Origin of the sequence: Aeromonas sp. R1-2, assembly GCF_040908505.1 — a bacterium.
Lineage (GTDB): Bacteria > Pseudomonadota > Gammaproteobacteria > Enterobacterales > Aeromonadaceae > Aeromonas > Aeromonas veronii.
In genome coordinates, this window is the sequence record NZ_JBFODU010000011.1 from 1 (window position 1) to 81,283 (window position 81,283).

The following is an 81,283-nucleotide window of genomic DNA, read 5'->3' on the forward strand; positions in this document are numbered from 1 at the left end:
GTCGCAGATATCACCTATCTGCCAGCCAGGAGCGGGCCGCTGTACCTGAGCCTGGTGACGGATGCGTACTCACGCAAGATAGTGGGCCATCACGTACACGAAGGAATGCATGCCGAGTTGGTAGCGATGGCGTTCAAGAAAGCGCTGAAGCAACGACGTGGCGGCGGTGAACTCATCCATCACTCTGACCGCGGCGTGCAGTATTGCTCGGGACTGTATCAGTCATTACATGAACGGTACGGGGTGAAATGCTCAATGACGGATGGGTATGACTGCTACCAGAATGCGTTGGCGGAGCGGGTGAACGGGATTTTGAAAGGAGAGTTATTGTTGCAAAGCCCGCAGGATTTGACGCAAGCGCGGGAAATGGTGCGTGAAGCAGTGGATATTTACAACGCGGAGCGGCCGCATCATGCGTTGAAATACAGAACCCCCGATGCGGTACATAGGGGGTTCTGAGTGGAGAAATGCTAGTTGAAAATGTGTAAACCTATTTCAGGACTAGACAAATGTTCAAGGGTTAGCGCCCCAGCTGCTCCTGCCGGTAGTGATCGACCCACATGGCGGTGGCGCCACAGATGGCGACCGGCATCACGAAGAGGTTCACCACCGGAATGGCGGAGAAGAGGGTCACCAAAGCGCCGAAGCTCAGACACTTGCCGCGGCGCTGCTTCAAGGCGTCGCGCATGGTGATGAAGTCGATCTTGTGGTTGTCGAACGGATAATCCACATACTGGATCGCCATCATCCAGGCGCTGAACAGGAACCAGAGCACCGGCGCCAGGGTCTGGCCTACCACCGGGATCAGGAACAGGATCAGGCAGCCAATGGCCTTGGGCAGGTAATACTTCAGCTTGGTCCATTCGCGGCCGAAGGTGCGTGGCACATCCTTGACGATATCCAGCATGCCGCTGTCATTGGCGGGCTGGCCGGTGAGGATCTGCTCTACTTTCTCCGCCAGCAGGCCGTTGAAGGGGGCGGCTACCCAGTTGGCAACCGAGCTGAAGATAAAGGAGAAGACCACCAGTATGGTGATGAGGGCGATGGGCCACAGCAGATAGTCCAGCCAGTCGAGCCAGGCGGGGATCTGCTGATGGAGCCAGGCGAACAGGCCGTCCAGTTGCAGCAGCAGGGCATAGAAGGCCCCGGCAAACAGCACGAAGTTGACCAGCAGGGGGATCAGCACAAAGGTGCGGATGCCCGGTTGGCGAATAAGGGAAAACCCGCGCAGGAAATAGTCTGCACCGCTGATTGAATCTTTGACCATATGGGGTGATTGGCTCATGTGAGCTCCATCTATGCATGGGAGAACTGCCAGCATATTACAAACAAGCCTTTGATTTGGTAAAGTCGCCGACTATTCCTTATTTCGTGCCGTGGCGACCAAAAATCGGGCATGAATGGGGATGATGCCTGCATATTACAAACAAAGCCGGGTCTGGATTTGGTAAAGTCACCTGCCCGCCTCCTCTTTATTTAGCCACTGATACAGGTCGCCATGCGTCTGAAACTGATCAAACTCGCCGGCTTTAAGTCGTTCGTCGAGCCGACCCGCATCGAACTGTCGGCAGACATGACCGCCGTGGTGGGCCCTAACGGCTGTGGCAAATCCAACGTCATCGACGCGGTGCGCTGGGTGCTGGGGGAGAGCTCCGCCCGCCATCTGCGCGGCGAGAACATGACCGATGTCATCTTCAACGGCTCCATCAATCGCAGTGCGCACGGGCGCGCCTCGGTCGAGCTGGTGTTCGACAATCCCCACAACCGGGTGCCCGGCGAGTTCGGTCGCTTTACCGAGATCTCGGTGCGCCGCGAAGTGCTGCGCGACGGCTCCAACCACTATCAGATCAACGGCCAGAAGTGCCGCCGCAAAGATGTGACCGACCTCTTCCTCGGCACCGGTCTTGGCCCCCGCAGCTACGCCATCATCGAGCAGGGCACTGTCAGCCGACTGGTGGAGTCACGTCCGGCCGATCTCAAGCTCTTTATGGAAGAGGCCGCCGGGGTTTCCCGCTACAAGGAGCGGCGGCGCGAGACCGAGCAGCGCATTCGCCACACTCAGGAGAACCTGGAGCGCCTCGGCGATATTCGCGGCGAGCTGGGTTCGCGCCTTGAGCACCTCAAAGCCCAGGCCGAAACGGCCGAGCGCTACAAACAGCTCAAGAGTCGTTCGCGCGCCGCTCGCGCCGAGCTGATTGGCTCCGAGTTGTGGGCGCTGGAGACGCGCCTTGGCGAGGCCAAAACCGAACTGGCGCAGGCCGAGCAGGCGCTGGCGGCGCTCGATGCCAAGCGTACCGCCGATGAGGGGCGCCACGTCACCCTGTCGGTCGCCAGACAAGAGGCGCAAGCCGAGCAGGCGAGCCGTCAGCAACAGATTTTTCTCGGTGGGCAAGCCATCGCCCGCCTCGAACAACAGCAACTGCACCAGAGTGAACTGGGGCGCGACTGGCAGGCCCGAGCTCAGGCACTGGGCGAGCGGATTGCTACCCGCAAGGCGCAGCTTGCCAGCCAGCAGGATCAGTTGACCGAAGGGGTATTGCGCGCCGAGCAGGAGAGCGCCCGGCTGGAGCAGTGTGAGCAGTTGCTCACCGAGCAGCAGGAGGCCCGCCAGCACGCCAGCGAGCAGCTGGAACAGGCTCGCTTGCGCCAGCAGCAGTGGCAGCAACAGTTGGCCGGGTTGCAGGGGCAGCTCAACCAGACCCGTACCCGGTTGGGTGGTTTGCAGGAGTTGCAAGCCAAGACCCGGCTGGCCCGCCTCAAACTGGAAGATGAACGCGCGGGACCCCTCGGCGCTGAGGCCGATGACCTGCAACCGGCCCTCGATGCCCTGAGTGGTGAGCTGGAGCTGACGCGGGCGGCCAATGGCGAGCTGACCGAGCAGCTGGCGCAGGCGGTCGACACCCATGAACAACTCAAGCAGCAGCATGGCCAGCAGTTGAGCCTGCAACGGGAGCTGGAGGCGCGGCTGGCGACCCTGGATCAGATCCTCGGCGAACAGATGGAGGGGGCGACTCTGGCCGACCGGTTGCAGGTTGCCCCCGAGTGGGCACAGGCACTCGACAAGGTGCTGGGTCGCTGGCTCACCGCAACGCCGGCTGACGAGTGCAATCTGGCGCAAGAGGGGCTCTGGATTGGCCCGGCGCAACCGGCGGTTGCCGGTACGCTGGCGGCGCAACTGGGCGGCGAGCACATTCCCGCCTTCCTCAATGCCATCTGGCTGGTGGAGAGCCGGGAGGCCGCATTGGCCCGCCAGCCAAGCCTAGCGGCAGGTGAGTCGGTACTGACTCCTGCTGGCGACTGGCTGGGGCCAAACTGGGCAGATCTGGGGCAGGGCGCGGCGCTTGGCACCATGGCGCTGCTCGGTGAGCGTGAGCGGTTGCATACCGAGCAGGAGAGGGTTGCCGAGGGGCTGGCACAGCTGAGTGAGCAACTTGTGGCTGCCGATGCCCGGCGTGCCCAGCTTGCCAGCGCGCAGGAGTTGTCGCAGCGAACCTTGCGCGAGCAAGAGCAGAAATGGCAACAACTGCGCGAAGCCTGGAGCCTGCAACAGGGTCAGCGGCAGGAGCGGTTGCAGCGGCTCGGTCAGCTCGGCGAAGAGCTGATCCGGCTCGATCAGGAGCAGGCCGAAGAGGCAGAGCGACTGGCCAGCGCCCGTGAACAACTGGAACTCGATGAGGCGCGCCTTGCCGAGTTGCAGGAGCAGGGGGAGCCGCTGACGCAAGGGTTGCAGCTCGCTCAGGAGCAGCTGACCCGCAGCGAGCGGGCGGTCGACGAGGCCCGTGTGCGCCGTGAGCAGCAACAAGCGACCTGCCAGCGTTTGCAACTGGAGTTGGGCAATCTGCGCCAACTCATTACTCTGGGTGAAGAGGAGTTGGCGAGGCTCGGGCTGGAGCTGGCCGGGCTGAAAGGGCCGGATAGCGAGGCCGTGCCGGATCTGGCGCCCCTGCTTGCCGAGCAGCGCAATCTGGAGGCGCAGCAGCTCGCCTGCCATCAACGGCTTGCGGAGCTGGAGCGCCAGCTCGGTGAGCTGGAGCAGGCCAGAAGTGCCGATCACAAGCAGCTGGTGACGTTGCAAGAGAAGCTGGCAACCCTGCGCCTTGAGCGCGAACGCAACCTCACCCGTCGACAAGGGCTGCACGAGCAGTTCGAAGAGCTGGGGATTCGACTGGTAGATCTCGATCAGGCGGTGCTGATCGCCGCTGATCGCAGCAAGCTGCGGCAGGAGATCCAGACTCTGGAGGGGCAAGTGGAGGCGCTCGGCGCCATCAACCTGGCGGCGCTGGAGGAGTACGAAGAGGCGAAAACCCGGGCAACCTATCTTGAAAATCAGTGTCAGGATCTCGAGCAAGCGCTGGAAACCTTGAGCCAAGCCATTAAAAGAATTGATAAAGAGACACAAATACGGTTCCGGGACACTTTCGATAAGGTCAACGAAGATTTAAAATCCCTGTTTCCAAAAGTGTTCGGTGGGGGCAGTGCCTGGCTTGAGCTCACCTCCGATGATCTTTTGGAGGCCGGAGTGAGCATCATGGCGAGACCTCCGGGTAAGAAGAATGCTACCATTGCCCTGCTTTCCGGGGGGGAGAAGGCGTTAACCGCGCTTGCGCTGGTTTTTGCCATCTTCAGACTCAACCCAGCACCTTTTTGTCTGCTGGATGAGGTGGATGCACCGCTCGATGAAGTGAACGTCGGTCGCTTCTGTTCTCTTGTCAAAGAGATGTCGAGCACAGTACAGTTCGTTTACATCAGTCATAATAAGGTCTCCATGGAGATGGCTGAGCAGCTGGTTGGCGTCACAATGCAAGAGCCCGGGGTTTCTCGCATTGTGTCGGTCGATATCGGTGAAGCCGTCGCTTTGGCTGAGCAAAACTAGAAAGAGAAGCAGCTAATGCAGGAATTGCGTTACATCTTGGTTGCCCTGGGCGGTATTGCTATTGCGGCATTGCTCATTCACGGGTTGTGGAGCAACAAAAAGAATCGTCAGGCACCGATCAAAGAGAAACCGATTGGACGGATGGACTCCAAGTCGCGGGATCGTGATAACGACGCCTTCGACAGCGATGGCATCGGCCAGGTACGCGTGGTCAGTGGTGGCCGTCGTGCCGAGCCCAAGCTGCGCAGTGAAGAGAGCCGCCAGCCGGAACTCGGTCGTCGCCCTGCCGTCCCCGCCTTTGATGATGAAGATGACGAGGACGATCTGCCGCCGCCCGTAGTGCGCAAGCCTGCTGCCCGCCCGGTTCCGCCGCCTCCTGTCTATGAAGAGGAGGAAGCGTTCGACGAACCGCTGCCCGAGGAGATCGACGAGGCGCCCGCCGCGCCGGTGCGCAAACCTGCTCAGGTCAATCGTCGTACCCCGGTCTACCGTTCCCGTCCCCAGCGCGAGCCCATGATGCAGTCGCTGGATGACGAGCCGCTGGTCGAGCCCGCTTACGCGACCGCCCCGACTTTTGGTGCCCGTGCAGAGACAGTCCGTACCGCCGACACCGTTCGTGCCGAGCCGGTGCGTGCTCCCGAGCCGGAATATCAGCCGCAGCCCCGTCATGTGGCTCCCGAGCCTGTTTATGAAGAGCCGGCCTACGTGGCACCTGCACCTGTGGTTGAAGAGCCGCGCATGGCGCCCCAGCCGGTCGAGAAGATTTGGCAGGATGTCTATGTCATCAACCTGATGGGCCGTCCGGGTCACGACTTGCAAGGTGCGACCCTGCTCTCGTCCCTGATGGCGCTGGGCTTCAAGTTTGGCGAGATGGATATTTTCCACCGTCACGAAGATCCCAACGGCAAGGGTGAAGTGCTCTTCTCCATGATCAACATGGTCAAGCCAGGCACCTTCAATCCGTACCGGATGGAACAGTTCACCACGCCGGGTGTCTCCCTGTTCATGCAACTGCCGCTGCGCAGCAATGCCGCGTTTGCCTTCGAGGACATGCTGCAGGCTGCCGATCAGCTGGCCAGCGATCTCGATGCCATGCTGACCGATATGGATCGCAGCCCGCTGAGCGACGAGACCATTGCCCGTTACCGTCACGAGCTGGCTGCCTACGAGGCCAGCCGCGACTAATACGCCATGCGGGTCGAGTGAAGAAAAAGTGCGGTACCCTGGTACCGCATTTTTGTTTCTACCCCGGCCGTATGTTCAATCACACTTCGAGACTTTTTCATGAGCGACACCCTCTCCCGCCACCGTCAATTGTGTGAACTGCTTACCGAATATGGTCACCAGTACTATGTGCTGGATAACCCCACAGTGCCGGATGCCGAATATGATCGCCTGATGCGCGAACTGATTGCGCTGGAGGCCGAGAATCCCGAGCTGAAAACACCGGCGTCACCCAGCGTGCGGGTAGGCGGTCAGCCGCTGACCGCCTTCAAACAGGTGCGCCACGAGATCCCCATGCTGAGTCTGGATAACGTCTTTAGCAGCGAAGAGTTGCAGGCGTTCGAACAACGGATGAGCGATCGCCTCAAGCGTGACGTGCGTTTCACCTTCTGCTGCGAGCCCAAGCTCGACGGCTTGGCGGTGAGCCTGCTCTATGTGGATGGTCAGCTGGTGCAGGCGGCCACCCGGGGCGATGGCGCCACCGGTGAGGAGATCACCGAGAACGTGCGTACCATCAAGGCCATTCCGCTCGCATTGCGGGGCTCTGGCTGGCCCGATCGGCTGGAGGTGCGTGGCGAAGTCTTTATGCCCAAGGCCGGTTTCGAGGCGATGAACGCCAAGGCACTGGCAGCGGGCGAGAAGGTATTCGTCAACCCGCGCAATGCCGCCGCCGGCAGCCTGCGTCAGCTCGATTCACGCATCACCGCCAGCCGTCCCCTGAGCTTTTACGCTTACGGTGTCGGTGTTGGCGGCGAGCTGCTCGGTGACTCTCACTTTGGTCGCCTCAATCAGCTCAAGGTGTGGGGGCTGCCGCTTAGTCCCGAGGTGAAGCTCAAAGAGGGGGCTGCCGGTTGTCAGGCGTTCCACGACGACATTCTGGCCCGCCGTGGCGAGCTTCCTTACGAGATCGACGGCGTGGTCTACAAGGTGGATGCCATCGCTCTGCAGGAGGAGCTGGGCTTTGTGGCCCGCGCCCCGCGCTGGGCGACCGCCCACAAGTTCCCGGCGCAGGAGGAGATGACTCTGCTTGAGAACGTCGAGTTTCAGGTCGGCCGCACCGGCGCCGTGACCCCGGTCGCCAAGCTAAAACCTGTGTTTGTCGGCGGCGTCACCGTCTCCAACGCGACTCTGCACAACGCCGACGAGATTGAGCGCCTCGGGGTGATGATCGGCGATACGGTGATCGTGCGCCGGGCGGGGGACGTGATCCCGCAGATCGTGGCCGTGGTAGAGGCGCAGCGCCCAAGCGATGCCCGCGCGATCCTCTTCCCGACCGAGTGTCCGGTCTGTGGCTCGGCAGTGGAGCGGCTGGAAGGAGAAGCGGTTGCCCGCTGCTCCGGTGGCCTGTTCTGCGAGGCGCAGCGCAAGGAGGCGATCAAGCACTTCGCCGCCCGTCGCGCCATGGATGTGGACGGCCTGGGCGACAAGATTGTCGAGCAGCTGGTAGACAAAGGGCTAGTGAAGACTCCCGCCGATCTCTTCAGCCTCAACGCCATCCAGCTGGCCGGTCTTGAGCGGATGGGGCAAAAATCGGCCCTCAATCTGGTAGCCGCCATCGATGCGGCCCGCAGCACCACCCTGCCGCGCTTCCTGTTTGCTCTGGGGATCCGCGAAGTAGGGGAGGCGACTGCGCTCAACCTTGCCAACCACTTCCTCACCCTGGATGCCCTGCGCGCGGCTTCAGTGGAGCAACTGCTCGAAGTGGCCGATGTGGGCGATGTGGTGGCCAAGCATGTCTACTACTTCCTGCGTCAGCCCCACAACGTGGAGGTGTTGGAAGCCTTGCTGGCTGCCGGCATCCACTGGCCGGCCATCGAGAAGAAAGAGGCCGCGGAGCAACCCTTTGCCGGCAAGACCTTCGTGCTGACCGGGACCCTGACCACCTTGTCGCGCAACGACGCCAAGGCGGCATTGCAGGCGCTGGGGGCCAAGGTGGCGGGTTCGGTATCTGCCAAGACCGATGTGCTGGTCGCGGGGGAAGCGGCCGGTTCCAAGCTGACCAAGGCGCAGGAGCTCGGCATTACCATCTGGACCGAAGAGGAGCTGCAACAGGCGTTGCAGGGCTGATAGCCCTCACCAAGCCTGCTAACCGCAGCACCCGATAAAAGAGAACCCGGCATGGCCGGGTTCTCTTTTTTTGTTTCGGCGGTCACTCACGCCAGAGGATCTTGTGGCGCCATTTGTCGGGCACGGTGAGCTGCCAGCGGGCCAGCTCGCTCTTGCTGAAGACATATTCGCCGCGCAGGGCCGCGCGCGGGGAGATGGTACGGGGCAGGGTGCCCGCCAGAATGGTGTTGATGAGGCTGGCTGCCTGTATCCCCTGATCGTGGCCGTCCAGCACCAGCCCACCGATGGCCATCCCCTTGCCGACGGTGAATTCCCAGAAACAGAAGAGCGGCACCGGCGTGTTGGCGCTGGTCCACTCCAGCACCGTCTTTTCGCTCACATGCTTGCCATTGTTATCGACCAGCGTGTGGTAAAGGCCGAGGAAGATCGCCTGATAGCCGTTCTTCTTGGCGTTGAGCACCGCCTCCTGCCAGAGGCTGTAATCCCCCATCAGCTGGCTGTTGATCCGGGTCTGACCGACCCGCAGCTCGGTCTGGGTCTTGAATTCATCCTCGATGGCGGTGAGGGCCACATTGCTGGAATCAAACAGCACCAGTGCCTTGTCGAGCCCCCCCATCATCTGGCTTATTTCGCTGATGTTGCGCTTGAGCAGGGGGCGTTCCAGCACGCCGGTGATCTTGGGGTGGCCGACAAAGCCCTTGAGGCGGGGATTCTCGTTCATGCCGAGAAAGACCACCGGGGTACCCAGCGAGGCGATCTCGTTGGCCAGATAGTTGATGGCGTTGTCATCCCCCAGTACTACCAGATCCGGTTTGCTCTTCAGATAAAAGGAGATGGCTTGCTGGGCGATCTCGTCGAACTTCTCCCGTGGATGGCGTTTGGTGTCCATATAGAAGTGAGTGATCTTGTGCTCCCCCTGCAAGCCATCGAGCAGCCCTTTGTTGTAGCTTTGGTCCCACAGGTATTCGGGATGGTAGCTGCTGATCACCAGAATGTTGGCAGCCCAGAGCGGCAGTGAGAGGGTTGATAACAGTAGCAACAGCAGGGAGGTGCGCATGGGTTGTCCCTTGTCGAGGGGGAGAGAGTTCTTGTTCAGTATGGGCGGTTTTGGTTGGCGCTGTCATCTCGAAACCGGTGCTGTGGGGGGCGATTTTTTTCGGGTGGGCGGATCGGACGCCAGCCCGCACCCCGCTTGAGGTTGGATTTGAGTGGAGCTCTTTTTGGTTGGTCGTGAACTGTCCCGCTCGCTGAAAAACCTGTTCTGGATCAAGAAATGAGGCTGCGCTTTGGTGCCTAATAGACACCACATATAGGGACGCATTCGTTTTTAATCCCTATATGTTGTGTTATTAAGCTGTGTATAAGCTGTTCCCCTCCTATCTTCAGCCCAGGCTTGTCAAGCCTCGGCTGAATTTATTTGCGTCCAGGACGAGATGCCGGGAGGGGGGCCCAACAAGGGTGAGCCAGAGGCAAATGCCTGGCCTTTTAACGGGGAAAATTCATGAAACCGGTTGTGATCAAACGTGACGGATGTCGCGCACCATTCAATGCCCAGCTGATTGCAGAGGCGGTCAGCCGAGCGGCGGAAGCGGTCAATCAGGCCAGTCCGGCACTCGCCTCCCGCATTGCCAATGCAGTGAGTCAGGAGCTGGAAGGGCGTGGTGAAGTTGATATCCACGAGATCCAGAACCGGGTCGAAAACCACCTGATGGCTTCCGACGACAAGGCCATCGCCCGTGCCTATATCGAATATCGCCACGACAGGGATCAGGCCCGCGAGGCGCGCGGCCGTCTGGCGCAGGAGATCCGCGGTCTGGTCGAGCAGACCAACGCCGCCCTGCTCAACGAGAATGCCAACAAAGACTCCAAGGTGATCCCGACCCAGCGCGACCTGCTGGCCGGTATCGTCGCCAAGCACTATGCCACCAGCCACATGCTGCCCCGTGATGTGGTTCAGGCTCATGAGAGCGGTGATCTGCACTTCCACGATCTCGATTACTCACCTTTCTTCCCGATGTTCAACTGCATGTTGATCGATCTGAAAGGGATGCTGACCCACGGCTTCAAGATGGGCAATGCGGAGATCGATACTCCGAAATCCATCAGCACCGCCACGGCCGTGACCGCCCAGATCATCGCCCAGGTGGCGAGCCACATCTATGGCGGCACCACCATCAACCGCATCGACGAAGTGCTGGCCCCCTATGTGACCATCAGCTGGCAGAAACACCGTGAAGTGGCCGAAGAGTGGGGCATTGCCGATGTGGAAGCCTACGCCATGGCCCGCACCGAGAAAGAGTGCTACGACGCCTTCCAGTCACTGGAGTACGAAGTCAACACTCTGCACACCGCCAACGGTCAGACGCCGTTCGTCACCTTCGGCTTTGGTCTGGGGGACAGCTGGGAGTCGCGAATGATCCAGCGTGCCATCCTCAGCAACCGTATCGCTGGCCTTGGCAAGAACAAGAAGACCGCCGTGTTCCCGAAACTGGTGTTCGCCATCAAGGATGGCCTCAACCACAAGCAGGGCGATCCCAACTACGACATCAAGCAGCTGGCGCTGGAGTGTGCCTCCAAGCGGATGTATCCGGACATCCTCAACTACGACCAGGTCGTGAAAGTGACCGGCTCCTTCAAGACCCCCATGGGTTGCCGCTCCTTCCTCGGTGCCTACGAGGAGAATGGCGAGCTGATCCACGAAGGTCGCAACAACCTGGGGGTGGTGAGCCTCAACCTGCCGCGCATTGCGCTGAAATCCCGTGACGAAGCGGACTTCTGGGATCGTCTGGATGCCTCCCTGCGGGTCGCCAAGAAGGCGCTGATGTACCGCATCACCCGTCTGGACGGGGTGAAAGCACGGGTTGCTCCGATCCTCTATATGGAAGGGGCTTGCGGCGTGCGGCTGAAGGCGGACGACAACGTCAGCGAGATCTTCAAGAACGGTCGTGCCTCCATTTCCCTCGGTTATATCGGGGTTCACGAGACCATCAACGCCCTGTTTGGTGACAAGGTGCACCTGTTTGACAGCGCCGAGCTGCAACAGAAGGCTATCGCCATCATCGCCCGCCTCAAGGCGGCCATCGATGAGTGGAAAGAGGAGACTGGCTACGGTTTCAGCCTCTACTCCACCCCGAGCGAGAACCTCTGCACCCGTTTCTGCCGCATCGATGCCAAAGAGTTTGGCGTGGTATCCGGCGTGACCGACAAGGGCTACTACACCAACAGCTTCCACCTCGATGTGGAGAAGCAGGTCAACCCGTACGACAAGCTGGACTTTGAGGCGCCCTATCCGCCCATCGCCAGTGGCGGTTTCATCTGCTACGGCGAGTACCCCAACATCCAGCACAACCTGGAAGCGCTCGAAAACGTCTGGGACTACAGCTATGACAAGGTGCCCTACTACGGTACCAACACTCCCATCGACGAGTGCTACGACTGCGGCTTCACCGGTGAGTTCGAATGTACCTCCAAGGGCTTTACCTGCCCGCGCTGCGGCAACCACGACCCGGCCAAGGTGTCGGTGACCCGCCGTGTCTGCGGCTACCTCGGCAGCCCGGATGCACGCCCCTTCAATGCGGGTAAGCAGGAAGAAGTGAAGCGCCGCGTCAAACATATGTAAGCGCACAAGCGATGAAGAGCTGGCCCCTGACTCAAGGGGCCATTTTCATTGGAGGGCGGCAGTTATGCCGCTGTCCCGTGAACGAGGCAGGAAACAAGCGATGCACTACCACCAATACTACCCGGTCGATGTGATCAACGGCCCCGGCACCCGTGCCACCCTGTTTGTCTCCGGCTGCGAGCACCAGTGCCCGGGTTGTTACAACCAGAGCACCTGGCGGCTCGATGGCGGCAAGCCGTTCGATGAGACGATGAGCGATCGCATCATTGCGGATCTCAACGACAGCCGCATCAAACGGCGAGGTCTGTCGCTTTCCGGCGGCGATCCGCTCCACCCTGCCAACGTGCCCCACGTGCTGGCGCTGGTGAAACGGGTGCGCGCCGAGTGTCCGGGCAAGGATATCTGGTGCTGGACCGGTTATCTGCTCGGCGAACTGTCAGAGGCCCAGCGCGAGCTGGTGGCCTTGCTGGATGTGCTGGTGGATGGCAAGTTTGAAAAGGCGTTGGCGGATCCCGGTTTGCTCTGGCGTGGCAGCAGCAATCAGCAGATCCACGATCTCAATGCCTGGCGTGATGCGGGTGAGCGCATTCCCTGTCTGGTTTGCAGTTGAAGTCCGGGATGTTTATGGTTAGCCCATTCCAATCCTGACGACATTTTTGAAAAGGAGAGCTTGGATGAACAATCTGCTCAAGATCCTGCTGGCCATTTTCCTGCCCCCAGTGTGTGCTTTTATCCAGGTGGGCTTTAGCCTGCACTTTTTAATCAACATTGTGCTGACCCTGATGGGCGGTCTGCCGGGCATGGTCCATGCGCTCTGGCTGGTGGTGAGCGACAAGCGCGGCTGATGCCAGCGGCTGGTTAGTGAGCTTATTGACGATAAAAGGGCCAACCTCTCGGGGTTGGCCCTTTTGTTCATGTTCATACGAATACTTTTTCGTTAGGATGGGTGACTGACCAAGCGGGCCGCGTTGAGCGGCCCGCAGTCCGGCAACAAGCACCGGCAAAGAACAAGGAGCGTTACATGAAGTGGAAAGTCGCAGTATGGTCAGGTCTGGCAGTGACACTGTTGCTGGGGTGCTCATCCCGTCAGGAGGTGGCGCACGAGCGCGCTCCGATCGCTATCCCTCTCGAGCAGTTGTCCAGCTACTGGGTTCAGGAGAAGCAGTGGTCATGGCTTGGTAATGACGAGCCAGCCCTGCCGGCCAAACCGGTCAAGGGGTATGTGGAAGTGCGCTATCAAATCGACGCCAGCGGCACGCCGGTCAAGCCGGAAGTGGTGGCGGCCGAGCCCCCCGGCGAGCTGGAGCAGAGCGCGCTGGCGACCCTCTCGCGGATCCGCTACAGCCCGGCAGAGGGCAACCCGGATGCTATTCCGGTCGAGGTAACCAACCGCTTCGAGATCGAGATCAACTGATCCCCCACCACTCTGATGCCAGAGAAAGAGAGACCCCGGCCAGGCCGGGGTTACGTTTATTGCTGTTTGCAGTCGTTGTAGGTGGTCTGCCACTCACCATCCTGATCCCGCAGCTCGACAAAGCCCTCATCCCCCTTGTTCCACCAGATGGCCTCATGTTCGTCCGTATAGCGGGCGCCGGAGGCCGAGACGGCTTGGGGCAGGGTGTAATCCTTGCCATCCGGCAGTGACAGCTTGATAAAGTTGAGGCTTTCATCGGAGAGGGAGAAGTAGCGCACCTGCACCTTCTTGCCCTGCTCGCACTGGTAACTGACCGGTTCGCCACCAGTGACTGAGAGGGTATTGCCCTGATTGCAGCCAGCGAGCAGACCGAGGGCCAGCGCACCAGCGGCCATCATATGTACCTTATTCATGATTACAGCTCCATTGGTGTCATACGGGCGTGAGCCTAACAGGTTGCCGTTATTGTGCAATCTGCGGGGCCATTCGGTGCGTCGCTGGCTGTCCGGCATACCGCGCGAGTATGAGGGGGCGCAATCAGGAAAGCATCGTCAATCAGTAGAGGCCAAGTCTGGTTTCAAACTGGCGGATCAGCGTCTCATAGATGCCGTTGTTCTTGATCTTCTGCAGCCCCTGCTCGAACTGTTTGGCCAGCGCTTCCCCTTGCGGGTGGTGGCGGGAGAATGCGAGCCAGAAGCCATCGGTGGAGAGTTTGCCAACCTTGACCACCTTGCCGGTCAGCTGCTTCTGCTGGATCTTGAGGTAGCCCGGCATGCCGTTCATCAGGATGTAGTCGATTCGGCCACGTACCAGCATTTCGAGGATCTGGGCATCGGATTTGGCCTGAAAGCGGGTGATCCTGGGGTTCTCCATAAAATCGGTGGGGTAGGTGTAGCCGAGGGTGATGCCCACCCGCTTGCCTTCCAGCGAGGTGAGCTTGAGATCCCGTTGCGGGTCGCTGGCAAGGGCGAAGATGGCAAGATCCTCCTCGAACATGGGGGTATCGTGCCAATGGTACTGGTAGCGGTTCTCTTCGGTGATGGTGGCGTTGAAGCACCCCGCAAGTTTGCCGCTTTTCGCATCGTGCATGCAGCGGGCGAAGGGGAGGGTGCGAAAGACAATCTCGATCCCTTCGGCGGCGAACACCGCCTTGACCAGCTCAGGCGCCAGTCCGTGGGGCTGGTCATCCTCATTGTCCTTGTCGCGCTCGCAGTAGGGGGCCCAGTCATCTTCGGCACCAATGACAAGCGGGGTGGCCCCGAGCGGGCTGGTAGCCAACAGCATCAGACAAACCAGCCATTTTTTTAACAACGCGACCATAGGTGCACCTCATCGACAGCAGCCTTACAAGCATAGCCACACTTCTGCGCTGACTTGTAGTGGCAGGAGTATTGGTGAGGGAGGTAAACGAGGGCGAGAAAAAACGCCCCGGCAGGCGACGGGGCAAAACGAGCTCATCCATGGGCTGACAACAGTGCTTACAACAGGAAATCAATAACCGAAGCGGGTCGCCTCGAAGCGATTGAGCAGCCGATGGACGAGGTAGCAGGCCAGCAGGGTGACCACGATGGCAAACAGGATGCTGCTCACCCGGTAGAGGGCGCTGAACACCAGATCGTTGCCCGGGGTGAGGTACTGGCCAAACAGGATGCCGAGGGTAGTGAGGGCGCCAAAGCCGACCCCGGAGCCGCCCGCCTCCTTGACGTGGGCATGGCTGAACAGCATGGCGCCAAGCCACAGCAGTGGAGCAACCAGCAGCAGTTGCCCTGACCAGTCATAGAGCAGCAACTGGCCGAGCAGGCCGAAGGTGACCCCCAGCAAGGTACCCATCGCCCGCTTGCGGGCATAACTCAGCGCACCGTTCCAATGCATGGGGAACAGCACCAGCAAGGTCGTGGCCTGGGCAGACATGGAGTCGCGCAGGTCAAACACCTGAAATACCAGAAACGACAGGGTGGCCACAGTGGCACCCAGCAGGGCTTCATGGCGCATCCGGTGCGGCGCCTTGGGGGCCGAGGCGGGCTTGGGTCTGGCCTCCACATCCGGGATCAGCATGGTCATCAGGTAGGCGATCAGCACCGACAGCACGCTCGCCCAGATATTGTTGAGGATCAGGTCGTTGAGGTCGGTCTGCGGATAGCTGGCAAAGTGCAGCATGATGCTGAGGCTCAGTACCCCGTTGGCCCCGAACAGAAACAGGCTGCCCCGCGACATGGCGGCGAAGCGGTAGAGAAACAGCAGAAAGGCGATGGGGGTCATCAGCGCCGGATGGCTGCCAAACAGTCCCCCCAGCAGCCCGACCTCCACCCCACAGACCACCGCAGCCGCGATCAGCTGGCGTGCGGCATGGCCATTCATCACCGGCACCATTCCCAGCAGCAGCACCGGCGTGACCGTATAGAAGACCCCGTAATTCCAGCCAAACAGCTTGCAGAGCAGAAAGCCCGTGGTGCAGCCAAAGGCTATGCGCAGGCACTGGCGCAGCTCGTTGCCGGTGAGGGGCCGATACCAGAGGTGAGTGGCAGCACCACCGACGGGGTGGGCTGGGGCAGTATTGGCCGACGGGTGAGTGGCGTGGTTAGTAGACATAATGGAGCAGGCTGAGCAGGTGGATCTGGCCCCGTGCCAGCATGGCGGTCAGGGCATTGTCCGGCAGCAGTTGTACCGTGGCCCGCGCCCCGGCTGGCAGATGGTCGGGGAGCTGGTCCAGCTCGAGGTGCAGCCGCATCCGCTGGGCATCCCGTACCCAGCGATCCGACTCCACCGGCGCGGCCAGTCGACCATTGGCATCAAACTGACCGGCACTCACTCCGGCATCCAGACTGCTTACCCGAGCAGGATAGAGCTGACCCGGCTCGCCATCAAAGGCGACCAGTGCGCGGGTTTGCTCGCCAACATGGCGCAGGCTCTTCTCCCGAAAATCGGCAATGACGTCCACCTGTTCCGATACCAGCGCCAGCAGCGGGCTGCCAGCGCTGGCGATACTGCCCGGCTTGAGCTGCAGGTTGGTGATGGTGCCATCCTGATCCGCGTGGACCTGGCTGTAAGAGAGGGCCAGCTGCGCTTGCGCCAGCTTGTTGCGGGCCTGGCGCAGCAACAGATTATCCTCACCGGTCACGCCACGACTGGCCTTGATCTGGGCCAGTTTGGCCTGACTGGCGCGCAGGTTGGCCTGGGCGCTGCGCAGGGCGCTGTCAGCTTCATCTTTTTGTTGCAGCGAAACCATGTGACGTTGGTAGAGCGCATCGATCCGCTCAGCCTCGCGCCACTTCTGGCTGGCCAGGGTCTCCTTGGCGTTGGTCTCGGCAACGGCGGCGGTCAGGGCGGCATCCAGTTCACTGTTCTGCTGCTCTGCCTGCGCCAGCGCAAGGCGGGCCTGCTCCACTGCCAGTTCAAAAGGGGCCGGATCCAGCCTGAACAGCAGATCCCCCTTCTTGACCTGCTGGTTGTTGTGAACGGCGACCTCGATCACCTTGCCGCTCACCTGGGGGGCCAGCTTGGTGACCACCCGGGTCGCCATCGCCTGAGGGGTGAGGGGCATCAGCAGGTCGGCTATCAGGAAATAGGCAAACAATGTGGCAAAGCCAGCCATGGACCATTTGATCCAGCGGGTAAATTGTTGATCCGGAGTCATCTTATTCTCTCTCTGTGTCGGTCTCGGGAGGGCTTGTATCGCCTCCGGCTTGTCGGTCGTGGTGTTGTTCAATTTTGCTGAGGGCGTTGGCCGAGATCCGCTGCACCGTGGCTTCAAACAGCTGCAGGGTCTGCTCGTCGATGCCCCCCAGCAGCTCCCGGCGGATATTCATGATGCGGTCGGCGATCTGATCGAGCAGGGTCTGGCCAGCCGGGGTCACACAGACGATGCGGGCCCGCTTGTCCTGACTGCAGCAGTGGCGCTCAATCAGTCCCTGCTCTTCCAGCTGGCCCAGGGTGCGCATCAAGGATGGGAGTTCTATTTCGAGGGCTTCGGCCAGGGTCTTCTGGCTGACATGGTTCCCCATGCGGGAGAGTTTCCACAGCGCGGTCCAGCGGGGATGGGTGAGGCCAAGGGGAGCCAGCTCCAGATCGGCGGCAGTACGCCATAGCCGGTGCATCCGCGCTATCTGCTCGGCGAGCGACAGCTCGCGCAACCTTTCCAGATCCGTCATCTTCTCATCCTCAATGTACTTAGCCTGCTAAGTATCATACTTGTTTAGCAGGCTAAGTAAATAGTGTGATGCGGATCATGTTTCTGGTCGGATCTTTCTCTGGTGCGAGTTGGCAGCATTCGAGCCCCTGATATTATTTTCGGGGCTGATCCACTCGAGGCTCTCTTACCAATTCGGATATTGCGCCGTGAATGGAGGATATCCGGTGGTTATTTTCATGAAATTTTCAGCTTCAGTGAGCAGCTCTTTTTTTATCCGCTAATATTGATGGGGTTATAAAACAAGGGGGAAACGGGTTGTGGATGGATATGACAGTGGATGTGTGTATCTGGCAATTGAAGTGCTGTTGAGTGATGGGGAATATGGTGCAGAGTCACACCATGGCGTGAATCGGGAAGGCGCTATCAGAAGTACCGATATCAGTCATGATTTTGACCCCGCCAATATTCCATTGCTGTTGGCAGAATAGACCTGACCGTGTGTGATCCTTGTGAGTTCAAGCCAGTGCTCTGGTATTCGCTGGCTTGGCTCATCACTATTTCAATCTCCCCTTTTTGCATCTTTCTTCTCACCATTTTTCATCGTGCGTGCTTCCTGCACGCTGACTCAAACCCTGATGTGGCATGCCGTGGCACTCGCGTTATGGCGATGACATTGCCCGCTGATTATCACTCACAGGATCTGTGGCGATAAATGGTCGCAGAGCTTGTCATCTGGCTCTGTTATTTCCCCGAAGGGGGGGAGATCATCGCATCGTTATTACTGCTGATCACCCAAATATCCGCCATTATGGTCGCTAGTTTTATCACCCTATTTCCTGACTTGGTCGGGTGTCGGATGTCTGGTGTTCTATTGTGCAGCGCACGTTGGAGGCACCATGATGTTTAAGTTTTTAATGTTTTTATATGGCTTTGCAGTCTGGCTAACCGACAGGAGTGAGGGGGATCAATAAAGTAGCGGTCACAATCACACGTAGAGTACATAACAATGAAAAACCTCTCACCCCTACAAACCACACAAGAAAAGGCCGCCTTTATGGGCGGCCAACAAATTGCCGGTATGCCGCTCTTTATATTTCTGGGGTTGGCGACCTGCGTTCTCTTTTCCGGCTGGAACGGCTCGTTGCCGCTGGGCATGGTCGGTGCGCTGGCACTGATGTTTGTGCTGGGCACCCTGCTGACCGAGCTGGGGGAGCGGATCATGCCGATCCGCGAATATCTGGGTGGCGGCACCATCCTCGCCATCTTCGGCGGTGCCGCCCTGTTCGAATATCAGCTGCTGCCGGTGCAGGCGGGGCAGGTCATTACCAACTTCATGAAGGAGGGAGGCTTTCTCAACTTCTTTATCGCCAGCTTGGTGACTGGCTCCGTGTTCGGCATGAGTGGCGCTTTGCTGAAAAATGCCGCCATGCGCTACCTGCCGGTCATTCTTGGTGGCGTCGCACTGGCACTGCTGAGCGTGGGGCTGGTCGGCTCCCTGATGGGATATGGCTTCAAGAATGCGGTGCTGCTGATCGGCCTGCCCATCATGGGCGGTGGCATGGGGGCTGGTGCGGTGCCGTTGGTGGAGATCCTCTCCGGCCCGATGCAGATGTCCAGTGCGGATCTATTGTCACGCATGGTACCGGCGGTGGTGATCGCCAATACCCTGGCCATTCTGGTTGGCTCCCTGTTGGCACGGATCGGTCGCCGTTACCCCTCCCTGACCGGCAACGGCAAGCTGATGGTCAAGGAAAGTAGCCAGAGCATTGCCGATGAGCAGGCCGAAGCGCCGACCCTGCAGAGTCTGGGTATGGGCCTTTTCATCAGCTCCAGCATGTTTGTGCTGGGCTCCCTGCTTGGCAACTTTATCCCCATGCACCCCTTCGCCCTGATGATTTTGGCGGTCGCCTTTATCAAGGTGAGTGGCCTGCTGCCGCGCCGTTATGAGCAGGCGGCAGCCGACTGGTATCAGTTTGTGGTGAGCAACCTGACCCCCTCGCTGCTGGTGGGGATCGGCGTCGCCTATACCAGTATTCCGGAGCTGATCAGCGCTTTTTCCATCAGCTACTTCGTGCTGGTCATGGTCACCGTGATCGGTGGCGCCCTCGGCGCGGCACTGGTGGGCCGGATGATCGGCTTCTATCCCATCGAGGCGGCCATCACCGGCGGGCTCTGCATGGCCAACATGGGCGGCACCGGCGACGTAGCCGTGCTCTCGGCGGCCCAGCGGATGAAGCTGATGCCCTTTGCCCAGATCTCCTCTCGCCTTGGCGGCGCCGTGATGCTGATCTTGGCCACCGCCCTTATCTCCCTGCTCGCCTGATACCGGATTGAGGAACAAACAAGATGAACGACATCATGATGGGCACCAGCCTGCCCTATGCCGAGCGCAAGCGTCAGGGCGTGCGGGGGCGCATGCCCCACAAGGAGGAGTCCCTCTCCCAGCAGCGGCGCCGGATCTACCGATTGGTCAGCGCCATGCAGAGTCCGTTTGACCAGCATCTGCTGCTGCGCCAGCTGCAGGAGGACAACCCGGTGCTCTTCTACGATCTGGTGCGCCACCACCTGCCGGAGCTGCTGCCGATCATCTACACCCCGGTGGTGGGGGAGGCGTGCCAGCGCCACAGCGATCTCTATCTGCGCAGTCACGGCCTCTACCTCTCCTGGCACGACCGGGATGATCTTGACGACATCCTCGAGTCTGTAGAGCAGGAGGTGGACGTGATCGTCATCTCCGACGGTGAGCGGGTGCTGGGGCTTGGCGATCTCGGTATCGGCGGCATGGGGATCTGTATCGGCAAGCTAGCGCTCTACTCCGCTGCTGGCGGCATCAATCCGGCGCGCACCCTCCCGCTCTGTGTCGATGTAGGCACCAACAACCCCGAGCTGCTGGAGGATGACTCCTACCTCGGCTGGCAATCCCCGCGCATCGACGGCGAGAGCTATTACCACTTTATGGACAAGGTGGTGGCTGCCATTCGCAAGCGCTGGCCGCAGGTGGTGCTGCAGTTTGAAGACTTTGCAGGCAAGCATGCCGCCAACCTGCTGACCCGTTATCGGGACGAGCTCTGCATGTTCAACGACGATATTCAGGGCACGGCGGCGGTTGCCTCCGCCTGCGTGCTGGCCGGGTTGCAGCAGGCGGGTACAGCCCTGTGCGATGCCCCGGTGCTGATCGTCGGCGCGGGCTCTGCCGGTTGCGGCATCGCCGCCATGCTGGCCCAGCTGGCGGGGAGTCACAACGGCGTCTGGCTGTTTGATCAGGATGGGGTGGTCTGCAGCGATCGCCCCAACCTGACCCGCGCCCAGCAGCCATTTGCCCGTGCCGTTGAGGAGGGGAGTAGTTCGCTGCTGGAGACCATTCGCCAGGTGCGTCCGGCGGTCTTGATTGGCGTGAGCGGGCAGGGTGGCCTCTTTACCTGCGAGGTGCTGCAGGCGATGGGGGAGGTGTGCGATCAGCCGGTGATCCTGCCACTCTCCAACCCGACCCGCAGCGCCGAGGCCACCCCCGAGCAGGTGTGGGCCGCCACAGATGGCCGAGCTTTGCTGGCCACCGGCAGCCCCTTTGCGCCGGTGACGTTGGCGGGGGAGCGGCGGGTGGTCTCCCAGTGCAACAACGTCTATGTCTTTCCGGGGATTGGTCTCGGGGCCTGCGCCGTCAAGGCGCGCCGCATCAGCGATGGCATGTTGCTGGCCGCGGTGCGGGCAGTCGGCGCCTATCCGCTGGTGGCGGGTCGTCTGCTGCCCCCGATTGAACAGGTGGGAGAGGTGGCCCGCGCCGTCGCCAGAGCGGTGGCGCTCTGTGCCCGCGAGGAAGGATTGGCCGATTTTGTCGGCGATCCGGCTCCTTTGATTGACCAGACCTGGTGGCATCCGCACTATTGGGCAGCGTCCTGACGTTTTAAGGTATGTGCATGAAACTTCGCCACCAGTTGGTCACCCTCTCTCTTGGGCTCTCCCTGCTGCTGATCCTCATTCTGGGCAGCCTGCTGGCCCTCTTTATCCGTCATCTGCTGGAGAGCAATCTGCAGGATAAGGGGAGCGATCTGGCACGGGTGATGGCGGCGGATACCCGGGTGGTCGAGGCCCTGCGTCAGGGCAGTGATCCTACCCTGCGCGACTATGTGGAGGCGGTCTGCAATCGCACCGACGCCACCTATATGGTGGTGACCGATGAGCATGGTCGCCGCCTCAGCCACCCCAACCCCGAGCTGGTGGGACAGAAGTTTCGCGGCGAGGATATCTGGCCTGCGCTGCAGGAGCGGCGCAGCTACTGCTCGAAAGATCGGGGCACCATGGGGCCGGCGATCCGCTGCTTCTCCCCGGTAGTGGGTGGTGACGGGCGCGTCATGGGGGCCGTGGTGGTAGGCTACCTGATGCAGCAGGTGGAGGGCATCTATATGGAGCGGGTGGCCCTGCTCATCTGCGCCATCGTTGCGGTGCTGGGGTGCGGCCTGCTGTTGGCACTCTGGGTGCAATACCTGCTGCGCAAGACCCTGCTCGATCTGGAGCCGGAGGCGATCGTGCGCCGCTTCACCCTGCAGGATCTGGTGCTGGAGCACATCACCGAAGGGGTCATCGCCCTCGATGGCCGCGGCAACATCAACATGATCAACAGCACCGCCAGCTATCAGCTGCGGCTGCCGGTCACCGGGCGCCACGCCCTGCAGGGGCAGTCGCTGGCGGAGCTGGTGCCGCCCCTCGCCCCCTGTCTGGAGCAGGAGGGTGGGGAAGTGAGCTTCACCATTCAGGGGGAGTCCTTTGTCGGTCGCTGGCAGGCGGTGCAGGGCAAGGCACCGGGGCGGCTGCTGATCTTCAGCCGTCCGGAGGTGGCTGCCAGTCTGGGGGTACAGGTGACCCATCTGCGCCAGTATGCCGAGATGCTGCGGATGCAGAGCCACGAGTTCGCCAACAAGCTGAGCAGCCTCTCCGGCCTGTTGCAGCTGGGCCATGTGGATCAGGCGGTGGAGCTGATCCAGCAGGAGAACGAAGCGTGCCAGACCATGCTGCAGGAGCTGCTGCGGCTGATCGAAAACAAGCCGGTGGCGGGGCTTATTCTCGGCAAGTTCAGCCGGGCTCGCGAGCTGGGGGTGACCCTGGAGCTAGATCCCGATTCGGCGCTGGCGGAGTATCCGGCCTCGGTCTCGGCCGATCTCATTACCCTCATTGGCAACCTGCTGGACAACGGCCTGCAGGCGGCCTGGCGCAACCGCCAGCAGCGGCCGCCCCGGGTGCTGCTCTCTCTGTGCGATGTGGGGCGGCGACTGGTGATCGAGGTGGAGGATAGCGGCGAGGGGGTCGATGAGGAGCTGGCCGATCATCTGTTCGATTACGGGGTGAGTCGCCAGAGCGGCGATCACGGAGTGGGTCTGTTCCTGGTCAAGGAGACCGTGGGTCGGCACGAGGGTGTGATAGAATGGCGGCGAACCGCCGAGCAGACCACCCTGTTTGGTATCTACTTGAATAAAAACCAATTAATGTGAGCCATGGACCCAATAATCACGCTTGTTATTGAAGATGACGATCGGATCGGTGCCATCTTGTCAGAACTGGTGGCGGCGACACCCGGTTTCTCCCTGCTGGGGCGGGCTGGCACCCTGGCCCAGGCCGATGCCATGATGGCCGGTGTGGTGCCCCAACTGCTGCTGGTGGATGTCTCCCTGCCCGATGGCTCCGGCCTTGAGTGGGTGAGCCGCCTGCGCAGCCACAACCGCGAAGCCTACGTCATCATGGTGACTGCCTCGCGGGATGTGGAGACCATCCAGCAGGCCCTCAATCTGGGGGTTCATGACTACGTCATCAAACCATTGCGGCTGTTTCGCATTCAGCAGAGTCTGGATGAGATCCTGCAACTGCACAGCCGCCTCTGCGAGCGGGGTCGGCTGGAGCAGGAAGATCTCGACAAGCTGCTGGGCAAGGGAGGGCGCTCCCAGATCAAGGAGATGCGCGTCACTCCCAAGGGGATCGACAGCATCACCCTGCGTCAGGTGCTGGATCTGCTGGCGGGCGAGCCGGAGAACGTCTTCTCCACCGACACGGTGGCGCTGCGGCTCTCCCTCAGCCGCACCACGGCGCGCCGCTATCTGGAGTATCTGGAGTCGGAAGACCGGGTGGATGTGGATCTCAACTATGGTCAGCGGGGGCGGCCGGAGCGGCGCTACCGCTGGCGCCGGGCCGGTTGAGATGCGCACTGGCGTGCATTGCAGAAACAACAAGGGAGCCATGGGCTCCCTTGTTGTTTCCGGACGATGTTCTTTCTCAGGCGGCTTCCCGTTCGGCTACCGGCGCACGCCCCTTCAGTTGGGAGGCCATCACCCCGCCCAGGATCAGCCCGCCCCCCAGCAGGTGGTAGCCATGGATCGGCTCGCCCAGACCGACGACGGCGATCAGCGCCGTACAGAGCGGCATCAGGTTCATAAAGACCGAGGTGCGCTCGGCTCCCATGCAGGCGAGGCCGCGCATCCAGCAGTAGGCTGCCAGCAGAGAGGAGGCGAGCCCGGCGAAGAGCACCAGTCCCCACCCTTCGGCCGGCACCGCCATCGAGTCGGCACTGAGGGCGAGCGGCACCAGCAGCAGTACCGCCAGCAGGATCTGCATGTAGAGGTTGAGCCAGGGGCCAAACGGCAGGTGCCAGCGGCGGATCAAGAGGCCGTAAAGGGCGTAGCTGGCGGAGCCCAGCAACATCATGCCATCCCCCGGGTTGATGCCGTTATGGAGCAGGGCGAGCGGTTCGCCCTTGCCAAGCAGCCAGAGCACCCCGAACAGGGAGAGACTCATGCCGAGCAGTGCCTGTTTGCCGGGACGCTGGCCGAAGAAGAGCACCCCTTGCAGCAGAGTAAGCAGCGGAATCAGGGAGCCGATCACCCCCATATTGGTGGCCGAGGTGCTGTGGGCGGCGTAGTAGGCCAGGCACTGGTAGAGCACCATACCGAGCGCCGCCAGCACCAGCAGCTTGCCGAGCCAGGGGCGAACCTCACTGCGTCGCCGCCAGAGGGTGGGCAGACAGAAGGGGGTCAGCGCCAGGGCGGCAATCACCCAGCGATAAAAGGAGATAGCCGCGGGGTCGAGCACGCTGGCGGCCGCCTTGGACACCACGGTATTGGTAGCCCAGATCAGCACAGCCATCAGCGGAAAGAGAAGAGGGGAAAAGATTCGCATCAGAGGCTCCTTATTAACAGGGGGCCAAGTCTACCCTTGTCTTTATATTATCAAGTAGCGTAAAACAGACAGATGACCCAGCAGAAAAGACAACTCTTTCTGATGCACCTTATTCCGGCCCACACGGGCTGCGTTTGCTCGCAACTGATGGCTGCTTTTGGCCTGTGCCGGAGACCGAGCCAACAGGGCGTTGCATCACGCCTGTTCCTCTCTCGCTGACAAGGGGCGCTAATGGCTACTCACCACTTTCAGCCGGTAGATGTCGTTCTGCCCGCACCCAATCCGCTCTATTTCAGTTACCAGCAGATGCTGGCCGACAGCGCGACCGTGCTGCACTCCCACCCCTGGGGCCAGCTCAACATGATCAGCCTGGGGATCATGGAGATAGAGCTGGGGGAGCAGCGACTGGTGGCCCCTGCCGACTACCTGATCTGGGTACCGGCGGATCTCGACCACACCTCCTACAACGAGCAGACCCTCGACTACACCTCCATCTACGTCAGCCACGAGCTGGCGGCCAAGCTGCCGCCAGAGCCCAGATTGCTGCTGCTCACCCCGCTGATCCGCGCCCTGCTGAGCGATTTTTGCGAACGGCGGGTGAGCCATATGGCGGATGAGTGGGATCAGCGTCAGGCCGAGTTACTGGTGGAGCGACTGGCGCGCACCCGCTGTCAGGAGAGCTACCTGCCGATGAGTCAGGACAAGCTGCTGGCTCCCATGCTGGCGGCGTTGCACAGCGATCCTGCCGATCCCCGTACTCTGGTCCAGTGGGCCGGACAACTGCACACCACAGAGCGCACCCTGGCGCGGCGCTGCCTGCGGGAGCTGGGGATGAGCTTCGGTCAGTGGCGGGCGCGGCTGCGGTTGCTCAAGGCACTGGCCTGGCTCAAGGGCGACATGCCCATTCAGGAGATCAGCTGGCGGCTCGGTTACGGCTCCACCTCGGCCTTTATCGCCATGTTCAACCGGGAGCTCGGCTGCTCCCCCCAGCGTTATCGCCAGCAATCGGGCAGATAACTAATCGCCGGACATGTCATCTGGTAAAGCAAAACAAGAAGGGCGCCCGCAGGCGCCCTTTCTGATGACATCTGCTTGCGCTAGAAGAAGCCGAGCGGGTTGATGTCGTGACTTACCAGCAGGTTCTTGGTGTTCTGGTAGTGGTCCAGCATCATCTTGTGGGTCTCGCGGCCGATCCCCGACTTTTTGTAACCGCCAAAGGCGGCGTGTGCCGGGTAGGCGTGGTAGCAGTTGACCCAGACCCGGCCAGCCTGAATGCCACGCCCCATGCGCCAGGCCAGATTGCTGTCGCGGGTCCACAGGCCTGCCCCCAACCCGTACTGGGTGTCGTTGGCAATGGCCAGAGCATCCGCCTCGTCCTTGAAGGTGGTGACCCCGAGTGCCGGCCCGAAGATCTCCTCCTGGAACACCCGCATCTTGTTCTGACCGGAGAAGATGGTGGGCTGGATGTAGAATCCCCCCTCCAGTCCGCTCACCTTGGCCGGGCCGCCGCCGATCAGCATCTTGGCCCCTTCGCCGCGGCCGATCTCCATGTAGCCCAGGATCTTGTCGAACTGCTCGCGGGACGCCTGCGCCCCCACCTGAGTGGCGGTATCGAGGGGGTTGCCCTGAACGATGGTGCGAGCACGGGCCAGCACCCTGTCCATGAAGTCGTCATAGATGCTGGCCTGCACCAGCGCGCGGGAGGGACAGGTACACACTTCCCCCTGGTTGAAGAAGGTCATCAGCATCCCTTCTACCGCCTTGTCGATGTAGCTGCTCTCGTGCTGCATCACGTCGGCGAAATAGATATTGGGGGACTTTCCCCCCAGCTCCACGGTGGAGGGGATCAGCTTGTCGGCGGCGCAGCGCAGGATATGGGCGCCCACTTCGGTCGAACCGGTGAAGGCGAGTTTCTGGATCCGGTTGCTGGTGGCCAGAGCCTGACCTGCCTCGGCGCCGAAGCCGTTGACCACGTTGACTACGCCGGCAGGCAGGATGTCCTTGATGAGATCCATCATCAGCATGATGGTGACCGGGGTCTGCTCGGCGGGCTTGAGCACGCTGCAGCAACCGGCCGCCAGCACAGGGGCAAGCTTCCAGGCGGCCATCAGCAGCGGGAAGTTCCACGGGATGATCTGGCCGACCACGCCGATGGGCTCCTTGAAGTGGTAGCTGACGGTGTTCTGATCCAGCTCGGCGGCCGAGCCCTCCTGAGCACGAATGCAGCCAGCGAAGTAGCGGAAGTGATCCACCACCAGCGGCAGGTCGGCGGCCAGGGTTTCACGCACCGCCTTGCCGTTCTCCCAGGTTTCGGCGATGGCGAGCCTTTCGATGTTCTGCTCGATGCGATCGGCGATGCGCAGCAACAGGTTGCTGCGCTCGGTGACGCTGGTCTTGCTCCAGCTGGTGAACGCCTTGTGGGCGGCATCCAGCGCCAGCTCGATATCGGCGGCGTCGGAGCGGGCGACCTCGCAGAATACTTTGCCATCCACCGGCGAGATGTTTTCAAAGTAGCGGCCGGCGCGAGGAGCCACCCACTCACCGCCGATGAAGTTGTCGTAACGGGATTTGAAGCTGACCAGGGCACCTGCCTGACCGGGAGCGGTATAAATCATCTCATCATCCTTTATGTGTGTGATCCTGACCGGGCTGACTGACAGACCGGTTGCCAGCTGATATCGCAAGGGGCGTGCCAAAGGGTCTGACCAGCAGGTAAAAGGTTACAAAAACGTTATCAAATGGGGTGTGGCGGCGTATCTTGGTTAACCAATGATCACGGCTATTGCGATAAAACTGTACCGTTTCTGGACAGTGGCCGAGACAGTCGTGCTGTTTGTGAACAGGAGGCGTGATGAGTGAGTCACTTCAACCCGGTCCCGGTCCGATCCAGCGTTCCTGGCAGCGTTGCCTGCATCAGGGGCTGAGCCGTCAGCAGAGCGCCGATCTGGACTTGCTGCCCCAGGGGGAGCTATCGGCCCGTCAGGAGCAGCACAGGGCGCTGATCGCCTGCTTCCAGCGCTTCGTGCTGCCGCTGTTTGCCCAGTTGCTGGCGGGTCGCCCCTGTCGCCTGTTGTTGTGTGACGGTGAGGGGGCCATTCTGGCCGCCAGTGGTGATGAGGGGTTCGCCCGCCATGCCGAGCGTATCTTTTTGCGCAGTGGCGCCCGCTGGGGGGAGGCGAGCAAGGGCACCAACGCCATCGGTACCGCGCTGGCCGAGCAGAGCGAAGTGCAGGTGCTCGGCAATCAGCACTTCTTCGCCCAGCACAGCTTCCTTAGTTGCAGCGCTTGCCCGTTGCTCGGGCCGGATGGGCAATTGCTGGGGGTGCTCGATATCTCCACCGATGCGGCCCATCACGACGGCGACATGCTGGGCACGGTGCGGCTGCTGGCCATGACCCTCGAAAACGCACTATTGGCGCGTCAGCCGGGCTGGCTGGTGGATCTCGATCCCCAGAGCCTCTGGTCCGCTCGCCTGTTGCTGGGAGAGGAGGGGGAACTGCTCGGTGCCAACCGGGCAGGCCGACTCTGGCTCGGTCAGCACCCTTTTGATGGCAGGCAACTGCTGCGCGAGGGGCGTGGCTTGCGGCTGGTGCCAGAAGCGGACGCGACACCTTCCTGCACCGTGCTGCCGGGTCACTCAAGCCCGGTGCTACCTCCGCAGCAGGTGCCGCTCAAGATGCTGGAGCGCGGCATTTCGTTGCTTATCGAGGGGGAGACCGGCAGCGGTAAAGAGCATCTGGTGCGGGCCCTGCACCGAGCATCGAGTCGGCGGGATCAGCCACTGGTGTGCGTCAACTGTGGCGCGTTGCCAGCAGATCTGGTGGAAGCCGAGCTGTTTGGGTATGTGGGCGGTGCCTTCAGCGGTGCCCGCAGCCAGGGCAGTCAGGGTTATCTGCGCGCAGCCCACGGCGGCATGCTGATGCTCGATGAAATTGGCGAACTGCCGCTGCAGGCTCAAACCCGACTGCTGCGGGTGTTGCAGGAACGCAGCGTGACACCGGTTGGCAGTCACAAGCCGGAGGCGGTGGATTTCTGGCTGGTCAGTGCCAGCCACCGGGATCTGGCTGCCATGGTGCAGAGTGGCGCATTTCGCGAAGACCTCTATTACCGGATCTGCGGCTGGCGCCAGCAGCTGATGCCGCTGCGCCGTTGGCCTGCCGCTGAGCGTCTGGAGCTGATCCAGCGACTGTTGACAGAGATGGACCCGACTCTGCGTCTGACCCGCGATGCGGAGCAACAGCTGCTGGCCCATCCGCTACCCGGCAACGTGCGCCAGCTCAAGCAGGCACTGGAAGTGGCCTGTGTGCTGGCTGAGGGGTTGGGCTGGATTGAGCCCGACCACCTGCATCTGCCCAGTGTGGCCACAGAGCCCGGCGCCTTGCCGATGGGGGAGGCGACCAGCTTGCGTGAACAAACCCGGCGGCAGGTACAGCAAACGCTGGCGGCATGCGGCGGCAATGTGAGCGAGGCCGCGCGCCAGCTGGGGATCAGCCGTACCACCCTCTACCGGACGCTGCGCGAAGCCCCTTGAGTGCTCACTCCCCCTCACCGGTTGTTTTCAAGACGCACATGATGGCTGGAGCCCTGCCCATCCAGCCGCTATGATGCGCCCTTGCCGGGGCATTGCGCCCGTTGACTCATCCGTTGAGGATTTTCTGCCATGTCACAACATATAGGGGCGCTGACCCTGCTGGTGGCTGATTACGATCAGGCCATTCGCTTTTTTACCGAGGGACTTGGCTTTGCGCTCCTGGAGGACACTCGGCTCGATGAACCGGGCAAACCGGGCAAGCGCTGGGTACGGGTTGCCCCCAAAGGCACCCCCGGTTCCGCGTTGCTGCTGGCACAAGCGGCCAATGCGCAGCAGCAGGCCGCCATCGGCCAGCAGGGCGGTGGCCGGGTATTTCTCTTCCTCGAGACCACTGATTTCTGGGGGGATTACCAGCGTATGCAGGCGTACGGTGTTCATTTTTGTGAACAGCCTCGCGACGAGCCTTATGGCACTGTGGTGGTATTTGAGGATATCAGCGGCAACCGCTGGGACTTGTTGCAACGTACTGCTGCCAACTGAATCTGAAAACGTTTATCATCCCGCCTGTCATAAAGTCATAAAAGTGTCACAGAAAATTCTAATAATTGGCGCACCCATCTTCACAGAGGAGAGAGAAGGGAATGGCTAAGCGAATTCTGGTGGTCGAGGACGAAGCACCGATCCGCGAAATGCTCTGCTTCGTGTTGGAGCAGAAGGGATATGAGACGATTGAAGCGGAAGATTACGCCGATGGACTGGCGAAGGTGCGCGAACCCTACCCCGAACTCATCGTGCTCGACTGGATGATGCCGGGCGGCAGTGGCATCCAGTTTATCAAGCAGCTCAAGCAGGATGAGGTGACGCGCCAGATCCCGGTGGTGATGCTCACCGCTCGCGGTGAAGAGGAGGACAAGGTGCGTGGTCTGGAGGCCGGTGCCGACGACTACATTACCAAGCCGTTCTCGCCCAAGGAGCTGACCGCTCGCCTCCATGCGGTGATGCGCCGCGTGTCGCCCACCTCGGTGGATGAGGTGATCGAGGTGCAGGGGCTGAAACTCGATCCTGTCTCCCACCGGGTCAGTGCCGAAGAGAAGGCGCTCGACATGGGGCCGACCGAATTCAAGCTGCTTCACTTCTTTATGACTCACCCCGAGCGGGTCTACAGCCGTGAACAGCTGCTCAATAATGTCTGGGGTACCAATGTGTACGTCGAGGACAGAACCGTGGATGTGCATATTCGTCGCCTGCGCAAGGCGATTGAAGAGACAGGGCACGACAGATTGATCCAGACGGTGCGTGGAGCCGGATACCGCTTCTCAACCCGTCTCTAGAGGCAGTTATGTTGCAACCTTACGCCTGGCGGCGACAGTTGTGGCGAATGGCGTTTTTTTACGCCCCCTTCGCATTGGTTGGCTGGTTGATTGATCATCTTGCCCTCTGCCTGTTGGTGGCGGCCGTGTTGCATCTGGGCTGGCACTATCGCTTCCAGAAGCGGCTCTCTGACTGGCTGTGGCACGACCGCAGCCTGGTGCCCCCCAGCGGCAATGGCAGTTGGGAGTACATCTTCAACGGTATCTACAAGCTGCAGCAGCGTCACCGCGCCCGGCGCCGCGAGCTGGCGGGGCTTATTCGCCGCTTCCGGGAGGGTGCCGAGGCGCTGCCCGATGCCGCCGTAGTGTTTCGCACCGATGGCAGCATCCTCTGGTGCAACCGGCTGGCGGAGCAACTGCTAGGTTTTCGCTGGCCGGAGGATGCTGGCCAGCATATCGGCAACCTCATTCGCAATCCGGCCTTTAACGCCTATCTGGGCAAGGGGGCGTATGACGAGCCCCTCGAGATGCACTCCCCGGTCAACGAGGAGAAGTTTCTCGAGTTTCGCATCATGCCCTACGCCTCGGATCAGGCGATGCTGGTGGTGCGGGATGTCACCCGCTTGCGCAGTCTCGAGAAGACCCGCAAGCACTTTGTCTCCAACGTCTCTCACGAGCTGCGTACTCCGCTGACCGTGCTCAAGGGTTATCTGGAGATGACCGAGGAGCCGCCCCCGCCCGCCATGTGGGCCAAGGCGCATCGGGTGATGATGGAGCAGACCATCCGGATGGATAATCTGGTCAATCAGCTGCTCACCCTCTCCCGTATCGAGGCGGCCCCGACCGTGGATCTCTCCCATCTGGTGGACATGCCTGCCATGCTGGGACTGCTGGAGCAGGAGGCGCGAGCGCTCTCGGGCGAACGGGCCCACCAGCTCGAATTTGTGGTGCAGCCCAATCTGCTGGTGCGCGGGGATCAGGAGCAGCTGCGCAGTGCCGTCTCCAACCTGGTCTATAACGCCATCCACTACACCCCGGCGGGGCGAAAAATTACGGTGGAGTGGCGCAAGCAGGGGGCGATGGCGCTGTTTGCCGTGAGCGATGAAGGGGAGGGGATTGCCCCCGAGCATCTGGCGCGGCTGACCGAGCGGTTCTATCGGGTCGACAAGGCACGCTCGCGCCACACCGGCGGCTCAGGCTTGGGCCTTGCCATCGTCAAGCATGCCCTCAGTCATCATGACTGCCAGCTCGATATCGAGAGCCGGGTCGGCCTTGGCAGCCGCTTCAGCTTTCTCATCCCGAGTCGCATGGTGGTGATCAAATAGTCTTTTATGGCAATGAGTTAGCTGCAAAAAGAGGGCCTTTGAACGGGCCCTCTTTTCATTTGTTCAAATCTGTCGCCATGTCATTAAAGTGTCACATTAAATCCATAAATTTGTCACTGCCAGGTCAGATACTGGCGCCGTCTTAAGAACGGACCTTCTGTAACTTTGGAGAGATTGGATGAAACTCAACAAACTGGCTGGTGTAATCGGATTCACCGCAGCAACCCTGTTTTCTGTCAGCGCCCTGGCTGCCGGTGTGGATAAAGACCTGCCGGATTACACACCGACCAGCGGCATTTCGGGCAACCTGTCCTCTGTCGGCTCGGACACCCTGGCCAACATGATGACCCTGTGGGCCGAAGAATTTAAGCGTTTGTACCCCAACGTCAACGTGCAGATCCAGGCCGCCGGTTCTTCTACCGCCCCGACTGCCCTGACCGAAGGTGTTGCCCAGTTCGGTCCGATGAGCCGTGCCATGAAGGCCGGTGAAGAGGAAGCTTTCGAGAAGCGTTACGGCTACAAGCCGACTGCCATCCGCGTCGCAGTCGATGCCCTGGCGGTGTTCGTCAACAAGGACAACCCCATCAAGGGGCTGACCATGCCGCAGATCGACGCCATCTTCTCCAGCACCCTCAAGTGCGGCGAAGCCAAGGCTGCCACCAAGTGGTCTGATCTGGGTCTGGATGGCAACTGGTCCAGCAAGGATCTGCAACTGTTCGGTCGCAACTCCGTATCCGGTACCTACGGTTACTTCAAGGAGCACGCCCTGTGTAACGGCGACTTCAAGAGCGGCGTGAACGAGCAGCCGGGTTCTGCCTCCGTGGTGCAGTCTGTCTCTGCCTCCCTGAACGGCATCGGCTACTCCGGTATCGGTTATGTCACCTCCGGCGTGCGTGCGGTACCGCTCTCCAAGGATGGCAAGACCTTCATCGAAGCGACCTCCGATAACGCCATCACTGGCAAGTATCCGCTGTCACGCTTCCTGTACGTTTACGTGAACAAGCATCCGAACAAGCCGCTCTCCCCGATGGAGCAAGAGTTCGTCAAGATGATGCTCTCCAAAGCGGGCCAGAACATCGTTGCCAAAGATGGCTACGTGCCGGTGCCGGCCAAGGTGGTACAGGCTGACCTGAAAAAGCTGGGTATCATGTAACTGCCTGCAGTCAGCATGCCCTGATAAAACGAGCCCCAAGCGGGCTCGTTTTGTTTTTGGCGGTTGTCAGTTTTGTTAATAGCGCTGGATGGATATTTTTCCGCCAGCCGGGGTTGGCTCCCTTGCGCAGCAGGGCGGCATTTCCGAGAATAGGGCAACGTTATGGCAAAGGATCCCTTCATGATTGCGTCCCTCACCAAGTTTGGCATGGTAGCCCTCTGTAGTTCCCTGCTGGTCGCCTGCGCCCAGTCGCCGACCGGCCGCAGCCAGATGCTGCTCTACTCTCCCCAGCAGATGAATCAGCTGGGCGCCGACTCCTTCGAGCAGATGAAAAAGCAGGAGAAGGTGAGCAAAGATGCCAAACTCAACGCCTATGTCTCCTGTGTCGCCAAGGCGGTGACCGCCCAGGTGCCGGCCAGCTATGGCATCACCAACTGGGAAGTGGTGGTGTTTGACTCCAAACAGGTCAACGCCTTCGCCCTGCCCGGCGGCAAGATCGGGGTCTACAGCGGCCTGCTCAAGGTGGCCAAGAATCAGGATCAGCTGGCGACCGTCATCGGCCACGAGCTGACTCACGTGCTGGCCCAGCACTCCAACGAGCGACTCTCGCGCAGCCAGCTGGCGGGGATCGGTCTGGCGGCTGCGGACATTGCCATGGGCACTAGCGAGTATCGCGGCGCCACCATGGCCGCCCTTGGCCTCGGGGTCGAGGTGGGGGTGATGTTGCCCTATGGCCGAACTCAGGAGAGCGAAGCGGATCGGCTCGGACTTGAGCTGATGGCGCGTGCCGGGTTCAATCCGGCCGAGGCGATCCCCCTGTGGCAAAACATGAGTGCCGCCGCCGGTGGCAACACGCCACCGCAACTGCTCTCTACCCACCCGAGCAACGAGAACCGGATCGCCGAGTTGCAGGCGCAACAGGCGCAAGTGCTGCCGCTCTATGAGCAGGCCCGCGCCAACGGTCTGGTGCCCCAATGCAAGGCATAAGCCTGCGCATGGCGCGCAGCGACGATGCCGCCGCCATGACGGTGATGCAGCGAGCCAGCTGGCTCGCTGCCTATGGCCAGGTGCTCGGCGCCGACCTGCTGGAACAGCTCGATGTCACCGCTCATCTGCAGATTTGGCAGAGCCGTCTGGCCGAGCCGGGCCCAAGGCCCATGCTGCTTTGTCTCGATGAGGTGGTGATTGGCCTGCTCTACTGGCAACCACAGCAGGAAGCGGGACAGAGTCATGCCCTGATCCGCGCTTTTTACCTCCATCCCGACCACTGGCGACAAGGTTATGGTAAACGGCTGTGGCAGGCGGTGGCGATGCAGATGCGCCGAGCCGGTTGCCATAGCGTCAAATTGTGGCTGCTCGATGGCAACCACATCGGCGAGGGGTTCTACCTGCGCCGTGGCTTCGTTTTTGATGGCGAGGAGCGCACCCTGATAAGCCTCGGGCAGCCCTGCCTGCAGCGACAAATGAGCCGTTTGCTCTGATCACTCTCCCGTTTTTAGCCCCCGGTCACTTTATTTTTTTTGCGAATTAATACAATGTTCCCCTTGGAACAGAGTGGAATAAACACGGGCTGACAAGGGAGTGCTGGCATGTATTACGGCTTTGATATCGGTGGCACCAAGATCGCTTTTGCGGTCTATGACGGTGCATTGAACCTCTGCCACGAGGAGCGCATGAGCACCCCGGGCAACGATTACGAGGGCCTGCAGCAGCTGATCCGCTCCCGGGTCGAGCAGGCGGATGCCCGCTTCGGCGCTCGGGGCTCGGTCGGCATCGGTTTCCCCGGTGTCATCAACAGCCACGATCACAGCATAGTGGCGGCCAATCTGCCCTCCATCAATGGTCGCCATCTGGGCGCCGATCTGGCCGAGCTGCTGGAGCGGCCGGTCAAGGTGGATAACGACGCCAACTGCTTCCTCTGGTCCGAAGTGCATCAAGGGGCAGCCGACGGCGCCGGCAGTGCGCTCGGCGTCACCATTGGCACCGGTATCGGCGGCGCCGTCTATCTGGCGGGCAAGCTTATTCAGGGGCGCAACTGGCTGGCTGGCGAGATTGGTCACTACCCCTTGCCCGCGACCATGCTGATGAAGTATCCCGAGTTGCCCCGTCCCCGTTGCGGCTGTGGCCGTCTGGTCTGTTTTGAAACCTATGCCTCCGGCACCGGTCTGGAGCGTCTCTATCACCATTTCCATGGCCAGCGTGCCACGGGTCACCAGATTGTGGGACGCTTCGAGGCCCATGAACCCCATGCGGTCGAGACGGTCGAATGCTGGCTGGAGATCATGGCCGCCGGGCTTGCCACCGCCATTTCGGTGATTGATCCCGAAGTGGTGGTGTTGGGGGGCGGCCTGAGCGGCCTGCCCGCCCTCTATGAACAGCTGCCGCTGCGTCTGCCCGGTCACTTGCTGCCCGGGGTCGCCCTGCCCGAGATCCGCCAGGCCCGCTTCGGCGGCGCCGGCGGTGTACGAGGCGCAGCCTTGCTCAATCTATGAGATCAGATGTGGGGTCTGATCTCCCCGAAAAAGGAGTCCTCATGACCCGTCTTGAAATCTGTATCGACAACCTGGAATCCCTGTTCACCGCCCAGCAATCCGGGGCGGATCGCATCGAGCTTTGCTCTGCGCTGGGTCTGGGGGGCCTGACCCCCTCCTACGGTTTTATGCAGCAGGCAGCCCGCCACGCCACCGTGCCGGTGTACGCCATGATCCGCCCGCGCGCCGGGGATTTTTGCTTCAACGACGGCGAGTTCGAGATGATGCTACAAGATATCGCGGCGGCACGCGCTGCCGGTTTGCAAGGGGTAGTGGTCGGTCTGCTGGATGAGGAGGGGCGGGTGCCTGCCGCCAGGCTCAAACAGCTGGTGGATGCCGCAGGACCGTTGGGGGTTACCTTCCATCGCGCCATCGACCTCTCCTCCGACTGGCGCCTCGATCTGGAGACCATAGTTGCTGCCGGTTGCGAGCGCATTCTGAGCTCGGGCCATGCGCCGACCGCGTTGGCTGGGTTGGAAACCCTGCAGGAGATGCAGCAGGCGCTGGCGGGACGTGCCAGCCTGATGCCGGGGGCCGGGGTCAATGCCGACAACGTGCGTACCATCATCGAGTTCACCGGGGTGAGCGAAGTGCATATGTCCGGCATGGGCTGGCGTGGTGGCATGGTGCCCCATGGCGTCAATATGGGCACCTCGGATGACGGTCGGGTCAATATCACCGACGGCGCCAAGGTGGCTGCGGTCAGAGCCTTGCTGGATCGCGGTTAAGCAGATCGCCGCCGTTGGGCGGCGTTCATCCGCATCTTGTGTGAAGTTCCTCCCACTGACGGGGAAATCAGGGGCGCCCCCGGCAGCACCCCGGCCAAAAGTCTGATATTATCCCGCCTCTTTACTACATGGATCTGGAGCAACATCTCAATGTCCCAATACGACTCTATCGAACAGAAGGCCAGCTATGGCATCGGCCGCAACATGGGTGATCAGCTGGCGCAGCAAGCCTTCGCCGGTCTGGATATCCCGGCCCTGCAACAAGGTCTGGCAGATGCCCTGAATGGTCTGGAGTTCGCGGTCAGCCGTGACGATATCAATGATGCCTTCCAGGTGATCACTGCGCGTATGCAAGAAGAGCAGGAAGCCGCCGCCAAGGCCGCCGCTGCTGACGGCGAAGCCTTCCTGGCTGATAACGCCAAGCGCGCTGAAGTGAAGGTGACCGACTCCGGTCTGCAGTACGAAGTGCTGGTAGAAGGCAACGGTGCCGTTCCGGTAGCCGGTCAGTCCGTGCGTGTGCACTACCACGGTACCTTTACCCACGGTGGTGTATTCGACAGCTCCGTTGCTCGCGGCCAGCCGGCTGAATTCCCGGTGACCGGCGTGATCGCTGGCTGGGTTGAAGCGCTGCAGCTGATGCCGGTTGGTTCCAAGTGGAAGCTCTACATCCCCCACGATCTGGCCTACGGTGCCCGTGGCGCGGGCTCCATCCCGCCTTACTCTGCACTGGTATTTGAAGTCGAGCTGCTGGACATCCTGTGATCCTGCTGGCTTGATGCAAACGGCGACCCTCGGGTCGCCGTTTGTTTTTGGGCTATGTGATAGACAGCATTTGTCGCGACCAGCGGGCTGGAGAGCAGAAAAGGGCGGCAGTTTTGCGCTTTTGACTGGTTTTTTCAGAAACGGGAACAGGCATACTGCGACTCATTAGAGAGGATAAGGAGAACCCGATGAGCAAGAAGATGAAGAAAGTAGCGGGGCTTGCTCTGTTGCTGCTGAGCATTCCGGTCAGTGCTGATGCCATGCGCTGCAAGAACGCCCTGATCACCGAGGGAGACACCACCGCCGAGATGCTGCTCAAGTGCGGTGAGCCGATGTTGCGTGAAGAGCTCAACCGCAACGAGGAGAACCAGTTTGGCAACATGGTACAGGTCAAATATGGTGAACGCTGGACCTACAACTTCGGCAAGAACGAGTTCATGCGCTTTGTGACGGTGCGCAACGGCATCATTACCGATATCGAAAACGGCCCGCGCGGCCAGTAGCCGGCGGGCAAAGCATGGATGCACAACAGACAGTAGGGCAAGACCCTTTGACTCACATGTCCGGCAAGGGGTCGCGGTGACCAAGTTGTCTGACCGCCAGATTGATCTGGCGAGCCAGTCTTAGCCGCTGGCGGCAGGTCAGGCCATGGAGGCTGATCCTGCCCGCGTTGAATTCAAATGTCCCCAGCGACTCGATGGCAAAATAGCCTCGATGAAAGCTCTTGATGTAGCGAGCGATCTGCCGTGGGGATAACTGCTTGAATACCTTCATCACACGGTTCCCTGATTGCCTGGACAGGGCACACTATGGTGTCGGTCGATGACACTGATATGACGGTTTATAAAGATTTGCATGAATCCTTATTTTGCCAGTGAGTTCGGCAAATTGACGTCATCATCGAAAAAGTTGTGCCATGGCAAACCACCGCACCGATATACTGCGGGCTTGAATGGAACAAATAAAAGGGCCTGTGCGTGGAATGGGTTGATGTGGTGGACGGGAACAACCGGGTGATTGGTGTGGCCGAGCGAGCCGAGGTGCGGCGGGAGAATCTCTGCCATCGTGCCAGCTATATTCTGGTGCTCGACGACGCGGATCGGATCCTGGTGCAGCGACGCACCCTCAGCAAGGATTTCTGCCCCGGCATGCTGGATGCCTGCGCCGGTGGCGTGGTCACCACCGGTGAGGAGATGGAGCGCTCCGCCCGCCGCGAGCTGGCCGAAGAGCTGGGGATTATGGATGTTCCCCTGCAGGGCTTTGGCAGCTTTTATGCGGAAGGGGAGGGCTACCGGGTCTGGGGTGGCCTCTTCAGTTGCCGTTATCAGGGGCCGCTGCAGTTGCAGGCCGAAGAGGTGAGCGCGGTGCACTGGATGAGCCTGGCCGAGATTGCCGAGCGTGCCAGCGAATTTACCCCCGACTCCCTGCTCGCCATCGCCACCTGGCAGGCGAGACGCTAACGTCTCTCTTTAGATATTTTCTTTTCCAGTTCAGAGACAAGACGGGCAGCCTGATGGCTGCCCGTCTGCCTTTGTGCATTTACTTGGTCTGCTACACCAGCTTGAGGCGTCGGTTGGTGCGCCCGCAAGCGCTCGGCTTGGCGAGCCAGTGACCTTGCCAGTCGGTGGCTAGCCGCAGCAGCGGATACTCCAGATCGAGCCGGGTCACCACCAGCTGGCCAGTCTCGTAGCCACTCACAGGATTGCCGCTGGCGGGATCGATGATTTCGACGATGCAGCTTTCGTTGACGATAAAGCCCTGACCGGGCTGACTCTCGTAGGCCACCACCCCCACATCCTGCCACACCAGACAGTTGAGGGCCGCAATGCCGTGAATGGCGCGCAGCGGCGCGGTTTCGGGATGGGTGGCTTCGCACAACAGGGCGCGGCGCAGCGAGTCGCTCGGGATCTCCGCTGCTTCGGCCGCTTCCAGCAGGTCGAGCAGGGTCACCAGCGGGCCGACATAGCCGGTGGGTTGATAGCGCAGCAGTGCCTCCAGCTGGCGCTGGGTATCGTGGGGCCCGCAGGGTACCACGGGAGCCCCCAGCTGGCGGGCGCCGTTATCGAAGATAAAGGCGGTGGGGCCAGCATGATAGTCGTGGCCGTTGAGCATCACTTCCCCCGCCTTGAAGCCGGCGGCAAACAGCGCCCGGGCGGCGCCCCACCAGTCTGCCCCGGCATATTCGGGGATGGCCAGCTGGCCCGGACAGGAGAATACCCGCAGCGCCTGACTGGCCGGACGGCCGGTGAGACCGGCAAAGGGGGGATGAGCTTGCTGAGCGGCAAAGAGCTCTTTGCTGTCGAGCAGTGGCAGGGTGGCCAGCTCTGCCAGATCCTCGAGGCGGCACTGGCGATAGGCGCTGGAGTAACCGGCGCAATATTGACTGACATGGGTAAGCTGATGATTGAGCTGGTCCAGTTGCTGCTGTTCGCGCATGGCGGGGGGACGAATTTCCAGACCATCGTAATAGTGTTGCATGGGGCCTCCTGGCGCCGTGAAACCAGCTCAAGAGTAGTCTGCCCAAGGGGAAAATGCCTGCCGCTATCCATGGTCAGGATCAGAGCCGCTGTTAGGCGGCATCGTCACTCTGGGATAAACTGGCGACTTCCCATCACGACTCAGGACGAGAAATCATGATTGCTGTAGGACACCCCCTGCCTGCGGGCGAATTTACCTTTATCACCGCCGAGGGCAAGCAGCTGCGGGATAGCCAGACGCTGTTCGCCGGTAAAAAAGTGGTGCTGTTTGCGGTACCCGGCGCCTTTACTCCCACCTGCTCCAATGCTCATCTGCCCGGTTATGTGGTGCTGGCCGAGCAGTTTATGGCCAAAGGGGTGGATGCCATCTGTTGCCTCTCGGTCAACGATGCTTTCGTGATGCGGGCCTGGCAGACGGCCCAGAATGCCGAGGCGATCACCATGCTGGCGGATGGCGATGGCAGCTGGACCCGGGCGCTGGGCCTGGCCAAGGATACCGGCGCCTTTGGCGGCATCCGCGCCCAGCGCTTTGCGTTGATCGCCAACGATGGTGTTGTAGAGCAGCTGTTTTTGGAGGCGCCGGGCAAGTTTGAGGTCTCCGATGCCGCGAGCCTGCTGGCTGCTCTGTGAAATGTTAATCACGGTTTGATTTCCCCTTGAAATGGGAGGCGGCACAGCTACACTGGCGCCACTTTCCCATGGTGCCTGCCCGTTTGGGCTGGCGCTTCGTTGCAGATAATAAGAGATGAAGATCCTATGACCCTGGCTTTTGTTGCCCTGATTGCCGGACTGGCGCTGCTGGTCTGGAGTGCAGACAAGTTTGTCGACGGTGCCGCCGCCACCGCCCGTTATGCGGGGATGCCGCCGCTGCTGATCGGCATGGTGATCATCGGTTTTGGTACCTCGGCCCCGGAGATGGTGGTCTCGGCACTGGCGGCGTCCCAGGGCAATCCTGGGTTGGCGCTTGGTAATGCCTATGGCTCCAACATCACCAATATCGCGCTGATCCTGGGTCTGACGGCACTGATCAGCCCTATCGCGGTGGCCTCTCAGGTAGTGCGCAAGGAGATCCCGATCCTGCTCGGTATTACCCTGCTCTCCGGCGCCCTGCTGATCGATGGGCATCTGGGCCGGATGGATGCGGTCATTCTGGGGGCCGTCTTCGTTGCTCTGATGGGCTGGTCCATCTGGGCTGGCATGAATGGCAAGGGAGATGCGCTGGATACCGAGACCGCCGAGGATATCGAGAGCGAGGGGATGTCCCTCAAGAGCGCCATCTTCTGGCTGGTGGTCGGGCTGGTGCTGCTGATCGGTGCTTCCCGTCTGCTGGTCTGGGGGGCGGTGACCATCGCTCAGGCGCTCGGTATCAGCGATCTGGTGATTGGTCTCACCATAGTCGCGGTAGGGACCTCTTTGCCGGAGCTGGCCTCGTCCCTCATCGCCATTCGCAAGAACGAGCATGATCTGGCCCTTGGCAACGTGCTTGGCTCCAACCTGTTCAACACCCTGGCGGTGGTGGGGATTGCGGCGGGCATCCACCCGCTCGATGTGGCGCCGGAGGTGCTCACCCGTGACTGGAGCATCATGATGGGGCTGACTCTGCTGCTGCTGGTGATGTGTCTGGGCCGCAAGGGACAGGGCCGTATCAATCGGTTGGAGGGGGGCGTGCTGCTGACCTGCTTTGTCGCCTACACCGGCTGGCTGCTGACCAGTCAGTTTATCTGATAGGGGTTGGTGAAATGAGAGAGGGGGAAGCGCAAGCTTCCCCCTCTTGTTTTTGCCCAGTGAACCTGTTGGCGAGCGGTGTGCTCAGGCTACTGCCACCAGCTTCTGCCCCTTCTGGCTGTTGTCCAGAATGAGGATGCTGGCCTTGGGGAAGAAGTTGAAGGTGGAGGCGGAGGCCCAGGTGTAGGCGCCCATCACCTTGCCAACCACCAACTCGCCGATAGCCAGATCCGGCAGCATGATGCCATCACGGATCACATCCACGCTGTCGCAGGTGGGGCCGGAGAGCACCGAGTTGTGCTGCTCGCCACAGGCATAAGGCGTGCTCACCGGATAGGTGACGTGGTCATAGAGCTGGCCGTTGTAGCTGCCGTAGAGGCCGTCATCCAGGTAGTACCAGATCTTGTCGCCGCGGTGGGCCTTGCCCATCACGCTGGATACCGAAGTCATGGCCGGCGCGCTGATAAAGCGGCCCGGTTCGGCAATCTTCTGCACGGTTGCGGGCAGCTTGGCCAGTGCTTCGCGGATCGGCGCGCAGAAGCCGTCGATATCGAGCTCGCCCCCCTCATAATCCACCGGGAAACCGCCGCCGATATCCAGCACCCAGGGCTTGAGCCCAAGCGCCCAGGCCTGCTCCATGATCTCGCGGCAGGCGTCGATGGCCTGCACATGGCGACGGGCATGAGGCACTTGCGAGCCGACGTGGAACGACAGCCCCATCACCTTGAGCCCCTTGGCGTGGGCCAGTTGCAGCAGCGGCAGCGCCTGCTCCGGAGTGCAGCCGAACTTCTTGGAGAGATCGACCTTGGTCTCGGGGTTAGGGAAGCTGACCCGCAGCAGCAGTTTCACTTCGTCCTTGTAGGGAATGAACTTCTCCAGCTCCAGCGGGTTGTCGTAGACAAACACGGTGCAGCCAAACTCCAGCGCATAACGGATATCGCTGTCGCGCTTGATGGGATGGGTATGAATGCAACGTCCCGGGCGAACCCCCTGACTGCGCACCAGATCCACTTCGCCATTGGTGGCCAGATCGAAACAGGCCCCCTCTTCCTTCAAGACAGAGACCACCGCCTCATGGGGCAGGGGTTTGAGTGCATAGTGCAATCGTACATCGGGCAGGGCGGCTGCCAGTGCCCGATACTGTTTGCGGACGGCTGCCTTGTCGAGCAGCAGCAGGGGGGAGCCGAATTGTTCAACCAGCTGACGGTAATCTTGTGCGACCACATCTTTTGCAACCAGGGTCTCGTTCATTCTCTTTTGGTCATCCTTAGGGGGCGTGATATGCCCAAGCCATATGCGATTGAACCGGCGACGGCCGGGTCAGGCGAGCGGTCCGGTGGGACCAACCGAACACAGTGCATAAATTGATGGCAAAGTGCTTGGTTATGCAGCGGATTATCGGCTTATTGATTCTGTGTGCAAGCATTTTGATTGGATATGTCGGCAAGATTTTCTTGGCGAAACGAGAGGGATCACTGTTCTCTATCCGCCATTTTTCCCGTTTGGGCCACATTTGATCCGTGAGCGCCTAACTTGTTGATAGTTAACTAACATTTAACATTCTTGCCGCGGTTCTGGCGGTCACTAAAAAAATATAAATGGGGGCGGCCAAGTGCGAGACAGCTCACATTTTTTGGATTAACATGCCGACTTCCTAATCCAAACTAGTTCGGATGAAGGTAGCAGGAGAGCGATGGGCAACCATCCACCGAAGAAGTGAATCTTTCAGGTACCGGGCAACCGGTGTGGACTGCTACTGGACGATACTCTGGAGAGACCCGTTAAATCGGGCGCCGAAGGAGCAAGGCACCATGACTACCCGCAAGGGCAGGCTGGCGCCGGAAACTCTCAGGCAAAAGGACAGAGGGGATGGGATGGTTGTACCTGGGCTTGGCCCGCATCCGATCGCCTCTGGCCGATCGCGACACCTATGGGAAGATCATCCTTCTCCTCCTTAATTTCTGTTTCTTAAGGAGGATGCATGTCATCAATTCAATCGGCGTTAACCGCCATCGATAGCTTTATCTGGGGGCCGCCCCTGCTGATCCTGCTGGTCGGGACCGGTATCTATCTCACCCTGCGTCTGGGTCTGCTTCAGGTGGTGCGCTTGCCGCTCGCTTTGCGGCTGGTCTTTGGCCGCGATCAGGGGCAGGGCAAGCAGGGGGATGTCTCCAGCTTCGGCGCCCTCTGTACCGCTCTCTCTGCCACCATCGGTACTGGCAACATCGTCGGGGTGGCTACCGCCATCAAGCTCGGCGGCCCCGGTGCCCTGTTCTGGATGTGGATGGCGGCGCTGTTCGGCATGGCCACCAAGTACGCCGAGTGTCTGCTGGCGGTCAAATATCGCGAGCAGGATGCCAACGGCCAGATGGCGGGCGGCCCCATGTACTATCTGGAGAAGGGGCTCGGTTCCAAGCCGCTGGCCAAGTTGTTTGCCCTGTTCGGCATCGGTGTCGCCTTCTTCGGGATCGGTACCTTCCCGCAGGTCAATGCTATCTCAGACGCCATGAGCCTCTCCTTCTCGGTGCCCCGTGAAGCGACCGCCGTGGTGCTGACCCTGATCGTGGCGCTGGTGACCCTGGGAGGGATCAAATCCATCTCCAGCGTGTCGAGCAAGGTGGTGCCCTTCATGGCCATCTTCTACATCGTCGCCTGTCTGGGTGTGCTGGTGAACAACGCCAGCGCCCTGCCCGATGCAGTCATGCTGGTTATCGAGAGTGCCTTCACCGGCCATGCGGCGACCGGCGGCTTCGTCGGCGCCAGCATCATGCTGGCCATTCAGTCCGGGGTGGCGCGCGGGGTCTTCTCCAACGAGTCAGGGTTGGGCTCTGCACCAATCGCGGCGGCGGCGGCCAAGACCGATTCGTGTGTGGAGCAGGGGCTGGTCTCCATGACAGGTACCTTCATCGACACCATTATCATCTGCACCATGACCGGCCTGACCCTGGTGGTCACAGGCGTGTGGAGCGGCGATGCAAGCGGCGCGGCCATGACCAGTCTGGCCTTTGCCCAGGGGCTCGATGCCCATGTTGGTCAGTATCTGGTGAGCATCGGCCTGCTGTTCTTCGCCTTTACCACCATCCTTGGCTGGAACTACTACGGCGAGCGTTGCACCGAATACCTGTTCGGGGTCAAGGCGATCAAGCCCTATCGTCTGGTCTATCTGGCGCTGGTTGCGAGCGGTGCTTTCCTCCATCTGGACATGATTTGGCTGCTGGCCGATATCGTTAACGGCCTGATGGCGGTGCCCAACCTCATCGGCCTGATTGGCCTGCGCCATGTGGTGATCGCCGAGACCCGCGCCTACTTTAGCCGGGATCTGGATAGCGAAGCCGAGCCGGAGCCGCAGACGGCCTGAACGCCTCAGCCCGTTTCACGCTCCCCTTGAACAGAACAAGCCACGACTCCGGTCGTGGCTTTTTTGTGCGCCGTGTCTCTGGATGGGGACTTTTCCTCTCCCTTCGGGATAAGGTCAGGATGAGGAGGATAGCCCCTCGCTCAGCAGGCTATCCAGACGTGCTCGCACTTTCTCTACCAGTGCCTGATCGCAACCGCTCCAGCCGATGCAGCTTGCCAGCGTGGTGGAGGTTCCCGCCATAAAACGCAGCTCGCCGCCCGCCAATTCGTAGAAGCTGCTCGCCATCCTGGTTCCCTCATCCACATCACCCGCCACCAGCAGCATGGCTTGTGCCAGCACGGCGCCCTGGTGATCTTGTCCCGGCGCCAGCCAGCGCTGGGCAGTGCCGGTGATCTTGCGTCCCCCGATCACCAGATTGTACTGACCATCGCAAAAGGATCCGGGCACGAAGTCATAGCTTCCCTCAAGGCCGTACTCCGCCAACAGGGTCAGCAGCGGCGCCCCCAGCAGCCGGTAGTAGTGGGCGAGATCTGTGGTGGTGCGGGGCAGCAGCAGGGATAGGTTGAGGATCCCCGCCCCGTGGGGCACGGCGGTGCCACCGCTGTCGCGCACATGTACCGGCCAGCCTTCATCTGCAAGTTGCTGGCAGGCGGTTTCGTAACGGGGGAGGCGGGTATCTTTGCGAGTGACAATCAGGCATTGGGGCGCCTGCCACAGGTGAGCGCGGGGCTGGCCGTCATGGGCACAGTCGCGCAGCCAGTTCTGCTCTTGCGCCAGTATCTGTGCGGGTGAAGCGGTATTGGAGAGGGGGGAGAGCAGGCGATAGGGCATGGCGGCATCCTCAAAAAAGGCTGCTCAGCACACTACCCGTGGCGGCTGACAAGGTAAAGCCCCGCAGTGCGGGGCTTGAGTCTGCTATCGGTTGATGACGTCTCAGGAGTGGCGCGCTTCGCGCTTGGGCAGCAGCAGGTTGAGCACGATGGCGGTAATGCCACCGGTGGCGACGCCGTAGGAGAGCACGCTCTTGGCCAGCTCCGGCAGGTGTTGCAGCACTTCCGGCACCTGTGCGACCCCCAGCCCCATGGCCAGCGACACCGCCAGGATCATCAGGGCGCGGCGATCCAGCTCCTCGCGGGCAATGATGCGCACGCCAGCGGCGGCGATGGTGCCAAACATCACGATAGTGGCGCCGCCCAGCACGGGCTCGGGGATCTGCTGCACCAGACTGGCGACCGCCGGGAACAGGCCGAGCAGCGCCAGCATGGCGGCGATAAAGAGCCCGACGTGACGGCTGGCGACGCCGGTCAGCTGAATAACGCCGTTATTCTGGGCGAAGGTGGACATGGGGAAGGTGGAGAAAACCGCCGCCAGCATGGAGTTGGCACCATCGGCCAGCACGCCGCCTTTGATCCGCTCCATATAGACAGGCCCTTCCAGCGGCTCGCCGGAGATGTCCGAGGTGGCGGTCATGTCGCCGATTGCTTCGAGCGCCGTCACCACGAAGATGATGGCGAGCGGCACGAACAGCTGCCAGTCAAAGCCTAGGCCGTAGTGGAGCGGAATGGGCACCATCACCAGCGGATCGTCGAAGGTGGGGGCGCTCACTTTGCCCAGCAGCAGCGCCACGGCATAGCCCGCCAGCATGGCAATCATGATGGCGGAGAGGCGCAACCAGGGGTTGCGACTGCGTTGCAGCAACACGATAAGGCCGAGCACCAGCAGGGAGAGGAAGAGGTTGGTGTGACTGGCGAAGCTGCCATCAGAGAGGGCTGCATAGCCGCCGCCCATGCTGATCAGGCCCACTTTGATCAGGGTCAGGCCGATCAGCAGCACCACTATGCCGGTGACCAGCGGGGTGATGATCCGTTTCACCAGATGGAGGAAGCGGCTCATCACCACGATAGTGAGTGCGGCAACCATCATGGTGCCGAACAATGTGCCCAACAGATCCTCGGTGGGCATGGCGGCCTGTTTGAGGGCGAGACCGGAGGCGATGATGGGGCCGAGGAAGTTGAAGCTGGTGCCCTGTACCGAGAGCAGGCCGGAACCGATGGGGCCGAAGCGACGGGTTTGAATGAAGGAGGCGATGCCGGACATGACCAGCGACATGGAGACGATATAACGGGTGTCGGCGGCAGGGAGGCCGAGGGCATTAGCGATAATCAGGGGCGGGGTAATGATGGCGACAAACATGGCGAGCATATGCTGCAGGGCGGCGAACAGCGTCTGGGGCAGAGGCGGGACATCCTCTATGCCATAGACCAGTTCGCTATGGGCTCGCCTGGGGGGATGTGCCTCTCGATTGGCGCGTGTGACAGCAGCCTGTTCCATAAGTACCTCGAATTGTGTGGGGAGGGGGAGAAAATTGGGCGCTATTGTAGTGATTGAAATGAGGCTGACCAGCGCTAATTATGCAAAAAAAGGTTTATTTTTTGATGGGTTGAAACGTTTGCGCGCTGCGATTATCATCTGTCGGTTTGTGTGACCGACCTCTCCTTTTTATTCTCCCCGCTAATGACAATTTTACCACTTTGTAGGTGTAGAATGAGCCCTCGGTATTCATCGTGGAGACTCTGGATGCTCAAGTTGTCAGAGTTCTGGAGTGCGAGGGTTCACTCCGAAGACTTTACTCGTACTCGCATGGGCTTTATGACGGTGCGTTTGCGCCTGCTGACCTGCTTGCTGATGCTCGGATTGCCCGCCTGGGCCGTGGTGGATTGGCTGACCTTGCCCGCCGTTCATTTCGAGCAGCTGTTCCAGGCCAGGATCTTCTGCACCCTGGCGCTCTCGCCACTTATTCCGCTCTCGTACCTCATCCACTTCAAGCGGGAACGGATGAAGCTGGCCCTTGGCTACCTGATGGCCGTGATGATGCTCTTCTCCCTCTTTTGCCTGAACAGCTTTGGCGCCGGACAGGAGTTGCAGGCGGGCTATGCTGCCTTTCCCTATCTGCTGATCACCCTGTTTGCCATCTTCCCTATCCCCCTCTCCCTCGGCTTGCAACTGGCAGGCGTGGTACTGGTGACCATGCTGCTGGGCCACTGGCTGCTGGTGGGCCAGAGCATCTGGAGTCAGGCCACCCTGAATCAGGTGTGGGTGCTCGGCATGTTTACCATGGCCAGTTGCTGGGTGCAGTGCGGCCAACTCAACATGCTGCTGCGGCTATATCGGGAATCGACCACCGATGAGCTGACCGGCATGATGAACCGCCGCCTGCTGATGAAGCAGCTGGAGCAGGCCCGAATCCGGCTGCAACTCAAGAAGAAGCCCTTTGCGGTGATGCTGCTGGATCTCGATCGCTTCAAGCGGATCAACGATATCTACGGCCATCTGGCGGGGGATGCGGTGCTCAAGGAGGTGGCTACCACCCTGGGGGAGCAGCTGGAGCCTGACATGGTGCTGGGGCGTTATGGCGGCGAAGAGTTTGCCATCCTGATGCACAACTGCGCAGATCCGGCGCTGGCGAGCAAAATGGCCGAGCGGCTGCGCATTGCTGTCGAGGCGCGGCTGGTGAAGAGCCCCACCTCGGACGAATTGCTGGAGGTGACGGTGAGTATCGGGATTGCCATGGCTCGTTCCGATGACACCATCGATATTCTGATCAACCGTGCCGACGAGTGCCTCTACCAAGCCAAGATGGCGGGACGCAACTGCGTGGTGGTCGAGGGGCAGAACCGCGCAAAAACAGATGCCGCCTGAGGGCGGCATCCTGTTGGCAATGAGCTGGTGCGATCAGGCCAGCTTGTACTTGCCGGAGAGCTGCTGAGCCAGCAGCTTGAACATGTTGAAGACCGCCATGGTCTTGCCGGTCGGGGTGCCGTCTTCGGCCAGGAAATACTCCCCCTTGAACACCAGAATATCCCCCTTCTGCTCCACCGAATCTGCGCGCATACCGTGGATGAAGTCTTCATGCTCTTTGATGATCTTGTTGGCCATCTCAAGCAGGGCCGTCTCGGTGATCAGCTCTTTCTGTGGTTGCATGCTCGTCTCCTTAAACGACTACTGGACAGGGAGATCGTGGATCCCTGTCTCTGATTGAAGAGGCGCCCAGCATACTGCAAACAGGGTTTTTCTGTCATTGATATGACCCCGATTTGTGGCTGTTTATCCGATCACCAGATTCTTCAACCAGCAGCGTTGGCGAATACGGCGCTGCACCAGCAACACCTTGCTGAGTTCCTCAAGCAATACCACCGCCACCACCCAGGAGAGGGGCCAGCCGAGCAGCGTGACCGCCACCCAGGCGAGCGGGATGCCGATGCACCACATCCCGACAATATCGATGAAGATGCTGTAGTTCACATCGCCGCCAGAGCGCAGCACCCCGATGATCCCTACCATGTTGAACACCTTGAGCAGCATCCCGAGACACATGATGCCGAGCACCTGACCCGCTTCCGTCATCAGCTCGGGGGGCAGGTTGCCGACCCACTGCAGCAGGTTGGCTTGCAGCAGCCAGACGATGATCCCCACCAGCAGAGCGCCAATCGGTGCCAGCAGCAGGAACAGCTGGGAGTGCTGCCAGGCAATCTCGTACTCCTCGGCCCCGAGCCGGTGGCCGAGCAGGGTGGAGCAGGCCACCGCCAGTCCGAAGAAGAGGGAGATAAGGATGCTCTCCAGGGTGCCGAGGGTGGTCATGATGGCCAGCGAATCGGTGCCAAGATGGGCGTAGAGAAAGCCGTAAATCAGCATGCCAAAGGCCCAGAGGCCGTCATGGAACAGCAGCGGCAGGGCGATCAGGGTAAAGCGCACCACCTCCTTGCGCTTGAAGGCGGCTAGCCAGTCTGGTGCGCGCGGGATCAGGCGCGCCTCATAACGCTTTACGTAGAGCAGCAGCAGGGCTGTCTGCAGCAGCCGTGAAATGGTGGTGCCCCAGGCCGAGCCGGCGACCCCCATCGCCTCGAAGCCGAAGTGACCGAAGATGAGGGCGTAGTTGAGGATGACGTTGGCGATGATAGCGATAATGCCGATGCGGGTCGGCGCGGCGGCATTGCCGACCGAGCGCAGGGCTGACTCCAGCGGCACCACGATGGCGGTACAGAGGATGGTGGCGCCGGTGATCATCAAGAATTGATCCGCCAGAGCTCGCAGTGCCGGATCCTGACTGGCAAAGCCGAGTACGCTGCCCGGTGATAACACATAGATGAAGGCAAAGGGCAGGGTGACCAGCAGGGCGCCCACTATGGCCAGCGCCAGGGAGCGGCGCACCCCGGCCATCTCCCCGCGCCCGAAGTATTGTGCTGCCAATACCGAGACCCCGCCCGCGAGGCCCGCTATCACCAGCAGATTGAAAAAGAAGACCCGGTTACCCAAGCCGACCGCCGCCACAGCCGTGGTGCCAAGCTGGCTCACCATCATGATATCGATGAGGCCGAGCAGGGAGAACATCATGGATTGCAGCGAGACAGGCAGAGCCAGCCGCCACAATCGGGTCATGAACTCGCGATCGGTGGTTTGTTTTAAAATCGCTTGCCAATAATTCATAGTTGTTAACCGGGTATGAGAAAAGCAAGGTTTGTCAGTGGTATGATAGGGGCTGACGAGGCTCTTCTCACTGTGAGTAGCTCTCGATTTTCTTGTGTAAAACTATCCTGTTGAGGTGTTATGCCATTTGCCAGCGAGTGTCTGGAGATAGCGCCAGCCTGTGAAGAGCAGATGCTGGGACGTGAAGGGCTGCCCCTGCTCGGCGAGGCGGGGATCTTCCTGACCGGCCTCTCCCGGGTGCGGGATCACTACCTGATCCGTCGCAATCGCCCCGAGTTTCACATCCTGATGGTGAGTCACGATGAGGGTGGCGCGCTGCTCACCGACGAGGGTGAGCAAGCCATTCCGGCCGGATCGCTGATTTTCCTGCCCGCCGCCGTACCCGGTGGTCTCAAACTGATTGGCGAAAGCTGGCAGATCAGCTGGATTTTGCTCGATGACGTGCCGCGCTGGCAGCACCTGCATCGCCTTGGTCACCGTGTCTGGCAAGGGGATGGCGGCGATCAGCTCTACCATCTGCTCAGCCTGATGCAGGGGGAGGGGGTTCGCTCTTCGCTGCAACCTCAACTGCTCAGCCTGTTGCTGGCGCTGCTGGAGCGCACCCTGCAAGGGGAGGTGCGCGGTACCCCTGAACTCAGGTTGCAGGCACTGTTTCGCCGGGTGGAGGCGCGCCTGGACGAACCCTGGAGTGTGGCCCTGCTGGCCCGACAGATGGCTTGCTCTGTACCCCATCTGCACCGGCTCTGTCAGCAAGCGTTCGGTATGGGGCCGATGGCGAGGGTGACCGAGCTCAGAATGAACAAGGCGCGCCAGCTGCTGCTCTATACCAACTGGCCACTTGGCGAGCTGGCGGCCCGGGTCGGTTATAGCGATGGGGCCAACTTTGCCAACCGCTTTCGTCGTCTGACTGGTCAGACCCCCGGCGCCTTTCGTCGACTGGGTCGCAAACCTTTTGCAACGGATGTGCAAACTCTTTGAAATTAATGAGACAAGCCCCTAGGATCGGCGGGTCCCTGCGTCTAGCTAACCGTTTAGGTACCAAGATCCATGTTTGAAGATAATAACCAGAAACGTCCTCTCTACATTCCCTACGCCGGTCCCGCCCTGCTGGAGACCCCTTTGCTCAACAAGGGCAGCGCCTTCACCAGCGAAGAGCGCAGCAACTTCAACCTCGAAGGTCTGTTGCCCCAGAATATCGAGACCATCGAAGAGCAGGCCGAGCGCGCCTATCGCCAGTTCATGGCGTTTGGCAACGACATGGACAAGCACATCTACCTGCGCAACATCCAGGATACCAACGAGACGCTCTTCTACCGTCTGCTGCACAACCACCTGACCGAGATGCTGCCCATCATCTACACCCCGACGGTGGGCAAGGCGTGCGAGGAGTTCTCCAACATCTATCGTCGCGCCCGTGGCCTGTTTATCTCCTATCCGGACAAGGACAGGATCGATGACATGCTGCAAAACGCCACCAAGCAGAACGTCAAGGTGATCGTGGTGACCGATGGTGAGCGGATCCTGGGTCTGGGTGATCAGGGGATCGGCGGCATGGGCATTCCCATCGGCAAGCTCTCCCTCTACACCGCCTGTGGCGGCATTTCGCCCGCCTACTGCCTGCCGGTGGTGCTGGATGTGGGCACCAACAACCAGCAACTGCTGAATGACCCCTTCTATATGGGGTGGCGCAATCCGCGTATCTCGGGGGATGAGTATGCCGAGTTTGTCGATGCCTTCATTCAGGCGGTCAAGCGCCGCTGGCCCGATATCCTGCTGCAGTTTGAGGATTTCGCCCAGAACAACGCCATGCCACTGCTCAACCGCTACAAGAACGAGCTCTGCTGCTTCAACGACGATATTCAGGGTACTGCAGCCGTGACCCTGGGCAGCCTCATCGCCGCCTGCAAGGCCTCCGGCGCCAAGCTCTCCGAGAAGCGGGTTGCCTTCCTCGGGGCGGGCAGCGCCGGTTGCGGCATTGCCGAGCAGATCGTGGCGCAGATGAAGGCCGAAGGGCTGACCGATGCCCAGGCCCGCAGCCGGGTATTTATGGTGGACCGCTTTGGTCTTATCACCGACAAGATCCCCAACCAGCTCGACTTCCAGCGCCGTCTCTCCCAACCGGTGGAGCGCATCGCCGACTGGCCGGTGGGTGACAACATCTCCCTGCTGGAGGTGATGGAGCATGGTCGCCCGGACATCCTGATCGGGGTCTCCGGCCAGCCGGGGCTGTTTACCGAAGAGGTGGTCAAGACCATGCACAAGCACTGTGCCCGTCCCATCATCTTCCCGCTCTCCAACCCTACCTCACGGGTCGAGGCGACGCCGGCAGACCTTATCCGCTGGACCGACGGTCAGGCGCTGGTGGCCACCGGCAGTCCGTTTGCACCGGTGGAGCACAAGGGTAAGCGCTACGTCATCGCCCAGTGCAACAACTCCTTCATCTTCCCGGGGATCGGTTTGGGTGTTATCGCCTCCGGCGCCACCCGGGTGACTGACGCCATGCTGATGTCGGCCAGTCGCGCGTTGGCGGAGTGCTCGCCGCTGGTAAAAGGGGAGGAGGGCTCCCTGCTGCCGGATCTGGCGGATATCCATCAGGTCTCCCGCTACATCGCCAAGATGGTGGCCAAGACCGCCATGCTGCAGGGCAAAGCGGTGCAGACCCCGGACGAGGTGATCGATCAGGCCATCGACGCCAACTTCTGGCATCCGGAATATCGCCGCTACCGTCGCACCTCGTTCTGATTTCTGCGCAAAGACGCAAAGCAAAAGGGATGCCTCGGCATCCCTTTTTACTGCACGTCTGACATGGTTATCGCCTCAAGATCAACTACTCGCTGCCGCCCTGTACGCCGGTGACACGCACCTCTACCCGGCGATCCGGTCCAAGGCAGTCGATGAGCGCCGCCTTCGCCTTGATGGCATCACACTGGTTGCCGGTGACCGGATTGCTCGCGCCATTGCCCTGGATGTTCACCTTGTCGGCAGGCAATCCCTTACTGATCAGAAAGTCGGCAACGGTTTGGGCCCGAGCTTCTGATAACCTCTGATTGTTGGCATCCGAACCGATACGGTCGGTATATCCCATCACCACCGCACTGCCATCCTTGGGCTGCACGTCGACGATCTGCTGGTAGAGATCGTCCAGCGCACTCATCCCCTCCTGTTTGAGGTCCGCTTTGCCAAAGGCGAACAACACATCGGAACTGAGGTTGAAGGTCTGATCCACCACTTCCGGTTCGGCCGGTGGCGGGGGAACCACGACCGGGGCGGGCGTGGGGGCCGCTTCTTTGGGTTGGCTGCGGTTCGGGTGGATCACCAGCTCCAGCGTGGCGGTGCTGATGTCGCTGACCCAGCGCTGGGTGCCGCTGTTGGATTTGCCGTTATCCGGATCATCGCCAACGCGCACTGTGTAGCGGTAGCGTGCCTGCAGATCGACCCAGTCATGGAGCCGGGCTGTCACTCCCAGACCCGCCAGCGGCGCCAGGTTGTCGTCCCCGCCATTGACTGACTCGACGTGATAGATATAGCCACCCCCCTCGGCAAACACCGAGAACATCTCGCTGAGCGGCAAACGACCAATCACAGACAGGGTAGCTCCCTTGCTGTTGAACTCATGGCCGCTGATATCCCAGTCTCCGGTGGAGAGATAGCCAATCTCTGCCCCCAGATTTTCCGTGAAGTTGTAGCCGCCAAACAGGGAGAGCGCAGTCGCATCCTTGCCGACATTTTGACTGAAATCATTCAGATTGTGGGCAATTGCCCAGCCACCGCCAACCCCGGCATACCAGTCGTGAACCGGTTCCGCTTGTGCGCCTGTGCTCGCCAATGCCAGTGCAATCCACACAGGTTTTACTCTTATGTTCATCGCGTATCCTCGTCGATGTTTGGTGTAGTGGGGTTGCCTGCTGGTCAAACCCCACACTTATGTATAGGTGACGGGCTGTTTTTAACCACCAAAGAGGTATGGGAGGCGACCCGCCGTGAACTAGGGCGTGAGACGGGAAGAGGAAGGGGGCAAAAGAGGGTTACAAGGTGGGTGAATTAAGCGGCAAGAAAAAGGAGGCCAGGTGGCCTCCTTGTTATGTCGGACTGCAGGATTACTGTTGTACTTGCTGCACGCCGGTGACGCGTACTTCTACGCGGCGATCCGGTGCCAGGCAGGAGATCAGCTGAGCCTTGCCCTTGACGCTGTTGCACTGGGTACCGGTGACTGGATTGGCTTCACCGCGACCTTCGATGGCAACTTTGCCAGCCGGCAGACCTTTGCCAACCAGGAAGTCGGCTACGGTACGGGCACGCGCTTCGGAGAGTTTCAGGTTGTAGGCATCAGAACCGATACGGTCGGTGTAACCGACGACCACGGCGCTGCCATCTTTAGGCTGAACATCAACGATCTGCTGATACAGGGTGTTCAGCGCTGCGACACCTTCTGGCTTGAGGGTGGATTTGCCAAAGGCAAACAGCACGTCAGAGCTCAGGGCGAAGTTCTTGTCGACCAGTACCGGCTCGGGAACCGGCTCAGGCGCAGGGGCTGCAACCGGGGCAACATAAGAGGTACGGTTCGGGTGCATCACCAGCTCCAGGGTCGCGACGCTCATGTCGCTCTCCCAGGTTTTCTGCTCGTCACCCAGATTCCACAGATAGCGGTAGCGTGCTTGCACATCGATAAGGTCGGAGAGCTTGGCAGTCAGGCCCAGACCCGCCAGCGGCGCAGTGCCGTTGTCGCTGTTGCCATTACCGTTGACGTGATTGAAGTAGGCACCGCCTTCAGCAAACACCGAGAAGATGTCGCCGAGCGGCAGGCGGGCGATACCGGAGAGGGTGGCACCCTGGGTTTTGAAATCTGCACCGTCAACGCCCGCTTTACCGGCGTAGAGGTAGCCCAGCTCAGCTGCGTAGTAGTCGTTGAAGTTGTAACCGCCGAACAGGCTCAGCGCAGTGGCATCTTTGTCAGTGTCTTTGCCAAAATCATCCAGACCGTGGGCATAAGCCCAACCTGCACCAACACCGGTGTACCAGTCATCGGCAGCCTGAGCTGTGGTGCCTGCGGCGGCGAGCGCCAGTGCAATCAGGGTAGGAGCCATTTTGAGTTTCATCGGTTTATCCTCGTTGTGTTAGCCCATGTCGGGCAATGCACTTGTTTTTATTGCTGCGAAAAATCGCCAGCAAAGTGGATAGCGAAGGCTTTGGACTCTCATGATGCATTGGCGTCATGGACAACAGACCGGACAAGAAGCGCTTTTTACTGCTTATCCAATACCTTACAGGCGCAACTACTTTATGCTTTCGAGACGGGGCAGGCAAGGGCAGGGAGGCGGGAGTGAGGGATGCAAGCGAGCACCATACAAACAAAAAGGGATGCCGCAGCATCCCTTTTTTTTCGCACTACCTGAACGAGGTCAGATTATTGCTGAACTTCTTGTACGCCAGATACGCGAACTTCTACGCGACGATCCGGAGCCAGGCAGGAGATCAGTTGAGCTTTAGCAGTTACGCCGTTGCACTTGGTACCGGTAACCGGGTTGGCTTCGCCACGACCTTCGATGGCAACTTTGCTGGCAGCCATACCTTTGCTCACCAGGAAGTTGGCAACGGTACGGGCACGGGCTTCAGACAGCTTCTGGTTGTAAGCGTCGGAACCGATACGGTCGGTGTAACCAACAACAACAGCGTTGCCATCTTTCGGCTGGAACTCAACGATTTGCTGATACAGACCGTTCAGGGCTGCAACGCCTTCCGGCTTCAGGGTGTCTTTGCCGAAGGCAAACAGCACGTCTGAGTTCAGGGCGAAGTTCTTCTCTACTACTTGCGGAGCAGGAGCCGGAGCCTCTTCAACAACCGGTGCCGGAGCCGCTACCGGCGCTACGTAGGAAGTACGGAACGGGTGGTATACCGCTTCCAGAGTTGCAACGCTCTGGTTGGACTTGTAGTGGAAACCATCGTCATTCAGGTCAGCCACGTCCCACATGTAGCGGTAGCGAGCTTGCAGATCCAGCGCGTCATTTACCTTGTAAGTCACACCGGCACCGGCCAGCGGGGAAACTTTAGTGTCGCTGATGCCCAGACCATCGGTGTGAGCCCAGTAGGCGCCGCCTTCAGCGAACAGGGAGAAGTTGTTGCCAACCGGCATACGGGCGATTCCGGACAGAGTGGCACCCTGGTTCTCGTAACGCTCACCTTCAATGTTGCCACGACCAGCGTACTGGTAACCGAACTCGGTACCGAAGTTCTCGGTGAAGTTGTAACCAACGAAGGCGTTGGCTGCAGCAGCATCTTCAGTACCTTCGTAACCGCCGCCATCGATCTTGTTCAGACCGTTGAAGTGAGCAGCACCGACACCGGCACCGAAGTAGATGTCGTCAGCGGCGTGAGCAGCGGTAGCACCCAGAGCAGCCATGGCGATGGCGATCATGGAAGGAGCCATTTTCATCATAAAAAAATCCTCGTTGAGATCGCACGTTATTCACGTGCTTCACACTTTGTAATTTATGTAAGCTGCAGGCTCCGCCGTACGGCTGGCGTCGAGTCTGGCAGATGACCCGGTATAACCGGGTGGCACACTCTCCTGGTGTGTCGAGTGCGCTGGCATGGCACGCAATGCGTGAGAAACCACTGCCAGGCAACTGATGTCATTCCTATGACGAGGCGCACTCTATGCCGATTTTAAAACATGATCAAGCTCACAAATGAGCCTTGTGGCAAATTGTGTCGTGCCTTTAACTGGCTGTTTATTTTGATTAATTAGTGATCCAGATAGGCCCTGTGCAGTTTCTTCTCCAGCTTCATATAAGCCTGAACCCAGTCGCTATACGGGCTGGCAGGATTCGCTCTGGTGGCAAAGACCGCGAGGTAATCTGCCTGGGTTGCGCTCTGCAGCAAGGGGGTAAATGTCATCAAGAAATGTCGGGCCAGATAGGGGTCAAGGGGCCAGATGTTGAGGATGGCGCGAGCCACAGGCTGAACCGCAGCTGAACAGATGAAGTGGCGGTGTCCCGCCTCCAGCCAGTCGGCCATCTCGCACATACCCGATTCGGGCACCAGACCACCATCACCTTGAGTGGTTGCCAGCGCAATTGCCTGACCATTTACCGTGACGAGCTGCTCATTGTTATGCAGGGTGCCGTCGTGGCTGCGCAAGGCCAGGTCCGGGCATGCCTGTTCAAGAAACAGGCTGCAGCTCTCCGGCAGGGCGGCCAGCAGCTCGCTGGCGTGGCTGGACATCAAGGCCGGAAGCCAGAATGCTTCGGCGCGATATTGTTCACCTTGCAGGCGCTGTTGTGCCAGTTCTTCTGTGCTGGATACGGGGTGCAGGCGAGAGATAATGCCGGGAAACGCCATACTTATTCCTCTTAATGGGTATCCGGCGGATTATACGAGTTATTGGGGGGGCCACAATAAAGGTTTCTTTTCGAGACTGTTTACCTGAGGCGGCTGAGCGATTACCATCCCCCCTTGAAGGCAAGGGTTGTCGCCGAAAGGCGCTCATAAGATAGAGGCTCGACCATAACGAGTCCGAACAAAACTGATACACTTGACTACGAGTCGTCGCGAAAAATAAAAGGCGGAGTAAATCCGCCAAACGGAGTATGGAACATTATGAATTCAAATATCGTCACTGTTGGCAAGAAGATCCGTCAGATCCGTGAAGCGGTCGGTTTGAGCCGTCCGAAGTTTGCAGATTTGCTGGGTGTTCCTCCCACCACGCTGAAAAACTACGAGCTGGGTTACCGTGAAGTTGGGGGCGCCTTCCTGGTTGCCCTGGCGCACCACCCGGATCTGCACAAGTTCACCCTCTGGCTGCTGGCAGACAAGAAAGTCGCCGAAATCGGCCAGATTGGCCCGGATGACCTCGCCAAGGCGTGATCATCGATGTGAATAGAAATGCCGCCTTCGGGCGGTATTTTTTTTGGGTTGCCGATCGATATTTTGATCTAACACGCTTTGAATTATCCATGCAGGCCAACGAGAATAAGCGGCCCCGAAAAGTGGGCCCCCTGGTGGTATCTGGCCACCCGAACACTATTACATTCAGGATGATATGAGCAATCGTATGGAGTATGGGTATGAGCAGTAATGAGTTGGATAAACGTTATGGCCTGATGACTGCCATTGCGATGGTGGTCGGCGTGGTGATCGGCTCCGGTGTCTTCTTCAAGGCCGATGATGTACTGCGTCTGACTGGCGGTAATCTGGCCATTGCGCTGCTGGCATGGGCGCTGGGGGCATTTTCGATGATCTTCGGCGCGCTGGTGTTTGCCGAGTTTGCCCAGCGGATCGAAAAGTCCAACGGTATCGTCGATTATGCCGAAGCGGCATACGGCAAAATGTTTGGTTATCTGGTGGGGTGGTTCAAAGGCGTACTCTATTACGCCCCTCTTTCCGCCATCCTTGCCTGGGTCGCCGCTCTGTACACCATGATCTTGCTCGGCAGTGATAATCCGACCAACTCTGGTGCGACCTGGATACTGGCGGCTGTCTATATGACGGTCACCTATCTGATCAACTTCTATACCCCGGTTCTGGCGGGCAAGCTGCAAGTGGGTTCTACCCTGATCAAGTTGATCCCGCTGATCCTGGTTGCCATTGTGGGCACCATTTCAGGCTTGCTCAATGGTGTCACCGTGACCAACTTTGTACAGGCAATGGATGGGATAGGAAGCACCGGAGGCACTCTGGCCACGGCCGTGGTTGCCACCGCCTTCGCTTATGAGGGGTGGATCGCCGCCGTGACCATCAACAGCGAAATTCGCGATTCCAAGAAGAATCTGCCCAGAGCGCTGGTGATTGGCACCCTGATAGTCTTTGTGGTCTACGTCACCTATTTTCTGGGGATCGCCAGCGTCTTGCCGACGGACGAGATAGTGGCGCAAGGGGATAACGCGGTAAATCTCGCGACAACCAGCCTGTTTGGCGGGACTGCCTCGACCATTTTGACCGTGTTTGTGATTATCTCCTGCCTCGGAACCCTCAATGGTCTGGTGTTGGCGACCATGCGTATTCCCTACTCGCTGGCGATCCGCAATCAGGGTCCTGCCCCCAAGTGGATGAGCCGTATCGAACCGCATCACCACATGCCAATCAACTCGGCCCTCGCGGCAGCCTTGTTGTCGGTGATCTACTCAGTGCTGTGGTACTGCAGCATCAACGAGACATTCGGTCGTTACATCGCTCTGGACGAGATGCCGATCGTGCTGATTTATGGCCTCTATCTGTTCCTCTATGTCTGGTACATGCGCACCTTTACCGAGTTGGGCTGGATAAAGCGGTTCGTGATCCCGACCTGTGCCACCCTGGGCGCGCTCATCATTCTGTATGGCGGTATCACCAATCCCAGTCTGGGGCTCTATCTGCTGGTCTCTGTGGGGGTGATTCTGCTCGGGTTGCTCTTCTACCGTAAGGAGTGACCGGGTAAGTGAGTTGAAAAAAAGCGCCGAGTGGCGCTTTTTTCATGTGTAAACCGCAGCATGTCGACAACTAATTGCCCAGCAACCCGAGGCGGCCCAGTTCATCCTTGAGCTGATCGAGATTGCGCTCGACGCAAGCTTCCCCCTCGTTGATGGCATCGCTGGCACGATGAAAATCCATGATGGAGAAGCTGCCCAGGCGCGGGCAGAGCTGGATCTCCGGCGGGTCACCGGCCATCCGGGCGCGGGTGATCCGCTCCTGCATGATGTTGATGGAGCCACTCATCACGCTCCACAGACCCGGGGTGGCTGGCGCGGATTCACCGCGATTGAGCCACTGGCTGAGCAGGCCGCCGCTGCCGGGTTGATCCGGCTCGTCGGTCCAGGGCTGGTGCATGTCGGTGTTGAGGTTGACCGCAATCACCACCTCGGCCCCCATGGCGCGGGCCAGCGAGATGGGCACCGGATTGACCACGGCGCCATCGACTAGCCAGCGGTCGTTGATCCGGGTCGGGGTGAGGATCCCCGGCATGCCGCAGGAGGCGCGTACCGACTGGCGCAGCGGGCCCTGTTGCAGCCAGATTTCGCGGCCGGTATCGAGTTCGGTGGCGATGCAGGCGAAGGGGATGGGCAGATTCTCGAGATCGGGATCCCCCAGATGGCTGGCGGCAAGGCCAAATACCTTTTCGCCGCGAAACAGACCGCCGGAGAGGGCCGGGTCGAGCAGGCTGACCACCTGCAGGCGGGTAAAGCCGCGCACCCAGGTTTCCAGCCGATCCAGTTCACCGGCGGCATAGGCGGCACCGACAAAGCTGCCGATGGAGCAGCCAGCGATCAAATCCGGTTTGATGCCGAGACGTTCAAGGGCGCGGATGACGCCGATATGGGCCCATCCTCTGGCGGCGCCGCTCCCGAGAGCGAGCCCTACGCGGGGTTTACGTGGCACGACAGTCCTCCAAAAAAGGGGTTGAGGGCTCAGCTTACTCCGAGAGTCAGGAGGCGTCACCCTGCCATCTTTCGCTGCGGTTGCGACCGTTGGCCTTGGCCTGATAGAGCGCCACATCGGCGCGGCGCACCGCTTCGTGCAGGGGAAGGTTCTCCTGGTGGGGCAGATAGCCGAGGCTGATGGTGACCTCCAGCCCGGGTTCGATGGCGGCCCAGTCATGATCTGCCACCGCCTTTCTCAGCCGCTCCGCCAGCTCGCCGAGCTGCGTTGCATCTGCGCGGCCAATCAGCAGCAGAAACTCCTCGCCACCCCAGCGGATCAGGTGGTCTGTGGGTCTAAGCTGCTGCTGGCAGATCTGCACCAGCCGGATCAGCACGATATCGCCGACGGCATGGCCGAAGTTGTCATTGACCCGTTTGAAGTGATCCGCATCGAACATCAGGATCCCCGCTTGCAACCGGGACAGCTCTCCCGCTTGTTCCAGCAGCACCAGATAGTGGCGGTTGAAGGCGCCGGTGAGGGCATCGTGGCAGGAGAGGTAATTGAGCCGCTGGTTGAGGCGATGGGATCTCAGGTTGGAGAGGGCGGCCAGCAGCATAAAGAGAATGGCGAGCAGGGTCGGCGTGGACTGGCAGAGCATGGCCCACACCAGCGGCAGCAGGGTGACGTTGTGCACCAGTCGCAACGGGGTATCGGGGATGGCCATGGTCAGCTGCAATGCCCCTTGTTGCCACTGGTATTCGTCGGTCGGCTCGGGGTCTTGCGGCACCACGGGCTGGTGTGCGCTGCTGGCCAGCACCTGATGGTACTGATTGAGCAGCAGATACTCACCCAGCGCCGGTGCCAGTTGATTGAGCTGCGATTGCAAGCGTGAGAGCAGGATATCCATGCTGATCATCCCTACCAGCGAGCCGTCCTTGTAGAGAGGCTGGGACATGGTGACCATGGTGACCATGGTGCCCAGCCCGGCAAAATCTTCGTAGGGGCGGGAGAGAATAGTGTCCCGGCTTGGGTTGGGTGACATCAGTGCATCCTGCCAGTAGTGCTTGTCATAGATGCTGCGGGCAAAACGAAACTGGCTGGAGGGGATCCAGGGATAGAGGTAGATAAAGTTGTCCACGCCGGTGAAGTAGGCCCAGGCGATCTCGCTGCCCAGGCGCTGGCTGGCAGTGGCCAGCAAGGGAGAGAGGCTCAGGGCCAAATGAAGTTGCGCCTCCCGCGCACTGCCGGGGGGCGGCAGCGGGCCGTCACCGGTGAGGTTGCCCGCCAGTCCGGCCGGTAAATCGCCGGGGAGTTTGTCGAGGGCCAGCCCCTCTGGCAGCGCCTCGATATGGCCATAGAGCTGGCGGGTGAGCACCGACTGGGGGTCGCTGCGCAGTCGCTCTTCGGCCTGACCGCGCATCGCCTCCAGAAACACTTCGGTCTGTTTGAACCGATCCCGCAGGTAGATGGCGCTGTTGAGGGTATCGCTCTGGTAGAGGCGTTCTATCTGTTTCAGGCTTTGCCGCAAGGTCAGACCAATCAGCAGGATGACCACGGCGAACAGGAGCCAGGTCAGGCGTGTGAGAAAGCGGTGGTCAGACATTTTGGGCATAGGCAGTCAGTCGGGTTGCGAAGGAAATTGTCGTTAGTGTATGCGATGTGGCGTGAAAACAAACGGCGCGACCAGAAACAGAGTGAGCTTATCCCGCTCTTGTTACGTTTTGTCACATTTATACATAGTCACGGCATAGTCTGGGGCTAAAATGGCCCCAATCTGGATTTACCCTCTCACTCTTCATGGACTGTTCGATGAAAATGCGTATCTGGCTCGGCTTGGGCCTTCTTCTAATCGTGGTTGCCGGCGTCTGGGCGCTGCGTCACAGCGAACCCGCCGCCAAAGCACCGACCAGACAGGTCAATATCCGCACTCAAACCGTCAAACAGAGTCTGGCCGAGCCGACCCTCAAGCTGGTGGGCAAGCTGGCAGCCAATCGATCCGTCATCATCAGCCCCGAAGTGACCGGTCGCATCGTCAAGATTGCGGTGCAATCTGGCCAGAGTGTGGCGAAGGGGGAGACCCTGATCGCGCTCGATGCGGGCAAGCAGCAGGCGGAGCTGGCCGAGCAGAGCGCCAGTCTGCGCGACGAGAACCGCAAGCTGGGGGATATGCGCAAGCTGGTGGCCCGTGGCGCCGTGACCCAATCCGAGCTGGAGGGGCAGGAGGCCACCGTGGCCCAGGTGCAGGCACGCCTCGATGCCGCCCGCTACGAGCTCTCCCTGCGTACCCTGCAGGCGCCCTTTGCCGGTACCGTGAGCCTGATTGACTTGAGCGAAGGGGCGCTGGTCAACAGCGGCGATACCCTGCTGCATCTCGATGAACTGGACAAACTGCGCCTCGATCTGGCGGTGCCGGAGCGTTACCTCTCCCTGCTGCGACCGGGCATGGCGGTCACCGCCACCAGTACTGCCTGGCCGGATCAGCAATTCAACGGCACCCTGACCACCCTCGACAGCCGCGTCTCCAACGATACCCAGAACATCAAGGCGCGGGTGATGATCCCCAATGGCAACGGTCAGTTGCGCCCGGGCATGCTGCTCAATGTGGAGCTGGCACTGCCCGCCCAGCAGCTTACCCTGATCCCCGCCCAGTCGGTGGAGTACGCCGGTGAGCAGCGCTTTGTTTACCGTCTCGAGGCCGATGGCCGGGTCAAACGGGTGCCGGTGGTGCTCGGCGAAACCGAAGGGGAGACCGTCTGGGTCACCGAGGGGCTGCAGGTCGGCGATCGCATCGTGGTCGAAGGTCTGGTCAATCTGCGTGATGGGGTGCAGGTGCGTGATCTGGCCGAGGTGAACGGCTGATGTGGCTCTCCGATATCTCAGTTCGCCGCCCGCTGGTGGCGGTGGTGCTCAGCGCTCTGCTCACCGTGTTTGGTCTGGTCGCCTTCAGCAAATTGACGGTGCGGGAGATGCCGGACGTGCAGATCCCGTCGGTCTCCATCACCACCACCTATGAGGGGGCGGCCCCCTCGGTGATGGAGAGTCAGGTCACCAAGCCCATCGAGGATCAGCTCTCCGGCATCAGCGGCATCAAGAACATCAACTCCATGACCCGCAAGGGACGCTCAATGATCACCGTCGAGTTCAAGCTCGGCTGGAACATGGTGGAGGGGATTTCCGATGTGCGCGATGCCCTCTCCCGCGCGCGGCCACGGCTGCCCGATGATGTGGACGAGCCGCTGGTGACCAAGGACAGCGGCAACGGCGATGTGGCGATCTGGCTCAACTTCAGCAGCAGCCAGATGGATCGCACCGCCATGACCGACTACGCCAACCGGGTGCTGGTCGATCCCCTGAGCTTGGTGGATGGGGTGAGCGAAGTGGCGCTCTCCGGCGATCTCACCCAGGTGATGTATGTGCGGCTGCGCCCTGCCGACATGGCCGCCCGTGGCATCACGGTGAGCGATGTGGAAGAGGCCCTCAAGCGCGAGAACATCGAGCTGCCGGGGGGGGAGATCCGCAACAACTCCATGACCATGGCGGTGCAGATCGCTCGTCTCTACCACACAGCGGAAGATTTCCAGCAACTGCAAGTCACCACTGCCGCCAACGGCCAGAGCGTCTATCTGGCCGATATCGCCGACGTGGAGGTGGGAGCAAAGAACGAAGACAGCGCCTATCAGCGCAACGGTAAGGAGAGTCTGGGTATCGGCATCGTCGCCCAGTCCACCGCCAACCCGCTGGCAGTGGCGCAGGGGATCGAGAAGAAACTCGGCGAGATGCAGCGCTTCCTGCCGGAGGGGGCCAAGCTCGAGGTGGATTACGACTCCACCATCTTTATCAAGCAGGCCATCGACGAGGTGTACGAGACCCTGGCCATCTGCGCCGTGCTGGTGGTGGCAGTGCTCTATCTGTTCCTCGGGCAGGGGCGCACAACGCTTATTCCTGCCATTACGGTGCCGGTATCGCTGATATCAGCCTTTATCGGCGCCTGGTATTTCGGCTTTTCCATCAACCTCATCACCCTGCTGGCCCTTATTCTCGCCATCGGCCTGGTGGTGGATGACGCCATCGTGGTGGTGGAGAACATCCACCACCATCTGCAGCGGGGTGAACCGCCGCTGCTGGCCGCCTGGCACGGCACCCGCGAGGTGGGCTTTGCGGTCATCGCTACCACCGCCGTACTGGTGATGGTGTTTGTCCCCATTGCCTTTATGGATGGCATGGTGGGGCGGCTCTTTACCGAGTTTGCCATTCTGCTCTCGCTTGCGGTGCTCTGCTCCTCGCTGGTGGCGCTGACCCTGACCCCGGCCATGGGCTCCTGGCTGATGCGCCCGCTGGATAAACCGAACCGGCTCACCGCCGGGCTCGATCGCGGGCTGGGCTGGCTGGAGGGGCACTATCGCCACCTGCTGGCGTGGGTGCTGCGTCGCTCCCGCTGGACGCCGCTGGTACTGCTGCTCTGTCTGGGCGGTATCGGTGCCCTCTTTGCCCAGCTGCCGACCAGCCTTACCCCGACCGAGGATCGCGGCGTCATCTATGTCTTCGTCAAGGGGGCAGAGGGGACCAGCATCGAGCGGATGAAGCGCAACATGCAGCAGGTGGAGTCCGCCATCATGCCGATGCTGGGCAAAGGGGTGGTGCAGGCGCTGAGCTTCAGTACCCCCGCCTTTGGCCGTGGCGGCGATCAGACCGGTATGGTGATCATCCAGCTCACCGACTGGGCCGAGCGCGACGTCACCGCCACCGAGTTCTCCCGCTCGCTGGGGGCCAAGCTCTCCGGCATTCCCGATGTGATGATCCGCACCTTCCAGCCCGGCTTCCGGGGTGGCTCCACCGCACCGGTGCAGTTCGTGCTGCAGGGTAACGACTATGCCGAGCTCTACCAGCAAGGGTTGGCGCTGCAACAGGCGGCGCAGGGCAGCGGCCTGATGCTGAGCCCGGATCTCGACTACGCCGAGAAGACCCCCGAGCTGCAGGTGACCATCAATCGCGACAGCGCCAGCCAGCTCGGCATTCCGGTCTCCACTGTCGCCAACAGCTTGCAGACCTTGCTGGGCGGGGCGAGCAAGACCACCTATGTGGACAGGGGCGAGGAGTATGACGTCTACCTGCGCGGCAACCAGACCGAGTTCAACGGCATCTCGGATCTTGGTCGCATCTACCTGAAGGCGGCCAACGGCGAGATGGTCAGTCTCTCGACTCTGGCGACCGTCAAGCAGGTGGCGACCGCCAACCGCCTCAACCACTACCAGCGGCAAAAGGCGATCACCCTGACCGCTGACGTGCACCCGGATCACACCCTGGGTGAGGCCCTCGATTTCCTCGATGGCTGGGCCAACGCCAACCTGCCCACCGGCATGACGGTGGATTACGCCGGTGATTCCAAGGATTACCGCGACAATCAGGGGGAGATGGTGCTGGTCTTTGGCCTCGCCCTGCTGGTGGTCTATCTGGTGCTGGTGGCCCAGTTCGAGAGCACCCTGACCCCGGCGGTGGTGATGGTGACTGTGCCACTCGGCATCTTTGGCGGCCTGCTTGGCCTCTGGCTGACGGGGCAGGAGATGAGCATCTACAGCCAGATCGGGATGATCATGCTGATCGGCATGGTGACCAAGAACGGCATCCTCATCGTCGAGTTCATCAACCAGCTGCGCCAGCGGGGCGAAGGGTTCGAGGAGGCGATCATCGCAGGCTCGGTGCGCCGTCTGCGCCCCATCCTGATGACTTCGCTCACCGCCATTATCGGCGCGGTGCCGCTGATGCTCTCCATGGGGGCAGGCTACGAGAGCCGGATGGCGGTGGGGACTGTGGTCTTCTTCGGATTGTCGTTGGCGACCCTGGTTACCCTGCTGGTGGTGCCCGCCATCTACCATCTGATCGCCCGTCACGCCGGCATGACAGGGGCGCGGGATCAGCAAGTAGACGAAGCGCTGGCCGCCAAGGGGGCAGGGGAGTCGCACCCTCCGGCGCCCTGATCAGCGCCTTGGCCTCAATCCTGGCCTGAACCCTGACCTGCGCGCTCAAGCGGGGCCAGTAAATCAGCCTCCATCATCACAAGGGCGCCTGCGGGTGCCCTTGCTATTGCGGGCGGCGGCCTATTCCGCGGGATCTATAGGGACAAAAAGCCATCGCTCCCCTTGGCCGCAACCGGTATAATGCGCGACCCGAATTTTTCCAGGTGTTCAAAATGCAGCCGGTACCCAACCTTTTCTCCTATCCCCGCTATTGGGCCGAGTGCTACGGCACGGCGCCCTTCCTGCCCATGTCCCGCAAAGAGATGGACAAGCTCGGTTGGGACAGCTGCGACGTCATTCTGGTGACGGGGGATGCCTACGTGGATCACCCGAGCTTCGGCATGGCGGTCATCGGCCGCATGCTGGAGGCGCAGGGCTTTCGGGTCGGCATCATCGCCCAGCCGGACTGGTCATCGAAGGATGACTTTATGCGTCTGGGCAAACCGAATCTCTTCTTCGGGGTGACCGCGGGCAACATGGACTCCATGATCAACCGCTACACCTCCGACAAAAAGCTGCGCCACGACGACGCCTACACCCCGGGGGATGTGGGCGGCAAGCGGCCGGATCGCGCCACTCTGGTCTATACCCAGCGCTGCAAGGAGGCCTTCAAAGAGGTGCCCGTCGTTATCGGCGGCATCGAAGCTTCCTTACGCCGTATCGCCCACTACGACTACTGGTCCGAGACCATCCGCCGCTCCATCCTGCTCGATGCCAAGGCCGATATCCTCATCTACGGCAACGCCGAGCGGCCGCTGGTGGAAGTGGCTCACCGCATCGCAGCGGGGGAGACCATCGACACCATGCAGGACATTCGCGGCACCGCCGTTATTCGCAAGGAGCCGTTGCCGGGCTGGAAAGGGGTGGATTCGAGCAAGCTCGACCAGATTGGCCGCATCGATCCCATCATGAATCCTTATATGGAAGGGGCGCCCTGCTCGGATGACGCCACCGAATCGGCCCCTGCCGCGCAGGAGGCCCAGCCGGTGCTGGTGCAGCCGCCCAAGCCCAAGCCGTGGGAAAAAACCTATGTGAAGCTGCCGGCGTTCGAGCGGGTGAAAGAGGACAAGGTGCTCTACGCCCACGCCTCGCGCATTCTGCACCACGAGACCAACCCCGGCTGCGCTCGCGCCCTGTCACAGGCTCACGGCGATCGCATCGTCTGGGTCAACCCGCCCGCCTTCCCGCTCGAAACCGAGGAGATGGACGGCGTATTCGGCCTGCCCTACCAGCGGGTGCCGCACCCCGCCTATGGCAACGAGAAGATCCCCGCCTTCGAGATGATCAAGACCTCGGTCAACATCATGCGCGGCTGCTTTGGCGGCTGCTCCTTCTGCTCCATCACCGAGCACGAAGGGCGCATCATCCAGAGCCGCTCGGAAGAGTCGATCTTGAAAGAAATCGAAGATATCCGCGACAAGGTGCCGGGCTTTACCGGTGTCATCTCGGATCTGGGCGGCCCTACCGCCAACATGTACAAGCTGCGCTGCAAGAGCCCCAAGGCCGAGCAGACCTGCCGTCGCGCCTCCTGTGTCTGGCCCACCATCTGCCCGCACATGGACACCGACCACAGCCCGACCATCAACCTCTATCGCAAGGCGCGCGACCTCAAGGGGATCAAGAAGATCCTCATCGCTTCCGGCGTGCGCTACGATATCGCGGTGGAAGATGCCCGCTATATCAAGGAGCTGGCCAAGTACCACGTCGGCGGCTACCTCAAGATCGCGCCAGAACACACCGAGGAGGGGCCGCTCTCCAAGATGATGAAGCCGGGCATGGGCAGCTACTACCAGTTCAAGGAGCTGTTCGACAAATACTCCAAAGAGGCGGGCAAGCAGCAGTACCTGATCCCCTACTTTATCTCCGCCCACCCGGGCACTACCGATGAAGACATGATCAATCTGGCGCTCTGGGTCAAAGAGAACCGCTTCAAGCTCGATCAGGTGCAGAACTTCTACCCGTCGCCGCTCGCCAACGCCACCACCATGTATTACACGGAGAAAAATCCGTTAAACAAGGTGAGCCGCACCGGTGGCGATGTCTTTGTCGCCAAGGGCGAGCGCCGTCGCCGCCTGCACAAGGCACTGCTGCGCTACCACGATCCCGCTGGCTGGCCGATGATCCGCGAAGCATTGCTCGCCATGGGCAAGGGCCACCTGATTGGCAATGGCCCGGGTTGTCTGGTGCCGCCGGAAGGGCGCAACGAGCGCGCCGCCAGCGGCAAGGGCATGAAACCGGCCCTGACTCGCCACAGCAACATTGCTCATCAGCGTGGCAATGGTGGTAATGGCACAGGCAATAAGCCGACGGGCGGCAAACCGGTGGGTTCCCAACTGCAGAAAGGGGCGGCTAATGGCAAGCCCGCCGGACAAGGCGCAGGTCATAGTGCTGGTAAGAGTGCTGGTAAGAGTGCAGGTAAGGGCAAACCGACCGGTAAACCCGCCCATAAGGGCAAGGCGCCGACCCGCGCCGGTTCTGCCAAACCCGCCACTCAGGGCGGCAAGCCTGCGGCCAAAGGCAATGGTGCCAAGCGACCGGCACGGTAATATTTCCTGATTGGAAAGCGATAGAAATAAAAAGGCGACCGGGTGGTCGCCTTTTTATTTAACATTATTTTTTTCAATTTTGGTACGATAGTGAATAATAGCCTCTTCCATTCTGGTTAATAATGGCTCAAAACCGGAAAAAGGTATGCTATGCTTTTTGGCTGATACTACTTTTGTCGCAAAAGTATTTTTACCATAGGAGTTTTTAGTATCAGCTTCTTGTTGAGGTGAGAATTTTCGTCCATCAACTTCAATATTTAGTGTTTCAGGTAAAAAGAGATTTTCCATGAAGCTATCTCGACCATCAATAAGTGGCGTAAACACTATATATAAGTTTTTCTCAACATGAACAAAAGAAGATTCTTTTATTATTTTATTCGACTCGGCTTTATCTTTTTTTAGTTCAGGGTAGAGAGGTTTATGATTTACAAGATATGAAATTAACTCTGTTGAACCAGAGTCGTTATCCGCAACAATAATTACCGGTTGCGTTGCTGCTGGAGCTCGATAGTAAGAATAATCAGAACGGTATCTTTCTACAAAACGCTTTAGATAACTTGCTCCGCCATATAAATCAAGAAGATATCTAGTTCTTTTACTGTATTCTAAAAAGTTAACTAGGAGTTCATATTCTTTTTCATCAGTTTTTGCATTGGATAACAATTCAAATTTTTCAGATAAACGTAGTATGGCAGCTTTGATATAAATGTTATCGGTTTTTCCTTCACATAGTACCGTTGGTTTGTTATGGCCGAAGAAATACTTGTAAAATAAAAATCGACTGAAGGTTTTTTCTCTTACATTAAGTTTTTCTCTGTAATTAAGTCCGTGATTTCTCAGTGAGAAACGGTTATCAATAGGACCTTTTTCCTTTACATTATTATATTTATCTATGTAATCAATGAAATTTAATCGGCCATCTAGTTCATAAAGAGTACCTGCAACCGCTTGTCCATTCTGTTCGCATTTTATGTATGAACCAGTTTGGAACAAGCTATGACACATAGCTCTAGTGATTCTCCAGTAGTCACTTTTTATATTAACTTTTTTGTTTACAACCAAGCCAGTTACATCTTGTCTTGAATCCATTAACTGAACTCTGGTTTTCTTCTCATTTATTGTGAATCCGTTATCAGTTATTTCTTTTGAAAGCCTTCTGCCGATATGAACTTTGTTTTTATCTGCTATTGCAATATCTTTTGGAAATACATTTTCACGTGTCGAAAAGGTTATGTCATCTGCATATCTGGTATATGTACAGCTATTTTTCTTAGCAAGTTTAGCAAGTCGAATATCGACACTATGCATTATTAAATTGGTTATTACTGGAGAGCATGGACTTCCTTGAGGTAAAAAGTTTTTATAGCATGCTATTTGTGCAATAACCGTTGCAATATGTTCATGAAGCTCAAAGTGCTGGTTTTTTATGAAAAAACCTCTCACTCGACCGAAGTTAAATGATCCAAAGAAATCGTTTAAATCTATATTTAAAACATTTTTCTTATGAATGTGGTTTTTTGCGTTTGTTATTATTGATCGATTTCTAACAAAACCATGAGATAGTTTTGGTGTTATTTTCCTTTCTTTATTTATTTCATCTATACAGTCAAGTAGTAAAACAGAAAGCCTAGATTGCAAATCTTTTAACTCTTTGTTTGGTGCGTAAATTGTCCTAGGGTCACCATTTCGTTTAGGTATTTCAAAAGATTTATATTTCAGTTCATCGCTGGTCAAATAGAGAGTTTTGGTAAGGAAGGAGGGATTTACATCTAGTACTTTTGCAAGCATTCTCTTAGTGGTTGCTTGCTTTAATAAGGCCAGTCTGGACATTTTTTTAATGTTAAAGTGAAGGCTTATGGGCACTCTTATGCACTTATATTCGGAATCGACACTGCGTCAATCCGCCATATGGCGAGTCCTGTGGGACATTTTTTTCACTGATTGCGAAACACAATCCAAAATCTGCCCATAAGCCGAGGTGGACAATATCGCCATGTAATTTGAAAGTCAATAACAAATTGTTTTTACTCACAAAAACTGGCCGTTAGATGATGTCGAAAAAGTTATTTATACTTCCTTCTTAAATAAATTTGTGTGCATGCAGTTTGTTAAAACATATAAAATACACGCTACCGCCCGTGGATTACAGCTTCCAATATGCTCCCTTGACCAGCGATGGCAGCAACCCATCGCAGTTCAACAGGTTCTGAATGGCCATGGTAAGCCAAACGAAACTGCCGAGGCGAGCCTTTAAGTGACATAACCATCAGAAATTAATCATTTTTTGCGCTTGATCAGCAAATGGAACCGGAAGGTGGCTTTATAGCCATATCTCGCTTTGGCACGCAGGGAAGGGGAGTGAATTGGGGCAACCTGCTGGTCGCCCCTTGTTGTTGCCATATCCGGCGCGCTAGGGGTTAGCCGTTATAGCCGTAGCAGCGCTTGAGCTCCTCGAAGTCGTAGTAGTGGCTGCCGCTTTGGTAGGGCTGGCAGCCCGTTTTAAAGGCGATTTCCTTTTCGTTGTAGAGCATCTTGACCAGCACCTGCCGCTGCCCGTTCTGGTAGATATCCCACTGAATATTGGCGGTATAGGGGGAGACCCAGCCGCCGCGCCACTCGTTGTTCTGCTGGCTGAACAGCTGATCCGGGCTGGCCCCCTGACGGCTCCCTTCCAGCTTCATCAGGGCGGCGAGGGGGATAATGGCCTCGGCGTGGGCAAAGCGCAGGGTGGCCCGTCGGCTCTGCTCACCCTCCACGACCTGACGCTGCACTTCGCCAAACAGGCCGTCGAGCAGCGGCTGGGCAATGGCGTAGGGGGCGCTCTGGTTGGCAAAGCTCGGCCCCTTCTCGTAGAAATCTTCCGCATCGGAGAGGTAGGAGAACCAGGCAGACTCCTGTGGGGTGAGGAACTGTTCCAGCGCCCAGGGCTCGCTGCCCTGAGCCTGCGCTTCGCGGATCATGCCGGGGCCGATGATAAAGAGGTTGTAGAGCATCAGGGCGGCATCCACTTCGTCGCGCACATAGGTCATGCCGCCATCTTCCGGATTGACGGCGACAAACTCGACGCCGCCCGCCAGATAGTCGACAAAGCCCTTGCTGTAGATACGCTCCAGCATGCTGCGGGCCATCTCTTTGGTCTTGCTCAGGTTTTTAAGCTGATCCAGCGCCCTGGCCAGCTCGGGGGCCGGGGCGATTCCGGCATCTTCGTCGCCGATAAAGCGCTGGTAGCTCTCATAGGCGGGCAGGTAGCGGGCGTAATCCCCCTCGGGCGTGGTCTTGTGGAAGTAGAGCTCGAACTTGTTGACCAGCTTTTTGTCGATCTTCGAGGGGTCATCCTGCGTGAGGTAGCACTGCGCCGAGTCGCTGACATAGCTCACGTTGCGCTTGAGGCTCTCCATAAAGTAGAAGGCACTTTCGTTGGCCCTGTCCTTGCCCGAGGTGACCACCTTGATGCAGTGGGGCTCGCTGCTGTTGAGCAGGGTCGGCAGCCGCGCCGCCAGCCTGGTGGCGAGATTGGCGTGCTCCTCCTTGCCCAGCGCCGAGAGCAGGCCATAACCCAGTTTCTGGTTGGCGGCCGTCACCAGATCGACCTTGCCTCCCAGCCCCTGCCCGAGGGTGGTGAGCGCCCCCTGACGCTGCGCCTCTTCCCAGACCAGCTTGGTCAGCACGTCATATTTCGGGCTGGAGAGGGAGCGCGAGCCGTGGCGCGCCACCATCTCGGTAAAGACCGGGCTGAACCCCTGGGGCGCTGGCTCGTAGCTCTCCGCCTGCTGCTGCGGGCTGTAGACCGCTTTGGTGCTGTATTGATAGGCCGTTTTGCCCTGGCTGTCGGCAGACGATTCGTTCTCTGACTGGCAGCCGCCAAGCAAGACCAGCGAGACGGCCAAAGCCACATAAGAAGAGCGCGGGAAAGTCATGATGTTCCTTATCTATCCGTATGAAAAATAAGTGAAAAACTCTATGGTTTGAAAATGACCGCGGGATGTCAGCCAGATGACAGGAAGGTGACTGTTGTGAATGCCATTAGTAGGGAGACAGACGTGGCGAGCATGCCCATCAGGGAGCGCTTCTGTTATCTTGGCCTGCCCGATAGATGGGCTTGGGGCCCGTTCATGACGTGTTTGGCAGGAGCAATCAGATGGCAATAAAAACGCGATCCCGCAGGGAGAAGGTGGGCAGTGGCCTTGGGCTGCTGCTCGGGATCATCGGCTTCAATCTGCTGGTGCCCTTCCTGTTTGAAAAGCAGGCGGGTTTTGATGGCAACCAGATGCTCTGGGCCGCCGTGACAGCTCTGGTCTGCTCCGAGCTGGGGGACAGAGTGGGCAAGTGGCTAGATTGCCGGGAGCAAACGAGAGCAGGCGACTAACTCAGGAGGCGGCCGACAGGTCGCGGGTTGCTCTGAACTGGCTGGGAGTCAGGCCGGTGATGCGCTGAAATTCGCGATTGAAATTGGATTTGGTCTGAAAACCGGCGTTCATCAAGATCTGGGTGATGCTCTCATCCGTGTTCAGCAGGGCCTGCCTGGCATGGGCAATCCGATATTCGTTGATGACCCTGGGGATGCTCTGTTGGCGCACCAGATTGACGGCACTGGAGATCTGCTTTGCGGGAATGCCCAGTTTGCGTGAGAGGCGGGCCAAGGTCAGCTCAGGATCCAGGTAGCAGGTTTTCTCCTTCATCAGGTTATCGAGCAGAGCCACTATCTCCCGTGCACGATCGTCGCCCAGCAGTGGCGCTTTCTCCGCAGGCTCGGGCTCGGAGGCGGGCATCTCCTCCTCTTCTGCGTCAGCGGTATTGACACCCACCATCACCACGGCTGCCGCCAGCATGGGCACCAGCATCAGGTGACCCAGCGACAGGATATAGGGCGCCAGCTGGCCTTGGTTGAAGGCGAAGTCGAGGGAGACGGCGGCGTCGATGGCCGCCGAAAACAGCAGCATCCAGCCCGCGATATGTTCTGCCCGCCTGACCCCCTCCCACTCATTGAACGAGACATAGAGCAGCAGCTGTGTCTTATCGGAGAAGCGCACCAGCGCGATGCCGTAGCAGAGATAGATGGCGGTCAGCAGGCCATCCAGTGGCAACCAGTTGTGGGTCAGCATGCCGAAGGCAACCAGCGCGGGGCCGACGCCGTGCAGCCAGGAGAAGCGGGCGCTAGGCGCCTTGGTCCGGCTGAAGATGTGCCAGGCGGCCACCGAAATAAGCGAGGCGAGGATCGGCTGCACGAGAGTGAGCTGCGCCAGAGCGAAGGTCCAGCGCAGCCCCACCATGCCGGTGGTGATGGCGCACAGCAGCAAAAAGAGGGCGGTCATTCTGGCCGCCCGCCCGAGGCGCGCTAGCAGCACGGCAGCCAGCAGTGCCAGCAGTGCCAGCAGCAAGGAGACAATAAAGGGTATGGGTATGGCCAGCATCATGTATCCTGTGTGCAAAGAGAGGCCGTTGACCAGCAGCGGCTCGATGTGGCGCTCAGCAAGGGGGAGCGGGTGAACAGCCGCGACTTCATCTTCTCCCGCGAGGCCGCTGACCCGGAGGCCGACGGCCATATCGTCAGCGGGATCGCGGCCGACGAAGGGTTTGTGCTGAACTCGCGGCGGCGCTGGATAGCCTGGCTGCTGGAAGACAAACCGGCGCTGCGCTGTCAATGAGGCCTAGCTCGTCGGGAGGATGCGCCGGCCCAGTAAGGCACCCTGACCGAACTGGCGTGATGATCTACCAATTAGAGTTAAAAGGATGATGGATGCGATGATTTATTGAAATTCAAGACATTTATTATTTTAGTCATAAAAATAAGCCATTTTATGGAAAATGGCTTATCCCAGTAAGTAAAAAATCTTATCTTACAAAAACCATTAACTGGTTACTATATGCAAACTGTCTTTGAGGATGCCAATTTGACTTTATCCATAGATTTGGATAAGCACTGGTCCAGTCATCCTTCTTATATCCGTAGAAACTACCTTGATAATCTTTACTGCTCGGGTGACCAACAATTGTATAATCTAAGTTAGCACCATCACAACCATATTTTTCTGCATGAACTATTTTTGCTTTTCCTAAATTATTATCAAGCGGGGAGCAGAATGCAGCATTACTGGCTTGAGTTATGTTCATAATCCCCCATAGTTTAGTGTTTGGTTGAATAAATAAAATCTCAGTTGACTCATCCTTTAATTGTGCCCAAGCACCTGGGTTGAGATACTCATTGTTTGTTAAGGATGTTATTTTATCAACTTGAACATATGGAGTATTATTAGCCCGCACAGCAACAAGACGCCATCCACCGCCATCAATATCAGCATTGCAATATAGATCGTGGTACCATCCAGTCTCTGTTGCTAAACGACAATCTGGATTGTTATCCTCACCCCACTCAATCCGAAAATCTCCACCCCTTCCGGTCATATCATACCAAACACCTTGATATTGTCGTTCAGCGATAGTCTTGCCTAAATAATATGTGATGTTTTTATTTATATCTTGTTTGAATTGGATGAGTTTATTTTCCTCCATAAACTCACCATTTATGTTATCTCCTGAACTCCCAGGGGAAATTACACTTCCTTCAATGTGAGTTAAAATTGTTGATGATGACGATGTATTTTTATCTATTTTTCCATCAACCCATTCATCTTTTATTAACTTGTAATCTTGTTCGGCTGCCGAAATACTCATAGGGAGTAATAATGAAAGAATTATATATTTCATAATAGCCACTCTATAATAAGTTTTTTAATTGAATTTAAATTCCAGTATGGCTCTGATGCCACAGATTCTATTTTTGAATCCCCCGATGACAACCTACATTGCGAATCAATGAGTTTGCCACCCTTCAGTAGGACTCGTTTGGTTATTTTAGGTGGCTGGTGCTGTATGGGCAAGTATTAAATTAGAAATTCAAGTAATAACATTTTTGTAACTAGGCGGTACTAACGGTATCAGCCAGATTGACTACACCTTATTTAGCTATGGGGTGAGTAGGCAGCCCTATCAGTCGGTGTCATACAGAGGTTCATTTTGGTATCTATTTTTGAAACTACTGGGATTTGTGCACTCATGTTGGGTGATACCGGTGGTTGGTATAAATAGAGGCGATCAGCAATTCTGTAAGTAGCATAGTGGTGAGTTAATGTAATTTTTGGTGGCATCTTATTGTCTAATATTCCTGCCCCTTGGCGTTCTGCAGGGTGTGAAACAGGTAGTGATCGTCCCGATCGTAATAGACGGTAATGGTATGGCGCTGGGTATAGTCCGCCGCCACGCCGGCCACCGTCATCGGCACCAGGATCAGCTCCCCCAGCCCCATGGTCACGGCGCTTGCCGTGGCCTGGTCATTGCCGTCAGCGCGCTTGTGGATCTTGCCGAGCACGGTAAAACGATCGCAGCCCTGCACCTTATCCTCGGTCAGAAAGGCGGCCTGCTGGCAATGCTGGGGCTCGCCCAGCTCGGCGCGAATGGTCGCGCGGGTTTCCCCCGATACCAGGGTGTTGCGAAAGCGCCCCGCGTAGTGATCGATGGCGGCGCAGCCGCTTAGCAGCCAAATCAGCAGCAGCGGTGTGAGCCGCAGATAGGCGCGTATCATGGGCGGGCCCCGCCCTCTGCCAGAGGCGCATCACCCCGCCGCCTGGGCTCGCTGCGATGCAAAAAGGTGGTCAGGGTATCGCGCGGCGGCGTGATGCCGCACTGCACCAGAATCCGCCCTATGGCTCCCCTGTGATAGCCGCCATGAGTTACCAGATGGAGCAGCATTTCATCGCGGCTCATCTGCCCCTTGTCACCATCGACAAAGTGAAACGAGAGCGGGGTTGCCCCCTCTTGCGGGCTCAGCGCTACGACGTAATCCACCAGCCAGTTATCCAGCTTGGTGACTGCGCTGCGCAGGGCGGTGAGGGTCGGTGTCTCCGGCGTATTGGTGGCGGTAAAACCATGGTTTTCCCCCAGCAGATTGGCCTGGAAGATGGCATCGACCACATGGATATGGTTGAAGATCCTGAGGCAGGTGTGGTGGGCCTCGCCATATTGCTGCGCATCGAGCATGGCGATGGCATCCAGCAGCTCGCTATCGGCCCAGCGTTTGTAGTGAAAGAGGGATTGCAGTGTCTTGTTGCTCATCGCGTCCTTGCCTTTGTCGCTTCGTGAAGTGTGGCATGTTAGCCAGAATGGGCTCAATACGAAACCCATTCTGTTGCAGCTTTGGCCCCCGTCATACAAAAAGCCCCGAGAGCTGGCGCTTTCGGGGAAGAGGAAAAACATCGACAAGGAATTACAAAGGCAGTGGGGTCAAACCTGAACCGGATCAGGCATCGACATAGAGCACTTGGCTGCTAATAAGCGCCCTTTTTCGGGACATCCGCCTTTTTGACAGCAGTGGGTGCCTAGACTAGGTTGGTATTCCTATGAGGCCCATCAAGCCTGTTTACTGTTAACCATAACCGGAAGGATCCGAAATGAAAGCGATGACTGCAGCCCTTTTACTCCCCCTGATTCCCCTTGCCGTTCAGGCGGGGGCACCCGTGTGGATCACGATTGGGGCCGATAGCGGGGTTGAACTCAAGCAGGTCAATGCCAAGCTCTCCCCCCTGTTCAGTGCCAGCGGGGCGCCTATCCAGCAGGCCCAGATTGAGGCAAGCGAGCTTGGCTCCCTCTCGCACCTGATGCACGAAGGCCACCAGCGTTGCGGAGGCTATGTGGTGCACACGACCCTGGCCGATGCGCTGCAAAGCATGGTTCAGCCCCTTAGCCAAAACCTGTTCAGTGCCCCGCCGTTGACCCAGAGGACCAGTGTCAACCGGCTGCTGCCCCATCTGGATCAAGGCAATATCGCCAGCACCATCAGCAAGCTATCCGGCTGGCGCAACCGCTACTACACCACCCCCACCGGCACGCAATCCGCCGACTGGGTAGCCAGCCAGTGGCAGAGCCTCGGCAGCACCCTGCCATGGGCCAGCGTCAGTCGGGTCAAACATAGCGGCTACCCGCAACAATCCGTGGTGCTGACCCTCAAGGGAAGCCGCTATCCGGACGAGGTGGTGGTGCTCGGCGGCCATCTCGATTCCACCGCAGGCTCGGCCCCCAACAGCAAGACACTGGCCCCCGGTGCTGATGATGACGCCTCCGGTATCGCCACCCTGACCGAGGTGCTGCGGGTCATCGCCGAGCAGGGCCGCCAGCCGGAGCGCACCCTGCAATTTATCGGCTATGCGGCAGAGGAGGTGGGCTTGCGGGGCTCCAAGGATATCGCCAGCCGCTACAAGGCGGCCAACACCAAGGTATTGGCCGCGCTCCAGCTGGACATGACCAACTACAAGGGCTCGGCGAACGACATCGTCTTTATGACCGACTACACCGACAAGGGGCTGACCGGCTACCTCACCCAGCTGATCGATGCCTACCTGCCGCAAGTCAGCTATGGCTATGACAGCTGTGGCTATGGTTGCTCGGATCACGCCTCCTGGCACAATCAGGGCTACCCCGCCGCCATGCCGTTCGAGTCACGCTTCAGCGAATACAACCCCAGGATCCACACGGCGCAGGATACGTTGCAAAACTCGGATCCCTCGGCTGGCCACGCTCTCAAGTTTGCCCAGCTGGCGACCAGCTTTGCCGTTGAAATGGGCAAGATCAACTGAGTCACAGGCCACTGCGAAAGCCAAAAGGAAGGAAGTCTCGGCTTCCTTTTTTTCTATCTTCTGTGCGGCTTTGCCCCCGCCATACAAAAAGCCCCGAGAGCTGGCGCTTTCGGGGAAGAGGAAAAACATCGACAAGGAATTACCAAGGTATTGGGGTCACACCTGAACCGTATCAGGCATCGACATAGAGCACCTGGCCGCTAATAAAGCCATCGACGGAGCGCTCAAACGCCTTGCCGACCAGGGCGCCCGGCACCGGCTGGAAGCCCGGCATCATCTCGCCATATACGTCCCACGCCTCTTCCAGTACGGTCGGGTTGACCACATTGATGCGAATGCCACGGGGCAGCTCGTGGGCCACGCACTGGACAAAGGTATCGATGGCGCCGCTGGTGGTGGCATCGGCAATGGCCAGCGGGATCGGCTTGATATTGAGGATGCCGGAGATCAGGGTGAAGGAGCCCCCCTGATTGATGTAGTTGAGACCGATATTGACCAGATTGATCTGCCCCATCAGCTTGCTCTGGATGGTGGTTTGCCACTGCTCGTCGCTCATCTCGCCAAAGGGGGCGTATTCGCAATAGCCGGCGGTATTGACCACCGCATCGAAGGATCCCACGTTTTGGTAGAGCCGCTCGATGGACTCTCTGCTGGTGATATCCACCTGAAAATCACATCCCTCGCCGGAGCGGCTGGCGGTAATGACCTTGTGCTTGCCCAGACCACTGAGGGCGGCTTGCCCCATTTTCCCCTGAGCACCAATCAGAATGACTGTTTTCATCGTTAACCTCGCTTTGCTGGAAGAGCTGCAAGGTTAGAGAGCCACTGATACAATGTAAATCATGAGTGGTTTGTATGTGATACAACTTTAATTGGTGAGGTAAGGGTGGAGAAGATCGATATCAGGCAGATGCGGGTGCTGGTGCTGCTGGTGAGATACAAGAGTGTGTCGCGGGTGGCCGAGCTGCTGGAGATCTCCCAACAGGGGGTGAGCAGCCATCTGAAAAAGCTGCGCGACCTCTTTCCCGCCGAGCTTTTTATCCGCCAGAGCGCCGGGTTGCAGCCGACCGACTACGCCTGCGAGCTGGCTGACAAGTTCGAGCAGATCCTGGCCGATATCGACGGGGTTTTTGTGGCCGCCCCCTTCGATCCCGCCAGCAGCGAGCGCACCTTCAGGGTGATGGCGAACGAATATGCCCAGCTCGCCATTATTCCAAGGCTGGCGAGCGCCCTGCGCAGTCAGGCGCCCTCCATCCGGCTCGATGTGGTGGACTTTCAGGCCGAGCAGCATCTGGAGGCGCTGGCCAGCGGCGAGGTCGATCTGGTGATTGGCTTTGATGCCTATCTCGACCCGGGGTTGCTGCGTGCCACCCTGCGCCGGGATCACTACTGCTGCGTGCTGCGCCGCGACTCCCGATATCTTCCGGACAACGCCCCGCAGGATCTGGCGGCCATCCCCTTTGTGCAGTTCGCCAACAGCGTCGGCAATTTCGAAGGGCAGATGAGCCCGCAGCAGGTTGCCAGCGCAGCGGTGGCGACGCTCCCCTGTTACACCTCGCTGCAAGCCTTTATGTCGGTCAATGACGTGGCGGCCTGCATTCCGTCGGCCATCGCCGCCCTCGGCGATTTTCGCACCGTGGAGCTGGCCGGGGCGCCGCAGCCGTTCGAGGTGGTGGTCGGCAGACACCGCAAAAGCCAGGGCAATCTCGCTATCGAGTGGCTGGCCGAGGTGATCAAGTCGGTCTGCGATCTTGCCATGCCCGGATAACGCCGCCGTTTGCACAGAGCTGCACACGCCAGTCAGCGCGCTAACGGCAGGCTGGATCTGCGGGGGAAATCCTGCGATGGTGCGGGCAGTTTTCCGCTTGTCCCGTTATCGAGTGAAAAGGAGTTGAGATGCGCATTGCCATGATTGGTCTGGGGGATATCGCCCAGAAAGCCTATCTGCCGCTGCTGGCGAGCGACGAGCGGATCACCCCGCTGCTCTGTACCCGCAATCCGGCGGTGCTGGAGAAACTCGCCCGCCAGTACCGGATCGCCGAGTGCTTTACCGATGTGGCAGCCCTGCTGGCCAGCCGCCCCGACGCCGTGATGATCCACGCCGCCACCGCCGTGCACCGTGAGCTGGCCGAGCAGTGCCTGCGGGCAGGGATCCCCACCTTTGTCGACAAGCCCCTGTGCGACAATCTGGCCGAGGCCGAGGCGCTGGCCAACCTCGCCATCGCGCAGGATTGCGCCCTCTTTACCGGCTTTAACCGCCGCTATCTGCCCGCCATGGCCGAGGCGCGCGCCCAGCCGCTCACCGAGCTGAACTGGCAAAAGCACCGCTTCGCCCTGCCCGGCAAGGCACGGGATTTTCTGTTCGATGACTTTATCCATGTGCTCGACAGCCTTTGCTTCTATGGCGGCGTGCCGGGCGGCGACTTTCATGCGGTATTGCGACCGGATACGAAGGACAGCAGCCTGTTGGCCGGGGTAAGCGTCAGCTGGCAGAGCGGGGATCGCGCCATCAGCGGCAGCATGAACCGCAGCGCCGGCATCACCGAGGAGCGCATCGACGCCTATGGCGACAATCTCTCCCTGCACCTTGAGAACTGCACCCGCGGCATCATAGCCCGCGACAAGACGGCGCAGATGCTTAGCCCCAACGATTGGCAGCCGGTGCTGGCCCAGCGCGGCTTTGCCGCCATGCTGGAGCACTGGTATCAGCAGATTGAATCGGGCAAGGCGGATAGCGAGTTGATTGCCTCCTACCTGCACGGTCACCGGCTGGCGGAGCAGTTGGTGGCGCAGGCTGACAAGCGGGGATAAGGCTGGTTGGAAGCCTGAGGGATATGAATACGAGATGCGCGAAGATAGCGCATCAAACACAACGGGGGGCCGCAGTTGCGGCCCCC

Annotated in this window: 70 protein-coding genes and 1 riboswitch; of the genes, 41 read left to right on the forward strand and 29 right to left on the reverse strand. The window is 59.5% G+C overall.

Annotated elements, in window-relative coordinates; all coding sequences use genetic code 11:
• Nucleotides 1–459, forward strand: a 459-nt coding sequence (locus AB5Y76_RS03125; protein ID WP_368177673.1) for an IS3 family transposase, incomplete at its 5' end; no start/stop codon positions are given.
• 61 nt (nt 460–520) lie between these two features.
• Here the strand turns inward: AB5Y76_RS03125 and cysZ are convergent.
• Nucleotides 521–1,285, reverse strand: a complete 765-nt coding sequence (gene cysZ / locus AB5Y76_RS03130; RefSeq protein ID WP_005338455.1) for a sulfate transporter CysZ — start codon at nt 1,283–1,285, stop codon at nt 521–523.
• 213 nt (nt 1,286–1,498) lie between these two features.
• Between cysZ and AB5Y76_RS03135 the strand changes: the two genes are divergently transcribed.
• From AB5Y76_RS03135 to ligA, 3 genes are all read left to right on the forward strand, one after another.
• Nucleotides 1,499–4,873 (forward strand): AAA family ATPase, encoded by a 3,375-nt coding sequence (locus tag AB5Y76_RS03135; protein WP_263717949.1) that lies wholly within the window; start codon nt 1,499–1,501, stop codon nt 4,871–4,873.
• A 15-nt stretch (nt 4,874–4,888) separates the two neighbouring features.
• Complete coding sequence (zipA, locus tag AB5Y76_RS03140) at nt 4,889–6,058, forward strand: cell division protein ZipA (protein ID WP_040066671.1); 1,170 nt, start codon at nt 4,889–4,891, stop codon at nt 6,056–6,058.
• 99 nt (nt 6,059–6,157) lie between these two features.
• Nucleotides 6,158–8,164, forward strand: a complete 2,007-nt coding sequence (ligA, locus tag AB5Y76_RS03145) for an NAD-dependent DNA ligase LigA (protein ID WP_263717948.1) — start codon at nt 6,158–6,160, stop codon at nt 8,162–8,164.
• A gap of 82 nt (nt 8,165–8,246) precedes the next feature.
• Here ligA and AB5Y76_RS03150 read toward each other — a convergent pair whose 3' ends face one another.
• Nucleotides 8,247–9,221 (reverse strand): ABC transporter substrate-binding protein, encoded by a 975-nt coding sequence (locus tag AB5Y76_RS03150; RefSeq protein ID WP_263717947.1) that lies wholly within the window; start codon nt 9,219–9,221, stop codon nt 8,247–8,249.
• Between the two features lie 444 nt (nt 9,222–9,665).
• Between AB5Y76_RS03150 and nrdD the strand changes: the two genes are divergently transcribed.
• From nrdD to AB5Y76_RS03170, 4 genes are all read left to right on the forward strand, one after another.
• Entirely contained in the window at nt 9,666–11,783 is a 2,118-nt protein-coding gene (gene nrdD / locus AB5Y76_RS03155) for an anaerobic ribonucleoside-triphosphate reductase (RefSeq protein WP_263717946.1), read from the forward strand.
• 100 nt (nt 11,784–11,883) lie between these two features.
• Nucleotides 11,884–12,393, forward strand: coding sequence for an anaerobic ribonucleoside-triphosphate reductase-activating protein (nrdG, locus tag AB5Y76_RS03160; RefSeq protein WP_005343869.1), 510 nt, complete (start codon nt 11,884–11,886; stop codon nt 12,391–12,393).
• Nucleotides 12,394–12,457: 64 nt separating this feature from the next.
• Nucleotides 12,458–12,628, forward strand: coding sequence for a YqaE/Pmp3 family membrane protein (locus tag AB5Y76_RS03165; protein WP_005338440.1), 171 nt, complete (start codon nt 12,458–12,460; stop codon nt 12,626–12,628).
• A 176-nt stretch (nt 12,629–12,804) separates the two neighbouring features.
• Nucleotides 12,805–13,197, forward strand: a complete 393-nt coding sequence (locus AB5Y76_RS03170) for a TonB family protein (RefSeq protein ID WP_005358848.1) — start codon at nt 12,805–12,807, stop codon at nt 13,195–13,197.
• A gap of 56 nt (nt 13,198–13,253) precedes the next feature.
• On the opposite strand, the gene AB5Y76_RS03175 is transcribed toward AB5Y76_RS03170, so the two are convergent.
• The 5 genes from AB5Y76_RS03175 to AB5Y76_RS03195 all read right to left on the reverse strand — a co-directional run bounded on the left by AB5Y76_RS03175 (nt 13,254) and on the right by AB5Y76_RS03195 (nt 17,345).
• Nucleotides 13,254–13,610 carry an MliC family protein gene (locus AB5Y76_RS03175; RefSeq protein WP_263717945.1) on the reverse strand — a complete coding sequence of 119 codons (357 nt, stop codon included), beginning with the start codon at nt 13,608–13,610 and terminating at the stop codon, nt 13,254–13,256.
• Nucleotides 13,611–13,752: 142 nt separating this feature from the next.
• Entirely contained in the window at nt 13,753–14,481 is a 729-nt protein-coding gene (locus tag AB5Y76_RS03180) for an ABC transporter substrate-binding protein (RefSeq protein WP_263717951.1), read from the reverse strand.
• A 207-nt stretch (nt 14,482–14,688) separates the two neighbouring features.
• Nucleotides 14,689–15,786, reverse strand: coding sequence for a DUF2955 domain-containing protein (locus AB5Y76_RS03185; RefSeq protein WP_204797096.1), 1,098 nt, complete (start codon nt 15,784–15,786; stop codon nt 14,689–14,691).
• On the reverse strand, nt 15,776–16,831 hold the full coding sequence (locus AB5Y76_RS03190; RefSeq protein WP_263717944.1) for an HlyD family secretion protein: 1,056 nt from the start codon (nt 16,829–16,831) through the stop codon (nt 15,776–15,778). Before AB5Y76_RS03190 ends, AB5Y76_RS03185 begins: the two co-directional genes overlap by 11 nt.
• Nucleotide 16,832: 1 nt before the next feature.
• Nucleotides 16,833–17,345, reverse strand: a complete 513-nt coding sequence (locus AB5Y76_RS03195; RefSeq protein ID WP_005349886.1) for a MarR family transcriptional regulator — start codon at nt 17,343–17,345, stop codon at nt 16,833–16,835.
• A 987-nt stretch (nt 17,346–18,332) separates the two neighbouring features.
• Here AB5Y76_RS03195 and AB5Y76_RS03200 point away from each other — a divergent pair.
• Genes AB5Y76_RS03200 through AB5Y76_RS03215 form a run of 4 tightly spaced genes read left to right on the forward strand, consistent with a single transcriptional unit; the run spans nt 18,333 to nt 23,508 of the window.
• Nucleotides 18,333–19,649: a 2-hydroxycarboxylate transporter family protein gene (locus AB5Y76_RS03200; protein WP_263717943.1), complete on the forward strand. Its 1,317-nt coding sequence runs from the start codon at nt 18,333–18,335 to the stop codon at nt 19,647–19,649.
• A gap of 23 nt (nt 19,650–19,672) precedes the next feature.
• Complete coding sequence (locus AB5Y76_RS03205) at nt 19,673–21,223, forward strand: NAD-dependent malic enzyme (RefSeq protein ID WP_263717941.1); 1,551 nt, start codon at nt 19,673–19,675, stop codon at nt 21,221–21,223.
• A gap of 17 nt (nt 21,224–21,240) precedes the next feature.
• Nucleotides 21,241–22,809, forward strand: a complete 1,569-nt coding sequence (locus tag AB5Y76_RS03210; protein ID WP_263717940.1) for a sensor histidine kinase — start codon at nt 21,241–21,243, stop codon at nt 22,807–22,809.
• Nucleotides 22,810–22,812: 3 nt separating this feature from the next.
• A complete protein-coding gene (locus AB5Y76_RS03215; protein ID WP_005338420.1) occupies nt 22,813–23,508 on the forward strand; it encodes a response regulator in 696 nt (231 codons plus the stop codon).
• 76 nt (nt 23,509–23,584) lie between these two features.
• Here the strand turns inward: AB5Y76_RS03215 and AB5Y76_RS03220 are convergent, their stop codons facing one another.
• On the reverse strand, nt 23,585–24,484 hold the full coding sequence (locus tag AB5Y76_RS03220) for a DMT family transporter (RefSeq protein WP_263717939.1): 900 nt from the start codon (nt 24,482–24,484) through the stop codon (nt 23,585–23,587).
• 231 nt (nt 24,485–24,715) lie between these two features.
• Between AB5Y76_RS03220 and AB5Y76_RS03225 the strand changes: the two genes are divergently transcribed.
• Nucleotides 24,716–25,501, forward strand: coding sequence for an AraC family transcriptional regulator (locus tag AB5Y76_RS03225; protein ID WP_263717938.1), 786 nt, complete (start codon nt 24,716–24,718; stop codon nt 25,499–25,501).
• 80 nt (nt 25,502–25,581) lie between these two features.
• Here AB5Y76_RS03225 and AB5Y76_RS03230 read toward each other — a convergent pair whose 3' ends face one another.
• On the reverse strand, nt 25,582–27,099 hold the full coding sequence (locus AB5Y76_RS03230) for an aldehyde dehydrogenase family protein (RefSeq protein ID WP_005358870.1): 1,518 nt from the start codon (nt 27,097–27,099) through the stop codon (nt 25,582–25,584).
• 236 nt (nt 27,100–27,335) lie between these two features.
• On the opposite strand from AB5Y76_RS03230, the gene AB5Y76_RS03235 reads away from it, so the two are divergent.
• The 11 genes from AB5Y76_RS03235 (at nt 27,336) to AB5Y76_RS03285 (ending at nt 37,327) form a co-directional block, all read left to right on the forward strand.
• The gene (locus tag AB5Y76_RS03235; RefSeq protein ID WP_263717937.1) at nt 27,336–29,015 is read left to right on the forward strand and encodes a sigma-54-dependent Fis family transcriptional regulator; all 1,680 of its coding nucleotides are present in this window, start codon (nt 27,336–27,338) and stop codon (nt 29,013–29,015) included.
• 129 nt (nt 29,016–29,144) lie between these two features.
• Nucleotides 29,145–29,555, forward strand: coding sequence for a VOC family protein (locus AB5Y76_RS03240; protein ID WP_106842433.1), 411 nt, complete (start codon nt 29,145–29,147; stop codon nt 29,553–29,555).
• A gap of 101 nt (nt 29,556–29,656) precedes the next feature.
• Nucleotides 29,657–30,346: a phosphate regulon transcriptional regulator PhoB gene (gene phoB, locus AB5Y76_RS03245; protein ID WP_005338414.1), complete on the forward strand. Its 690-nt coding sequence runs from the start codon at nt 29,657–29,659 to the stop codon at nt 30,344–30,346.
• Between the two features lie 8 nt (nt 30,347–30,354).
• Nucleotides 30,355–31,650 (forward strand): phosphate regulon sensor histidine kinase PhoR, encoded by a 1,296-nt coding sequence (gene phoR, locus AB5Y76_RS03250; protein ID WP_005338413.1) that lies wholly within the window; start codon nt 30,355–30,357, stop codon nt 31,648–31,650.
• A 178-nt stretch (nt 31,651–31,828) separates the two neighbouring features.
• The gene (locus AB5Y76_RS03255) at nt 31,829–32,803 is read left to right on the forward strand and encodes a PstS family phosphate ABC transporter substrate-binding protein (protein WP_005338411.1); all 975 of its coding nucleotides are present in this window, start codon (nt 31,829–31,831) and stop codon (nt 32,801–32,803) included.
• A gap of 180 nt (nt 32,804–32,983) precedes the next feature.
• Nucleotides 32,984–33,790: a M48 family metallopeptidase gene (locus AB5Y76_RS03260; RefSeq protein WP_005338409.1), complete on the forward strand. Its 807-nt coding sequence runs from the start codon at nt 32,984–32,986 to the stop codon at nt 33,788–33,790.
• Nucleotides 33,778–34,284: a GNAT family N-acetyltransferase gene (locus tag AB5Y76_RS03265; protein WP_005338408.1), complete on the forward strand. Its 507-nt coding sequence runs from the start codon at nt 33,778–33,780 to the stop codon at nt 34,282–34,284. Before AB5Y76_RS03260 ends, AB5Y76_RS03265 begins: the two co-directional genes overlap by 13 nt.
• A gap of 108 nt (nt 34,285–34,392) precedes the next feature.
• Nucleotides 34,393–35,295, forward strand: a complete 903-nt coding sequence (locus AB5Y76_RS03270) for an ROK family protein (protein ID WP_129504506.1) — start codon at nt 34,393–34,395, stop codon at nt 35,293–35,295.
• Nucleotides 35,296–35,336: 41 nt separating this feature from the next.
• Nucleotides 35,337–36,062, forward strand: a complete 726-nt coding sequence (locus tag AB5Y76_RS03275) for a copper homeostasis protein CutC (RefSeq protein WP_110302688.1) — start codon at nt 35,337–35,339, stop codon at nt 36,060–36,062.
• Between the two features lie 150 nt (nt 36,063–36,212).
• Nucleotides 36,213–36,824 carry an FKBP-type peptidyl-prolyl cis-trans isomerase gene (locus AB5Y76_RS03280; RefSeq protein ID WP_005338405.1) on the forward strand — a complete coding sequence of 204 codons (612 nt, stop codon included), beginning with the start codon at nt 36,213–36,215 and terminating at the stop codon, nt 36,822–36,824.
• A 188-nt stretch (nt 36,825–37,012) separates the two neighbouring features.
• Nucleotides 37,013–37,327 carry a DUF2845 domain-containing protein gene (locus tag AB5Y76_RS03285; RefSeq protein WP_263717935.1) on the forward strand — a complete coding sequence of 105 codons (315 nt, stop codon included), beginning with the start codon at nt 37,013–37,015 and terminating at the stop codon, nt 37,325–37,327.
• Between the two features lie 52 nt (nt 37,328–37,379).
• Here the strand turns inward: AB5Y76_RS03285 and AB5Y76_RS03290 are convergent, their stop codons facing one another.
• Nucleotides 37,380–37,598: a DUF1107 family protein gene (locus tag AB5Y76_RS03290; RefSeq protein WP_005338403.1), complete on the reverse strand. Its 219-nt coding sequence runs from the start codon at nt 37,596–37,598 to the stop codon at nt 37,380–37,382.
• A gap of 203 nt (nt 37,599–37,801) precedes the next feature.
• Here AB5Y76_RS03290 and yfcD point away from each other — a divergent pair, with 203 nt between their 5' ends.
• On the forward strand, nt 37,802–38,284 hold the full coding sequence (gene yfcD / locus AB5Y76_RS03295; RefSeq protein WP_088869894.1) for an NUDIX hydrolase YfcD: 483 nt from the start codon (nt 37,802–37,804) through the stop codon (nt 38,282–38,284).
• 91 nt (nt 38,285–38,375) lie between these two features.
• On the opposite strand, the gene AB5Y76_RS03300 is transcribed toward yfcD, so the two are convergent.
• Complete coding sequence (locus AB5Y76_RS03300) at nt 38,376–39,302, reverse strand: phenylacetate--CoA ligase family protein (protein WP_263717934.1); 927 nt, start codon at nt 39,300–39,302, stop codon at nt 38,376–38,378.
• A gap of 155 nt (nt 39,303–39,457) precedes the next feature.
• On the opposite strand from AB5Y76_RS03300, the gene AB5Y76_RS03305 reads away from it, so the two are divergent.
• Both AB5Y76_RS03305 and AB5Y76_RS03310 read left to right on the forward strand, forming a co-directional pair.
• Nucleotides 39,458–39,931, forward strand: coding sequence for a peroxiredoxin (locus AB5Y76_RS03305; RefSeq protein ID WP_216948184.1), 474 nt, complete (start codon nt 39,458–39,460; stop codon nt 39,929–39,931).
• 126 nt (nt 39,932–40,057) lie between these two features.
• Nucleotides 40,058–41,026, forward strand: coding sequence for a calcium/sodium antiporter (locus tag AB5Y76_RS03310; protein WP_005343920.1), 969 nt, complete (start codon nt 40,058–40,060; stop codon nt 41,024–41,026).
• Between the two features lie 84 nt (nt 41,027–41,110).
• Here the strand turns inward: AB5Y76_RS03310 and AB5Y76_RS03315 are convergent, their stop codons facing one another.
• Entirely contained in the window at nt 41,111–42,277 is a 1,167-nt protein-coding gene (locus AB5Y76_RS03315; RefSeq protein ID WP_263717933.1) for a type III PLP-dependent enzyme, read from the reverse strand.
• Nucleotides 42,278–42,784: 507 nt separating this feature from the next.
• Nucleotides 42,785–42,900, forward strand: a riboswitch (glycine riboswitch).
• 107 nt (nt 42,901–43,007) lie between these two features.
• Between AB5Y76_RS03315 and AB5Y76_RS03320 the strand changes: the two genes are divergently transcribed.
• Nucleotides 43,008–44,384: a sodium:alanine symporter family protein gene (locus AB5Y76_RS03320; RefSeq protein WP_005338391.1), complete on the forward strand. Its 1,377-nt coding sequence runs from the start codon at nt 43,008–43,010 to the stop codon at nt 44,382–44,384.
• 114 nt (nt 44,385–44,498) lie between these two features.
• Here AB5Y76_RS03320 and AB5Y76_RS03325 read toward each other — a convergent pair whose 3' ends face one another.
• Nucleotides 44,499–45,215 (reverse strand): protein ligase, encoded by a 717-nt coding sequence (locus AB5Y76_RS03325; RefSeq protein WP_263717932.1) that lies wholly within the window; start codon nt 45,213–45,215, stop codon nt 44,499–44,501.
• A gap of 102 nt (nt 45,216–45,317) precedes the next feature.
• Nucleotides 45,318–46,715 carry a nucleobase:cation symporter-2 family protein gene (locus tag AB5Y76_RS03330; protein WP_263717931.1) on the reverse strand — a complete coding sequence of 466 codons (1,398 nt, stop codon included), beginning with the start codon at nt 46,713–46,715 and terminating at the stop codon, nt 45,318–45,320.
• A 246-nt stretch (nt 46,716–46,961) separates the two neighbouring features.
• On the opposite strand from AB5Y76_RS03330, the gene AB5Y76_RS03335 reads away from it, so the two are divergent.
• Nucleotides 46,962–48,083, forward strand: a complete 1,122-nt coding sequence (locus AB5Y76_RS03335) for a GGDEF domain-containing protein (RefSeq protein ID WP_005349944.1) — start codon at nt 46,962–46,964, stop codon at nt 48,081–48,083.
• 33 nt (nt 48,084–48,116) lie between these two features.
• On the opposite strand, the gene AB5Y76_RS03340 is transcribed toward AB5Y76_RS03335, so the two are convergent.
• Together AB5Y76_RS03340 and AB5Y76_RS03345 are read right to left on the reverse strand one after the other, a co-directional pair.
• The gene (locus tag AB5Y76_RS03340) at nt 48,117–48,365 is read right to left on the reverse strand and encodes a YciN family protein (RefSeq protein WP_005338382.1); all 249 of its coding nucleotides are present in this window, start codon (nt 48,363–48,365) and stop codon (nt 48,117–48,119) included.
• 123 nt (nt 48,366–48,488) lie between these two features.
• A complete protein-coding gene (locus AB5Y76_RS03345) occupies nt 48,489–49,868 on the reverse strand; it encodes an MATE family efflux transporter (protein ID WP_047435970.1) in 1,380 nt (459 codons plus the stop codon).
• Nucleotides 49,869–49,988: 120 nt separating this feature from the next.
• Here AB5Y76_RS03345 and AB5Y76_RS03350 point away from each other — a divergent pair, with 120 nt between their 5' ends.
• Nucleotides 49,989–50,846 carry an AraC family transcriptional regulator gene (locus AB5Y76_RS03350; protein ID WP_263717930.1) on the forward strand — a complete coding sequence of 286 codons (858 nt, stop codon included), beginning with the start codon at nt 49,989–49,991 and terminating at the stop codon, nt 50,844–50,846.
• Between the two features lie 69 nt (nt 50,847–50,915).
• Complete coding sequence (locus AB5Y76_RS03355) at nt 50,916–52,610, forward strand: NAD-dependent malic enzyme (RefSeq protein ID WP_005338379.1); 1,695 nt, start codon at nt 50,916–50,918, stop codon at nt 52,608–52,610.
• Between the two features lie 85 nt (nt 52,611–52,695).
• Here the strand turns inward: AB5Y76_RS03355 and AB5Y76_RS03360 are convergent, their stop codons facing one another.
• From AB5Y76_RS03360 to AB5Y76_RS03375, 4 genes are all read right to left on the reverse strand, one after another.
• Entirely contained in the window at nt 52,696–53,733 is a 1,038-nt protein-coding gene (locus AB5Y76_RS03360; RefSeq protein WP_263717929.1) for an OmpA family protein, read from the reverse strand.
• 232 nt (nt 53,734–53,965) lie between these two features.
• A complete protein-coding gene (gene ompA / locus AB5Y76_RS03365; RefSeq protein WP_005358919.1) occupies nt 53,966–54,964 on the reverse strand; it encodes a porin OmpA in 999 nt (332 codons plus the stop codon).
• A 308-nt stretch (nt 54,965–55,272) separates the two neighbouring features.
• Nucleotides 55,273–56,301, reverse strand: a complete 1,029-nt coding sequence (locus AB5Y76_RS03370; protein ID WP_201909697.1) for an OmpA family protein — start codon at nt 56,299–56,301, stop codon at nt 55,273–55,275.
• Nucleotides 56,302–56,609: 308 nt separating this feature from the next.
• On the reverse strand, nt 56,610–57,206 hold the full coding sequence (locus AB5Y76_RS03375) for a hypothetical protein (protein WP_236295601.1): 597 nt from the start codon (nt 57,204–57,206) through the stop codon (nt 56,610–56,612).
• A 258-nt stretch (nt 57,207–57,464) separates the two neighbouring features.
• On the opposite strand from AB5Y76_RS03375, the gene AB5Y76_RS03380 reads away from it, so the two are divergent.
• On the forward strand, nt 57,465–57,731 hold the full coding sequence (locus AB5Y76_RS03380; protein WP_005338367.1) for a DNA-binding transcriptional regulator: 267 nt from the start codon (nt 57,465–57,467) through the stop codon (nt 57,729–57,731).
• 200 nt (nt 57,732–57,931) lie between these two features.
• Nucleotides 57,932–59,272, forward strand: a complete 1,341-nt coding sequence (locus tag AB5Y76_RS03385) for an APC family permease (RefSeq protein ID WP_005338365.1) — start codon at nt 57,932–57,934, stop codon at nt 59,270–59,272.
• Nucleotides 59,273–59,342: 70 nt separating this feature from the next.
• Here AB5Y76_RS03385 and AB5Y76_RS03390 read toward each other — a convergent pair whose 3' ends face one another.
• Entirely contained in the window at nt 59,343–60,218 is an 876-nt protein-coding gene (locus AB5Y76_RS03390) for a patatin-like phospholipase family protein (protein WP_040065806.1), read from the reverse strand.
• A 46-nt stretch (nt 60,219–60,264) separates the two neighbouring features.
• Nucleotides 60,265–61,812, reverse strand: a complete 1,548-nt coding sequence (locus tag AB5Y76_RS03395) for a sensor domain-containing diguanylate cyclase (RefSeq protein ID WP_263717928.1) — start codon at nt 61,810–61,812, stop codon at nt 60,265–60,267.
• A 197-nt stretch (nt 61,813–62,009) separates the two neighbouring features.
• On the opposite strand from AB5Y76_RS03395, the gene AB5Y76_RS03400 reads away from it, so the two are divergent.
• The 3 genes from AB5Y76_RS03400 to AB5Y76_RS03410 all read left to right on the forward strand — a co-directional run bounded on the left by AB5Y76_RS03400 (nt 62,010) and on the right by AB5Y76_RS03410 (nt 68,760).
• Nucleotides 62,010–63,059, forward strand: coding sequence for an efflux RND transporter periplasmic adaptor subunit (locus AB5Y76_RS03400; RefSeq protein WP_263717927.1), 1,050 nt, complete (start codon nt 62,010–62,012; stop codon nt 63,057–63,059).
• Nucleotides 63,059–66,175: an efflux RND transporter permease subunit gene (locus AB5Y76_RS03405; protein ID WP_263717926.1), complete on the forward strand. Its 3,117-nt coding sequence runs from the start codon at nt 63,059–63,061 to the stop codon at nt 66,173–66,175. The genes AB5Y76_RS03400 and AB5Y76_RS03405 overlap by 1 nt, the downstream gene beginning before the upstream one ends.
• Nucleotides 66,176–66,387: 212 nt before the next feature.
• Nucleotides 66,388–68,760 carry a YgiQ family radical SAM protein gene (locus AB5Y76_RS03410; RefSeq protein WP_263717925.1) on the forward strand — a complete coding sequence of 791 codons (2,373 nt, stop codon included), beginning with the start codon at nt 66,388–66,390 and terminating at the stop codon, nt 68,758–68,760.
• A gap of 54 nt (nt 68,761–68,814) precedes the next feature.
• Here the strand turns inward: AB5Y76_RS03410 and AB5Y76_RS03415 are convergent, their stop codons facing one another.
• Together AB5Y76_RS03415 and AB5Y76_RS03420 are read right to left on the reverse strand one after the other, a co-directional pair.
• The gene (locus tag AB5Y76_RS03415; protein ID WP_263717924.1) at nt 68,815–70,590 is read right to left on the reverse strand and encodes a retron Ec67 family RNA-directed DNA polymerase/endonuclease; all 1,776 of its coding nucleotides are present in this window, start codon (nt 70,588–70,590) and stop codon (nt 68,815–68,817) included.
• A gap of 587 nt (nt 70,591–71,177) precedes the next feature.
• Entirely contained in the window at nt 71,178–72,677 is a 1,500-nt protein-coding gene (locus AB5Y76_RS03420; RefSeq protein WP_263717923.1) for a histidine phosphatase family protein, read from the reverse strand.
• Nucleotides 72,678–72,898: 221 nt separating this feature from the next.
• On the opposite strand from AB5Y76_RS03420, the gene AB5Y76_RS03425 reads away from it, so the two are divergent.
• A complete protein-coding gene (locus AB5Y76_RS03425) occupies nt 72,899–73,126 on the forward strand; it encodes a hypothetical protein (RefSeq protein WP_263717922.1) in 228 nt (75 codons plus the stop codon).
• A gap of 1 nt (nt 73,127) precedes the next feature.
• On the opposite strand, the gene AB5Y76_RS03430 is transcribed toward AB5Y76_RS03425, so the two are convergent.
• A complete protein-coding gene (locus tag AB5Y76_RS03430; RefSeq protein ID WP_263717950.1) occupies nt 73,128–74,171 on the reverse strand; it encodes an AraC family transcriptional regulator in 1,044 nt (347 codons plus the stop codon).
• A gap of 12 nt (nt 74,172–74,183) precedes the next feature.
• Between AB5Y76_RS03430 and AB5Y76_RS03435 the strand changes: the two genes are divergently transcribed.
• Nucleotides 74,184–74,405, forward strand: coding sequence for a hypothetical protein (locus AB5Y76_RS03435; protein WP_234898153.1), 222 nt, complete (start codon nt 74,184–74,186; stop codon nt 74,403–74,405).
• 187 nt (nt 74,406–74,592) lie between these two features.
• Here AB5Y76_RS03435 and AB5Y76_RS03440 read toward each other — a convergent pair whose 3' ends face one another.
• From AB5Y76_RS03440 to AB5Y76_RS03450, 3 genes are all read right to left on the reverse strand, one after another.
• On the reverse strand, nt 74,593–75,465 hold the full coding sequence (locus AB5Y76_RS03440; protein ID WP_263717921.1) for a hypothetical protein: 873 nt from the start codon (nt 75,463–75,465) through the stop codon (nt 74,593–74,595).
• A 448-nt stretch (nt 75,466–75,913) separates the two neighbouring features.
• Nucleotides 75,914–76,339, reverse strand: coding sequence for a hypothetical protein (locus tag AB5Y76_RS03445; protein WP_263717920.1), 426 nt, complete (start codon nt 76,337–76,339; stop codon nt 75,914–75,916).
• On the reverse strand, nt 76,336–76,869 hold the full coding sequence (locus AB5Y76_RS03450; RefSeq protein ID WP_263717919.1) for a DinB family protein: 534 nt from the start codon (nt 76,867–76,869) through the stop codon (nt 76,336–76,338). Before AB5Y76_RS03450 ends, AB5Y76_RS03445 begins: the two co-directional genes overlap by 4 nt.
• Before the next feature lie 335 nt (nt 76,870–77,204).
• Here AB5Y76_RS03450 and AB5Y76_RS03455 point away from each other — a divergent pair, with 335 nt between their 5' ends.
• On the forward strand, nt 77,205–78,386 hold the full coding sequence (locus AB5Y76_RS03455) for a M28 family metallopeptidase (protein ID WP_368177674.1): 1,182 nt from the start codon (nt 77,205–77,207) through the stop codon (nt 78,384–78,386).
• A gap of 172 nt (nt 78,387–78,558) precedes the next feature.
• Here the strand turns inward: AB5Y76_RS03455 and AB5Y76_RS03460 are convergent, their stop codons facing one another.
• Complete coding sequence (locus AB5Y76_RS03460; protein ID WP_033113045.1) at nt 78,559–79,167, reverse strand: short chain dehydrogenase; 609 nt, start codon at nt 79,165–79,167, stop codon at nt 78,559–78,561.
• 105 nt (nt 79,168–79,272) lie between these two features.
• Between AB5Y76_RS03460 and AB5Y76_RS03465 the strand changes: the two genes are divergently transcribed.
• Nucleotides 79,273–80,154 carry a LysR family transcriptional regulator gene (locus AB5Y76_RS03465; RefSeq protein WP_263717917.1) on the forward strand — a complete coding sequence of 294 codons (882 nt, stop codon included), beginning with the start codon at nt 79,273–79,275 and terminating at the stop codon, nt 80,152–80,154.
• Nucleotides 80,155–80,282: 128 nt separating this feature from the next.
• The gene (locus tag AB5Y76_RS03470) at nt 80,283–81,197 is read left to right on the forward strand and encodes a Gfo/Idh/MocA family protein (protein ID WP_263717916.1); all 915 of its coding nucleotides are present in this window, start codon (nt 80,283–80,285) and stop codon (nt 81,195–81,197) included.
• Nucleotides 81,198–81,283: the final 86 nt, after the last annotated feature.

What these genes read in the sequence shown, in the direction of transcription:
- cysZ (WP_005338455.1), bottom strand. Translation starts at nt 1,285, where the DNA reads ATGAGCCAATCACCCCATATGGTCAAAGATTCAATCAGCGGTGCAGAC.
- AB5Y76_RS03135 (WP_263717949.1), top strand. Translation starts at nt 1,499, where the DNA reads ATGCGTCTGAAACTGATCAAACTCGCCGGCTTTAAGTCGTTCGTCGAG.
- zipA (WP_040066671.1), top strand. Translation starts at nt 4,889, where the DNA reads ATGCAGGAATTGCGTTACATCTTGGTTGCCCTGGGCGGTATTGCTATT.
- ligA (WP_263717948.1), top strand. Translation starts at nt 6,158, where the DNA reads ATGAGCGACACCCTCTCCCGCCACCGTCAATTGTGTGAACTGCTTACC.
- AB5Y76_RS03150 (WP_263717947.1), bottom strand. Translation starts at nt 9,221, where the DNA reads ATGCGCACCTCCCTGCTGTTGCTACTGTTATCAACCCTCTCACTGCCG.
- nrdD (WP_263717946.1), top strand. Translation starts at nt 9,666, where the DNA reads ATGAAACCGGTTGTGATCAAACGTGACGGATGTCGCGCACCATTCAAT.
- nrdG (WP_005343869.1), top strand. Translation starts at nt 11,884, where the DNA reads ATGCACTACCACCAATACTACCCGGTCGATGTGATCAACGGCCCCGGC.
- AB5Y76_RS03165 (WP_005338440.1), top strand. Translation starts at nt 12,458, where the DNA reads ATGAACAATCTGCTCAAGATCCTGCTGGCCATTTTCCTGCCCCCAGTG.
- AB5Y76_RS03170 (WP_005358848.1), top strand. Translation starts at nt 12,805, where the DNA reads ATGAAGTGGAAAGTCGCAGTATGGTCAGGTCTGGCAGTGACACTGTTG.
- AB5Y76_RS03175 (WP_263717945.1), bottom strand. Translation starts at nt 13,610, where the DNA reads ATGAATAAGGTACATATGATGGCCGCTGGTGCGCTGGCCCTCGGTCTG.
- AB5Y76_RS03180 (WP_263717951.1), bottom strand. Translation starts at nt 14,481, where the DNA reads ATGCTGTTGGCTACCAGCCCGCTCGGGGCCACCCCGCTTGTCATTGGT.
- AB5Y76_RS03185 (WP_204797096.1), bottom strand. Translation starts at nt 15,786, where the DNA reads ATGTCTACTAACCACGCCACTCACCCGTCGGCCAATACTGCCCCAGCC.
- AB5Y76_RS03190 (WP_263717944.1), bottom strand. Translation starts at nt 16,831, where the DNA reads ATGACTCCGGATCAACAATTTACCCGCTGGATCAAATGGTCCATGGCT.
- AB5Y76_RS03195 (WP_005349886.1), bottom strand. Translation starts at nt 17,345, where the DNA reads ATGACGGATCTGGAAAGGTTGCGCGAGCTGTCGCTCGCCGAGCAGATA.
- AB5Y76_RS03200 (WP_263717943.1), top strand. Translation starts at nt 18,333, where the DNA reads ATGAAAAACCTCTCACCCCTACAAACCACACAAGAAAAGGCCGCCTTT.
- AB5Y76_RS03205 (WP_263717941.1), top strand. Translation starts at nt 19,673, where the DNA reads ATGAACGACATCATGATGGGCACCAGCCTGCCCTATGCCGAGCGCAAG.
- AB5Y76_RS03210 (WP_263717940.1), top strand. Translation starts at nt 21,241, where the DNA reads ATGAAACTTCGCCACCAGTTGGTCACCCTCTCTCTTGGGCTCTCCCTG.
- AB5Y76_RS03215 (WP_005338420.1), top strand. Translation starts at nt 22,813, where the DNA reads ATGGACCCAATAATCACGCTTGTTATTGAAGATGACGATCGGATCGGT.
- AB5Y76_RS03220 (WP_263717939.1), bottom strand. Translation starts at nt 24,484, where the DNA reads ATGCGAATCTTTTCCCCTCTTCTCTTTCCGCTGATGGCTGTGCTGATC.
- AB5Y76_RS03225 (WP_263717938.1), top strand. Translation starts at nt 24,716, where the DNA reads ATGGCTACTCACCACTTTCAGCCGGTAGATGTCGTTCTGCCCGCACCC.
- AB5Y76_RS03230 (WP_005358870.1), bottom strand. Translation starts at nt 27,099, where the DNA reads ATGATTTATACCGCTCCCGGTCAGGCAGGTGCCCTGGTCAGCTTCAAA.
- AB5Y76_RS03235 (WP_263717937.1), top strand. Translation starts at nt 27,336, where the DNA reads ATGAGTGAGTCACTTCAACCCGGTCCCGGTCCGATCCAGCGTTCCTGG.
- AB5Y76_RS03240 (WP_106842433.1), top strand. Translation starts at nt 29,145, where the DNA reads ATGTCACAACATATAGGGGCGCTGACCCTGCTGGTGGCTGATTACGAT.
- phoB (WP_005338414.1), top strand. Translation starts at nt 29,657, where the DNA reads ATGGCTAAGCGAATTCTGGTGGTCGAGGACGAAGCACCGATCCGCGAA.
- phoR (WP_005338413.1), top strand. Translation starts at nt 30,355, where the DNA reads ATGTTGCAACCTTACGCCTGGCGGCGACAGTTGTGGCGAATGGCGTTT.
- AB5Y76_RS03255 (WP_005338411.1), top strand. Translation starts at nt 31,829, where the DNA reads ATGAAACTCAACAAACTGGCTGGTGTAATCGGATTCACCGCAGCAACC.
- AB5Y76_RS03260 (WP_005338409.1), top strand. Translation starts at nt 32,984, where the DNA reads ATGATTGCGTCCCTCACCAAGTTTGGCATGGTAGCCCTCTGTAGTTCC.
- AB5Y76_RS03265 (WP_005338408.1), top strand. Translation starts at nt 33,778, where the DNA reads ATGCAAGGCATAAGCCTGCGCATGGCGCGCAGCGACGATGCCGCCGCC.
- AB5Y76_RS03270 (WP_129504506.1), top strand. Translation starts at nt 34,393, where the DNA reads ATGTATTACGGCTTTGATATCGGTGGCACCAAGATCGCTTTTGCGGTC.
- AB5Y76_RS03275 (WP_110302688.1), top strand. Translation starts at nt 35,337, where the DNA reads ATGACCCGTCTTGAAATCTGTATCGACAACCTGGAATCCCTGTTCACC.
- AB5Y76_RS03280 (WP_005338405.1), top strand. Translation starts at nt 36,213, where the DNA reads ATGTCCCAATACGACTCTATCGAACAGAAGGCCAGCTATGGCATCGGC.
- AB5Y76_RS03285 (WP_263717935.1), top strand. Translation starts at nt 37,013, where the DNA reads ATGAGCAAGAAGATGAAGAAAGTAGCGGGGCTTGCTCTGTTGCTGCTG.
- AB5Y76_RS03290 (WP_005338403.1), bottom strand. Translation starts at nt 37,598, where the DNA reads ATGAAGGTATTCAAGCAGTTATCCCCACGGCAGATCGCTCGCTACATC.
- AB5Y76_RS03300 (WP_263717934.1), bottom strand. Translation starts at nt 39,302, where the DNA reads ATGCAACACTATTACGATGGTCTGGAAATTCGTCCCCCCGCCATGCGC.
- AB5Y76_RS03305 (WP_216948184.1), top strand. Translation starts at nt 39,458, where the DNA reads ATGATTGCTGTAGGACACCCCCTGCCTGCGGGCGAATTTACCTTTATC.
- AB5Y76_RS03310 (WP_005343920.1), top strand. Translation starts at nt 40,058, where the DNA reads ATGACCCTGGCTTTTGTTGCCCTGATTGCCGGACTGGCGCTGCTGGTC.
- AB5Y76_RS03315 (WP_263717933.1), bottom strand. Translation starts at nt 42,277, where the DNA reads ATGAACGAGACCCTGGTTGCAAAAGATGTGGTCGCACAAGATTACCGT.
- AB5Y76_RS03320 (WP_005338391.1), top strand. Translation starts at nt 43,008, where the DNA reads ATGTCATCAATTCAATCGGCGTTAACCGCCATCGATAGCTTTATCTGG.
- AB5Y76_RS03325 (WP_263717932.1), bottom strand. Translation starts at nt 45,215, where the DNA reads ATGCCCTATCGCCTGCTCTCCCCCCTCTCCAATACCGCTTCACCCGCA.
- AB5Y76_RS03330 (WP_263717931.1), bottom strand. Translation starts at nt 46,715, where the DNA reads ATGGAACAGGCTGCTGTCACACGCGCCAATCGAGAGGCACATCCCCCC.
- AB5Y76_RS03335 (WP_005349944.1), top strand. Translation starts at nt 46,962, where the DNA reads ATGCTCAAGTTGTCAGAGTTCTGGAGTGCGAGGGTTCACTCCGAAGAC.
- AB5Y76_RS03340 (WP_005338382.1), bottom strand. Translation starts at nt 48,365, where the DNA reads ATGCAACCACAGAAAGAGCTGATCACCGAGACGGCCCTGCTTGAGATG.
- AB5Y76_RS03345 (WP_047435970.1), bottom strand. Translation starts at nt 49,868, where the DNA reads ATGAATTATTGGCAAGCGATTTTAAAACAAACCACCGATCGCGAGTTC.
- AB5Y76_RS03350 (WP_263717930.1), top strand. Translation starts at nt 49,989, where the DNA reads ATGCCATTTGCCAGCGAGTGTCTGGAGATAGCGCCAGCCTGTGAAGAG.
- AB5Y76_RS03355 (WP_005338379.1), top strand. Translation starts at nt 50,916, where the DNA reads ATGTTTGAAGATAATAACCAGAAACGTCCTCTCTACATTCCCTACGCC.
- AB5Y76_RS03360 (WP_263717929.1), bottom strand. Translation starts at nt 53,733, where the DNA reads ATGAACATAAGAGTAAAACCTGTGTGGATTGCACTGGCATTGGCGAGC.
- ompA (WP_005358919.1), bottom strand. Translation starts at nt 54,964, where the DNA reads ATGAAACTCAAAATGGCTCCTACCCTGATTGCACTGGCGCTCGCCGCC.
- AB5Y76_RS03370 (WP_201909697.1), bottom strand. Translation starts at nt 56,301, where the DNA reads ATGATGAAAATGGCTCCTTCCATGATCGCCATCGCCATGGCTGCTCTG.
- AB5Y76_RS03375 (WP_236295601.1), bottom strand. Translation starts at nt 57,206, where the DNA reads ATGGCGTTTCCCGGCATTATCTCTCGCCTGCACCCCGTATCCAGCACA.
- AB5Y76_RS03380 (WP_005338367.1), top strand. Translation starts at nt 57,465, where the DNA reads ATGAATTCAAATATCGTCACTGTTGGCAAGAAGATCCGTCAGATCCGT.
- AB5Y76_RS03385 (WP_005338365.1), top strand. Translation starts at nt 57,932, where the DNA reads ATGAGCAGTAATGAGTTGGATAAACGTTATGGCCTGATGACTGCCATT.
- AB5Y76_RS03395 (WP_263717928.1), bottom strand. Translation starts at nt 61,812, where the DNA reads ATGCCCAAAATGTCTGACCACCGCTTTCTCACACGCCTGACCTGGCTC.
- AB5Y76_RS03400 (WP_263717927.1), top strand. Translation starts at nt 62,010, where the DNA reads ATGAAAATGCGTATCTGGCTCGGCTTGGGCCTTCTTCTAATCGTGGTT.
- AB5Y76_RS03405 (WP_263717926.1), top strand. Translation starts at nt 63,059, where the DNA reads ATGTGGCTCTCCGATATCTCAGTTCGCCGCCCGCTGGTGGCGGTGGTG.
- AB5Y76_RS03410 (WP_263717925.1), top strand. Translation starts at nt 66,388, where the DNA reads ATGCAGCCGGTACCCAACCTTTTCTCCTATCCCCGCTATTGGGCCGAG.
- AB5Y76_RS03415 (WP_263717924.1), bottom strand. Translation starts at nt 70,590, where the DNA reads ATGTCCAGACTGGCCTTATTAAAGCAAGCAACCACTAAGAGAATGCTT.
- AB5Y76_RS03420 (WP_263717923.1), bottom strand. Translation starts at nt 72,677, where the DNA reads ATGACTTTCCCGCGCTCTTCTTATGTGGCTTTGGCCGTCTCGCTGGTC.
- AB5Y76_RS03425 (WP_263717922.1), top strand. Translation starts at nt 72,899, where the DNA reads ATGGCAATAAAAACGCGATCCCGCAGGGAGAAGGTGGGCAGTGGCCTT.
- AB5Y76_RS03430 (WP_263717950.1), bottom strand. Translation starts at nt 74,171, where the DNA reads ATGCTGGCCATACCCATACCCTTTATTGTCTCCTTGCTGCTGGCACTG.
- AB5Y76_RS03440 (WP_263717921.1), bottom strand. Translation starts at nt 75,465, where the DNA reads ATGAAATATATAATTCTTTCATTATTACTCCCTATGAGTATTTCGGCA.
- AB5Y76_RS03445 (WP_263717920.1), bottom strand. Translation starts at nt 76,339, where the DNA reads ATGATACGCGCCTATCTGCGGCTCACACCGCTGCTGCTGATTTGGCTG.
- AB5Y76_RS03450 (WP_263717919.1), bottom strand. Translation starts at nt 76,869, where the DNA reads ATGAGCAACAAGACACTGCAATCCCTCTTTCACTACAAACGCTGGGCC.
- AB5Y76_RS03455 (WP_368177674.1), top strand. Translation starts at nt 77,205, where the DNA reads ATGAAAGCGATGACTGCAGCCCTTTTACTCCCCCTGATTCCCCTTGCC.
- AB5Y76_RS03460 (WP_033113045.1), bottom strand. Translation starts at nt 79,167, where the DNA reads ATGAAAACAGTCATTCTGATTGGTGCTCAGGGGAAAATGGGGCAAGCC.
- AB5Y76_RS03470 (WP_263717916.1), top strand. Translation starts at nt 80,283, where the DNA reads ATGCGCATTGCCATGATTGGTCTGGGGGATATCGCCCAGAAAGCCTAT.